The sequence below is a fragment of the Flavobacteriales bacterium genome, from assembly GCA_020635395.1.
Classification (GTDB): Bacteria; Bacteroidota; Bacteroidia; order NS11-12g; family UBA9320; genus UBA987.
Genome location: JACJZV010000001.1, coordinates 1,038,088 through 1,153,430 on the forward strand (window position 1 = coordinate 1,038,088; position 115,343 = coordinate 1,153,430).

The 115,343-nt window shown below is 38.6% G+C and carries 108 protein-coding genes (2 of these 108 only partly in view); 56 read left to right on the top strand and 52 right to left on the bottom strand.

The window, feature by feature from the left end; genetic code table 11:
* From H6607_04365 to H6607_04390, 6 genes are all read left to right on the top strand, one after another.
* Positions 1 to 912: the 3' portion of an ABC-F family ATP-binding cassette domain-containing protein gene (locus H6607_04365; protein ID MCB9261587.1), read on the top strand. It extends 1,017 nt beyond the left edge of the window; 912 of the gene's 1,929 nt are visible here — the last part of the coding sequence; the start codon falls outside the window, past its left edge; the stop codon is at positions 910 to 912.
* 213 nt (positions 913 to 1,125) lie between these two features.
* Positions 1,126 to 1,725: a hypothetical protein gene (locus H6607_04370; protein MCB9261588.1), complete on the top strand. Its 600-nt coding sequence runs from the start codon at positions 1,126 to 1,128 to the stop codon at positions 1,723 to 1,725.
* Between the two features lie 27 nt (positions 1,726 to 1,752).
* Positions 1,753 to 2,010 carry a hypothetical protein gene (locus H6607_04375; protein MCB9261589.1) on the top strand — a complete coding sequence of 86 codons (258 nt, stop codon included), beginning with the start codon at positions 1,753 to 1,755 and terminating at the stop codon, positions 2,008 to 2,010.
* Positions 2,011 to 2,053: 43 nt separating this feature from the next.
* Entirely contained in the window at positions 2,054 to 2,197 is a 144-nt protein-coding gene (locus H6607_04380) for a hypothetical protein (protein ID MCB9261590.1), read from the top strand.
* Positions 2,194 to 3,063, top strand: a complete 870-nt coding sequence (locus H6607_04385) for a hypothetical protein (GenBank protein MCB9261591.1) — start codon at positions 2,194 to 2,196, stop codon at positions 3,061 to 3,063. Before H6607_04380 ends, H6607_04385 begins: the two co-directional genes overlap by 4 nt.
* A 209-nt stretch (positions 3,064 to 3,272) precedes the next feature.
* On the top strand, positions 3,273 to 4,112 hold the full coding sequence (locus tag H6607_04390) for a hypothetical protein (protein ID MCB9261592.1): 840 nt from the start codon (positions 3,273 to 3,275) through the stop codon (positions 4,110 to 4,112).
* Positions 4,113 to 4,336: 224 nt separating this feature from the next.
* Here H6607_04390 and H6607_04395 read toward each other — a convergent pair whose 3' ends face one another.
* Positions 4,337 to 4,804, bottom strand: a complete 468-nt coding sequence (locus H6607_04395; protein MCB9261593.1) for a hypothetical protein — start codon at positions 4,802 to 4,804, stop codon at positions 4,337 to 4,339.
* Positions 4,794 to 5,399, bottom strand: a complete 606-nt coding sequence (locus H6607_04400; protein ID MCB9261594.1) for a YihA family ribosome biogenesis GTP-binding protein — start codon at positions 5,397 to 5,399, stop codon at positions 4,794 to 4,796. Before H6607_04400 ends, H6607_04395 begins: the two co-directional genes overlap by 11 nt.
* A gap of 111 nt (positions 5,400 to 5,510) precedes the next feature.
* Between H6607_04400 and ubiE the strand changes: the two genes are divergently transcribed.
* Genes ubiE through H6607_04430 form a run of 6 tightly spaced genes read left to right on the top strand, consistent with a single transcriptional unit; the run spans position 5,511 to position 10,027 of the window.
* A complete protein-coding gene (gene ubiE, locus H6607_04405; protein ID MCB9261595.1) occupies positions 5,511 to 6,173 on the top strand; it encodes a bifunctional demethylmenaquinone methyltransferase/2-methoxy-6-polyprenyl-1,4-benzoquinol methylase UbiE in 663 nt (220 codons plus the stop codon).
* Positions 6,157 to 6,861, top strand: a complete 705-nt coding sequence (locus H6607_04410; protein MCB9261596.1) for a PorT family protein — start codon at positions 6,157 to 6,159, stop codon at positions 6,859 to 6,861. Before ubiE ends, H6607_04410 begins: the two co-directional genes overlap by 17 nt.
* A complete protein-coding gene (gene tgt / locus H6607_04415) occupies positions 6,862 to 7,980 on the top strand; it encodes a tRNA guanosine(34) transglycosylase Tgt (GenBank protein ID MCB9261597.1) in 1,119 nt (372 codons plus the stop codon).
* 2 nt (positions 7,981 to 7,982) lie between these two features.
* Positions 7,983 to 8,345, top strand: a complete 363-nt coding sequence (locus H6607_04420) for a hypothetical protein (GenBank protein ID MCB9261598.1) — start codon at positions 7,983 to 7,985, stop codon at positions 8,343 to 8,345.
* A 13-nt stretch (positions 8,346 to 8,358) separates the two neighbouring features.
* Positions 8,359 to 9,444: an LptF/LptG family permease gene (locus H6607_04425; GenBank protein MCB9261599.1), complete on the top strand. Its 1,086-nt coding sequence runs from the start codon at positions 8,359 to 8,361 to the stop codon at positions 9,442 to 9,444.
* A gap of 1 nt (position 9,445) precedes the next feature.
* Positions 9,446 to 10,027, top strand: coding sequence for a gliding motility lipoprotein GldD (locus H6607_04430; protein ID MCB9261600.1), 582 nt, complete (start codon positions 9,446 to 9,448; stop codon positions 10,025 to 10,027).
* An 8-nt stretch (positions 10,028 to 10,035) separates the two neighbouring features.
* Here H6607_04430 and H6607_04435 read toward each other — a convergent pair whose 3' ends face one another.
* The 3 genes from H6607_04435 to truB are packed head-to-tail and all read right to left on the bottom strand — an operon-like array spanning position 10,036 to position 12,614.
* Positions 10,036 to 10,992 carry a peptidoglycan DD-metalloendopeptidase family protein gene (locus H6607_04435; protein ID MCB9261601.1) on the bottom strand — a complete coding sequence of 319 codons (957 nt, stop codon included), beginning with the start codon at positions 10,990 to 10,992 and terminating at the stop codon, positions 10,036 to 10,038.
* Positions 10,979 to 11,920, bottom strand: coding sequence for a bifunctional riboflavin kinase/FAD synthetase (locus H6607_04440; protein MCB9261602.1), 942 nt, complete (start codon positions 11,918 to 11,920; stop codon positions 10,979 to 10,981). The genes H6607_04435 and H6607_04440 overlap by 14 nt, the downstream gene beginning before the upstream one ends.
* A gap of 16 nt (positions 11,921 to 11,936) precedes the next feature.
* Positions 11,937 to 12,614: a tRNA pseudouridine(55) synthase TruB gene (gene truB / locus H6607_04445; GenBank protein ID MCB9261603.1), complete on the bottom strand. Its 678-nt coding sequence runs from the start codon at positions 12,612 to 12,614 to the stop codon at positions 11,937 to 11,939.
* Between the two features lie 69 nt (positions 12,615 to 12,683).
* Between truB and H6607_04450 the strand changes: the two genes are divergently transcribed.
* Both H6607_04450 and H6607_04455 read left to right on the top strand, forming a co-directional pair.
* Entirely contained in the window at positions 12,684 to 13,688 is a 1,005-nt protein-coding gene (locus tag H6607_04450) for a type 2 isopentenyl-diphosphate Delta-isomerase (protein ID MCB9261604.1), read from the top strand.
* The gene (locus H6607_04455) at positions 13,685 to 15,037 is read left to right on the top strand and encodes a hydroxymethylglutaryl-CoA reductase, degradative (GenBank protein ID MCB9261605.1); all 1,353 of its coding nucleotides are present in this window, start codon (positions 13,685 to 13,687) and stop codon (positions 15,035 to 15,037) included. The genes H6607_04450 and H6607_04455 overlap by 4 nt, the downstream gene beginning before the upstream one ends.
* On the opposite strand, the gene ftcD is transcribed toward H6607_04455, so the two are convergent.
* From ftcD to recF, 10 genes are all read right to left on the bottom strand, one after another.
* Positions 15,034 to 16,719 carry a glutamate formimidoyltransferase gene (gene ftcD, locus H6607_04460; GenBank protein MCB9261606.1) on the bottom strand — a complete coding sequence of 562 codons (1,686 nt, stop codon included), beginning with the start codon at positions 16,717 to 16,719 and terminating at the stop codon, positions 15,034 to 15,036. The two genes, H6607_04455 and ftcD, sit on opposite strands and share 4 nt — an antisense overlap.
* Positions 16,720 to 16,859: 140 nt before the next feature.
* The gene (gene gldN / locus H6607_04465) at positions 16,860 to 17,672 is read right to left on the bottom strand and encodes a gliding motility protein GldN (GenBank protein ID MCB9261607.1); all 813 of its coding nucleotides are present in this window, start codon (positions 17,670 to 17,672) and stop codon (positions 16,860 to 16,862) included.
* A 74-nt stretch (positions 17,673 to 17,746) separates the two neighbouring features.
* The gene (gldM, locus tag H6607_04470; protein ID MCB9261608.1) at positions 17,747 to 19,354 is read right to left on the bottom strand and encodes a gliding motility protein GldM; all 1,608 of its coding nucleotides are present in this window, start codon (positions 19,352 to 19,354) and stop codon (positions 17,747 to 17,749) included.
* A gap of 49 nt (positions 19,355 to 19,403) precedes the next feature.
* Positions 19,404 to 20,018: a gliding motility protein GldL gene (gene gldL, locus H6607_04475; GenBank protein ID MCB9261609.1), complete on the bottom strand. Its 615-nt coding sequence runs from the start codon at positions 20,016 to 20,018 to the stop codon at positions 19,404 to 19,406.
* A 119-nt stretch (positions 20,019 to 20,137) separates the two neighbouring features.
* The gene (locus H6607_04480; protein MCB9261610.1) at positions 20,138 to 21,418 is read right to left on the bottom strand and encodes an SUMF1/EgtB/PvdO family nonheme iron enzyme; all 1,281 of its coding nucleotides are present in this window, start codon (positions 21,416 to 21,418) and stop codon (positions 20,138 to 20,140) included.
* A 130-nt stretch (positions 21,419 to 21,548) separates the two neighbouring features.
* On the bottom strand, positions 21,549 to 22,601 hold the full coding sequence (locus H6607_04485; protein ID MCB9261611.1) for a PorP/SprF family type IX secretion system membrane protein: 1,053 nt from the start codon (positions 22,599 to 22,601) through the stop codon (positions 21,549 to 21,551).
* A gap of 95 nt (positions 22,602 to 22,696) precedes the next feature.
* Complete coding sequence (locus H6607_04490) at positions 22,697 to 25,204, bottom strand: TonB-dependent receptor (protein MCB9261612.1); 2,508 nt, start codon at positions 25,202 to 25,204, stop codon at positions 22,697 to 22,699.
* Positions 25,205 to 25,232: 28 nt separating this feature from the next.
* Entirely contained in the window at positions 25,233 to 25,883 is a 651-nt protein-coding gene (locus H6607_04495) for a ribulose-phosphate 3-epimerase (protein ID MCB9261613.1), read from the bottom strand.
* A complete protein-coding gene (locus tag H6607_04500) occupies positions 25,880 to 26,164 on the bottom strand; it encodes a DUF721 domain-containing protein (GenBank protein ID MCB9261614.1) in 285 nt (94 codons plus the stop codon). Before H6607_04500 ends, H6607_04495 begins: the two co-directional genes overlap by 4 nt.
* Positions 26,165 to 26,169: 5 nt before the next feature.
* Positions 26,170 to 27,258 (bottom strand): DNA replication and repair protein RecF, encoded by a 1,089-nt coding sequence (gene recF / locus H6607_04505; GenBank protein MCB9261615.1) that lies wholly within the window; start codon positions 27,256 to 27,258, stop codon positions 26,170 to 26,172.
* Positions 27,259 to 27,334: 76 nt separating this feature from the next.
* Between recF and pdhA the strand changes: the two genes are divergently transcribed.
* The 3 genes from pdhA to H6607_04520 are packed head-to-tail and all read left to right on the top strand — an operon-like array spanning position 27,335 to position 29,538.
* Positions 27,335 to 28,327, top strand: a complete 993-nt coding sequence (pdhA, locus tag H6607_04510; protein MCB9261616.1) for a pyruvate dehydrogenase (acetyl-transferring) E1 component subunit alpha — start codon at positions 27,335 to 27,337, stop codon at positions 28,325 to 28,327.
* 57 nt (positions 28,328 to 28,384) lie between these two features.
* On the top strand, positions 28,385 to 29,068 hold the full coding sequence (locus tag H6607_04515) for a hypothetical protein (GenBank protein ID MCB9261617.1): 684 nt from the start codon (positions 28,385 to 28,387) through the stop codon (positions 29,066 to 29,068).
* Positions 29,068 to 29,538 carry a 6,7-dimethyl-8-ribityllumazine synthase gene (locus tag H6607_04520; GenBank protein MCB9261618.1) on the top strand — a complete coding sequence of 157 codons (471 nt, stop codon included), beginning with the start codon at positions 29,068 to 29,070 and terminating at the stop codon, positions 29,536 to 29,538. Before H6607_04515 ends, H6607_04520 begins: the two co-directional genes overlap by 1 nt.
* Positions 29,539 to 29,544: 6 nt before the next feature.
* On the opposite strand, the gene H6607_04525 is transcribed toward H6607_04520, so the two are convergent.
* Positions 29,545 to 30,273: an RNA methyltransferase gene (locus tag H6607_04525; protein ID MCB9261619.1), complete on the bottom strand. Its 729-nt coding sequence runs from the start codon at positions 30,271 to 30,273 to the stop codon at positions 29,545 to 29,547.
* A gap of 3 nt (positions 30,274 to 30,276) precedes the next feature.
* On the opposite strand from H6607_04525, the gene H6607_04530 reads away from it, so the two are divergent.
* Positions 30,277 to 32,532, top strand: a complete 2,256-nt coding sequence (locus H6607_04530; GenBank protein ID MCB9261620.1) for a BamA/TamA family outer membrane protein — start codon at positions 30,277 to 30,279, stop codon at positions 32,530 to 32,532.
* Here the strand turns inward: H6607_04530 and H6607_04535 are convergent.
* Positions 32,489 to 33,169: a DUF2306 domain-containing protein gene (locus tag H6607_04535; GenBank protein ID MCB9261621.1), complete on the bottom strand. Its 681-nt coding sequence runs from the start codon at positions 33,167 to 33,169 to the stop codon at positions 32,489 to 32,491. The two genes, H6607_04530 and H6607_04535, sit on opposite strands and share 44 nt — an antisense overlap.
* A 15-nt stretch (positions 33,170 to 33,184) precedes the next feature.
* On the opposite strand from H6607_04535, the gene H6607_04540 reads away from it, so the two are divergent.
* The 3 genes from H6607_04540 (at position 33,185) to lysA (ending at position 36,330) form a co-directional block, all read left to right on the top strand.
* Positions 33,185 to 34,153, top strand: a complete 969-nt coding sequence (locus tag H6607_04540) for a YARHG domain-containing protein (GenBank protein ID MCB9261622.1) — start codon at positions 33,185 to 33,187, stop codon at positions 34,151 to 34,153.
* 43 nt (positions 34,154 to 34,196) lie between these two features.
* Positions 34,197 to 35,012: a M48 family metalloprotease gene (locus tag H6607_04545; protein MCB9261623.1), complete on the top strand. Its 816-nt coding sequence runs from the start codon at positions 34,197 to 34,199 to the stop codon at positions 35,010 to 35,012.
* 85 nt (positions 35,013 to 35,097) lie between these two features.
* Positions 35,098 to 36,330, top strand: coding sequence for a diaminopimelate decarboxylase (lysA, locus tag H6607_04550; GenBank protein MCB9261624.1), 1,233 nt, complete (start codon positions 35,098 to 35,100; stop codon positions 36,328 to 36,330).
* Positions 36,331 to 36,427: 97 nt separating this feature from the next.
* On the opposite strand, the gene H6607_04555 is transcribed toward lysA, so the two are convergent.
* From H6607_04555 to H6607_04580, 6 genes are all read right to left on the bottom strand, one after another.
* Positions 36,428 to 37,072 (bottom strand): hypothetical protein, encoded by a 645-nt coding sequence (locus H6607_04555; protein MCB9261625.1) that lies wholly within the window; start codon positions 37,070 to 37,072, stop codon positions 36,428 to 36,430.
* Between the two features lie 80 nt (positions 37,073 to 37,152).
* Positions 37,153 to 38,379 carry an ABC transporter permease gene (locus H6607_04560; GenBank protein MCB9261626.1) on the bottom strand — a complete coding sequence of 409 codons (1,227 nt, stop codon included), beginning with the start codon at positions 38,377 to 38,379 and terminating at the stop codon, positions 37,153 to 37,155.
* A complete protein-coding gene (locus H6607_04565) occupies positions 38,379 to 39,044 on the bottom strand; it encodes an ABC transporter ATP-binding protein (protein MCB9261627.1) in 666 nt (221 codons plus the stop codon). The genes H6607_04560 and H6607_04565 overlap by 1 nt, the downstream gene beginning before the upstream one ends.
* A gap of 86 nt (positions 39,045 to 39,130) precedes the next feature.
* The gene (locus H6607_04570) at positions 39,131 to 39,910 is read right to left on the bottom strand and encodes a hypothetical protein (protein MCB9261628.1); all 780 of its coding nucleotides are present in this window, start codon (positions 39,908 to 39,910) and stop codon (positions 39,131 to 39,133) included.
* A gap of 8 nt (positions 39,911 to 39,918) precedes the next feature.
* Positions 39,919 to 40,392 carry a hypothetical protein gene (locus H6607_04575; protein ID MCB9261629.1) on the bottom strand — a complete coding sequence of 158 codons (474 nt, stop codon included), beginning with the start codon at positions 40,390 to 40,392 and terminating at the stop codon, positions 39,919 to 39,921.
* Positions 40,393 to 40,395: 3 nt separating this feature from the next.
* A complete protein-coding gene (locus H6607_04580; protein ID MCB9261630.1) occupies positions 40,396 to 42,717 on the bottom strand; it encodes a carboxypeptidase regulatory-like domain-containing protein in 2,322 nt (773 codons plus the stop codon).
* Between the two features lie 140 nt (positions 42,718 to 42,857).
* Between H6607_04580 and H6607_04585 the strand changes: the two genes are divergently transcribed.
* A complete protein-coding gene (locus H6607_04585) occupies positions 42,858 to 43,919 on the top strand; it encodes a cytochrome-c peroxidase (GenBank protein ID MCB9261631.1) in 1,062 nt (353 codons plus the stop codon).
* A 79-nt stretch (positions 43,920 to 43,998) separates the two neighbouring features.
* Here the strand turns inward: H6607_04585 and nth are convergent, their stop codons facing one another.
* The gene (nth, locus tag H6607_04590) at positions 43,999 to 44,622 is read right to left on the bottom strand and encodes an endonuclease III (GenBank protein MCB9261632.1); all 624 of its coding nucleotides are present in this window, start codon (positions 44,620 to 44,622) and stop codon (positions 43,999 to 44,001) included.
* A gap of 65 nt (positions 44,623 to 44,687) precedes the next feature.
* Here nth and H6607_04595 point away from each other — a divergent pair, with 65 nt between their 5' ends.
* Positions 44,688 to 45,506, top strand: coding sequence for a hypothetical protein (locus H6607_04595; protein MCB9261633.1), 819 nt, complete (start codon positions 44,688 to 44,690; stop codon positions 45,504 to 45,506).
* Here the strand turns inward: H6607_04595 and H6607_04600 are convergent.
* From H6607_04600 to H6607_04620, 5 genes are all read right to left on the bottom strand, one after another.
* Positions 45,503 to 46,417 carry a lipoate--protein ligase family protein gene (locus H6607_04600; protein MCB9261634.1) on the bottom strand — a complete coding sequence of 305 codons (915 nt, stop codon included), beginning with the start codon at positions 46,415 to 46,417 and terminating at the stop codon, positions 45,503 to 45,505. The genes H6607_04595 and H6607_04600 overlap by 4 nt on opposite strands.
* On the bottom strand, positions 46,418 to 47,392 hold the full coding sequence (locus tag H6607_04605) for a polyprenyl synthetase family protein (protein ID MCB9261635.1): 975 nt from the start codon (positions 47,390 to 47,392) through the stop codon (positions 46,418 to 46,420).
* On the bottom strand, positions 47,392 to 49,524 hold the full coding sequence (gene rnr, locus H6607_04610; GenBank protein ID MCB9261636.1) for a ribonuclease R: 2,133 nt from the start codon (positions 49,522 to 49,524) through the stop codon (positions 47,392 to 47,394). The genes H6607_04605 and rnr overlap by 1 nt, the downstream gene beginning before the upstream one ends.
* 242 nt (positions 49,525 to 49,766) lie before the next feature.
* Positions 49,767 to 51,419, bottom strand: a complete 1,653-nt coding sequence (locus H6607_04615) for an ABC transporter ATP-binding protein (protein MCB9261637.1) — start codon at positions 51,417 to 51,419, stop codon at positions 49,767 to 49,769.
* On the bottom strand, positions 51,419 to 51,895 hold the full coding sequence (locus H6607_04620; protein MCB9261638.1) for a DUF4293 domain-containing protein: 477 nt from the start codon (positions 51,893 to 51,895) through the stop codon (positions 51,419 to 51,421). Before H6607_04620 ends, H6607_04615 begins: the two co-directional genes overlap by 1 nt.
* Before the next feature lie 119 nt (positions 51,896 to 52,014).
* Between H6607_04620 and H6607_04625 the strand changes: the two genes are divergently transcribed.
* The 3 genes from H6607_04625 to H6607_04635 are packed head-to-tail and all read left to right on the top strand — an operon-like array spanning position 52,015 to position 55,736.
* Entirely contained in the window at positions 52,015 to 53,211 is a 1,197-nt protein-coding gene (locus H6607_04625) for an acetyl-CoA C-acyltransferase (protein ID MCB9261639.1), read from the top strand.
* 1 nt (position 53,212) lies between these two features.
* A complete protein-coding gene (gene truA, locus H6607_04630) occupies positions 53,213 to 53,989 on the top strand; it encodes a tRNA pseudouridine(38-40) synthase TruA (protein ID MCB9261640.1) in 777 nt (258 codons plus the stop codon).
* The gene (locus tag H6607_04635; protein MCB9261641.1) at positions 53,967 to 55,736 is read left to right on the top strand and encodes an ABC transporter ATP-binding protein; all 1,770 of its coding nucleotides are present in this window, start codon (positions 53,967 to 53,969) and stop codon (positions 55,734 to 55,736) included. The genes truA and H6607_04635 overlap by 23 nt, the downstream gene beginning before the upstream one ends.
* A 9-nt stretch (positions 55,737 to 55,745) precedes the next feature.
* Here H6607_04635 and H6607_04640 read toward each other — a convergent pair whose 3' ends face one another.
* The 7 genes from H6607_04640 to H6607_04670 all read right to left on the bottom strand — a co-directional run bounded on the left by H6607_04640 (position 55,746) and on the right by H6607_04670 (position 63,031).
* Positions 55,746 to 56,318, bottom strand: a complete 573-nt coding sequence (locus H6607_04640; protein MCB9261642.1) for a Uma2 family endonuclease — start codon at positions 56,316 to 56,318, stop codon at positions 55,746 to 55,748.
* Between the two features lie 45 nt (positions 56,319 to 56,363).
* Positions 56,364 to 56,969 (bottom strand): Uma2 family endonuclease, encoded by a 606-nt coding sequence (locus H6607_04645; GenBank protein ID MCB9261643.1) that lies wholly within the window; start codon positions 56,967 to 56,969, stop codon positions 56,364 to 56,366.
* Positions 56,970 to 57,025: 56 nt separating this feature from the next.
* Positions 57,026 to 57,652, bottom strand: a complete 627-nt coding sequence (gene rsmG, locus H6607_04650) for a 16S rRNA (guanine(527)-N(7))-methyltransferase RsmG (protein ID MCB9261644.1) — start codon at positions 57,650 to 57,652, stop codon at positions 57,026 to 57,028.
* Positions 57,640 to 58,752, bottom strand: coding sequence for a glycosyltransferase (locus H6607_04655; protein ID MCB9261645.1), 1,113 nt, complete (start codon positions 58,750 to 58,752; stop codon positions 57,640 to 57,642). Before H6607_04655 ends, rsmG begins: the two co-directional genes overlap by 13 nt.
* 118 nt (positions 58,753 to 58,870) lie before the next feature.
* A complete protein-coding gene (locus tag H6607_04660; protein ID MCB9261646.1) occupies positions 58,871 to 59,422 on the bottom strand; it encodes an RNA 2'-phosphotransferase in 552 nt (183 codons plus the stop codon).
* A 240-nt stretch (positions 59,423 to 59,662) separates the two neighbouring features.
* Positions 59,663 to 61,423, bottom strand: coding sequence for a signal peptide peptidase SppA (gene sppA / locus H6607_04665; GenBank protein ID MCB9261647.1), 1,761 nt, complete (start codon positions 61,421 to 61,423; stop codon positions 59,663 to 59,665).
* Positions 61,424 to 61,471: 48 nt separating this feature from the next.
* Positions 61,472 to 63,031 carry an endonuclease gene (locus H6607_04670; protein MCB9261648.1) on the bottom strand — a complete coding sequence of 520 codons (1,560 nt, stop codon included), beginning with the start codon at positions 63,029 to 63,031 and terminating at the stop codon, positions 61,472 to 61,474.
* 151 nt (positions 63,032 to 63,182) lie between these two features.
* On the opposite strand from H6607_04670, the gene purB reads away from it, so the two are divergent.
* The 12 genes from purB (at position 63,183) to H6607_04730 (ending at position 75,161) form a co-directional block, all read left to right on the top strand.
* Positions 63,183 to 64,526, top strand: coding sequence for an adenylosuccinate lyase (gene purB, locus H6607_04675; GenBank protein ID MCB9261649.1), 1,344 nt, complete (start codon positions 63,183 to 63,185; stop codon positions 64,524 to 64,526).
* Positions 64,526 to 64,894, top strand: a complete 369-nt coding sequence (locus tag H6607_04680) for a CoA-binding protein (GenBank protein ID MCB9261650.1) — start codon at positions 64,526 to 64,528, stop codon at positions 64,892 to 64,894. The genes purB and H6607_04680 overlap by 1 nt, the downstream gene beginning before the upstream one ends.
* Before the next feature lie 79 nt (positions 64,895 to 64,973).
* Complete coding sequence (gene fdhD / locus H6607_04685) at positions 64,974 to 65,774, top strand: formate dehydrogenase accessory sulfurtransferase FdhD (GenBank protein MCB9261651.1); 801 nt, start codon at positions 64,974 to 64,976, stop codon at positions 65,772 to 65,774.
* A gap of 149 nt (positions 65,775 to 65,923) precedes the next feature.
* Positions 65,924 to 66,589: a hypothetical protein gene (locus H6607_04690; GenBank protein MCB9261652.1), complete on the top strand. Its 666-nt coding sequence runs from the start codon at positions 65,924 to 65,926 to the stop codon at positions 66,587 to 66,589.
* Positions 66,590 to 66,744: 155 nt separating this feature from the next.
* Positions 66,745 to 67,500 carry a hypothetical protein gene (locus H6607_04695; GenBank protein ID MCB9261653.1) on the top strand — a complete coding sequence of 252 codons (756 nt, stop codon included), beginning with the start codon at positions 66,745 to 66,747 and terminating at the stop codon, positions 67,498 to 67,500.
* A 260-nt stretch (positions 67,501 to 67,760) separates the two neighbouring features.
* Positions 67,761 to 67,958, top strand: coding sequence for a type II toxin-antitoxin system RelE/ParE family toxin (locus H6607_04700; GenBank protein MCB9261654.1), 198 nt, complete (start codon positions 67,761 to 67,763; stop codon positions 67,956 to 67,958).
* A gap of 878 nt (positions 67,959 to 68,836) precedes the next feature.
* A complete protein-coding gene (locus H6607_04705; GenBank protein ID MCB9261655.1) occupies positions 68,837 to 69,154 on the top strand; it encodes a hypothetical protein in 318 nt (105 codons plus the stop codon).
* Between the two features lie 138 nt (positions 69,155 to 69,292).
* The gene (locus H6607_04710; GenBank protein MCB9261656.1) at positions 69,293 to 70,945 is read left to right on the top strand and encodes a formate dehydrogenase; all 1,653 of its coding nucleotides are present in this window, start codon (positions 69,293 to 69,295) and stop codon (positions 70,943 to 70,945) included.
* A 3-nt stretch (positions 70,946 to 70,948) separates the two neighbouring features.
* Positions 70,949 to 71,437, top strand: coding sequence for a DUF1016 family protein (locus tag H6607_04715; GenBank protein ID MCB9261657.1), 489 nt, complete (start codon positions 70,949 to 70,951; stop codon positions 71,435 to 71,437).
* A 4-nt stretch (positions 71,438 to 71,441) separates the two neighbouring features.
* Positions 71,442 to 74,192: a formate dehydrogenase subunit alpha gene (gene fdhF / locus H6607_04720; protein MCB9261658.1), complete on the top strand. Its 2,751-nt coding sequence runs from the start codon at positions 71,442 to 71,444 to the stop codon at positions 74,190 to 74,192.
* The gene (locus H6607_04725; GenBank protein ID MCB9261659.1) at positions 74,189 to 74,689 is read left to right on the top strand and encodes a GNAT family N-acetyltransferase; all 501 of its coding nucleotides are present in this window, start codon (positions 74,189 to 74,191) and stop codon (positions 74,687 to 74,689) included. The genes fdhF and H6607_04725 overlap by 4 nt, the downstream gene beginning before the upstream one ends.
* 52 nt (positions 74,690 to 74,741) lie before the next feature.
* Entirely contained in the window at positions 74,742 to 75,161 is a 420-nt protein-coding gene (locus H6607_04730; protein MCB9261660.1) for a hypothetical protein, read from the top strand.
* A gap of 30 nt (positions 75,162 to 75,191) precedes the next feature.
* Here the strand turns inward: H6607_04730 and H6607_04735 are convergent, their stop codons facing one another.
* The 3 genes from H6607_04735 to H6607_04745 form a co-directional block, all read right to left on the bottom strand.
* Positions 75,192 to 75,572: a hypothetical protein gene (locus tag H6607_04735; GenBank protein ID MCB9261661.1), complete on the bottom strand. Its 381-nt coding sequence runs from the start codon at positions 75,570 to 75,572 to the stop codon at positions 75,192 to 75,194.
* Between the two features lie 59 nt (positions 75,573 to 75,631).
* Entirely contained in the window at positions 75,632 to 77,353 is a 1,722-nt protein-coding gene (locus tag H6607_04740; protein MCB9261662.1) for a glycosyltransferase family 39 protein, read from the bottom strand.
* 85 nt (positions 77,354 to 77,438) lie between these two features.
* Positions 77,439 to 77,900 carry a hypothetical protein gene (locus H6607_04745; protein MCB9261663.1) on the bottom strand — a complete coding sequence of 154 codons (462 nt, stop codon included), beginning with the start codon at positions 77,898 to 77,900 and terminating at the stop codon, positions 77,439 to 77,441.
* Positions 77,901 to 78,110: 210 nt separating this feature from the next.
* Between H6607_04745 and trkA the strand changes: the two genes are divergently transcribed.
* Both trkA and H6607_04755 read left to right on the top strand, forming a co-directional pair.
* Complete coding sequence (gene trkA / locus H6607_04750; protein MCB9261664.1) at positions 78,111 to 79,448, top strand: Trk system potassium transporter TrkA; 1,338 nt, start codon at positions 78,111 to 78,113, stop codon at positions 79,446 to 79,448.
* On the top strand, positions 79,448 to 80,899 hold the full coding sequence (locus H6607_04755; protein ID MCB9261665.1) for a TrkH family potassium uptake protein: 1,452 nt from the start codon (positions 79,448 to 79,450) through the stop codon (positions 80,897 to 80,899). Before trkA ends, H6607_04755 begins: the two co-directional genes overlap by 1 nt.
* 176 nt (positions 80,900 to 81,075) lie before the next feature.
* Here H6607_04755 and H6607_04760 read toward each other — a convergent pair whose 3' ends face one another.
* The 3 genes from H6607_04760 to H6607_04770 all read right to left on the bottom strand — a co-directional run bounded on the left by H6607_04760 (position 81,076) and on the right by H6607_04770 (position 85,909).
* Positions 81,076 to 82,494, bottom strand: a complete 1,419-nt coding sequence (locus H6607_04760) for an MMPL family transporter (GenBank protein ID MCB9261666.1) — start codon at positions 82,492 to 82,494, stop codon at positions 81,076 to 81,078.
* A gap of 1,204 nt (positions 82,495 to 83,698) precedes the next feature.
* The gene (locus tag H6607_04765) at positions 83,699 to 85,027 is read right to left on the bottom strand and encodes an N-acetylmuramoyl-L-alanine amidase (protein ID MCB9261667.1); all 1,329 of its coding nucleotides are present in this window, start codon (positions 85,025 to 85,027) and stop codon (positions 83,699 to 83,701) included.
* A 93-nt stretch (positions 85,028 to 85,120) separates the two neighbouring features.
* Entirely contained in the window at positions 85,121 to 85,909 is a 789-nt protein-coding gene (locus tag H6607_04770) for an inositol monophosphatase (GenBank protein ID MCB9261668.1), read from the bottom strand.
* A 129-nt stretch (positions 85,910 to 86,038) separates the two neighbouring features.
* Between H6607_04770 and H6607_04775 the strand changes: the two genes are divergently transcribed.
* Together H6607_04775 and H6607_04780 are read left to right on the top strand one after the other, a co-directional pair.
* Positions 86,039 to 86,716 (top strand): hypothetical protein, encoded by a 678-nt coding sequence (locus H6607_04775; GenBank protein MCB9261669.1) that lies wholly within the window; start codon positions 86,039 to 86,041, stop codon positions 86,714 to 86,716.
* Positions 86,717 to 86,811: 95 nt separating this feature from the next.
* Positions 86,812 to 87,831: a CAP domain-containing protein gene (locus tag H6607_04780; GenBank protein ID MCB9261670.1), complete on the top strand. Its 1,020-nt coding sequence runs from the start codon at positions 86,812 to 86,814 to the stop codon at positions 87,829 to 87,831.
* Here H6607_04780 and H6607_04785 read toward each other — a convergent pair.
* Genes H6607_04785 through ribD form a run of 5 tightly spaced genes read right to left on the bottom strand, consistent with a single transcriptional unit; the run spans position 87,825 to position 93,322 of the window.
* Positions 87,825 to 89,123 carry a polysaccharide deacetylase family protein gene (locus H6607_04785; protein ID MCB9261671.1) on the bottom strand — a complete coding sequence of 433 codons (1,299 nt, stop codon included), beginning with the start codon at positions 89,121 to 89,123 and terminating at the stop codon, positions 87,825 to 87,827. The genes H6607_04780 and H6607_04785 overlap by 7 nt on opposite strands.
* Complete coding sequence (locus H6607_04790; protein MCB9261672.1) at positions 89,120 to 90,844, bottom strand: T9SS type A sorting domain-containing protein; 1,725 nt, start codon at positions 90,842 to 90,844, stop codon at positions 89,120 to 89,122. The genes H6607_04785 and H6607_04790 overlap by 4 nt, the downstream gene beginning before the upstream one ends.
* A 24-nt stretch (positions 90,845 to 90,868) precedes the next feature.
* Positions 90,869 to 91,468, bottom strand: coding sequence for a YigZ family protein (locus H6607_04795; protein MCB9261673.1), 600 nt, complete (start codon positions 91,466 to 91,468; stop codon positions 90,869 to 90,871).
* On the bottom strand, positions 91,465 to 92,328 hold the full coding sequence (locus tag H6607_04800; protein MCB9261674.1) for an EamA/RhaT family transporter: 864 nt from the start codon (positions 92,326 to 92,328) through the stop codon (positions 91,465 to 91,467). Before H6607_04800 ends, H6607_04795 begins: the two co-directional genes overlap by 4 nt.
* Position 92,329: 1 nt before the next feature.
* Positions 92,330 to 93,322 carry a bifunctional diaminohydroxyphosphoribosylaminopyrimidine deaminase/5-amino-6-(5-phosphoribosylamino)uracil reductase RibD gene (ribD, locus tag H6607_04805; protein MCB9261675.1) on the bottom strand — a complete coding sequence of 331 codons (993 nt, stop codon included), beginning with the start codon at positions 93,320 to 93,322 and terminating at the stop codon, positions 92,330 to 92,332.
* A 65-nt stretch (positions 93,323 to 93,387) separates the two neighbouring features.
* Here ribD and prmC point away from each other — a divergent pair, with 65 nt between their 5' ends.
* Positions 93,388 to 94,251: a peptide chain release factor N(5)-glutamine methyltransferase gene (gene prmC / locus H6607_04810; protein MCB9261676.1), complete on the top strand. Its 864-nt coding sequence runs from the start codon at positions 93,388 to 93,390 to the stop codon at positions 94,249 to 94,251.
* A 68-nt stretch (positions 94,252 to 94,319) separates the two neighbouring features.
* Here prmC and ychF read toward each other — a convergent pair whose 3' ends face one another.
* Positions 94,320 to 95,414, bottom strand: a complete 1,095-nt coding sequence (ychF, locus tag H6607_04815) for a redox-regulated ATPase YchF (GenBank protein MCB9261677.1) — start codon at positions 95,412 to 95,414, stop codon at positions 94,320 to 94,322.
* A 179-nt stretch (positions 95,415 to 95,593) separates the two neighbouring features.
* On the opposite strand from ychF, the gene H6607_04820 reads away from it, so the two are divergent.
* A complete protein-coding gene (locus H6607_04820) occupies positions 95,594 to 96,676 on the top strand; it encodes a hypothetical protein (protein ID MCB9261678.1) in 1,083 nt (360 codons plus the stop codon).
* Complete coding sequence (locus tag H6607_04825; GenBank protein ID MCB9261679.1) at positions 96,669 to 97,331, top strand: hypothetical protein; 663 nt, start codon at positions 96,669 to 96,671, stop codon at positions 97,329 to 97,331. The genes H6607_04820 and H6607_04825 overlap by 8 nt, the downstream gene beginning before the upstream one ends.
* Here the strand turns inward: H6607_04825 and H6607_04830 are convergent.
* The 3 genes from H6607_04830 to H6607_04840 are packed head-to-tail and all read right to left on the bottom strand — an operon-like array spanning position 97,306 to position 101,068.
* Positions 97,306 to 98,814 carry an NAD(P)H-hydrate dehydratase gene (locus H6607_04830; protein MCB9261680.1) on the bottom strand — a complete coding sequence of 503 codons (1,509 nt, stop codon included), beginning with the start codon at positions 98,812 to 98,814 and terminating at the stop codon, positions 97,306 to 97,308. The two genes, H6607_04825 and H6607_04830, sit on opposite strands and share 26 nt — an antisense overlap.
* Positions 98,811 to 99,269 carry a hypothetical protein gene (locus H6607_04835; GenBank protein ID MCB9261681.1) on the bottom strand — a complete coding sequence of 153 codons (459 nt, stop codon included), beginning with the start codon at positions 99,267 to 99,269 and terminating at the stop codon, positions 98,811 to 98,813. Before H6607_04835 ends, H6607_04830 begins: the two co-directional genes overlap by 4 nt.
* A gap of 2 nt (positions 99,270 to 99,271) precedes the next feature.
* Positions 99,272 to 101,068 carry an ABC transporter ATP-binding protein gene (locus tag H6607_04840; GenBank protein MCB9261682.1) on the bottom strand — a complete coding sequence of 599 codons (1,797 nt, stop codon included), beginning with the start codon at positions 101,066 to 101,068 and terminating at the stop codon, positions 99,272 to 99,274.
* An 83-nt stretch (positions 101,069 to 101,151) separates the two neighbouring features.
* Here H6607_04840 and H6607_04845 point away from each other — a divergent pair, with 83 nt between their 5' ends.
* Both H6607_04845 and H6607_04850 read left to right on the top strand, forming a co-directional pair.
* Entirely contained in the window at positions 101,152 to 102,354 is a 1,203-nt protein-coding gene (locus tag H6607_04845; protein MCB9261683.1) for a hypothetical protein, read from the top strand.
* Position 102,355: 1 nt separating this feature from the next.
* On the top strand, positions 102,356 to 102,823 hold the full coding sequence (locus tag H6607_04850) for a cytidine deaminase (GenBank protein ID MCB9261684.1): 468 nt from the start codon (positions 102,356 to 102,358) through the stop codon (positions 102,821 to 102,823).
* Between the two features lie 107 nt (positions 102,824 to 102,930).
* Here the strand turns inward: H6607_04850 and H6607_04855 are convergent, their stop codons facing one another.
* The gene (locus tag H6607_04855; GenBank protein ID MCB9261685.1) at positions 102,931 to 105,615 is read right to left on the bottom strand and encodes a T9SS type A sorting domain-containing protein; all 2,685 of its coding nucleotides are present in this window, start codon (positions 105,613 to 105,615) and stop codon (positions 102,931 to 102,933) included.
* A gap of 301 nt (positions 105,616 to 105,916) precedes the next feature.
* Between H6607_04855 and H6607_04860 the strand changes: the two genes are divergently transcribed.
* The 9 genes from H6607_04860 to H6607_04900 all read left to right on the top strand — a co-directional run.
* The gene (locus H6607_04860) at positions 105,917 to 108,073 is read left to right on the top strand and encodes a DPP IV N-terminal domain-containing protein (protein MCB9261686.1); all 2,157 of its coding nucleotides are present in this window, start codon (positions 105,917 to 105,919) and stop codon (positions 108,071 to 108,073) included.
* 3 nt (positions 108,074 to 108,076) lie between these two features.
* Positions 108,077 to 108,946, top strand: coding sequence for a ChaN family lipoprotein (locus H6607_04865; protein MCB9261687.1), 870 nt, complete (start codon positions 108,077 to 108,079; stop codon positions 108,944 to 108,946).
* Between the two features lie 66 nt (positions 108,947 to 109,012).
* A complete protein-coding gene (locus H6607_04870) occupies positions 109,013 to 109,525 on the top strand; it encodes a ferritin (GenBank protein ID MCB9261688.1) in 513 nt (170 codons plus the stop codon).
* Positions 109,525 to 110,286, top strand: coding sequence for a 3-deoxy-manno-octulosonate cytidylyltransferase (kdsB, locus tag H6607_04875; protein ID MCB9261689.1), 762 nt, complete (start codon positions 109,525 to 109,527; stop codon positions 110,284 to 110,286). Before H6607_04870 ends, kdsB begins: the two co-directional genes overlap by 1 nt.
* 93 nt (positions 110,287 to 110,379) lie before the next feature.
* Positions 110,380 to 111,999, top strand: coding sequence for a CTP synthase (locus H6607_04880; protein ID MCB9261690.1), 1,620 nt, complete (start codon positions 110,380 to 110,382; stop codon positions 111,997 to 111,999).
* A gap of 454 nt (positions 112,000 to 112,453) precedes the next feature.
* Entirely contained in the window at positions 112,454 to 112,981 is a 528-nt protein-coding gene (locus H6607_04885) for a hypothetical protein (protein ID MCB9261691.1), read from the top strand.
* 188 nt (positions 112,982 to 113,169) lie between these two features.
* Positions 113,170 to 113,481: a hypothetical protein gene (locus H6607_04890; GenBank protein MCB9261692.1), complete on the top strand. Its 312-nt coding sequence runs from the start codon at positions 113,170 to 113,172 to the stop codon at positions 113,479 to 113,481.
* A 57-nt stretch (positions 113,482 to 113,538) separates the two neighbouring features.
* A complete protein-coding gene (locus tag H6607_04895; GenBank protein MCB9261693.1) occupies positions 113,539 to 114,267 on the top strand; it encodes a DUF4625 domain-containing protein in 729 nt (242 codons plus the stop codon).
* On the top strand, positions 114,268 to 115,343 hold the 5' portion of the coding sequence (locus H6607_04900; protein ID MCB9261694.1) for a TonB-dependent receptor. It continues 1,291 nt past the right edge of the window; the window shows 1,076 of its 2,367 coding nt (coding positions 1-1,076); the start codon lies at positions 114,268 to 114,270; the stop codon falls past the right edge of the window.

Consider the following 115,343-nt stretch of genomic DNA (forward strand, 5'->3'; position numbering starts at 1 on the left):
CAAACCGATGGCACGATAGTGCGGGGAGATAAAATAGCCTTGATAGGTGCCAACGGTAAAGGAAAATCGACCCTGCTAAGAATAATTGCCGACACCGAAACCTTTGATGGAGACAGAAAAGAAGGGTTTAACGTAATAACTTCCTTTTTTGCCCAGCACCAGTTGCAGGCATTGCATCTTGATAATGAAATTTTGCAAGAGCTAACCCAACATGGCAGTGGCCTGTTGGAGTCGGAGTTGCGAAATGTATTGGGGTGCTTTTTATTCACCGGAGACGATGTTTTTAAACCTATTCGAGTGCTAAGTGGAGGTGAAAAATCACGGGTGGCTTTGGCAAAAACATTGGTAGAAAAAGCTAATTTTATGTTGCTCGATGAGCCTACAAACCACCTTGATTTGCAGAGCATTGAGGTGCTTATTCAAGCCTTGCAACAATACAAAGGTAGTTTTGTGTTGGTTAGCCACGACAGATATTTTGTATCGCAAGTGGCCAACAAAATATGGTGGATAGAAGATGAGCAGATAAAGGAATATCCGGGAGACTACGAAGAATACAACTACTGGAAAAAGAAGCAAGAAACCAATAAAACCAATTCAATACCAGCCCAAGAAGTTGTAAAAAAAGAGAAAAGCACTACGAACAGTGGCGGACAAAAAAACGAAGATCAAAAGCGTACAGAACAACAAAAAAGGAAATTAGAAAACGAAATATCTGGATTGGAAGAAAAACTGGCAACCTTAAACAACGAAATGGCGGTAATAGAGGAAGATTTAACCAAACCAGAAATGGCCAAGGATGTGAAAAGGCTATATGAACTATCAGAAAATCACCGACTTAAAACCGAAAAGAAGGAAATTGTATCCAAAAAAATTGATGAATTGATTGAGCAATTATTGGAATTGGAAGAATGAGGTAAAGACCTGACAGGTTTTAAAAACCTGTCAGGTCTTTACGAAAAGAAAAGTAAACTTTTGAAAGACTCAAACTTTAAACTAAAAAACCAATTGTCATTTTTTCAGTACGCTTGAAGGATTAAAAAATTGAATTAACTTCGTACATCATCCAACTGCAAAAGCAAATGCAAGCCATTGAGCAAGAGTTGGACAACTTAAAACAGTAAAGCTATGAATACTTTTAAAATTTTTATGGCCATGGTTCTGCTTTGGGCGGGCTTTGGTATGCAGGGGTGTAAGCATTGTCTTGATGCTTCTGACCCAGACTGCGACAACTACGACCCATGTTATGGCCAACACACCATCGACACCTATTTTAAAGTAAGAGATGGCGATAACGGCTTTCCACCACCACCCAAATGGTGTTTGGATATGATAACCTATTGCGACACTTTTTTAAGCTCCTCAGTAAGGCTGACTGTACCTAAAGGAAACCCGCATAGCACATACGAATGGCGAATAGGCGACGATTCTACGGTGCGAACCGTAGATGAATTTGAAATTTCGTTTGAAGATGACTTAAAGGAATATGGTTGGGAAAGATTTTATCCTGTAACACTCACCATTCATACGCCTTATACTAGTTGTTTAGACAATCCCGCCGATACCTTGGTGGTGGTTACCCGAAATATATTTTTTACGGAAAAGCAGTACAACATTTTTGACCCCTATGCCGATGCTCGCACTTTTGAAGGCTTTTTTAGCGACAAACCCAATGATAAAGCCCAAATAACCCTATTTTGGAACGATAGCTTTGATTTTAGGGGCTAGACCCCAAGCCATTGGATTGTGGTAGGTTTGCCCATTGTTGATTCATTACAGTTGCCCGAAGAGGGATGTGGTTATTTAAGCGGATGTGGTAGTTGTAAACATTACTATAAAAAATGGGAGAAAAGGGAAAATTGTCCAACCGCTCGACTAGAACGCACCAAATATTTAACGGACTTACAGGTAATTAAGGAATATTCCAAAACTGGTGTATGGGTCACTTTCCGTTTTCAATCTACCTTTCCAGGGCATGAGTTTTACATAGAATTTACAGGAAAAGAAATTTAAAATTGTTATTAAAAAATTAATTGAACTTTTAACACTATTGGTAATGGCCAATATAGCCAACGGCCAATGTACAACACCCGCACCAACCGCTGCCGAGGTGTGCGAAGAAGGAAAAGGCATTAGCACCAACCCAATTAGCCCGGTAAACTGTGAAGGGGCTGACAACAATGGAACAGTAAAGATATGAGTACCTTTAAAATTTTCACGGCCATTTTTTTGCTTTGGGCGGGCTTTGGTATGCAGGGGTGTAAAGATGACGACGTAACTTGTAACGATCCCACCAACCCAAAGTGTGAGAATTACGACCCCTGCTACGGGAAAAAACCCGTAACCGCCGATTTTGAAATGAGCCAGGTGTTTAAGTTAGAATTTCCAAAGTGGATTGATGCGTTTAACCCCGATGTGGCTTTTATGAGGTATGATGTGGGTTTTCGGCCTGTAGGATACACCAAAGGCGACACATCCTACCATTGCACTTGGCTGCTGGGTTCGGAGGTAATAATCGCCCCGGTTTTTAGCCGCGATTTTAGCGACACAAAACAAACAGGCGAAAACGATATACCCATTACGCTTATTTTAAGAAGAACACCCGACAAGGCCTGTTTCCCTGACGATGATGGCATTGACACCGTAACCCAATACATTCATTTTGTGGAAACACCGTGCGAATTTTTAACCAACGGCGATTTTAAAGTGCTTTTTAAGGGAGAAAAGGATAGCACCATTATTGGCATTCGAAATTGGCATTATATAGGGCCACCGCCTTCCTTTCCCATTGACTTTGGTTGCGATCATGGAACTAGTGATGTGCAGTATATCAATTTCGATAGAGATTCAAAAAATCCACCTGATACGATTTTTAGCGGTTCAAAACAGTTGCAATTTAATTCTACCCTTTATTCAATTTCGTCTACTGTCGCGAACGCACCTTTTGGTGGCAAGTTTACAATAAACCGCGAAAGCCTTGAAATTAAGGGATATTACAAGATTGCCCGACATAATGGAGGGTATAGTGAGGATGAGTACGAATTTAGCGGACGAAAAATAAAATAGTGAAAAATTAAATTAATGAAAAATAAAATGAAAACAATAGTTTTAACGATAATATTATGTGTGCTGATATCAATGCAACTGCACGCTCAATGTACTGAATGCCCAGAAAATAAAGGGATTAGCACGAACCCGGCCAATCCGGAAAATTGTGAAGGGGCGGACAACAATGGAACAGTAAAGCTATGAATACCTTTAAAATTTTTATGTCCATGGTTCTTCTTTGGGCGGGCTTTGGTATGCAGGGGTGTAAAGATGACGATGTAACCTGCAACGACCCCACCAACCCAAAGTGTGGAAACAACGACCCCTGTTACGGAAAACAACCCGTAACGGCCGATTTTGAAATGAGCCAGGTGTTTAAGTTAGAATTTCCAAAGTGGATTGATGCGTTTAACCCCGATGTGGCTTTTATGAGGTATGATGTGGGTTTTCGGCCTGTAGGATACACCAAAGGCGACACATCCTACCATTGCACTTGGCTGCTGGGTTCGGAGATAATAACCGACCCGGTTTTTAGCCGCGATTTTAGCGACACAAAACAAACAGGCGAAAACGATATACCCATTACGCTTATTTTAAGAAGAACACCCGATAAGGCCTGTTTCCCCGACGACGATGGCATTGACACCGTAACCCAATACATTCATTTTGTGGAAACACCGTGCGAATTTTTAACCAACGGCGATTTTAAAGTACTTTTTAAAGGCGAAAAGGATAGCACCATAATTGGCATACGCAATTGGTATTATGTAGGACCACCGCCTTTGTTTCCCATAGATTATAGTTGCGACAATTGGAAAGGCGATATACAATACATCAATTTCGACAGAGATTCAAAAAATCCTCCGGATACGGTTTTCGGTGGAACATTCAATGATAATCTCCAGTTTAACTCGAAATTATATATAAGGACATCCAGTTACCTTGGACCATCTAATGGCGTGGTTTCGATTGACAGAGAGAGTCTTTCGATAACTGGGGCATATAAAATATACAGAGGTAATGACGTTTACTCTGATTACGAATTTAGCGGACGAAAAATAAAATAGTGAAAAATTAAATTAATGAAAAATACAATGAGAACAACAATAATAATAATAATAATAATAATATTTTGCGTGCTTGGTTCGTTGCAACTGCACGCTCAATGTACCGAATGCCCTAAAGATAAAGGCATTAGCACCAACCCTGCCAATCCGGAAAATTGTGAAGGGGCGGACATCAATGGAACACCTATCAACTGGCGGATAGAAAAACCTGTCAGGTCTTTACCTCACAAAAGCAAATCTATAATAGCCACAATGAGCAAGCGAAAACCATAAGTCCAAAAATCGTTGCTGGTAAACTTGTTGTTTCGTATTCCAATTAACAAAAAGGCTATTAGTGCCAACAGAACAAGCCCTCCGGTGCTTGAATAGCCCAAACCTGTCCATTTCATTCGTTTAAAAAGAAATGAAAGAATAAGAATTCCAGCCGTTATGTAGCCCAAAATCAATACAAGTTTGAAAGGGTTTCTAAACTCTTTGCTTATAAAGAAAGGATACACAAAAAGGCACAGGGCGGTCAACCCCAAAAAACCTATCATTAGCATTTCGTTGCCAAATTTCCAGTGCATAATTTTGAATGAATGGCCAATAATGAGCAAAATAATACTGCCAATTTCGGCACCAATAAATATTTTTTTCGATTTTTCTAAACCACTGTTTTCCGACGAAAAATCATCCAAAATTTCATTTTCCATTGTTTAAAATAAGTTGGGTAATAAACTTTAAAATTTCCTCTTTACCTGCATGACTTTGGCTGCTTGATACAAAAAATTCGGGCAATTCTTCCCAACCCTGTTTATACATGGCAGCTTTAAAAAGCTCAATGTTATTTGCCAAAGCAGTCGGTTTCATTTTATCTGCTTTTGTGAAAATGATTTGAAACGGAATTTGCTTAACTCCGCACCATTCTACAAATTCTAAATCAATATTTTGGGGTTCTAACCGACAGTCAATCAGTATAAATGCCGAAAAAAGATTTTTACGTTCGCACAAATAATTCATAATCATGTCGCTGAATTTGGCTTTTTTCTTGCTCGAAACCTCTGCAAAACCATAACCCGGTAAGTCAACCAAGAGCCAGTTTTCATCAATCAAAAATTGATTTATAAGCTGTGTTTTTCCAGGTTTGCTGCTGGTTTTGGCCAAATGTTTTTGGTTGGCCAACATGTTTATGAGGCTTGATTTTCCTACATTCGACCGCCCAATAAAAGCAAATTCGGGGGTGTCGGTTTCTTTCATTTGCTCAAGCGTAGCAGAAGATTTAATAAACTTTGCCGATTTAATTGTCATAACGATATTTGCAAACTTAATTTATTCTCTAAAACAATAGCGTTGCAAGCAACTAAAACAGAAGTAAAACCGTATAATACTTCGGCCAGCAAAAGCCGCGAAGTGGAGCAGATGTTTGATAGCATTTCGCACAAATATGATTTTTTGAATCATTTTTTATCAATGGGCATTGACAAAATTTGGCGTAAAAAGGCCATTTCTAAGTTGAACGAAATAAAACCCAAAAAGATATTGGATGTGGCCACAGGTACTGCCGATTTGGCCATTGCAGCCAACGTATTAAAACCCACAGAGGTAATAGGCGTAGATTTATCAGAAAACATGTTGAACGTTGGAAGAAAAAAGCTGGCTGAGTTGGGTCTTAATCATATTAAACTACAAAAGGGAGATAGCGAAAATTTGCCCTTTGCCAACGACGAGTTTGATGCTATCACCGTTGGTTTTGGAGTAAGAAACTATCAAAATTTAGAAACCGGATTATCCGAAATGCGTCGTGTTTTAAGGCCTGGAGGCAAATTGGTGGTGTTGGAATTTTCAAAACCGTCCACTTTTCCAATAAAGCAGTTGTTTAACTTTTATTCAAAATACATTTTGCCATTGTGGGGCAAAATTTTCAGCGGTAGCAAAGAGGCATACACTTATTTGCCCGAATCAGTAAAACATTTTCCGGAAGGTGAAAATTTTTTACGAATTTTGAAGAGTTGTGGATACCACAATTGTGTGCACACCCGTTTAACTTTTGGCATTTGTTCTATATATGAAGCGAGTAAATAATATTAGCATAAAAATAGTTGTCGTGGTTTTGGTATTAATCTCAAAATCATTGACTTATGCCCAAGAAATAAACCCTACGTATGATTTGCAACGGGTTCATTTTGGTTTTTCGATTATTGGAAATTACGGCAAACTAAAATACAATACAGCACCTAATTTTTTGGATGTGGACACGCTTCAGCAGATAAATACACTTAGTTTTCCTGGTTTTGGAGTGGGAGGAATAATGAATGTGAGAATTAATAAATACTTTGATTTTCGCACAATGGTAAATATCCAATTTGTAGAAAGACATCTTCAGTATGTGTTTAAAGGGGGTGAAGAGCGAATTGCCAAAATCAACTCAACGTATATGGAAATCCCAGTGCAGATAAAGCACAAATCCAAAAGATCGCACAACAAACGTATGTATTGGGTGGCCGGCATGACCTATAGGTATGATTTTGCCTCGGATATTGACACAGATAGAAGCAATACAAAACCCATAGTGGCACTATATCCGGGCACTTTTAGCTACGATATTGGAGCTGGTTTAGACTTATATTACGAATTCTTTAAATTTTCTCCCGAAATAAGAATCAGCAACGGTTTGGGAAATTCGTTAGTTCCCGACCCATTTATCTATGCTTCATCACTTTCTCGAATTTCGCCAAAACTCATACAGTTTATTCTGCATTTTGAGGGGTAGATGAAGTTTGATTTACTAAAAAAAGATAAAAAATCATCGGCTCGAGCTGGCGTTTTGCATGCCCCTCATGGCACAATAGAAACACCAATTTTTATGCCTGTTGGCACTCAAGGCACCGTAAAAGCTGTTGGACAGAATAGCCTGAAAAGCGAGGTAAATGCCCCCATAATTTTGGGCAATACCTATCATCTTTTTCTACGTCCCGGAATAGAACTGTTAGAACAAGCTGGAGGCCTTCATAAATTTATGAATTGGGATAGAAACATACTTACCGATAGTGGCGGTTATCAGGTTTATTCTATAAGCGATCAAAGAAAAATAAAAGAGGAGGGAGTTGTTTTTAAAAGTCATATCGATGGCTCAAAGCATCTTTTTACACCTGAAAATGTCATCGATATTCAGCGGTACATCGGAGCTGATATTATCATGGCATTTGATGAGTGCACCCCCTATCCGTGCGAATATCAATATGCTGCAAACTCCATGCGTATGACCCACAGGTGGCTGGACAGGTGTTTTGAGCAAATGGATAAAACCGAACCAAAGTATGGACACAATCAAAGCCTTTTTCCAATAGTTCAAGGCAGTGTTTTTCCAGAATTAAGAAAACAAAGTGCCGAGTATATTGCATCAAAAACCGCCGACGGCTATGCCATTGGAGGCCTGAGTGTGGGAGAACCGCACGAAGAAATGTATGAAATGACCGACTTGGTATGCGGAATTTTGCCAACAGACAAACCACGATATTTAATGGGCGTTGGCACTCCGGCCAATATATTGGAGTGTATAGCTTTAGGCATTGATATGTTTGATTGTGTTATGCCCACTCGCAACGCCCGAAACGGTCAGTTGTTTACCAAAGAAGGGATAATAAACATACGCAATAAAAAGTGGGAAAATGATTTTAGTGCGGTTGATGATGAGTTGACCCCCAACTATTCAAAGGCATATTTAAGACATTTAACGATTTGTAAAGAACATTTGGCTTCTCAAATAGCCAGCACTCATAATCTTTCATTCTATTTGTGGCTTGTTCGTGAGGCCAGAAAACACATATTAGCCGATGATTTTGTAGAATGGAAAAATATAATGGTTAAAAAAGTAACAAAAAGACTATAAAAATGAATCCGGAAGAGATATACAACAGAACCGATACCCTCGTGCAGGCTTGTTTAAAAGTAGCAATGGTATTGCCGGCAGAAAGCACCATGGCTACCTTTGCCCGAGTAGAATTGGTAAGATACGCCTCTGAACTTGGTATAAAATCGAGAGGTTTGATGGTAGGCCAACTCAGCGAAATATTTGTTGAACGCCTCAGCAAAGCGGCAGACGCTGCCAATGGGTGTGCGTTTTGGTTGGAATATATTTTAACCAATAATATTTTTCCAAAACCCGACATAATCATTCCTTTAAAAGAAGAAAGTGACGCAATGGCAAAGCTTTTTTTAGCCAGCCTCAAAAACGCAAAAAACAAATTGGATTAAGCCCTACTGAGCGGTGATAAAAAAAATTGACTGGTATATCATTAAAAAGTTTTTGGGAAGTTTCGCACTTACCCTCGGTCTTTTTACGGTAATTATCATTGTTTTTGATGTGGCCGAAAAGGTGGATGACTTTGTGCAAAAACAAGTTCCATTTAAGGAGATTATAAACGACTATTACCTCAATTTTGTACCTTTCTTACTCAATCTTTTCAGCCCAATATTTGTTTTTATAACAGTCATTTTTTTTACCTCAAAATTGGCTTCAAAGTCAGAGATTATAGCCATTTTGTCATCAGGGGCTTCCTATTTTAGACTGCTCCGACCGTATATGATTACTGCCATAATCATTGCACTTTTTTCATTTGTACTCAATGCATGGATTATTCCTCGTGCCGATAAAGTCAGGGTGCGTTTTGAAAATAAATGGATTCGCGAATTGCAACACGAAAGCAAGCGTGACATAGTACAGCAATTGGTGCCGGGCGTATTTATGTCGTTGCAGAGTTTCAACTACATTGACAGCCTTGGATACAACATTCAGCTTGATAAAATTGAAAACGGAAGTGTTAAATCCAGACTTTTTGGAAATAGGGTAAGATGGAATCCGGAGGTTAATAAATGGAGAATTTACGACTACCGAATAAGAGAATTTGACAAAACCGGCAACATAACCTCCATCAAGTCGGGCAACAGTTTAGATACGGTTATTCCGTTTAATCCTGATGATTTTTTTAGACGGCAAGATGACGTGCAGTCTTTCAATTTAAATGAATTAAACAAGTACATAGAACTTGAAAAATTTAGAGGTACGGGCCAATCTTTTTTTTATGAAACAGAAAAACAGAAACGGTTTGTTGGGCCTTTTTCGATGCTAATTTTAACCTTTATTGGGGTTTGTGTTTCATCCATAAAATCGAGAAGAGGCGTTGGGTGGAATTTGGCCAAAGGCATTCTTCTCAGTTTTACTTATTTATTCATCATTCAGTTTTTTACTTCAATGGGGTCTAGTGGCACCATGCTTCCCGCATTGGCCGTTTGGATTCCGAATGTGATATTTATTTTTGTCGGAATATGGCTCTATGCAAATACTCAAAAATAAAATGAAAAGAACTCAAAAGTACATTCTGCCAATCATTGGGGTTGTTGTTTTATTTGGTTCATGCCAAAAGTACACTCCAAAACCACATGGATTCCCCAAAATTGAATTTCCAAAAAAGGAATATTCAAAATTTGATGAAGGTTGTTCTTACACGTTTGATATTCCGAGTTATGCCATTGCAGAGCGAGATACACATGAATCGGCCTTGCCTTGCTGGTTTAATATTCGGATTCCGCAATTTGGAGCTACAGTTTATCTGAGCTACAGACATTTGCAGAGTTTAGAAGATTTAGACACCCTTAGAGAAGAAGCGTTTAAGTTGGCTAATAGAAACAATATAAAAGCCGATGCCATTGAAGATCAAGTTTTTGCAGACTCGGCACATCAAACCTTTGGTATGACCTACGACTTGCTTGGACCGTCCGCTACACCGTTCAATTTTTATCTAACCGACGTAAAGAAGCATTATTTAAGAGGTTCTTTTTACTTTGATTATAAAACAAATCAAGATTCCGTTGCACCCATTTATTCATTTCTTAAAGAAGATTTGCAGGTGCTTCTAAAAACCCTCGAGTGGAAATAAATAGAGTCTTATTTTACCCTCAGGTTCTGATTTATCTGCAATGGAGTAGATTCTTTTATGCCGTTTAGCTTGCAGATTTTTGAGACGGTGGTTCCGTATTTTCGACTAATCGCCCAAAGTGTTTCTCCTTTTTTTACTTTGTGATAAACTTTTGAAGACTTTGTTTTAGTTGAAGATGTGGTGGAAGTTGAGGTTGTTGTGGCCGGTTTTGTTGGATAGTTAAAATCGCTGATGCTGATATATACCGAATCCACTTTTAACTGTTTGTCGGTGAAAGAGATGATTTTGTTGGGATCCAATTGTCTGCCTTTGTATAAAGTTTCAAAATGCAGATGTGAACCAGTAGATCTACCAGTGTTGCCACCAAGACCGATAATTTGCCCGGCAGAAACCGTTTGGTTTGGAATAACCCATCGCTCCGAAAGATGCCCGTAAAGTGTTTCTAAACCGTTGTAATGTCTTATAACCACATAGTTTCCGTAGCCACCAGCATTATATTTCGCTATTCGCACAACACCGTCAAAAGCCGCATACACTGGGTCTCCGGTTTCCAAATCTATATCCACTCCTTTGTGCATTCTATGATACCTCCAACCAAAATTGCTTGTAAGGTCGCCAGGGCAAGGGTGGTGGTAGTCGCAGCCAGACTCAACCAGTCCCAAAGTAATTCCGATAAGGCTATCCATTCCGGCCAATTTGGGCTGATCTACATTTAACGAATCCCAACTATGACCGTATAAGTGAGAGCATGGAATAAGTGAAGAATCATAAGCCCACCAACCTTCATAGTCGGACAAATTTATGTCCTCATCGGCAAAACCATTGTCGTAGCTTTCGCCATAATCTTCGTCATAATTCTCTAAATCCTCATTGTCGTTTTCGTTCGCATCCTCATCTTGGGCAAAGGCCGCATTGGCAAAGGCAAAAAAGCCCAACAGAAAAATTATGTATTTATTTACTTTCAAAGTGCTCAAAAAAAGTTGTTATTTCCGCAGCATCAGCTTTCAGTTGATGTTGTAATAATTTAACGGTTTCAAATTTAATCTCATTTCTCCAACGTTTAACGAACAAAATTTCTAATTCTTGTCCATAAATGTTGTCATTAAAGTTAAAAATATGAACCTCAATGGAACGAGTCTTTAAGTTCAAAGTCGGTCGGGTGCCAATATTGGCCATACCATTGTAGGTTTTGGCCAAAACATTCACCCTAACGGCATAAACGCCGTTCATCGGAATAAGTTTATAGGTGTCAGAAATTTCAACATTGGCCGTCGGAAAACCTAAGGTTTTGCCCAGTTTATTTCCTTCAATTACTATGCCTCTAATGCCAAAAGTTCTTCCAAGCAACTCATTTGCATGCGGAATATTGCCATCCAAAAGTGCATTTCTAATTTTGGTAGAGCTCACAATGCAATCGTTAATATCTTGTTCGGCAATCTGATCTATCTGATAATTAAATTGATGTGAAAACTTCTTTATTTCCACAATCGAGCCTTCTCTGTTTTTGCCAAATCGGTGGTCGTATCCCACAATTATGGTAGAAATATGGAGCTTTTCCACCAAAATGTCTTTTATAAATTGATAGGCCGAAATTCTACTTATCTCTTTGGTAAAGGGTAAAATCACAAGATAATCAAGTCCAAACGATTCGAGCAATTGTGCCTTTTCGTCAATGGTTGACAACATTTTTAGTTGATTATCATCCGGAAATAAAACAAGACGTGGATGAGGATAGAATGTTAGCAACACCGAAACGCCATCTATTTCTCGAGCTTTTTTCACAACATGAGTAATAATTTTTTGATGGCCGAGATGTACCCCATCGAAAGTGCCTTGAGTTAAAACCACAGGTTTATGCTCAACAAAATGCTCTAAATCTCGAATTATTTTCAATAGAAGGCGAATATAATTACCCTTGCTTTAATGTGTTTATAAATTCCTCAAATCGTTGAACGGAATAGGCTTCTTCAACAGAAAAATCCCCAATTTTTGTACGTCTCAACTCGCTAAGATAGGCTCCACACCCCAGAGCTTCACCAAAATCGCGGGCAATGCTGCGTATATATGTGCCTTTGCTGCAAGCAATCTTAAATTTTACAATCGGTGGTTCAAAAGCTTCGATTTCAAATTGCATTATTTTTATGGGTTTGGCTTCAATAACAACATCCTCTCCGCGTCTGGCCTTTTCATAGGCTCGTTCGCCTTTTATTTTTACTGCCGAAAAAATGGGAGGTATTTGCATAATATCGCCAACAAAATTTTCAGCAACGGTTTGCAATGTTTCGATATTTATTGAGTCTATGGGTTTCTCATTTTCGGGTTCTGTTTCCAAATCAAATGATGGAGTGGTGTGCCCAATGGTAAAACTTCCGGTGTATTCCTTCGGTTGTGCCTGAAAATCGTTTATTTTTTTGGTGTTCTTACCTGTACAAATTATCAACAACCCGGTGGCCAATGGGTCGAGAGTGCCGGCATGGCCCACCTTTTTGACTTTTGTTAAGTATTTTATTTTTTTCACCACCTGAAAAGATGTCCAGCCTAAAGGCTTATCAATGCTGATGGTGTACCCCTCGTTAAAATGAATCATAGGCGGCAAATTTCGGACAAAAACACAAATTGGCGGTTGCCTTTTTAAAGTCTTACTTTTGAACCCGCAATGTCTATGAAAGATACTACATCTCAACGAAAATCAGATCATATTGAATTGGCTCTTGCTTCGCAAATAAGTAGGACAGATTCAAGGTTTTATTATGAACCAATGTTGGCTGCACATCCCACCGTAAAGTACAATGAATTTGAATTTCTATCCAAAAAAATGAACTTTCCGTTGTGGATAGGCAGCATGACCGGTGGAACGGAAAGAGCTGGAAAAATCAACATGAACCTTGCAAAGGCAGCAGGCAAACATGGTTTGGGTATGGGGCTGGGGTCGTGTAGAATAATTTTGGAAAATGACACGTTTCTTCCCGATTTTCAATTGAGAAAATATATTGGCGATAATTTTCCGTTTTATGCCAATTTGGGCATTGCCCAGGTGGAGCAACTCATTGAAACAAACCGATTACATTTGATAAAAGAGTTGATAGATAAAACCGAAACGGATGGATTAATCATTCATATAAACCCACTACAAGAGTGGTTTCAGGCAGAGGGAGATTTATTTAAAAATTCTCCCATTGATACGCTGAACCGGTTTTTTGATAAAATGAATTGTGCGGTAATTGTGAAAGAAGTGGGGCAGGGTATGGGGCCAAAAAGTTTGGAAGCACTTTTTAAACTTCCAATAAAGGCAATTGAGTTTGCCGCCGCCGGTGGAACCAATTTTTCAAAAGTAGAGATAAACAGAACCAAAGAGAAAAGCAACGAGTTTGAGGAGTTGGTATATGTTGGGCATAATGCCGCTGAAATGGTTACTTTATGCAACCAATTAACCTCAAACAACAACCAATTTTTATCAAAAGAAATAATCGTTTCGGGGGGAATTGCCAATTTTTTGGACGGATATTATCTCAACATGAAAATTAAAAATACGGCTGTTTTCGCCATGGCATCGGCTCTACTTTCTTATGCAGAGGAGAGTTTTGAAAAATTAGACGAGTTTATAGAAGCCCAAATAAAAGGATACCGACTGGCTGAGCAATTTTTAACAATAAGAGAATGAGTATAAAACCAGTATCAGGATTTAGTAAACTTAGCAAACAAAGAAAGGTAGATTGGGTAATTACCAATTATTTTGAAATGCCGGAAAAGGCTTTGGAATTGCTTAAAAGCTATTGGCACGGCAACGAAAAAATACAGCAACTGCATGATGAGTTTATTGAAAATACACTCACCAACTTTTATATGCCATTTGGTGTGGCACCCAATTTTTTGATAAACAATAAAATGTACTGTCTGCCCATGGCCATTGAGGAAAGTTCTGTGGTGGCAGCCATGTCCAAGGCCGGAAACTTTTGGTTAGAAAGAGGTGGTTTTAAGGCGGAGGTGTTGAGTACCACCAAAGTTGGGCATGTTCATTTTGTTTGGAGAGGCAAAGATTTTAACCATCTAAATAGTTTCTTTGAACGGATAAAACCTCTTTTTTTTGAGAAAACCCAAGAAATTACTAAAAATATGCGGGCCAGAGGTGGTGGCATTTTGAATATCGAATTGGTAAACAAATCGGGGCTTGAGCCGAATTATTATCAACTAAAAGGCAGTTTTGAAACCCGAGATTCTATGGGAGCAAATTTTATCAATACCATTTTGGAAAAATGGGCTGATATATTGGAATCGGAAATTGCTGCCGACACCACTTTTTTGGAAGGAGAAAACAATGTGGAGGTAATTATGAGAATATTAAGCAATTACACACCCGATTGCTTGGTGCGAGCCTCCGTTTCGTGCCCTGTTTCCGAATTGCATGTGGGGGAGGGGATAAACCCAGAGCATTTTGCAGAAAACTTTGTGCGGGCGGTGCATGTGGCCGAAATTGAGCCATATAGGGCAGTAACACACAACAAAGGCATAATGAATGGCATTGATGCCGTGGTTATTGCCACCGGAAATGATTTTAGAGCTATTGAGGCTTGTGTGCATGCGTATGCTTCTAAAACCGGTCAGTATAGAAGTCTATCACATGTTGAGGTAAAAGATGAACAATTTACATTCTACATCGAAATTCCGCTGTCTTTAGGTACGGTTGGTGGCATAACATCATTGCACCCAATGGTAAAGTTTTCAAGTGAATTATTGGGCAATCCGAATGCAGAAGAACTGATGAAAATTGTGGCTGTGGCTGGATTGGCACAAAATTTTTCAGCCTTGCGGTCGCTTACCACAACGGGAATTCAAAAAGGACACATGAAAATGCATTTGCTCAATATTCTGAATCAATTTGAGGCCACCGAGCACGAAAAGCAGCAAATTATAAAACATTTTACCAATAAAGTACCGAGCTATCAGTCGGCGTTAGAAGCTTTGTGCAATCTCCGAGGTATTTCTGAGTCTGAGTTTAAAAAAACAAACTAACTAATGGCTGCGTAAACAATAGAGGTAAGCCGCTCAACTTCTGTTTTTGACGCTGCCATTAATTCATTTGCAGATGTACTTAAGGCATTTGCTTTGGCAGGGTCGCTTAAACCTTTTGAATTTACCAAAACATTCATGCCTGCCCCATGAATGGCGGCATTAATGCACAATGCACCCACTCCGGCATCGGTAATGGAGTTTTTATTCCCATTTTTTATCATTGCATCAATGCAGCTATATGCCTCAAAAGCAGTTTTCATAACTTGCAAAGGCACTTCTGCAGCATATATAGAGGCTTTTAAAAGGGCTTCATTTCTATCAATTATTTCAGATTCTGAATCTTTAGGCATACGAACAGCGTCAATAATTCCATTGAACGAACGTGTGTCTTCATCAACAAAATAGAGCAGTTTATCTTTGATTTGTTGAGCTTTTTCAGCCCAGTCCGAAAACTCATCAATTCGATTTTCCCAACCCCTTTTATTGGCACTTAGGTTGGCAACCATTGAGGCCAACGAAGCTCCCATACTACCCATCAACGCAGAAATGCTGCCACCACCCGGAGCCATGCTTTCAGATGCCGTTTCATCAGCTAATTCACGACAGGTCATATCCACCAATCGCGTATCAGAGGCATTTTTTAAGGCATATTCTATAATTTTTTTATTTGGGTCAAACGGTGCTAATTCATCAAGACCAAGCGATTTAATGGCTATTTCAATTATTTCTTTCTCACTTACACCGACAGATCTACCTTGTTTTTGCAAAAAGAATTTTCCGGCCTCCAGCAGAGCGTTTAGGGGTACTAAGCCCACCAATTCGCTTCCGGTAATACGCACACCACGCTCAATACAACTTTTCTCTACTTCGTCAAAAAAAACATGTAAGGGGGTTTCTTTATAGTTCGTTAAATTGGCCGAAATCTGGGCGATGCCATACTCTTCAATATACCACCCAACGGCTTTTACCGATTTACAAACACCAGGAATACGAACAGCTTCGCCATTTTCGTCCCGTTCAATTTCGCCTGTAAACGGATTTCCGATTCGCTTTACTCGTCCTGCCTCACGCACATCAAAGGCAATTCGGTTGGCTATTCTGGTTGATTTTGTGTTCAGATTGATATTATACGCTATCAGAAAATCCCTTGCACCAATCACCGTAGCTCCGGAGAAAACATTCATCTCGGCCTTTCCAAAATCAGGCTTCCATTCAGGTTGAGTTATTTTGGCAAAAAAGCCTTCGTATTCTCCTGCCCGAATTACGGATAAATCATTTCGATAGGCTTGTTTTTGGGCGGCACCATACAAATAAACCGGTATGTTTGTGGAGCTACCAACACGCTCGGCCAGTTTTATAGCATATTTGGCTGTTTCTTCCAAACTTATATTTGAAACGGGTATCAAAGGACAAACATCGGTTGCTCCCATGCGGGCGTGTTCACCGTGGTGTTTGCTCATATCTATAAGTTTGCCAGCAATCAAAATGGCTTGGTAGGCAGCTTCTATTACAGGTTCTGGTTCACCCACAAAGGTTATAACTGTTCGATTTGTTGCTTTACCCGGGTCAACATCAAGCAATTTTACTCCGTCAACTGCTTTAATGGCCTCCGCTATTTGATTAATGATGCTTATATCTCTACCTTCACTAAAATTAGGCACGCATTCAATTAACTGTTTCATCTGTTTATAATTAATGTTAAATAGTAAACTCAATGGTTAAAACGGGACAACAGAACCATGAGTTTTGAAGTGGCGAAATTAACGGAAAAAAAAATCCCTGCCTTTTGATGGGCAGGGATTGTATTAAATTTTGTTGAAGATTAATATTCCCAAAGGTCGTGCTCAAAAATAAAGAGGTTATTTTTAATCTCTTCAGCTTTAATCAAAGAACTGAATGGATTGTCTTCATTTTCGGGATAATATTTAATATCATAATCCCAAACATTCTCCTCTTTAATAACATAACTACTAAACATTCTCATTTCAAACCAATCGTCAAATGATAACCTTGCAGCACTATTATGAGGATTAAAGATTTCTTGATTCACTAATACAGGTCTCAGCTCATCCATTTTTACCCAAAATAGAGAAGCTTCGCCAATACTTACCCCACTAGCCTTTTGATCAAACAAGGGAGCAATTGCAATAATACGAGCTCTGAAATCTGAATAGTTATAATCAAAAATCCAATCTTCCATTACTCTATATTTACGAATATCCTTTGCCTCAAATTGAACCACCATAACCGTATCTTTAAAGTCACCAGGATAGTCAGGGTCAGGAATTTTCGTCACAAATTCATACCCACCTCTATCTTTTAAATCGTCTTCTGAATAGACACCACCGTTTTCTAATGAATCACTAGTGTAAGCGGTTACATGTCCCATAGGGCAATCAACACTGGTAGCTGCACAGTAGATAATGTTATAAAACGGGTTTCGAGGCCAATGCATAGGTAAGTTCTGCTTTTCGCGAACATCAATAATTCTATGAATTCTTTGATAATACTTCACGTTAGCCTCTCGGGTGTATCTGTGTGGAATTACCTTTCGCTCATTAACCGCCTTTTTGTCGTATGAAAAATCTTCTTCTGCACTTTGGGAGAAACCCTCAGTTGCGAATAAAGAAACCATACATGTAAAAATCAGAATTCTTTTAATCATAACAACTCGCATTTAGTTGAGAACGCAAAACTACCTAATTTATTTTAAATTATTTCAATCATTATTGGTTGCAGAGTAACACTTCCTCCAGGACCTGTGGCACGAATTTGATCAACAATAATCCTATCCCCTCTATTGGCTTTTTGAATTGCACCTTTCATCGCACCATTTATTGCACCACCATTTCCTTTAGTCAGAAATGCCTCACCACGTCTCGGGGCAAGAACAAACTGATAGCTTGTAACGGAGTATGTTATTCCGTCAACCACAAAACCTTCACCCATCGAGGCAAATATTGAATTTTGTGCCAAAAGAGCAGGCTTTGGTGATGGTGTACCGCTTGCAATCGCACCCCATTGAGCAATCGGAGTCGGTAATTTCTTGATACGATATTTTTGAGAACCAACAGATCTTGTTGTACCATCACTCATTTTGGCACTTGCTGAAATAACTGCCTCACCTCGACTGGAAACACGTGCAACGTATTTACCCCCAGAGCGAGAGATACTTCCACCAGACATTGTTACAGAAACATCATTCGGATTAACGCCTGGCACCCCAACAGATATCTGATTATCAATCCCGATGTATAGCACGTTCATCAAATCAGCGGAAATAGTTGCACCACCCTCAAAAACTTGATACGTACTTTCGAAAGGATATTCTTTAGTTCCTTTTGCAGTTTTAACATTTACTTTTCCGGCAAATTTAAATTCTCCTGATGAACCACCATTGGCCTTATAAATCATTTTGCCACCTTCTTTCGTTAATCCACCGCTACCGCCTTGTGTAATAATGTATTCATCATTTTCACTTCCTTTTGTCTTAGCAGCTAAAAATATTTCCGCTTGATATGTCCCGTTTTTCATAATAACAGAACCATTAAGTGGCTTTACAACAGCCTCCATTGACTCAATTTTGAGCTCAGGCACATCACCTTGATTCAAAACATCCAAAACAGCACTTTGAGTTGAGCGAGCATCTGTCTGCATTTTAGTTAGCAACGTCATAACGCTTGCCAATGGACTATGCTCTAAATATTTCGCCGACCAAGATGGATAATGGTCTCCTTTTTCATTTGGATCCAATGCGGCCATCAATTGACAACTATGCTCAACAGATTGCTTTTTTGAAGCTTCGATGGAAACACCTTTTGCAGTATCCGAATCAAGAACGGCAATCAACTTTGCTCTAGTATCATTAACCAATTTCTCCAAATCCTTTCCTCGCTTACCCTTATCTTCAACCATGAAATAATTTGCATGGTTTTCCATATCGTCCATTTTTACCAATTCAGCCTCATACGATTTTTTGTCTTTGTCGGCCAACTCCTCTCTACCTCCTGTTTTATCTTCCAACTCCTTTTTTATACCATCAATTTTGGCAACAAAATCATCGGTAATCGTCTTCGCTTCTAAGGCTCTGTTATAATATGGAACAAGAGTAGGGTCGTTTTCTGCTTGTTTAGCAAAAGCTTTCATCTGCAAATCTATTTTAGATGCCAAGTTTTCTTTTGCTTTGTTGAAAGAAACCTCCATTAAATGGAATGATTTTAAGATTTCTTTTGATACGTTTAGTGCCAAAAGGGCTGTTAACACGAGATACATCATGTTAATCATCTTCTGACGAGGGCTTAATTTACCACCTGCCATAGTTTTTAATTTTTTAAGTTTAACAAAATTTTAACTAACGTTGGGTAAATTAGTTATTTGGTCGCATTGCGTTCAACATACCACCATAGATGCCATTCAAGCTTTGAATATTTTTGTCGAATGCAGCTAAGTTAGAATTTACGTTGGTAATAGCGGAAGCAGAAGCTTTAAAGGCTTCGGTAGTGTCGGCCAAACTATCAAGTGCTGCAATAGCTCTTGAGTAGGAACCGCTCATAGCTCCCAAGTTATTGCTTGCTTTTGAAATGTTTTCAGCGTATTCTTTGGTGGCAACCGTTGCTCCACTCAAATCAGCCATATTTCCAACATTTTCGCTCAATGAACGCAGGCCGCTACCTAATCCTTCTATCAATTCTGGACCTACTTTGGCCTCAGCCAACATTTTATCAAGTTCTTGAGAAACGCTTAGGCCATTATTATTGCTCTTTTTATTTCTATTGCCATCACCTTCCAATCCGGCCAATTCAGGATAAACCAAGGTCCAATCCAACTCTTCGTGAATAGGTTCGAATGCAGATATTAAGAAAATTAACACCTCGGTGGACATACCAGCTATAAGCATTTCGTTTGCTCCTTTCCAGTGCATGATTTTAAACAATGCACCCGCAATTACAACAGCAGCCCCAATACCATAGGCCATCCCCATTACTCGTTTACCTTTTCTGGTTTCCAAAAAACTTTTACTCATTTTAATACTTTTTTAATTGTTTAACTTTAGACTTTTAAATTTTTGTGTTTTAATATTTGATAACTGTTCAAATGCAATTATTGTGTGTCAAGGGCAGAACGACCAATGTAAGTTTGAACACATCGGAAACCGATGAATGATTTACAAGTGTCTTGATATTCATAAGCTCTTGAACTGTTTTGAATAAAGTAGGCTATGTCCTTCCAAGAACCGCCTCTGATTACTTTTCTTGATAACGTAATGTAATCTTCACCATCTACCTCTTCTACCGCATCATAACGATAATCTGGGTTAAAGTCAGTCGTAAATTGGTGGCTAGACTCGGCATAGGCGTTAATAGTCCACTCGGCCACGTTGCCTGCCATATTGTATAACCCATAATCGTTAGGGAAGTATGAATCAGATCTTACAGGATAGAAACCACCGTCACCAATATAATCTCCTCTGTTTGGCTTAAAGTTTGCCAAAAAGCAGCCTTTACTGTTTCGGGTATAAGGACCGCCCCACGGATACATATTATTGTCTCTACCACCTCGAGCAGCATATTCCCATTCGTATTCAGTTGGGAGTCTCCAACTTTCAGTCAAAGGCATATCCACTTCATTCCAATGGTGTTGCATTATCCGTGTTCTCCAATCGCAGAAGGCATTGGCTTGATGCCAGTTTACACCCACAACCGGATAATCATCATATTTTGGATGGTAAAAATAAACACGTGTCATTGGGTCGTTGTATGAATAAGCAAAATCGCGAATCCAGCACAAGGTGTCGGGATAAATTTTAACTTTTTTCTTTTTGATGTATTTACTTCGATCGTTTTTCTCATCGTAGTATTTACCATAGTCATTAGCGGCCATAACAAGGTCAACAAATTGATAATCATACACCAATTTACGCATATCTATTTGATACGCCTCATTATAACGATCTTTTTGTTTGTAGAACATGTCACCCAAATCTTCGTTGGTGTAGTCAAGTTCTCCCTCATAATCAATTACCTCATAGCTGGTTCCATCAGGGTTTTCAATTTCCTTGATGTTGTCTAACATTTTGTGTGCAATAGAATCTTGAACATAATACACGAACTGGCGGTATTCATTGTTCGTAATTTCCGTTTGATCCATCCACATAGAGTGAATAGTCACTTGTTTGTTAGGAGCAATGTAGCTTCTAAAAATATCTTGATCGCTTTGACCGGTATGGAAGGTTCCGGTTTTGATGTAAACCGTTCCATAAGGCTCAGGATGAAACCAAGGCTTTCTGCCCGGAACACCTGTCAACTCCCAGTCTGAAGTACCCATGCAACTCGTTAGAGTAGCTATGGCAAATAGAAATGACAACTTTACTGTGTTTTTCATATACGTCGTTTCTTAACAATCTACAATAATAATTTCTTAATTTTTACCAAACAAATGTTTTTTGTTTTTGAAAATCAGGGTAATAACGAAAGGCTGATTATAATTATTGTGTAATATTTTCCAAATTCAACTACAATTCTCTTGGGGTTTTATCATAATCCTGCCCTTTCTCTGGCGGAGCTTTCGGCTGAAAACAGTAACTAATCATTATTTCATGGGTGTTGTTACTCACACTCTGAACCCGGCTTGCTGTAAGGTCGAAAGAATATCCAAACTGTGTTTGGCCAGTAACGTAACCAAGCAAAAAGGTAAAGGCATCCGTATTTCCCCATTGACGATAACCTAAACCGGCTCTCCAAGTGTTGTTGTTTAATACGGTACAGTTTAAGTCAATTTGAAGTTTACTATTATATTTAATCAAAACGGCAGGTTCCAATACGTTGGCTCCCATATCCATTTTTGCACCAGTGCCTACATATATATGTTGTGCTAACGTATAGGGTGTACTTGTGTTTTGAATGATTAAATTGTAATTTGCTCCATTCAAATGAGACAAGGAAGCTCCTACATAAAAATCATCAAATTTATTACCTAAGCGTGCCTGTTTGTAATATGCCCCAAAACCAACGTCAAATTTGGAGGCTGATACATTTTGGGTTGGTATTCGTGGATCGTTTGGGTGCTTAAAACGAAAGTTTGGATTTACATAACCGAATTGTGAAAAACCTAACTCAACTCCCAACGATAGACGTGCAAAATTTCCTTGAATTGGAAGAAAAAATGCTGCCTGACCTTTGAAGGCTTGCGTTTTCATATAGCCAATACGGTCGTTATATACAGAAAGACCAACACCGGCAATAGGATAGGGTCTTGCCTCAGGTTTTATATTACCACTAATATTGAAGTTGGTAGTAACTGGTGCAACATTTTTTTCTATAGTACCACCTTGTATGGGTTGTTGGGTTTCTCTATCAACCCATGTGTTATCTTGATATCCAAGCCACTGATTGTGTTGAAGAAGAGACATACATATATAATCATCTTTCTCGCCAACAGTTGCCGGATTGTATGCTTGTTTAACAAACTTGAAATGAGAGTAATATGGGTCTTGCTGAGCCTTAGCCATATACCCCACTAAGAGTGTAACAACTACAAGAAAAGTCCTTAATGTAAAATAACGCATATTCATTTGCTGATTGCACAAATTAAAGTGAAACAAAATTATAAATCAAATAGTTGACGTGGAATGTTATAAAAAGGTTGGAAAATTTTTATTTTTTAGAATCTTCCAATGAGTTTGATGTTCAGTCTTCGGCCAGTTAAATAATTGGGAACGCCATAAACATTGTTGTTCAAATCTTTTACCCAAAGAAATGAAGCCACGTTGTTTACTTGCAATAGGTTGAATACTTCTAAACTCAACCAAAAAGATTCGAATTGAGACAGTTTTTTTGGTTTGATTTCTTTGCTAAAGCCAATATCCACCCTACGATATTCCGGAAGACTAAAAGTGCGGCTATACCTATGTTCGCCACCGAAATAATACGGAAGTTTGGATCCAAGAACCAAACTAATATTCATTTTGTAGGAGGAGTCGGAAGGCAATTCATCCTGAAATAAAATGGAAAAGTTTAGACGTTGGTCGGTGGGGCGACTTATAAATCCGCTGTGTTTGATGTTGCCCGCCGAATCTTTATATTCAATGTTTTCCTTTGTGGTTAAAATTCCGAAATTAATCCAAGATTCAAGGCCTTCAATAAATTCTCCGTTTACCCGTGTGTCGAATCCGGCGGCATAGCCTTCTGATGAATTGGTGGCCAAATATCGGAGCTTTACATTGTCGATAGTATATGGCACCAAATCTTTAAGTAGTTTATAATAGGCTTCGTTTATCCATTTAAAATCACGCCCCCATGCTTTAAAAGTCAAATCAGAACTAAGCATAAAATGATATGATTTTTGAGATTGTAAATTGGTGTTTAAAACGCCATAGATATTTCTCAATTCACGATAAAAAGGCGGTTGATAATAGGCTCCCAACGATGCCTTAATAAATAAATCTCTTTTTCGGAGGTCTGTGAAATGGTCTTTTATCTTACTAAAAGTGTCTGCATAGTTTTTAATATTGGCATCTAATTGGTAGATGGCTTCATTAAATTGAGCCTGAATGGTGTTGTTATGTTTTCTGTTGGGCTCAAAGCTAAAAATGGCACGAGGAGTTAATGTTGTTTCCTTATTCAAACTCCAATGATTGGCTCTTATTCCCCAATTGAGCGTGGCATTATAATCCTTATTAATTATTACTTCATCCTGAATATATGCCATAATTCTATTGGTATTGAGCATGTTGGTCATTTTTACATAGTCATCCAAATGAATTTCATTGGCGGGATAGGAAGAGCTGTTCAATCTGTATCCGGAACTATCGTTAAAGTTCCACTCTTTTAAATAATCTTTAATTTTTTCAATTTGATAAGTGGCACCGGCATTTACATTATGTTTTCGGCGTTTTATAGATGCCATTAGTTTAAGGTTGGAAACATCAACATTTAGGCTATTTCTTGCATGGTTGATAAAATACCCATAACCCAACAGGGCCCTTGCCGAGGCAAAATTGTCGGAACCCGGGTTGTTCTCAAGTTGCTCCAACCGATAAGCTCCTTCAATAGTAAAATGCTCTGTTTCTTGGCTGTTGAAATTGCTTCCGATAAGTTTGAAAGTTGTCGAATCATTAGGCCGAAACTTTACGGTAATGGCATTTAAAAATGTTTTGTAATCCATTTTTTCGGCACCGCCAAAGCCAATATAAAGCCGCACGGCGTTTTGAATAGTGCCAAAATTCGTTTCTCTGCTTTGAGGAACCACCAAATATTGATTTTGAGAATAGGTAGAAAACCAACTGAATGTTAAGTGATGGGTCAGATTGTAAAACGACATGTCAGATTGTATATCCACAAATTTTGGCCGATAATCGCCGGATACATCTAAGCTATTCAATAAATATTGCAAACTCCGATATCTGGCTCCAACAGAATAGCTGAATCTGATGGCAGGTCGGTCTTGCACCTGAATGCTGCCACCCATTAAACTGGCTTCTACCGCACCCGATAGTTTTCTGGGTTCGTTGTAAGTCACGTTTAATACGGATGACATTTTATCGCCATACTTTGCCTCAAAACCACCTGAAGAAAACTGAATGCTTTTGGTCATGTAGGGGTTTATAAAACTCAAACCCTCCTGTTGGCCACTTCGAGCCAAAAATGGGCGATAAACTTCAATGTCATTTACATAAACAAGGTTTTCGTCAAAATTTCCGCCCCGCACGTTGTATGCCGAACCCAATTCGTTTCGTTTTGAAACTCCAAGAGATACGCGGGCCACCACATCTTCTATTTGCAGTGAGGTCAATTTTGTTATTGTTCTGGGAGGTATAGTTATGATTTTTGGATTGCGAATCGAGATTTCCGTTGGTGTTAGCGTGTTGTTTTCAAACAAAAAGTTGACTTCAAATGATTGACCTCGCCTCAGAACAGGGGTATTTTTAGAAATTATTGTCCCATAATTATCGGCACGAACCCGATACGATTTTCCCCATCTAACGGTAACATTATATTTTCCATTGGCATCTGTAAAGACATTAAAAGTTGAGTCGAATGCAATTGGAATGCTTTGGATAGCCTGCCCATCTTCATCGATAACTTTTCCAAAAATGTTGGCCGAATCTGATTGAGCTTGAACAATTTCTATCGAAAAAAGTACTAAAATGAGTGGGAAGAATCTTTTCAAAAGGGTCATTAATTTTATGATATAGACTCTAAACGTGTTTTAATAAAGAAATTGTATTGATGGGATTATTTGACGAAAATACGGTATTTCCGGCCACCAGAACATCCGCCCCAGCCTGCACCAACTTTTTGTAATTGTCCAGAGTAACGCCGCCGTCAATTTCAATTTGAAAATGAGCATTTGCATTTTTTCGCATGGTGGCAAGGGTTGAAATTTTTTGGTAGGTGTTTTCAATAAATTTTTGCCCACCAAATCCCGGATTTACACTCATCAAGCACACAAGGTCAATATCGTTTAGCACGTCTTCCAGTTGGTTTACATTGGTGTGTGGGTTGAGGGCAACACCGGCCTTCATACCCACATTTTTTATGGCCTGAAGTGTTCTGTGCAAATGGGTGCTGGCCTCAATATGCACGGTTAAAATATCCGCTCCGGCGTTTTTAAAATCATCGATATATCGTTCGGGTTGAATAATCATTAAATGAACATCAAGTGGTTTTTTTGCTATTTTTTTCAATCCTTTTATTACCGGAAAACCAAATGAAATGTTTGGCACAAAAACTCCATCCATCACATCCACATGAAACCAGTCGGCGGCACTGTCGTTTATCATCTCAAAATCGCGTTGCAGATTGTTAAAATCTGCCGAAAGAATAGAAGGGGCAATAAGGTGACTCATTTAATTTTTATATCTTCAATAATTTTTTTGCCAATATAAGTATTCACTTTCTCCACAATTATTTGTTTGTGATAAAACAATTCGTTTTTCAGAGGTGCCGATAAAACTTCGATATAAAGTGTTTTTTTATGTATCGAGAGTTTCGCAGTATTTCGGGCAATGGTTTTTCCAATAATTGTTTCCCATTCATTTTTTATTCGGTTTTCGGCCATTTTTTCGCCCAACTCATACGAGTCGAACATAGTTTCAATCAAATCCTTAAGAGATTGCTCGTTTTGCATAACCTTTAACCGGCCTCAATATTAAAGAATTTTTTTGCGGTATCTATTTTATGGAGATTGTCATTCAACCTTTTTTCACTTGTATCGGTAATAAAAACCTGGCCAAAACTGGATGTTGCTATCAGATTTAGCAATCTTTCGGCACGTTGTGCATCTATTTTTTCAAAAATATCGTCAAGCAGCAGCAGTGGTTTTTTATTTAAAACCTGAGCTATGTAAAGATATGCAGCCAAATTTAAGGCAATGGTGGCCGATTTTATTTGTCCTTGAGAGCCAAATTTTTTGACCGACACATTATTGATGCTTGTTTCCAAATCATCTTTATGAATGCCGTGCAGAGTGCGTTGTGCATAAAGATGGTTTTGAATATTGTTTTTCATCAATTCTAATGCGGAGGTTTGGCTCAATTGAGAGGAATATTCAACAAAAAGTTCTTCATCTTTTAAAACCAATTTTTGATACACCTCATTCACCAAAATTAATAGAGCATCGATAAAGTTTTTTCTTTTGTGGTAAATCAATTGCTGAAGCGGAACCAATTGATGGTCAATAGCTTCAAGGGCAATTAAATCGGTATTTCGCGATGCAAAAAACAATTTTAAAAGTTCGTTTCTATGGTCAAGCAGTTTGTTGTGTTTTATCAACGCCCGTAGGTATTCCGAATCGGATAGCCCAATGGTTTTGTCCATAAATCTTCGGCGTTCTTCGCTATTTCCGGTCAGCAAAAATATATCTGACGGAGCAATCATAACAGCAGGCAAAAAACCAACGTAATCGGCAAGTTTCTTTATCAACACACCGTTTTTTTTGGCTGTTTTTTTCCCATCATGTTGTATGCCAATATTCAAGGAAAACGCGTTGTCAGTGTCTTCTAAGGTTGCTTCTATATAAGCGGCAGACTCATGAAATTGAATATTTTGAACATCGCTGCGATTAAAATAGCTTTTTGCGTTGCATATATAATGTATCGCATCAAGCACATTGGTTTTTCCAATGCCGTTTTTTCCGTAAAAACAATTAAAACCCGATTCAAATTCAAAATCAATTTTTGAATGATTTTTAAACTGAAACAATCTTAAATGTCGGATATACATTGTAAAAATGGAAATTGTATTTTTGCCGCCTCAAAATTAGATGGATAAATATCCTTTTTTGAGAGAAAATTGAATTATGGCAAAAGTAAAATTTAGCAAAGAAATATACCTAAAGTGGTATGAGCAAATGCTGCTTATTCGTAGATTTGAAGAAAAATCAGCCCAACTTTATGGTCAACAAAAAATTAGAGGTTTTTGCCACCTGTATATTGGGCAAGAGGCTGTAATAGCCGGAACCATGAGTGCCATAACCAAAGATGATAAACTCATTACGGCCTACAGAGACCACGGTCATGCGTTGGCCTGCGGCATATCTGCCAATGAAGTAATGGCCGAGCTATATGGCAAAGCTACCGGATGCAGCAAAGGCAAAGGTGGCAGTATGCACATGTTTAGCAAAGAGCATAATTTTTTTGGTGGTCATGGCATTGTTGGGGGGCAAATTCCGCTTGGAGCCGGCATTGCATTTGCCGAAAAATACAACGGAACAAAAAATTTGTGTGTGTGCTACATGGGCGATGGTGCCGTAAGACAAGGTGCGTTGCACGAGGCTTTTAATATGGCCATGCTATGGAAATTGCCTGTAATATTTGTGGTTGAAAACAATTATTACGCCATGGGTACCTCAGTAGAAAGAACAACCAACGTATTGGATATTCACAAAATTGGTTTAGCCTACGACATGCCTCATTTTCAGGTGGATGGAATGAAATGCGAAGATGTTCACAATGCAATATCAGACGCAGCGGATAGAGCCAGAAAAGGCGATGGACCTACATTTTTAGAAATAAGAACCTATAGATATAGAGGTCACTCCATGTCAGACCCGGCCAAATACAGAACCAAAGAGGAGGTAGAAAAATACAAAGCCATAGACCCTATTGAAGTGGTGGCTAAGACATTGATAAAAAATAAATGGGCAACTCAAAAAGATTTGGATTTGATTGAGGAAAACATTGCCAAGGTAGTGGAAGAAAGTGTTGAATTTTCTGAAAATTCGCCTTATCCAGATGAGTCGGAACTCTATACAGATGTATATGCCGAAAACTATCCTTTTATCATGGAATAAATCGACCAACTTTTTAATTTTTTTTTAACCTATAATTGCAAAAATTTTAAATAACAGATGAGCGACAATCAAAAAACAAATGTTGGAGCAGAGAAACAAGCATTTTCTATTAATGGATTTTTAGAGAAAAATTCAAAAATGATGATGATTGTAGGTGGGGCATTAGTGCTTGTTTGTGCCGCATGGTGGTACGTAGCTGATGTTTATAAACCAAAAAAAGAAAAAGCTGCCAACAGTGCTTTGTTCTTTCCTCAAGCAAATCTTAGAAACGATTCAATAGAGTTGGCTCTAAACGGTGATGGCGAAAACATGGGTTTGATTGAAGTGGCCAAAAAATACAGCGGAACTTTGGCCGGCCAACAAGCAGCCTTGCACGTGGCTCGAATTTATATGAATCAAGAAAAATATAAAGAAGCCATTGAATATATTGACAAAGTTGATTTTGACGATGAGATTTTGGCTGCTACCGTAATTGGTTTAAAAGGAGACTGTTATGTAGAGATGGACGATGTTAAAAAGGGTGCTGAGTACTTTATGAAGGCCGCCAACAAACGTGATAATCTTTTTACAACTCCATATCATTTGCAAAAAGCTGCACGTGCCTATATGTTTTTAAACGATTCAAAATCGGCACTAAAAGCCCTTGAAAGAATCAAAGAAGACTATAATAAAACCTATTATGCAGCCGACATAGATAAGGAAATCGAGATGGCAAAAGCCGGAATGATTGATAATAAATAATGTCTTCGGCAGATAAAAATCTTTCCAGTTTTTTAGAAAAAATTCCTTCCAAACCCAATGCCCGAATGGGCATTGTTGTTTCTGAATGGAACAATGAAGTAACTTTTTCTTTGCGTGATGGTGCCTTGAGGATTCTTCAAATGGCGGGCGTGGCAAAGGATAATATTACCATTACCTACGTTCCAGGAAGTTTTGAATTGATATTGGGCAGCCAACGGCTTGGGCAGCGGGAAGATATTGATGCCGTAATAGCCATAGGTTGTGTTATTCAGGGCGAAACAAAACATTTCGATTTTATATGTGAAGCCGTGGCCAACGGCATTGCCAACATTAATTTGAAATACAACAAACCCATAATTTTTGGAGTTTTAACGCCAAACAATCAGCAACAAGCATTGGATAGAGCAGGGGGCGTGCATGGCAATAAGGGCGAGGAGGCTGCCTATACGGCACTTCGCATGATAGATTAGTCAAGATTACCCACCAAAAATCCTATCGCACAGAATGGCAGTGGCAACGGCCGCATTTAGACTTTCCGCCTTACCAAATTTTGGTATAGTGATAGACTGATGTTGAACACTTTTTAATTCGTTAGAAATTCCGTTGGCTTCGCTACCAATAACCAAAATGGCTTCCTTTTCTGTCGTTTCATAAACCGATTGGCCTTCCATTTCTGCAAATAAAATAGGAAGATGTATAGACCCTAAAAGAGAAACCAAATCAATATAAATTACTTCTACCCTTGTAAAAGACCCCATAGTGCTGCTTATGGTTTTTGGATTATAAAAATCTACCGTATCAGGCGAGCAGAAAATGTAGTTTAATCCATACCAATCGGCTATTCTAACAATGGTTCCTAAATTGCCAGGATCGTTTATTCCATCCAAACAAAGAATCTTTTTTTGAGACAAATTCGGTTTTTTATGCTTTTTTTGATTGACTACCGCTATCACTTCGCTAGGTGTTTTAAAGAAAGACATTCTCTCTAAATCGGCTTTTGAGGCTTCCTGAATCTTTTGGTTTTTAAGGTGGTTTGCGTTTTTTTCAATCCACTCGATTGAAGCATTTATTTCACAAATTTCAAAATCACTGTTGATTAGTTCAATAACCGATTTTTCTCCTTCTACAATAAATTGAGTGTATTTTTGGCGATATTTCTTTTGGTGCAGCGATTGAACAAACTTTATATAATTTTTGGTAATCAAAATGTGAATAGAATAGGGGCAAAGGTATGTCTTGTTTCGATATTCGTGGTTTTTTTATCAAGCTGCCTATCAAAGAAATTGGTGCCCGAAAATCAATATTTGCTCAACAAGAATCAGGTTATAGGTTTGAATGGCGAGGTAAGTAAAAGTGATTTATTATATCAGGCTAAAATTAAACCAAACCGAAAAGTATTGTTTTTTAAAGCACATTTGGCGGCTTACCGCGTTGCCAGAAAGGTGGGGCTAAAAAAAATAGGCGAAAAACCTGTTCTGGTTGATACATCTGCTGTGGCCGCCTCTGCCGAAAACATGCAGCGATATTTGATAAAAAAAGGATATTTTGACAATCAGGTTGGGTATGAATTAAAACAAACAAAATGGCGTAAATTTTTTAAAATCAAAAAGTTAAATGTTGTTTACAAGGTAGAAACAGGAAATCCGTACATTGTAAAGGATATTAAATACAATGTAGATAATGAGGATTTAAAAAATCTAATTGAATTAAACCTCAGAGAAACCAATTTGCAAACAAATAAACCGATAGATTTTGACAAAATAGGAGAGGAGAGAACCCGACTGAATACGATATTTAAAAACAATGGATTCTACTATATGAATCCAGGATATATTGATTTTGAACTTGATACCATTGGGCTAAATCATGCCATAAATCTGACGGTAAACATAAATAAACCCGACAGCGGTGAGCATGTAAGACAAATGATTAATTCGGTTTTGGTCATTTTCGAAACTGGGGTTAATCTGCCTGATACCATTAAAAATCAGAAGTACCAGGTTTGGTTTGTCATGAATGGAATGGATATTACGCAAGCCGTTATAGCGAATAATATTTTATTAAAAAGGGGGGAATATTTTAGCCAAAATAATTTAGAAACATCATACGAGCGATTGGTAAACCTCAATCTTTTTAGAAGTGTAAACATAGAAATAAACGGACAGGCAGGGGTAAACGACCAAATAAATGTGGTTGTGCGGCTAAAGCCAACATCAAAATTTGAGTTTGAATGGCAGCCACAAATCATTTCTTCCGAGCAGCGGTTCAACAACAGTCAATCAAGCAGAAACTGGGGGTTGGCCAATCAGTTTTCTCTAAGAAACAAAAATGTTTTTCATAATGGAGAAGAGTTTAATATCAATCATCGCACAGCATTAGAAATGCAGCAAACGCGTGATAGTAATTCTTTGTTTAGCACCTTTGTTCAAGAAATAAATGCAGAATTGAAGGTGCCGCAGTTGCTGTTGTTTAGAAATAGAGGTAACTCCCTCAAAATAAGCTCGGTGGCCACCAATTTTTCGGCGAGTTATTTGTTTGAAACCAATCCGTTTTACAAGAGAAATTTATTTCCGCTTTCATACACCTATGTTTTTACCGACAAAAAATTTTCAGCAAATATTTCTCCGTTGGTTGTCAGTTTAAACAAAGCAGAATATAAAGATAAACTTTTGGAGCAGGCAAGCCAAAGCTATATCGAAACATTAAATAAAATTTTTACAAACAATTTGATAACAGCTTCCAGAGTAAGTGGTTATTACACCAACCGGAAAAAGTACAACCCCAATTATTTTGTTTTGAATAGTAACCTATTGGAATTGGCTGGATTATTTTTGCCTCAATTAACAGATTATGGCCAAAAATTGGGAGTTCATCACTCCACCTTTATTCGTTCTGATGCCGACTATAGATATCACCATGAATTCAACAAGACAGACGAAATAGTTTTTAGATTTTTTGGCGGAATCGGCGTTCCAATTGGCTCAAAGTCGTCGTTGCCTTATGAGCGAAGATTTATTAGCGGTGGCTCAAACTATTTACGAGGTTGGCGTATCCGAACTGTTGGTCCAGGTTCATTTTCTGCAGCAAATAATTTGCAACTTGCCAGAACCGGAGAGATGAGTTTGTTGGGAAATGTGGAGTACCGATTTAATATGTTTGAGGGATCGGTTGATTTGAACGGAGCCATATTTGTGGATGCCGGAAATGTATGGAATTTAAAGGCCGATACGCTGTTTCCGAATGGAGATTTTAGCTTTGACAGGTTTGGCAAGGAGCTGGCTTTAAACACAGGTTTTGGTTTTCGATTTGATTTTGAATTCCTCGTTGTTCGTGCTGATTTGGGCATACCTGTTTGGGATCCAAACTACAATTTAGATGAACGTTTGGTTATCAGAAATGCGTTTAAAGACAACTGGATTTTTACGCGTCCTGTTTGGAGTGTAGCGGTGGGTTATCCTTTTTGAGTTCTTTTTTATTTTTCTTAATTTTTATGAGAATTTCGGCAAACACAAGGTTTGGCACAAAACCCAACCACGTAATTAGTTGATAAAGAAATAACGGATTTGGTTCGAAAAGCGTTGCTATCAAAGGTTTCCAAAGTCGGAGGGTTATGGCCGAAAGGGATAGGGCGTAACTGCGAATCATAAAATGCTCGTGTTTATCAAATTTGTGTAGCCTTATCTGCCGATAAGCCGTGAATGTAAAATAAAACCAAAGCACCGAAAGCACCGAAAAACCGATAATGCTTGGCCAATGCCCATTGGCATAAAGGCTTAAAACAAGACCCGATGGTGCGGCTAAACAAAGCACAATTATCACATACAGTTTTCCAAAAACACGATGCAGTTGGGTATGATTTTTTAAGAAACTTTTTGAAAATTGGGTAAATCCGGCAAGCAATGAAAATATGGCCGTAAAAGAGTGGATAAAAAAGGAAATTTTCCAAAAGTGGTTGGGCAAGTATTGCTGTTTTATTCTCAAAAATCCGACATCGGTATCCAAAAAGATGTATTGACCCACAATTTTACCCATCAAAAAAATGAAAAAGGCCAGCAAAGCATAAAGCAACGATTTAGAAGTATTAATCCAAATTTTTTTCATTTATCTTCGCAAGATATGAAAAATTACATCTATCCTATTGTTATTATTGGCCTTTTTGCCTGCTCAAAATCAACCACCCAAAGCGGTCGCCACGATGCAAAAATGTCTGACATAAGGTTGAAGCCAATATCTGAAGTTTCTCTTTCATCCATAAAACCGAAAGAGAATATCGACTTAAAAAATATAATTGGCCTCTACACCGGTCAATTTGAAACGGATTCAATAGCCTTAAATCTTAGAATGAGATATAGAGAATATGATTCTATACAAAGCATTCAAAATGAGGAGTATGAATACGAAACGGTTTTTGATAATTTCTCTAAAACGTTAACCAGCACAGAAAAGAAATACATCTACAAAGACCCACTTTTTGGTACTTATTGGTTTAAAAATGGCAATGCAATATCGGTTTTTATCAAAAAAATGGTGGGTGATTCGGTATTCGGAACAAGCGTGTGTGCCGGAAATGAGCGGGATTTGAAAGGGAAAATTGTTAACCAGAACGATACATTCAAAATTGAACTTACCGAACCCGGCGATGACCCGTATGACGGGAAATTTTTCTTAACCCTTAACGCAAAATCCGGAAAAATGAAGGGACAATTTATCCCAATGGCAAAGGGTCGGCCAATAAAAAAGGTGACCATGCAGAGTTCTGAATTTAAGTATGACCCAAAGGCTGTAGAATGGTCGATGGACAGAGATTTTTTTGGGAAAAATATTTCACTGGAAAGGTTGGTAGAAACAGATGTCGAAAATTTTTCAAAACATACGTTGCGGGTGTTGCGAAATCTAATTTATGCAAGGCATGGGTATAGTTTTAAAATGCTTGATATCCGAACTTTTTTCGAAAGTTATAGTTGGTACACTCCTGTTTCTATAAATATTCAAAATGTACTGACGGAAATAGAAAAAGACAACATAGCTCTCATTAAACGCTACGAAGCCTATGCGGAAGATTATTATGACGAATTTGGGAGATAAATTTGTTGTAAGCTAACTTGAACTTTTGATTAATTTTGTGCCTATGAATAGTTTGAAAAAATCATTTAGCATTATCTTGGCAGTTTTTACCATTGCTACTTTTAATGGTTGCAAGGATGAAGATGGTAATAAAAAGACCTTAAACTTTTTTACCCTTCAAGATGACAAAGATTTTGGAGCACAAGTGGCTGCCGAAATTGAAAGCGACCCAACCAATTATCCTATATTAGATAGTGCCAAATATCCAATGGCTTATCAACATTTGCATAGAATTACGGATACCATTTTGAATAGCGGAAAAGTGCAACACAAGGATGATTTTGTATGGCAGGTTAAGATTATTCAAGACGATTCGATACTTAACGCCTTCTGCACACCGGGTGGATATATCTATGTTTATACCGGAATTATCAAATTTTTGAATTCGGAAGACGAGTTGGCCGGAGTAATGGGACACGAAATTGCCCACGCCGATGAAAGACACTCTACTGAGGCCTTGACTAAGCAATATGGCATTGACGTGTTGTTTTCTGTTTTGTTTGGCCAAGACCAAGGTACATTAACTCAAATTGCCAAAGGCATGATTGGCTTAAAATATAGCCGAAACAATGAATCAGAAGCTGATATGCGTTCGGTAGATTACCTATATCCGACCCAATACGATGCCAGAGGTGCTGCCCGATTTTTTGAGGCAATTATTGCCATGGGCGGCGGTGGCGGTCCTCAGTTTTTGAGTACACACCCAAACCCTGAAAACCGCGTACAAGCCATTATGGATTATTGGGAAGCTAAGGGTGGCAAAGTTGGAGAGCGATTTGAAAGCAGATACAACGATTTTAAGAATAGCCTTCCACAATAACTTTCGGCAACAAAAAAAGGAAAGCCTTTTTGCCGGTGCAAAAAGGCTTTTTTATTAGAAAACAACTTACATTACAAAACGATATATGGATTTAGAAAACGGAAATTATCAAATTCAAGGATTGAATCTGACCGATATTGCCCAGCAATTCGGCACTCCGGTTTATGTATATGATGCACAGTGCATTGAAAATCAGTACAACAAGTTGATAAACGCATTTTCGAAGGTTGATTTAAAATTAAAATATGCGTGCAAAGCCTTAACCAATATTAGTATTCTAAAACTTCTAAAAAAACAAGGATGTGGTTTAGACACCGTTTCTATTCAAGAGGTAATGCTTGGTTTAAGAGCAGGTTTTGAACCATCCGAAATTCTATATACACCCAACTGTGTGTCTTTTGATGAAATACAAATGGCAGTAGAAAAAGGCGTGCAAATAAACATTGACAACATTTCCATTCTCGAGCAATTCGGGCATCAATATGGAGGTAATGTGCCGGTTTGTATCAGGCTAAACCCGCACATTATGGCTGGCGGACACTCGCATATTTCTGTAGGACATATCGATTCAAAATTTGGCATATCCATCCATCAGGTGCCTCATGTGCTTCGGGTGGTAAAAAATTATGGCATAAAAGTGAATGGGCTGCACATGCACACCGGTTCGGATATTTTGGATGCTGGAGTATTTTTGATAGGGGCAGAACTTTTGTTTAACGTGGCAAAAGATTTTGAAGACCTCGAATTTATGGACTTTGGTTCTGGGTTTAAAGTAGCCTATCGGGTGGGTGATGTAACAACCGATATTGAAGATTTGGGTCAAAAAATAAGCGATAAATTCAACCAGTTTTGCAAAGATTATGGCCGCAAATTGCAGCTTTGGTTTGAGCCTGGTAAATTTTTGGTAAGCGAAGCGGGCTACTTTTTGGTAAAATCCAATGTTATAAAACAAACCACTTCTACTGTTTTTGTTGGGGTTGATAGCGGCCAAAATCATTTGTTACGGCCAAAACTGTACGATGCCTATCATGAGATAACCAATATCAGCAATACCTCAGGAACAAAACGAATTTATTCGGTAGTGGGGTATATCTGCGAAACAGACACGTTGGGGTATGACCGGCAACTCAACGAGGTAAGAGAAGGAGATATTTTGGCCATGCACAACGCCGGAGCCTACGGCATAAGCATGAGCAACAACTACAACTCGCGATACCGTCCGGCGGAGGTTTTGATAAACAACGGAAAGGCTCATTTAATCCGAGAACGCGAAACGTTTGAAGACTTGGTTAGAAATCAGGTTGAGATTGAGGTATAATTCGCAGAGGCGAATAAGGTATAGGGTACAAGTTATAAGGTTTAAGGTTTAAGGTTTAATGATAAGTTTATAATTCTCAAAGTACCTTAGCAACCAATTACCAAGAGCTTTCTTTTAGATTAGCTTCAATGGGCAGCAACATTTTGCCTTTCCACCATAGCGGTTTGTCTGTGTTCAGATGATTTTTAAAAACAAAGTCAAATTCTGCTTTTAGCGTGTCTTTTTGCAAAAGATTTTTGTCGATGGTAATGCTGCCTGTGGTGATTTCTTTAAATTGCTGAACTCCGATATTAGAAACTGGGTAATAATCTACATGTGCAGTGCAGGTATCGCTGCTGATGGTAATATTCAGCGATGAGTGCATACCCACATTACACATTGTCCAGCATTTTATTTTTCCATCGGTAGTTTTTGTGCATTTGGCATAATTTGTTTCCGAAAATTCGTATGCCCAACCATCCAATTGCAGGTTATGATAAAGGTGGGTTGTATCTATCTGTTCATAAAACGATTGTAATGAGTCGGCATAAATTCTGCCCATAGAATCTTTATAATCAGACATATCACAAAATCCATCGCAACTTACTTGTCCAAAACGGTTCATGTAAACACCTTCTGGGTAGTCCCAATTATTCACGAAAGAGAAATACGAATTAATCTGGGTAAAGTTAACCTTAACATACTTAGAGGCTTTGCCATGCCACAAAATCGCACCAAAAAGAAAAAGAATTTTCAATGGCATGGGGTAAAGATAATGGTTTTTTGATGTTTCTGCTTTTAGTCAAGAATAAATTCATAAGATTATTACTTCGAATCGTTGTTCTATTCCGCCGACAACGCCTCCACCGGTTTTATTCTTGCAGCTTTTAGTGATGGGAACAAAGCTGCAAGTCCTCCGGCCAAAATGAGAATGGTCAGAGCAATGATAGCTGTTTTTAGTTCTACCGTTGGGTTGGCAATCACGGCACCGGTTGCCCCAACTTTTTTGGCAATTAATTCAAGAATAAAAACTCCACCAAAAAGCCCGATATATCCAAAAATTCCGGTTATTAAAATCGCTTCTTGCACTATCATTAGAATAACCGAAAAGGGCGTGGCTCCAATGGCTTTGCGTATGCCAATTTCTTTGGTTCGTTCTTGCACCGTAATGAGCATGATGTTGCTTACCCCAATGATTCCGGCAAAAATGGTCAGCACCCCAATGAGCCAAAAAAAGCTTTTCATAAGCTCTAAAGTATCATTGATTCGTTTAAACTCTTCGTAATTGTTTCGAATGTGCATGGCTCGCGGGTCGTCGGGAGAGAAGTGGTATTTAATGGCCATTTTTTGTTTTACCTCTTCGGCCATTTTCTGGGTTTCTTCCAACGATGCATCTCCCGTGGTAAAAACAACTCTATCAATGGTGCGGCCACGGCTAAGTGCCAACTGGGCGGTAGATATGGGTATGTAAATCATGCTGTTTTCGCCTTCGCTGCCCTCGTCTTTAAACAGGCCAACAATGCGAAACGGGGTGTTGCCAATATTAATCCATTTGCCCATGGGGTCTTGGTCTTCCATAAGGTCTGTTACTACCTGTTCGCCCACCACACAACATTTTCGCTTGTTGTCGGTGTCGAACTGATTGATAAATCTGCCTTTTGTAATGATTGTTTTCTCGACAAATTGATGGTCGGGGTGCACGCCTCGGATGCGGTAGGCAGCATTTTTATTTCCATACGATATGCTGTAAGCCCTCCATTTATCTACTCTTGCCGATATTTTTTCAACTCCTCCTATGTCGTTTTTAATCATCTCATAGTCGTCATTGTTCATTTCGATTTTTCTTCCGGGTTGCATGCCATCATACATAATGCTGGTTTGTCCACCACTTACAAAAATGCTGTTTATAGCATCGTCTTTAAAATTTTCCTTTGTTCCGTTTTGCAAGCCGTTGCCCAAACCTTGAAGCAACACCATCATAAAAATGCCCCAAGCCACACTAAAACCGGTCAGAAATGTGCGGAGTTTGTTGGTTCTGATACTATCCCATATTTCAATAAGACGTTCCATCAATCATTCACTATTTGGCCATCTTTCAGATTGATAATGCGGTCGGTTTGATGAGCTATTTCGTTTTCGTGTGTAACAATAATTATGGTTTTGCCTTCTTTGTTTATCAATTTCAGCAAATCCATTACTTCCTGTGATGTCACTGAATCTAACGCACCGGTTGGTTCGTCTGCCAAAATAAGTTTTGGGTTTGTTACCAATGCTCTGGCAATGGCCACGCGTTGTTTTTGTCCGCCGCTCAATTCGCTGGGTTTGTGCAATGCCCAATCTTGTAAGCCTACTTTTTTTAGATACTGCATGGCCAATTCGTTTCGCTCTTTTTTCTTAATTCCTTTATAATAAAGGGGAAGAGCCACGTTTTCTAACGCATTTTTAAATGGAATGAGATTGAACGATTGAAATACAAAACCAATAAAATCTCCTCGAAAGCGTGCAGATTCGGTTTCCGTTAGGTCTTTAATGATTTGATTTTCGATGTAATATTCTCCATTATCGTAGTTGTCTAAAATGCCCAAAATGTTTAATAAAGTTGATTTTCCTGAACCAGAAGAACCCATAATGCTAACCAACTCGCCGGTTTGCACAGTCAGGTTTACACCCTTTAGCACCTTCAACCGACCCGACCCCACCGGATAGGATTTTTCTATGTTCAACAATCGAATCAAAACTCAAATTTTGCCAAAAATACGAATCTTATTGCCTCAAACTTTTTCATTCGATGAATTACATATTTGTTGCGATTAGCCCCGTTTTATCTGCCCAAAAACGAGAGCGTTAAAGCCACGTTGTCGGTTTGAACAAAGTCTGGATTGAGGTTGATAGCTCGAGGAAAGTCCTGTCGAATTTTTAAACCATAAAGCGATATTGAAAAACCCTTTTGCCGTGCCTTTAAAACGGTTTCTTCGGTTTCGTCTAAATAATTTGTGACAAACCCATCAAATCCGTTGTTGTCAGCAAAAGTCAAAAACTCATCCGTTATTGGCTGCGTTAAATAGAGTTTTACACCAAAATCATTCTTTAAATTTTGACACGACAACAAGTTTGTTTCGTCTCGAGATTCTAAAATGACCTGTGAGCAATTAGAATATTTTTCAAACGCATTTCTTAATCCAGTTTCCAGTAACTCATTAAATTTTTCTTTTCCAACCGTTGCATAATTGGGTTGAATATTTAACGACAGCCAAACGTTAAGTTTCAGAGAATCAATGAAGTGGAGCAAAGCACCAAGTGTCCAAATATTTTCGGATTTCATTGCAGAAAAATGATAAGTAGTGGCATTTTGAGAGGTGTTTTCTACAATGGCTCCCTGTCCGGAGGTGGACAACTCATAGTTGGGTTCATGAAAAAGCACAATCGCCGCATCCGAAGTTGGTTGAATGTCAACCTCCACGCCATCGGCGTTTTCCATAAGCAAACTCTGCAAAATTGCCGATTGACTGTTGGGCGGGAAATAGCCTGTAAAACCACCGCCACCATGACCTAAAACCAGCACCTTTTTGGTGTCAACATCGTCATTGATACAGCTTACCAAAAAAATGACTAAAGCGAATATGAAAATCCTAAGCTTGTGCAATATCCTATATCATTAATGCTAAAATTGTATTTTTTGGAGTACTGATGTATCAGTCCGGCACCAATGGAGCTGTTAATCGTTAGTTTTTTTATGGGAACGTGAATGCCATAACCCAGAAACACTTCATGAATAGTGCTTTTTTGTTTGTAACTTGGTTTCCATTGATAAAGGGCAAAAACAGTACCGCCTGCTTTGTTACTAAAATAATAATCTGTTTCGATTGAAATGCCAGGCGTTGAACTCCACGGAAAAGCATCTTTACTTAAATAAAAATTTATACCTCCGTAATATCGGAATTGATTTTTAGTAGTGCCGTATCTCAAACTTTGTGAATAGCCTGAATAGGATAAGACACTCTGACTGTTTAATAGATGATTTTGAGATGATGCAGGGCCTCCATAAAGCAAAATAACACCTATAAAAACAACAGAAAATCGCATCAACTAAAATACATAACTTGCCGAAACACTTGGCATAATGGGCAATTGATTGATACGTTGATAATGCACACGGTCGAAATAAAAGATGTTTTTTCGGTTGTAAACATTGGTGCAACTTACAATAAATTCCATTTTGCTATCAGAGGGTTTTCCATCTTTTTTCAATACATGGGTCTTTTTTACGCTTGCATCCAATCTATGGTAGTAGGGCAATCGTCCACGATTAATATCATCGTAAACCACAGTAAAATCGCCATTAGATGTTCTATAATCTTGAGATAATCCGCTTCCAAATGTAAGGTTTTCGTAGAAACCCTGCGTGAGTGTAAACGGAAATCCGCTGCCAAAATTCCATCGTAGATTTATTTCGATGTCTTTGTTTTTTCCGGTGGCGTAAGAGGTTACCACGTTTGCGTTGTGTCTTCTATCGAAATGCGGGCTGTAGGTTCTTATGCCGTCATATCTCGAAACATTGTTGTATGAATAAACCAACCACAAATACAAACCATTTTTTTCTCTTTTGTAGGTAATGTCGTAGCCATAAGCCAGCCCCGTTTCCACCACATAATCCGACCGAAGGTAAACAGGTTTTGAGGCATTTTCGGGGTTGTCGTCATATATTTTATCACGGTTGATGTTGGTTATTTGTGTAAAATCCTTTACATATCCTTCAATATTTACTGTTGAAATTTTGTCAACATCCACTTCAAACCCAGTCACAAAATGTCGGGCTTTTTGCAGTCTGTGTGTCACATCTTTATTACCCACATATTCCGGAAGTTCGTCTGGGCCACTCAAAAATCCGTAAAAAAGATTTACCACATCACGGTCGCTGCTGGCACTCATCAGGTTTTGAGAATAAAGACCCACAGCAGATTTTATCCTCAATCGTTGTGTTAAAAGATATTTTGCTCTTATACGAGGCTCAAAGCTGGTGTTGCCCAATGATGCATAGAATTGGGCTCTTATTCCAGGTTCAATAATCCAACGGATGGAGGGTTTGGATTCAAAATTGATAAAAGTGGCAAGTTCTGTAGTATTTTGATCTTGCGTAATTCTGCGGTTGGCGGCGTTATATATCTGAAACGAGGTTTTGAAGCCATTGATTTCCATACCGTATCTGAGTTTGGATTTAGGATAAAAATAGCCAAAATTTAAACCCATGTTAAAACCGTTTACGCCCGAGCTTCTCGGTTTAGAGTCGGTTTCTTTTTGCTCGATGTTATAATCTGAATAGGCAAAAAAGCCGTCAATTACCGTTTTTGTACCCTCAGGAACCATTAAAAATTTGCCTCCAAAACCATTTGATTTCCATTGATAGCTGGTGGTGTTTTTAAAATCTACCAAGTCATTAAAATCAAAATAAAAGAGTTTTAGATAACTTCCGGAGTTTGAGTTGAACGACAATTTTCCGTATAAATCTCCAAAAGAATAAGGGAGTTGCCCATCGCCAACATACTTATAAAACAAGTTAGAAGTTTTATTCAGATAGCTGTTTTTGTAGCTTAACACATAAGAAACGTTTGAAATTTTATCGCTCTTCTTATTTTTCAAAGGGCCTTCCAACAAAACTTTGGAGGTAAACGTGTTGAGATTTACTTTTCCTTTTAATCCTGCTCTATCCCCATCTCTTGTTTTTACATCTACAATGGCAGATATTCTGCCTCCATATTCAGATGAAAATCCGGCAGAATAAACATCTGCGGTTCGGATAATATCTGCATCAAAAACAGAAAATAAACCAATGGAATGAAACGGGTTGTAGATAGTCATTCCATCAAGCAGTACCTTATTCATTACCGGAGAACCACCTCTTATATACAATTGTCCGCCTTGATCGCCGCTAAACACCACACCTGGTAATACCTGAAGATACTGCACCAAATCAGGCTCGCCGCCAACCGTAGGAATATAGGTAAGCTGTTTTTGTGTGATGGTAATTTCTGCAATTTTTGTTTTAGTGGTATCTTTTATTCTGTCCACATTTACAGTAGCAATTGTCAAAACAGTTTGAACCTGTTTGATATAGAAATCTATTTTTACTACTGTTCCTGAAGTCACTTCAATTGTTTGGGTCATGGTGTCGTATCCGTTTGAGATAGCCGATACTTGGTATTTTCCGGGTCTTATGCCCGTAATAGAATAAAAGCCATTGGCATCTGTGTATGCTCCCCCCAAGCCCCCATGAATGTACACCGCCGCTGGGTAAATTGGAGAACGGTTGACTTTGTCGTAAACAAAACCTCTTATTTCGCCCGTTTGACCGAACAATGCTACGGACAGGTGTGTTATGATTAGCGTAAAAAGTAATTTTCTAAAATTCAAAATATTGGATGTACTTTACAATTTTGCACAATAATAGGTTAAAGAGTTTTCAATTATCGGCAAATTATTATCTTTACTGAAAATTGTGATTATCAATTTATAAACGGCATAAAATGGTTGGAAAACGAAAAATTTCAATAATGCTCTCAGTTTCTTTTTTAGTATTGTTGGCCGCATGCCAGAAAGATCCTGAATTTGATGACAAGATTATCAAAAATACTTGTGGAACACCTACTAATATCAAATTTTACAGCTATGCTTCGCCTATGCCTATTCCCGCAGATAATCCAACCACCGAGGAAGGTATTGAACTTGGTAGGCACTTGTTTTACGAAAAAATGCTTTCGGGAGACAACACGCAGGCTTGTGCCAGCTGCCACAAACAGGGTTTTGCATTTGCCGACAATGTGAAATTTAGCAAAGGAATTGATGGTTTTGAAGGCACCCGTCAGGCCATGCCCATTTTTAATCAGGGATATGCAAAAGAGTTTTTTTGGGATGGAAAAGCTAATTCTTTGGAGGAGGTTATGCTTTTTCCAATACAATCGGAAATAGAAATGCACGAAAGCGTTTTTAAAGCGATAAAAAAACTTCAGCAAAGCGATAAATATCCAGCCATGTTTTATGCGGCCTTTTGTGACTCTACCATAACGGTTGAAAATACAGCCAAAGCCATGGCTCAATTTATGAGAAGTTTGGTGGCTTACAGCCCCAAAATGCTCTATAACGATGAAGGAGCAGCCTCTCGCTCCAAAGCCGAACAATTGGGATATGAGGTGTTTATTGATGAAAATAAAGGAGACTGCTTTCACTGCCACACCACCACCATTTTTAATACTACCTACGGTTTTGAAAACAATGGCTTGAATGCCGACCCAACCAAAGACCCCGGAAGATTTGCCCAAACAGGTAATCCTCAGGACATAGGAAAATTTAAGGTTCCCTCACTTCTGAATGTGAAATATACAGCTCCATATATGCACGATGGTCGGTTTAATACTCTATTAGAGGTTATTAATTTCTATGATACAGGTTTTCAAAAATCGCCAACGCTTTCGCCGAATATTGCAAAGCATGTTGGTTTAAACGGGAAACCAAAATCAAGAATGACAGAGCAGGAAAAATTAGCGTTACTTTATTTTCTAAACAGATATTCGGATACAACTTTAATGACAAAACCGCAATATTCAGACCCGAATTGATGGTTTTGAACGTAGGAACACGCCTGTAGGAACACGCCTCGAGGCGTGTTCCTACAGGCGTGTTCCTACGGACATATTCCTATAAACCATTAACAGTGCGACAAATCACACATTCTTCCGTCACATGGTTTCTGGCCGGACAATGTTCCCGCCCATAATAAATGATTTGTAGATGGATTTTGTTCCACCGTTCTTTTGGTATAAGTCTTTTTAAATCCTTTTCCGTTTGCTCAACACTTTTACCGCTGCTCAAGCCCCACCTGTGAGCCAGTCGATGGATGTGCGTGTCAACAGGAAATGCGGGTACCCCAAAAGCTTGTGCCATTACAACCGAAGCTGTTTTGTGTCCCACACTAGGCATGGCTTCCAAATCATGAAAATTGCTTGGAACATGACCGTCATGCAACTCCAAAATCATTTTACTTAATCCAAAAATACCTTTTGATTTCATGGGCGATAAGCCGCATGGCCGAATAATTTCTTGTATTTCTTCGACCGAAAGTTTAATCATGTCCTGCGGATTATCGGCTTTTTCAAAAAGTAATGGTGTAATCCTATTTACCCGTTCATCAGTGCATTGTGCCGAAAGCAGTACCGCCACCAAAAGCGTGTAGGCATCTTTGTGGTGCAAAGGAATGGGCGGATTTGGGTATAATTCGTCCAGTTTTTTCAGGATAAAATCTACTTTTTCTGATTTCTTCATTTTAAAACAACATCCAATAATTAAATTTGGATTTTAACGTTTCAAACATAATTGTTTCAACCCTAATGCGGATAATCTCGTTCTTTTTTGGAATGGTCATCACGGTTTTTTGTTTTGCACAGCAGAGCAAAAAAACAATGTATTCGCTGAGCATGGGGTATAGTCGCCAAACCAAATTGCAAACAGAAAATTATTCTATAAATCAGCTATCCGTGGCCAGTGATTTGGATTTTTCGGGCTTCGATAAATTTCAGTTTTCACAAAAAATGCAACCAGTACATGCCTATTTTGTTAGTTTTGGACTAAGACCACGCATTTCAAAAAATGTTAAAAGTGAATTTCAGTTGTGTTTGAATGTAGTATCTCAATTCGAAAAACAATCTGTTTTTTGGGGAATAAAGGAAGAAAACATTGAGTCTATCAAAAACCCAAATAACAATCAATTAAAGGAAACTTCGAGCTATCAATCCGTTTGGTTAACTCGTCAAAGAGATTTAGTTTTCTTTGGCACAAATGCCAGCTTTAAGCAGATTCTGAGCCAACGTTTTGGCGTTGGAGCCGCGGTTGATTTGGGTATAGGCCTTCCCACAAAAAATGGTTTTATCATTACCCAAAATTCAGGAAATGTGGTACGAAATTATGAGGGTGAAAAACTCATATCCGAACAAACCACAAATACTTCCGAGGCGAGTTATTCTTGGAAAAATCAACCTTTTTATATAGCTCAACAGTTGTCGATTGAACCATTTATGGAGGTAAAATTATCGGAATATTACCCAGTTTTTTTAAGAATTTCCGGTGTGGCCGGAAAACAGTTAAGCCTACCAAACACTCAACATTACGACTTTTTGGCTGGCAAACTGAGCCTAACAGTTTCTATCTAAAAAAATACCGAAAAATCAATTTCAGGAAAGCGATTTGATAGTGTTTCTTGGGCATAATTTTTCCCTTTTAGTTCGATTAATTCAAGTTCATCCAACTTGGCGTGGAGTATAAGCCCTTTTTCTACTTTTAATTCCAAAACGGAATTTGGCAAAGTCAAGACAACTTCAAAATTGGGCGAATATCGAAGATTCCATTCACTGGTTTGGTATTTTGATTGTATTAAATTTTCAATTTCAAGAATTTGATTTTCAGTTAGTTCTATCACCTTACACTCAAAATGTGAAATTAAAAAATCGGCCAAGGCAGATTTGAATTGTTCAAAACTCAAATCATTTTTCATAAAATCCGAAATGTTGGCAACCTTACTCCTTACCGATTTTACGGCATGACTTTTAAAAACGATATTTTCCTTTGGTTTAATGGCCGCATTTAGGCGTTTTAAGTCGGCATTAAAAAGCAATGTACCGTGATGAATCAGCCTTTTTTTCTTTGAAAAAACATGTTCGGCATTGCCCGAAATTTTAAATCCGTCAACCAGCAAATCGTTTCGTCCACTAAATTCTGACCGAACCTCAAGGCTATGCAAAAATTCATTTATTGGTGTTAAATGCTTTTTAAAATCGATAAGTTTATCGGCATGCTCACCATTTTTTATAAAACAAAAGTTGAGATTTCCTGATCCATGAAAAACCGTTCCACCTCCGCTTAATCTTCTGATAATGTGTATGTTATTGGCTTCGCAAAAAGTTATGTTACATTCGTCAAAAGCATTTTGATGTTTGCCCAACACAACGGCATTTTCATTTTCATACAAAAACACCACATCGTCCTCCAATTGATGCAGAAAATACTCTTCAGCCGCCAAATTGAAAAATGGATTTTTACTATGATGCGAAATAAAAACGGCCATTTATTGGGTTCTGGTTTGAAGCATTTTAGTTAGTTCCATAAGTGGAGTAATGCCTTCTAAATGAGTGAGTTGCTTAATTTGATTTTCCGCTTTATCAAAATAATGGTTCATTTTATCTTCGGCAAATTTATCTACACCAAGTGTTTTAAATAGAGCGGTTACGTTTTTAATTTTTTCTTCGGATATTTCGTTAGAAGAATACCACTCTCTTAATTCGGCCAATTGATTGTTTTGAGCCATCCTGTTGGCCGCTATCCACAACAACGTTTTTTTATTTTCAAGAATATCTCCGCCAATTTTTTTTCCAAAGGTTTCCGCATTTCCAAAGGTGTCAAGATAGTCATCCATAACCTGAAAACCTAAGCCGGTATGGATACCGAATTCGTAGAGCAAATTGCCTTCGCCGATGCTGGCTCCTGCCAAAATAGCTCCGGCTTTTAAAGAAAAGGCCAATAAAACCGCTGTTTTTAGGCGAATCATTTCTATATATTCTTCTTCAGAAACGATGCCTGCCGTTTCAAAATTCATGTCCATTTGTTGACCAACGCATACTTCTTCCGCCATTTTGCCAAATTCCGACATAAGTAGCATTTTAATTTCGGAAGAAGTCTCGAGTTGCTCCAGCAATTGATAGGCCTTTACCAACATTACATCACCGCTTAGAATAGCCACGTTTTGATTCCATTTTTTATGAACGGTAGGCTTTCCTCTTCTCACATCTGCATTATCCATAATGTCGTCATGCATTAAAGTAAAGTTGTGAAAAACCTCAACGGCATGAGCCAATGGAAGAGCTTTAACTACATTCTTTTCAAACAATTGGTAAGCCAACAACACCAATATGGGGCGAATTCTTTTTCCACCAAGTTCAAGAATGTAATTGGCAGGTGTGTAAAGCTCGTCTGGCATTCCCTCAAAGGGATTTTCTCGTTGATAATCCAGATATATCTGAAGTAGCTCTTTGTAGTTTTTCATCAATCAACAAAAACAAAATCGGCTGTTCTTTTATTCAAATTGGTCTTTTTTATGCGAACATGAACGGTGTCTCCAAAGTTGTATTTTTTGCCTGTTCTTCGTCCAACCACGCACAAATCTTTTTCATAAAATTCAAATAAATCACCTTTCATGTCACTTATTCTTATCATTCCTTCACAATGATTATCAGTGAGTTCTACAAAAATGCCCCATTCGGTTACCCCAGAAATGATTCCTTCAAACTCCTGACCGACAAAATCACTCAAATACTCAATTTGTTTGTATTTGCTGCTGGCTCGTTCCGCTTGTGCAGCCCGCTGTTCCATTTTGCTGCTTTGGCCACAAGCTTTTTCTATTTCTGCCGAATTTTGGTTAAATATTCCATGCTGATAGTCAAACAGCAACCGATGCACCATCAAATCCGGATATCGGCGAATTGGGCTGGTAAAATGGGTATAGTAGTCGAAAGCCAACCCGAAGTGATACGTTTCTTTGGTGGTATAATAGGCTTTTTCCATGCTTCTAATAGCTAAGGGGTGCAAAATATTTGCTTCCATTTTGCCTTCTGATTGTTCCACCATTTTATTGATAGAATCGCTGATGGTTTGTTGGCTTTGCGTTTTTATTTCGTACCCAAATTTTTTAGCAGTTTGAATGAAAAATGCCATTTTATCCAGGTTTGGAGCCTCATGAACACGATAGGGAAGTGGTTTGTTTTTGTAGGTGTTATGCACATGTTGAGCCACAGTTTTATTGGCCAACAGCATAAAATCTTCAATCATTTTATGTGCTTCTTTTCGCACTTTTTTAGTCACAGAAAGGGGCTTTCCGTTTTCGTCTAAAACAAATCTATACTCATCACTTTCAAACGAAATGGCACCATTGGCAAATCGTTTTTTCTGGAGTTTTAAGGCCAAATCGTTGAGTAGTTGAACTTCCGTTTTATGGGTATCCGATTTTCCTTCTATCACTTCCTGAGCCTCTTCGTATGAAAATCGTTTGTCGCTGTGAATAATGCTCTTGCCAATCCAGTAGTTTTTCACTTCGGCTTTCAAATTCATTTCAAACACCACCGAGAAAGCAAGTCTATCCACATTTGGTTTAAGCGAGCATAAATTGTTGGATAAATGTTCGGGCAACATAGGTATGGTTCTGTCAACCAAATAGACCGATGTGGCACGCTCAAATGCCTCATCATCAAGTGCCGACCCCGGACGAACGTAGTGGCTAACATCGGCAATATGTACGCCAATTTCCCAGTTTCCGTTGTCTAATTTTTTCATAGAAATGGCATCATCAAAATCTTTCGCATCAATGGGGTCAATAGTAAAGGTAAGTGTCTTGCGAAAATCTCGTCGTGCGGCAATTTCTTTTTCCGATATTTTGTCTGGATAGGCGTTGGCATCGGCTTCTACTTGCGGCGGAAACTCTGTTTTAAAGCCGAACTCCGCAATAATAGCGTGCATCTCCGTTTCATGCTCTCCGGCTTTGCCAAGCACTTTTAATATCCTACCATAAGGGTTTGGTGTTCCAACAGGCCAATCGGTCATTTCCACCAAGACCTTGTCTCCGTCTTTTGCCTTTTTTAGTTCACCTTTTGGAATAAAAAAATCAACGTGAATCCGACTGTTATCGGGTATTACAAAGGCAAAGTTTTTCATTTTTTGAACCGTTCCCACATACTCGGTTCTGGCACGTTCAATCACCTCTATAATTCGGCCTTCAAGCCGTTTTCCTTTTTTCTGACTTATTAGTTCTACTGTAACAGTATCACTATCCAAAGCCATTCCGGTCAATGATTTACTCACCCGTATGTCTTCGTCCAACTCATCAACCAAAACAAAGGCTGCACCTCGTTGGGTCATTTCAACCTTTCCGGTAAAAAAGCTGAAATCGGGCATGTATTTAAACTTGCCCTGCTCCACTTCGTCCACAATATCTTCACGCTCCATCAAGTGCAAGATTGATATAAGTTCATTGCGTTGCAGGGTAGATGTGACACCCAACTGAAAGGCTATTTGCTTGTAATTAAACGCTTTACGGGGGTTGGTTCTAAAAAAATCCAGCACTTGCTGATATAGCTTCGGAAGTTTATTTCCTCCGCCGGATTTAGTTTTTTTCTTCTTTTTCAAATCAATGCAAAAGTAGGGTTTTGATACCTTTGTTTCTTGAAAAGTGATGTGATTTCTGTGTTAAATTTAGTCAATGCTTTTATTTGAAAATTTCGGATTAACTATATTTCCAAATCTTCCCCTGCCAAAATCGTTTTGGACTTCTTTTTTTTAACATGGTATAATTCATAATGTTTGGGTGGCTTATTTTAGATCATGATACTTGGAACAAAGACCTTAGAAAATAACTCTGTGAGATTGAGCTATCTAACACCACTCAACAAAACTTTGGTATAGCTATTTTCGGGATTGGTAACAATTTTTTCAGCACTTCCTTGTTCCACAATTTCGCCATTTTGCATTACCAAGATGCGGTCGCAGATATAGCTCACCACGTTTAAATCGTGCGAAATAAATAAGTAGGTAAGCTGTCGGGTGGCTTTTAATTGATTGAAAAGATTTAGAATTTGAGCTTGAACGGAAACATCCAAAGCCGAAACCGATTCGTCGCAAATAATCAAGTCTGGCTCCACTGCCAAAGCTCTGGCAATGCTTATCCGTTGTCGCTGTCCACCAGAAAATTCGTGCGGATATTTGTCATAATCAGAGGGTTTTAACCCCACTTCAATTAACAGTTGTTCTACTTTTAACTTGGTTTCTGACTTGGTGTCTGTTATGCCATGAACGCTCAAAACCTCACCAATGATTTTGCCCACTTTCATGGATGGATTTAAGGAACTATATGGGTCTTGAAAAATCATCTGTACTTTTTTTGCAAATTCCTTCCGTTGTTTATAAGCAGGTTTTCCTGAAAACAATATTTCGCCAGAATCGGCCTGTAAAAGCCCAATGATTATTTTGCTGAGCGTGCTTTTGCCACAACCCGATTCGCCTATTAGTCCTAAGGTTTCTCCTTTAAAAATATCGAAGTTGATATTGGCAAGTGCCTGAATAGTCCTGTTTTTATTCCTAAAAGTTTTGTTTAGATTACTAATACTTATATAGGCTTCATTTTCAATAGGTTTAAATTCAAAAAGTGTATTGACAAACGATTTTGGAATAAAAGAGTTGCCATCATAATTGGCTAATTCATGAATGGTTGGCAATACCTGCGATTTTTTTGAGAGATTTGGTTGACATTGCAGTAGGCTTTGGGTGTAAATGCTCTGCGGATTTTGCACTACATCAGCGGTTTTACCCTGTTCCACCATGCTGCCTTTATACATCACAATTAAATGGTCGGTGTATTCCTGAATTAATTTAATATCATGCGAAATAAGCACCAAACCCGTCTGCCGCTGCTTGCAGCTCATCACCATTTTTTCGGTAATATCTTTTTGCAAAATGCTATCCAACGCGGTTGTTGGTTCATCTGCCACCACCACATCCGGATTGTTGGCCAAGGCAAGGGCAATCATTACCCGCTGCCGTTGTCCGCCGCTAAGCTGGTGAGGATAGCTTTGAGCCACCGCCTCCGCATTGGGAAGCCTCATTTCATCAAACAATTCAATGGCTTTTTTTAGAGCTTTATTTTTGTCGAGATGCTGGTGTAGCATTATGGATTCTGCCACTTGAAATCCGCAGGTGAAAAGTGGGTGAAGAGCAGTCATGGGTTCTTGAAAAATATAGGAAATATGATTTCCCCTAATTTTTCTGAGCTGCGACTGGTTGGCGTGCAATAAATCAATTTCTTCATTTTCGACGAAAAATGACATTTTATCACTTTGCAATCGGGCATTTTCAATGAGCCGAGTTAAGCTAAGTAAGCTAACGCTTTTGCCGGATCCGGATTCGCCTACAATGCCAACAATTTGGCCTGTTTGCAGGGTTAAGTTAAAGTTTTTGACAACCTGAATGGGTTGATTGTTTGAATCAAAATAAATGTTAAGATTTTGAACATCAATCAAATGAGTCATTACCTGATTCTATCCAGCGACTTTACCAATTTTTCATCTTTTTGAATGCCTCGATAGGCCATGGCGGCAAAAATTAACAGCGTTAAAGGAAAATATGCTCCCATTAAAAGTTCTGTTTTTGTTTCAAACTCGGTGTATCCAATGCCGTAGCTATATCGATACATAAAAATACCAACAGCCACACAAAGCGACATGATAATTAGTGCAAAACGTAGCTGAAGTTTTCTGTTTTTGAATAAAAATATGGCAGCCAAGGCAATAAATCCGATGGCCGCAATAAGATAACTAAGAATGGATGTTTTTTCTATAACCTCTTGATTAACATGTGCTTGAACGTAATTAACCGAAACAGTTATAAGCTCCGTTTCTTGGCGTACTTTACCCGTTTCTTTATAAAAATCAATATCAGCCAAAAGCAACATGGCGGCAACTACGGCCACCACCAACAAATACAAAGATTGAATGCGTTGAATCATGCTGACAAAGTTAGCAGATTGATATTGAGTAGCAAAGGGGAGAATTTTCAATTGTAAATAGTGTATAGTCAGAGACATAAACACCTGCCATATTCACCTTAAAAACCTAATATTGCCGAATGAAATCAGTTTATGTAATCGATGCGGTTCGCACGGCGGTTGGCAAGTTTGGTGGCACTTTGGCCACAGTTCGCCCCGACGATTTAGCGGCAATTGTCATAAAAAGCATTGTTCAACGAAACCCAAACGTTGACTTTTCGCAAATAGAAGATGTCATAATGGGAGCGGCCAATCAAGCTGGAGAAGACAATAGAAATGTGGCGAGAATGGCATCATTAATGGCCGGATTGCCCGTAGAGGTTCCGGGAATAACGGTTAACCGGCTTTGTGCCAGTGGATTGCAAGCCATTGGCGATGCAGCAAAAAACATTATGGTGGGTTATGGTGATTTGTTTTTGGCGGGAGGTGTAGAAAGCATGACCCGAGCCCCATTTGTGATGGCAAAGGCGGAATCTGCCTTTTCTCGAACACCGGAAATTTACGATACATCCATTGGTTGGCGATTTACCAATCCCAAATTGGCAGAGGCATACCATCCTTTTGCCATGGGTGAAACAGCAGAAAATGTGGCTGAACGATGGAAGATAAGCCGTGAGCAACAGGATGAATTTTCGCATCAAACCCAACTGAAATACGACATAGCACATAAATCTGGAAAATTTAAGAATGAGATTGCTCCGGTTGAAATTGCTCAGCGAAAAGGAGATTCAATCATTTTTGATAAAGATGAACACCCACGACTTGGCAGCATGGAAAAATTGGCCGAGTTGCGTCCGGCATTTAGGAAAAATGGAACCGTTACCGCCGGAAACTCATCTGGCATCAACGACGGTGCAGCTATGCTTTTATTGGCTTCGGAAGAAGCGGTAAAACGTATGAATTTAAAACCAATTGCTCGCGTGGTATCGGTTGCGGCATCGGGTGTGCATCCTGATATAATGGGCATTGGTCCTGTTTCGGCCACACAAAAGGCCTTGCAACGTGCAGGCTTAAAAATGGAGGATTTGGATTTGATAGAACTGAACGAGGCTTTTGCCGCTCAAGCCATTGCCTGTGCAAACGAAATGCACTTGGATATGGAAAAAGTGAATGTAAACGGAGGTAGCATTGCCATTGGTCACCCACTTGGAGCCAGCGGAGCACGCATAAGTACCACCTTGTTACACGAAATGCAGAAGCGAAATGTGAAATATGGTTTGGCAACTATGTGCGTTGGCGTAGGACAAGGCAAAGCAATAATTTACGAAAAAATATAACTTGACCCGATTTGCTTTAGAACTTCAATATGACGGAACAGCCTACCACGGCTGGCAAATTCAGGAGAATGCACTAACGGTTCAGACGGTTTTAAATGATAGATTGAGCAAAATTTTGCAGCAACCCATCTCAACAATGGGGTGCGGTAGAACCGATACTGGCGTTCATGCTTCACATTTTGTATGCCATTTTGATGCAGAAAATCCAACATTTGACCAATTTTTATTCAGATTGAATAACTTGCTGCCACATGATATTTCAGTGCAAAGTCTGTATGAAATTCCGACAGAAGTGAATGTCCGTTTTGCTGCCAAAAGTAGAACCTATTTTTATTATATTCAGCAGGTTAAGTCTGTGTTTGATAAGAATTATTCATTCTATTTTCGTCGAGAATTGGATATGTACAAAATGAATACTGCTGGTGAAATGCTTCTAAAAAATACTGATTTCGGAGCATTTTGCAAAAGTCATTCGTCCAATATTACCAATATTTGTAGGGTAGAAAAAGCCGAATGGACAAAACAGGATAGTCGGCTCATTTTTGAAATAAAGGCCGACCGCTTTTTGCGAAATATGGTGCGGGCTATTGTTGGCACTATGCTTGATTTGGGTGAAAACAAAATCAGCCCAAATCAGTTTGAAGAAATAGTGGCATCAGGCGATAGAAAACTTGCAGGACAATCAGTTCCGGCCCATGGTTTGTTTTTGGCTAATGTAGAATATGATAAAAACACTTGGACATTAATAGAAAAAATTGAGTACACCACAAAATACTAAAACGGGAAATGCCTTTGATTTACAGTTGCTTTGGCGAATAGTAAAGCTGGCCAAACCCTTTAAAAAATATGCTTTTGCAGCATTGGCAACCACTATTTTATTGGCCTTGCTTTCGCCACTACAACCGGTGCTTATTCAGCGAACATTGGATAAATACATTGCCGTGGGTGATAAAACCGGGCTCAACCAAATGATTATTTTATTGGTGATTTTGCTGCTGACTCAAACGGCAGTGATGTTCGTTAATTCATACCTCACCAGTTGGTTAGGACAAGAAGTCATAAACTCATTGAGGCAGCGAGTTTTTAACCATTTAACCTCTCTCAAAGTGAAATTTTACGACAAAACACCCATCGGAACCATGGTTACGAGATGCGTGAGCGATATTGAGACAATTGCTGATATTTTCTCGCAGGGAATTATTACCATTTCAGGAGATATGCTTCAATTGGTAGTAATAACCAGCATTATGTTTTATACTGATTGGAAACTAAGTTTGATTTGTTTATCTGTTTTGCCCTTCCTCATTTGGGCTTCTAATTGGTTTCGAAAAGGAGTAAAAACCGCATTTCAGCAGGTAAGAACGCAGGTAGCAAGGCTCAATGCTTTTGTTCAGGAGCATATAACCGGAATGAGTGTGGTGCAAATTTTTAACCGAGAAAATGTTGAATATGAGAAGTTTAAGGAAATAAATAAGCTGCATTTGCAGGCCAATGTTAAATCGGTTTTTCATTATGCCATTTTTTTTCCGATTGTTGAAATTATAACGGCTACCAGCATCGGTTTGATGGTTTGGTATGGTTCAAAAAATGCACTTGGCGGCACCATAACTCCTGGGGTAATGGTATCGTTTATCTTGTACTTGAATATGTTTTTTAGGCCAATTCGAATGATTGCCGACCGTTTTAACACGATGCAAATGGGCATGGTGGCCAGCGAACGTATCTTTACGCTTATCGATGACCAAAGTTTTGTTGAAACAAGCGGAAATCACACTGCGGAAATAAAAGGCCAAGTTACATTTGAAGATGTACATTTTGCCTATAATTCTGATGAACCAATCATCAACGGAATTTCGTTTGATGTAAAACCTGGAAAAACATTGGCTATCGTTGGTGCAACAGGATCTGGTAAGTCAACTTTGGTGAGGCTTCTGACTAAATTTTATGAATACAATGAAGGGAAAATTTCCATTGATGAGGTGGATATAAAAGTCTGGAATTTGGATTCGCTCCGAAGTCAGGTGGCATTTGTATTGCAGGATGTATTTTTATTTTCTGGCAGTATTTCAAACAACATTCGGTTGATAGATTCAAAAATAACAGAGGAAAAAATGCTTGATGCAGCTCGCCAGATTGGTGCCGATTCGTTTATTAAAAATCTGAGTGGAGGGTATAATTATGATGTTATGGAACGGGGTAGCTCATTATCTGTTGGGCAGAGGCAGTTGGTTTCATTCGCCCGTGCATTGGCTTTCGACCCCAAAATATTGATTTTGGACGAAGCCACATCCTCGGTTGATAGTGAGACAGAGCAACTCATTCAACAAGCCATTTCAAAATTGATGCAAGGCCGTACCAATATTGTCATAGCTCATAGGTTGAGTACCATACGCAATGCCGATGAAATTTTGGTGTTGGAAAAAGGTAAAGTCGTTGAGCGTGGCTCGCATGATGAGTTGGTAGAAAAAGAAGGGGCTTATTTCGAGTTGCTTAAAAATCAACAGGTGGAAGAGGTCTTTTATTAAATCATGTTTTTATTCAAATAAAACTCCCTCAAACACCTTTGATACCTCCACTTTTAGCCCGGCAAAGTGTTTGCTAACTGCCGTTTCACCCTCGGTATAAACTTTAGAACCAATAAAAACATCATCTACCAAGGTATAAACCAAAATGGTACGTTCCATTGGGCTTATAATCCAATATTCAGGAAGTTTTGCTTCTTCATATAGCCGAAATTTAGTGTCTAAATCATGTTTGGTATTTCCGGGCGAAAGTATCTCAACAATCAAATCGGGTGTGCCAACAATTCCGTGGTTATCGAGTTTTGACAAATCACACAAAATACATACATCAGGCTGAACAACTGTGGTATTTTTCTTTTTCTCAGATATGGTTAAAACCACGTCAATCGGAGAAAAAAAAACTTTACAAGTGTGCTTGCTAAAATGCTTTTTGAAAGCTGTGAATGTGTTTGCATTTATATCTTGGTGCATCCAACTAGGAGCTGGGGACATTTTTTTTATTCTCCCCCGAATAAGTTCTACCCGTTCTTTAAATTTCCATGTAAGATATTCGGCATAGGTATATTCTTTGCTTTCATCAAGCATTCCGTAGCTTGCTATGGGTTCTTCTACTTTCATTGGTAACAAATTTTAATTTGTATGCACTCCCTCAAACACCTTTGATACCTCCACTTTTAGCCCTGCAAAGTGTTTGCTAACAGCCGTTTCGCCCTCGGTATAAACTTTAGAACCAATAAAAACATCATCTACCAAAGTATAAACCAAAATGGTATGTTCCATTGGGCTAATAATCCAATATTCAGGAAGTTTTGCTTCTTCATACAGCCGAAATTTAGTGTCTAAATCATATTTGGTATTGCCGGGCGAGAGTATCTCAACAATCAAATCGGGTGTGCCAATAATTCCATGATTATCGCGTTTTGCTAAATCACACAATACGCAAATGTCGGGTTGAACCACTGTTGACTTTTTGTCTTTTGATGAAACAAAAAGCACTACATCGACAGGGGCGTAATAAACTCGGCATGATTTTTTTTCAAAATAGGTGTCAAATATTTTGAGAGTGTTGTGATGCGAATCTTGATGATTCAAACTGGGTGCGGGAGCCATTTTTTTTATTCTCCCTCGAATAAGTTCTACCCTTTCTTTAAATTTCCATGTAAGATATTCGGCATAGGTATATTCTTTGCTTTCATCAAGCATTCCGTAGCTCGCTATTGGCTCTTCTACTTTCATTGGTAACAAATATAAGCCATTCTGAAAGTGGAATGCAAATTTTGATTAAAGTAGATTTACCCAACAAAAACGAGTTTTTTTGTTTCAAAAAAGTCGTCCTTCAGTTTTGAGTTTAGATTAAACAGTTTGATATGTTTTTTGCGATAATTCTTCTGAAATTCGGCTATTTCTTCTGTCAAATCTCCACCTTTAAGCCCATAAAAACCGCTGTTACTAAATCTGCTGAAATCAATTTTGGAATCTACCCAACCAAAAAACGGGAGCAAACGTGTAACGGCTCGCGATACTACATAGTCGAATTGTCCGCTTATTTGCTCGGCTCGGCCATTTATTGCAGTTACGTTGGTCAACTGCAATTCATTGGCAACCGCCTGAACAACTTTAATTTTTTTGCCAATACTATCAACCAGTGTAAAATGCACTTCAGGAAACAAAATGGCTAAAGGAATGCCTGGAAAACCACCTCCTGTACCCACATCCAACACTTTTCCGCCCGACCTAAATTCGGTAAAAAGGGCGATGGACAAAGAATGTAACAAGTGTCGGGTTTTAAATTGGTCAATGTCTTTTCGGGAAATAACATTGATTTGGGCATTCCAATCTGCATATAGTTTTTCGACTCGATTGAACAAATCCAGTTGATGAAGGCTGAGGTTTGGAAACAGCTCTACTAACTGTTCCATCGCAAGGGTTTTGAAAAATATCCGCGGATTCCAATAAAAATTTGAATGAAGAGTATCCCAAAATCAAATAACGGGTAACCAAAGAAATAAGGTTTATAACCCAAAATTTGCATATTTTTCAACAATACTATGGCCTGAACTATAAATCGCAATATAAAAATACCAAGAATGGGTAGCCAATAGGTTGGAAACAACACAAGTGATAGAACAAATGTGACATAAAACATAAAAAGGCTTATGGAATACAGTCCGAGCATGAATTTGTGTGCAGGTTTATACAGTTTTCCGGTGCTGTAGTGCCTTCTTTTTTGATAGATCCAATGACTCCATTTTTCATGGGGTTTTGAAATAGTTTTTGCCTCGGGCTCTATGCACACAGAAACATTCTGGGCGGTTGCTGTTTCGTTTACAAACAAGTCGTCATCGCCTGATAAAAGGTGTTGATGACTGGCAAAGCCCTTTACACTAAAGAAAAGCGAACGTTTGTATGCCAAATTTCTGCCAACACCCATATATGTTTTTTTAGCGATTGAAAAATTTAAAAACAGCAGGTGTGTGTGGAAAGTGTCCAACTGTGTGAGCCAGTTTAAGAGGTTTCTTTTTTGTTCGTATTGACCCACACCCAACACAATATGATGACTTTCTGAAAAATGATTACACATAATTTGAAGCCACATAGTGGAGGCAGGTTGACAATCAGAATCAGTAAAAATAAGTTGTTCGTGTTTTGCCGCTTTAATGCCAATGGTTTGAGCAAATTTTTTGCCTCGATGAAAACGCTCGTCAATGTCGAGGTGCAACACCTTTAGTTTTTCGTTTTCTTGGGCGAGTAAATCTAAAAAATCGATGGTACCGTCGGTGCTACCATCATTGACAACAATAACTTCAAAATTTGGATGGTTTTGCGACAGAATGAGCGGTAGATTATCTTCCAAACCTTGACGATTGTTTCGGCTGCAAATAATAACCGAAACACCTTCTCGATTGGTGAGTAAATTTGTCGGAGCTTTTGATATTTTGGTAAAAATTGCCAAATAATAATACAACTGCACTAAGGCAAACAATCCAAAAACTGCGATTAGAATTATTGCTAAATTCATGTAAAAAGATTACCGCAAAGGTGCTTAAAAACTACAGTTGGTTTTCAACTTGTTTTGAACAGATAAGAGCCGAAATGAGATATATGTTTTGGCTTCAATATTATCTGCTGTTTATTTTTTAGTTACTTGGTATTAAGTATTTTGTAGGTACATGGTCGGTAAGCCAAACACCATTTTCTGAAATGAAAAACTGAAAATTGTCGTAAAACATTTGTTCAGCAAGTACTTTAAATACAAATGGTTTACCGTGTCTTTGCCCAACCTGTATAGCCGTTTCCAGGCTAACGCTTAAATGAACATGTTGTCTGTTTCGTTTTTCAAGTCCCATATTTAAAATGGAGGGAACTGATTTTTCACCGGTTCCGTGATACAAAATTTCGGGTGGTTTTTGGTTTATGTAACCTAACTCTATTCCTACTGAATGACCTTGACTTGCCCGAATTTTTTCAAGTGTTTCGTTAAAAGCAAATCTTTTTTTAGAATTTGTAGCAACAATGTGATTGAGTATGTCTCTGTCGAACTGTATGCCACTTTTGTTCGATTTTTCTATCAATTCGGCAACATTGGCCCAACCATTTTGGTCAAGCTGGATTCCAATAGTTTCTGGCTGGTGTCTCAAAACCATACTCAAAAACTTACTGATATGCACCAATTGTTTTTCGCTAATCATATTCTATCAAGTTGCAATGACACCAGCTTACAAAACCAACTTTACTGCTCTGTTTATTTCCAAAATTTCGTTCGTGCAGTCGTCTTGCTTTTCAGCAATGCAAAGTTAAACAAAGGTATTGCGTTCTGGAATTAGGCAGATATTTATGTTACTCGTTTTTGAAGCAAAATCTTTATCAAGCTTGCACTGGTTTTTAATAACCAGTCCGACACAAGAGATTTTGGATAGGTAAAGTCAAAATTATCTTATCTCAAGCATGTAAGGCATCACAGCCTGTATGCCGTTCATGCTTTTTAAATCTTTAAGTTGCTGATAAACACCGTAATAATCGCCCAACTCTTCTTTTACCAGATTTTCCTTTACAGATGCGGCTCCAAATGCTTCCATAAATTGCCCGAAAGGATTGTCTGATTTTGGATAGGTGGTAACCTTATACTCTTTTAGATGAGCTTTGTAGGCAGCAATGGCAATGGCTTTTTCAATTCCGCCAAATTCATCAATCAAGCCAATGCCTTTTGCCATATCTCCGGTCCAAACTCGGCCTTCAGCAATCGTGTCAAGATGTGTTCTTTCTAATTTTCTACCTTCAGAAACGCGGGTTAAGAAATCAGTATAAATTTTATCAACGTTTTGTTCTAAAATAAGTCTCTCGGCGTTGGTCAAAGGTCGGTCGATACGTCCAAAATCAGCCATGTCAGATGTTTTTACCACTTCTGATTTTAAACCGAGTTTATCCCACAATTTTTGAGCATTGGGGTACATACCAAATACGCCAATAGAACCTGTAAGGGTGCCGGGCATGGCCAAAATACTGTCGGCGTTGCAGCTAATAAAATATCCGCCGCTGGCAGCCACATCGCCCATAGAAACAATAAGGGGCTTTGCATCTCGCAGCAATTTTGTCTCACGCCAAATAACATCACTGGCCATAGCACTGCCGCCGGGGCTGTTTACCCGCAAAACAACGGCTTTAACGTTTTTATCTTCTCTGGCTTTTTTCAAAACTTTGGCAAATTTGTCGCTGCCTATTTCATCGCTCGAGCCTTTGCCGGAAACGATGCTACCATCTGCGTAAATAATGGCTATTTTATCTTGTGTTTTTGATTTTTTTTCTGATACGGTTGAGTGGTATTTTCCCACCTCCAACATTTCGAGTTTCTCCTCTTCTTTTAAACCAACTTGGGTTTTAAGAGCAGTCATCACTTCGTCTCTATATCCAGTAGCATCAATCATTTTATAATGCACGGCATCTTCAGGAGTCCTTACTCTTATGGAGTCGGCAATGTTTTTAAGCTCATCAACCGAAACACCTCTTGAGGCAGATATTTGACTTAAAAAGTGGTTGTAGGTAGAATTAAGATATTCGGTTATTTGTTTTCTGTTTTCGGCACTCATTTCGTCCAAAACAAAAGGTTCGACATAGCCCTTATATTTTCCTTTTTTAACGGCCTGCATTTCAACACCCAATTTGGCCAATGTTTCTTTCACAAAAGTTACATCAGCTGCCATTCCATTAAAAATCATGGTGCCGGATGGATTCAAATATACCTTGTCGGCCACCGAGGCTATGTAATAGGAATTATTATAAAATATTTCGCCGTAGGCATATATAAATTTACCGGAGGTTTTAAAGTCATTCAAAGCTTCACGGAGTTCACCCAATTTGCCGTATCCGGCCACAACCGATGATAAATCAAGAAACAAACCATCCACCTTTTTGTCATTTTTGGCATGTTCTATGGTTTCAAGCAAATCATACAAGCCTAGGGCAGAAGTTTTATTTCCATCCAATCCGGCTGTAAATTTTGCAAAAGGATTTTCATCGGTTTGGTCGTTGATATAGTAGTTCAGTTTAAGTTTAACAACTGTATGGTCTTTCACTTTCACAACGCTCTTTTTGCTAGAACTTGCCACAATTCCGGCAAAAACCATAAAGAAGATGATCATTAAAATAATAGAACCAACAATGGTGGCTAAAACGTATTTAAAGAATTGTTTCATTTGAGTGTTTTAAATCCGTTGTGACCCCAAAAGCCGGTCGATTAAATTCTATTCAAGATAGATTTTTTTGACAATCGAATTACCTTTTAGGTCAACAACTTGCACAAAGTAAAAACCCTTTGTAAGCATGGAGAGAGCTATTTCGGCGAAATCAGATTGAATTTCGGTGAAAAATAATTCCCTGCCAGTTAAGTCATACAGGTTAAACTGTGCTTTCTGAGCATTTTTAACCATAATGCTACCTGTTTTTTGAACCAGTTGCATGTTTGACTCCAAAAGATTGGAGACGTTTGCGGCACCGTATAGTTTAACAGGAATGTTTAAATCCAGAGCGTCATTTTTGAGATGCAGGTTGGCCGCCAAAAAATCGGAAACCAAATTAAACGTTAGTGTTACAATTTTTGATTCTCCGGGAGTAATTACAAAACTTCCATTATCAACGGCTATTTGATTGTTGCTGGGCGTAATGGCCGTAAAAGTAATGTTCTGATTGCCGAGGTTGGTTATGGAAAATTGGTATGTAAGCGTTTTACCTTTAGCGTTTTCCATGATAATTTCATCGTTTGTACTAATCGACATTTCTGTTATTTGTGGAGCAACTGATGTGGTGCTTATGCTGTGGATTCGTTCTAAAAACTCAGGATGGTCGATGTATGGATTTCTATTTTTTTGATAACCGAAAACGGCATTGTTACGGTCTATGGCGTTTTGAGCCGGAGGAAAACGGGTTGCCCATTCACGCAAAAGGGTTTCCTGGTCGGTCAAGAAGCCACTATAGTTTTGGTATCGGGTGGCAAAATAAAACAAGGCACGTGCGGCATCGCCTTTATGAGCATCACGGGGTTCAAAAATGCTACCCGATTGTTTGCTGCCTCCGTCTGTCCAACTTGGGTTTACCACCACGGCAAAAGGGTAATTTCCTCTTTTTCCATTGGCAGTTTCATCGGTCGGAAATAGATGATGAATATCGGCACGTTCCGGTTCAGTTTGATTAAACAAACTTTGAGGCCAAGTGTGTTCGCAGTTGAAATTATTGGAAGTGGCACCGCTTCTTGTATTAAAAGTGGCTTTTCTTCCGGTATAGATACATTCTACTTGGCCACCATGATTGTCGATGTTTCCGTACATTACATCTCGAGCACCATTGTAGCCCAGATTGGTGTAATTTTTTGCTAAAATGGATTTTAACTCTTGTTTCAAATCTTCTTCAAACAAATTCTGCGTGGACGAATAATAGGTGTCGGCATATTTTCCGGTGCCACGAACATCAACCGCCAAGCCACCAAACACCTGCACTTTTGAAGTTTCGTAAATAACCAATTCGGTGTTGTAATTAATGTTGTGGCGGGGTTTAAATTTTACGGTTATCGTTTTAGAATTATTTGGTGCAAGACTAAAGGTGCTTTCATTAACAGAAAAATCACTTTGATAAATGCCCACCTCAAGATCAACATAAACGCTAAAATGATTAGTTATTAATACCGTTTTTTCGGTAGAATCTTTGGTAAAGGTTTCATCAAACACAAGACTTGTTGTTGATACTGAGATTTGCCCGAAAGCAAAGGCATAAAACCCTATCAACGAAAGAAATAAGGTGTATTTTTTCATGTTTCAAAGGTAGGATTTTTTGCACCATTAAGGCATTAAGAGCTTAAAGTGTTGTGTCAAAGAAACTCAGTATTCCTTTACTTTCATTTCGGCAAACAAGGTCATAAGGGTTCGCTTAGCAATTAAGCCTCGAAAAAACTAATATTGCCCCATGCAATTAAACGAGTTGAATGCAATTAGTCCGATAGACGGACGCTATCGGTCGAAAACAAAGGCGTTGGCCGAGTACATGTCGGAGTTTGGATTGATAAAATACCGCGTGTTGGTGGAGGTGGAGTACCTCATCGCTCTTTCCAAAGGAGGCATTGCCAAACTTTCTCCGTTGTTGAATGCGGATGTGCAGGTTAATCTTAGAAAAATGGTTGAAAACTTTAGCGAGGCAGACGCTCTTGTTATTAAAGAAACGGAGAAAACCACCAACCACGACGTAAAGGCGGTTGAATACTTCGTGAAAGGTAAATTGGCTGAATTGAATTTGACCGATTTGGAAGAATTTGTCCATTTCGGACTTACCTCTCAGGATATAAACAACACAGCTATTCCATATTCACTCAACATTGCCTGTCAACAAGTGGTGATGAAACAATTGGCTGAAGTGGTGCAAACCTTAACTGAAAAGGTAAACGAATATAAAGAGATACCCATGTTGGCCAAAACCCACGGCCAGCCTGCATCTCCAACTCGTTTGGGGAAAGAATTTGCCGTATTCGTGGCTCGATTGAATGAGCAGATTAGGCAATTTAACGAGTTGAAATGGCCTGGCAAATTTGGGGGTGCCACCGGAAATTTCAATGCACACTTCGTGGCCTATCCGGAGCTTTCATGGGCTGATTTTGCAAACGATTTTGTTGAAAAACTGGGTTTGCAACGCAGTGAGCCTACCACCCAAATTGAGCATTACGACAATTTGGCGGCTAAGTTTGATTGTCTTCGTCGCATAAACACCATTCTGATTGACTTTTGTCGGGATATATGGACGTATATCAGCATGGAATATTTCAAACAACGCATTGTGGGCAACGAAGTTGGCTCATCGGCAATGCCACATAAAGTAAACCCGATTGATTTTGAAAATGCCGAAGGAAATTTGGGTATGGCCAATGCCGTTTTAAATCATTTGTCAGAGAAACTACCCATTAGCCGATTGCAACGCGACCTTACCGACAGCACTGTTTTGAGAAATGTTGGCGTGCCATTGGGGCACATGGTCATTGCATTTCAAAGCATCCAAAAAGGCATGAGTAAATTGCTGCTCAACGAAGCTAAAATAAAACAGGATTTGGACGAAAACTGGGCGGTGGTGGCAGAGGCCATACAAACCATTTTGCGAAGAGAAGGCTACCCAAAACCTTATGAAACCTTAAAAGGATTGACAAGAACCAACTCGAAAATTGATCAAAAGGCAATCCACCAATTTATTGATACTCTGGAAATTTCGAACGAAATAAAAGAGGAAATGAAACGGATAAGTCCGTTTAACTATACTGGAATGTGATGAAATCGGATAAAAAAACCTTGGTGTTAGGTGCAAGTCCAAACCCGGAACGATACGCTTTTCGGGCGGCAAATCTTTTAAAATCAAAAGGATACGAAATCGTTCAGTTGGGAAAACGCACAGGTGTTGTGGCCGGACAAAACATTGAAACAAAAGCTCAATTCTTTGACGATATTCACACCGTTACCCTCTATTTAGGGCCGCAAAACCAAAAGGAGTATTATCAGTATTTAATTGCTCTTCAACCCAAAAGAGTAGTTTTTAATCCAGGCACCGAAAACGATGAATTAATAAAGTTGCTTCAAAAAAATGGCATTGAAACATTGGAAGCATGTACGTTGGTTATGCTAAATTTGGGAAATTATTGAGGTTAGCCCCGATAGTTATCGAGGTGAGATAAGACAACTTCTAATAACTTGGCACACTTACCTAAGCACACAATAAAAAATGAAAACGTCGACACATAGTGCACAAAAATTCACCACCCAAAAAAGGGAGGAAGTAAAAGATGTGTTGACGTATGAAACTCCGTTGCAAATTTTAGTAAACGACAAACCTTTTTCCGTAACCATGCAAACTCCCGGAAATGAGGCAGATTTGGTGCGGGGTATTTTGCATAGCGAAAATGTTTTTACCCAAAAAAATGAAATCCTCAAAACCCAAACTACGGGTATTGATACGGTTGGAAATATATCGGCTATAAACGCTATTATTCCAGAAAATATGCTCGACTTTGGCTATTCCAGCAATCGGTCGTTAACCTCGGTATCGAGTTGTGGCATTTGCGGAAAAGAAGATTTGTCGGGTATTGAGCTTTGTGGAAACCCCATAACCGACCAAACCACATTTACACTGAAAGAAATAAATGCCATGTTTGATGAAATGGCCGCTATTCAGGAAACTTTTATAGCCAGTGGCGGTTGCCATGCCTCAGCGGCTTTTGGAGCCGACAAAAAAATGCTGGCTTGCATGGAAGATATAGGCCGCCACAATGCGGTGGACAAGGTTATTGGGCATTTACTCAACAATAAAAAAATGGAGCAGGCCAAAATCATTTTGGTCAGCGGCCGGGTGAGTTATGAAATTGTTTCAAAGGCCTATTATGCCGGCATACCGATGCTGGCTGCCATTTCCGCCCCATCTGGTTTAGCCGTAGAAATGGCCGAAAAATACGGCATCACCTTATTAGGTTTTTGCCGAACGGATAAGCTGACGGCGTATAGCTGGGCTGAGCGAGTGAGGTTGTGATTTTTATTGTGTTAAATGGGCTATATTTGACTGAAAAAAAGTTAATATATAAGCATGCAAATGACTCTTTATATAATGGAAATATGCGTAATAGGTTGTTTGTATTGGGTATATACGGATGTTAGCACTCATTTTAAAAGACGACACGTATGAAAATATTGACAGTAATTTTGACCTTTCTACTCTTGACTTCATTTAAGCCAAAGGACGAAGTGTATATTTTGTTTCCTGACGAAGTAGGGGTTGTTCAAACCTGCATTGGACAGGAGGTAGAAATAGAAATTAAAATAACGACTGAGTCTGTAAAAAAGATAAAAGTTCATTCATTTTCTTTAGACCAATTTGACTTTTCTTTTCTCAAAGATAATAAAATACTTACACAAACCGACACAATATTTCTGAGTAAGAACAGTCCAATTACATTGAAAGTAAAGTTTAAGATACAATCTTCAGACAAGCCAAATTCGTTCAGTTTTAAGACTAATTTGGACAAGTATTCAACTAACCAAATAAAATTAAGTTACGGACAATATTTAGTTACAACCAATGACATTAGAGAAGGAAAGGAACAGTTTATTAATGTTTCAGAAAGTTGCCAAGACAGCATTAAAGTAATCTTTCCATATGGCGGGACAGTTTCTAGTGCAACATTATACAGTGACTCTACTTCCACAAAAAAGGAATTTAAATCGGTTTCTTATGGAATAATGGATGAAGGAAATTTTATAACATTTACCAAAACCGACAAAGGACGATATTATGTAGATTTTGGTTCTTGTCATTGGGGAGGGGAATTTTGGCTAACAATAAAATAAAAACGAGTGCTAACAGGCGTTTGGCAAAAAAGCGGGTTCAGTGCTTAAATGTAGCTTTGTGCTTCGTATCAAGTTCAGTGCTGGTAGACAGTTTAGAGCTTCGAAATCCGCCACATCGCCAAGCCCCAACCCGTTGTGTGCATTAAAAAAAACCGATGAGAATACTTAAATACATCCTTTTAATTTTGTTAGTGATTTGGGGACTACTAATTGCGTGGACTAAATTATTTTCTGTTGGACATCACTTTCCTTTCCTTACTGTATTAACTGTAATTGCCATTATTGCGGGAATTAGTAAACATAAAAAAGCGAACTTAATTTTCATTATTTCGGCTTGTCTTTGGATGGTATTTAGTGCTGAAACTATTGGATTTGTAATATTCTTCGATGTAGGAAATTATCAAAGAATGTTAATAGGTATCATTCCTTTTCTATTGAGTATGGGAGTTCTATTCTCGACTCAAACTGAGATTAAATTTCTAAGTACTATTATGCAGAAATTCATTTTAGTTCCTCTGTTAATGTTGATAGGAATTGGCTCATATATATACAAACCGACCACTGAAGAGATCAATTGTTGGTACTATTTTGACAACAATAAAACATACAATGTCTTGTTTGCAGAAGCACCAGAAAGAACCTTTGAAGTTGAACTGTCATCTGACGAACTAAAACATGAAGTTGAAATAGAAGCCCTACAATATGAAGGACGAAATGTTTACTACTGTCCAGAAACAAAAGTTCGTGTCGTGACCAGTTTTGGAAAAATAATTTCTGCCAAAATAATGTCATTTAGAAATAGTGAAATAGATAAGAAAGTGAATTTTAGTAGCCCAACAAAAATTCCGTTGGAAAAGGTTAGTGGAAAATTGGAAATACTGAAACCATTCATACTCAGATTGTGGAATTAAAAAAAAAACGCACAACAACAATGTATATAAAAAATAGGCGAAATATTAGTAAATTCAATGATTTTGGCTCGTATTGAACTTTGTGTTTAACCGAAAGTTCTGTGCTTCGAAATCGCCTACTTTTCATATACTAACCGTTACCAGTAATCCAAGATATAAAGATTCAGAAATGAGTCTAATGTAATTTCTCATTTCTGAATTTTCTTTATTAATTTCGTAGGCAGACGTAGTTGAAAAAAACGATGAAAAAGAAGTAAAAAATGATATTTTTGGGGAGTACTATACCATCAACCAACTCAACAAAAAGTAAGGCGTTTAACATTATCATTTCGCCAAGAGCCCAAAAAGAAATTGAAAATGCAATAGATTATTACTGTTTGTACAGCGGCAATGCTCCCGAAAAGTTTGTTGTAGCACTTAAAGAAGCATACCAAACCTTGCAGGAAATCCCGTATTAGAGGGTTAGATATAAAAATATTCGAGCTTTGAAGATTCACAGATTTACACATTCGCTATACTTTGTGGTTGATGAAGATAAGAAAGTGGTTCGAGTGCTTTCCACTTTTCACAGCAAACGAAACCCAAAGAATAGGCCGTGAGCAATAGGTAGTCGCAAAAAACAAATTATATTTGGCTGGAGGCAAAACAGTAAGAAGGTAAATGGAATTTCTAAAGGTAGGAGTGTCACATCGAATATTCTAAATCGTTTTGTAGGAACTTAAAACACTATAGGTGTGAAATTTAAGAATCATAGATATTGGTTGTTATTTTGGATTGGTCTAACTCTTTTGGCACACTTAATAAGTCTGACAGGGGGAATCATTTATTTACTCATTATTTTTATATTGGCTCCTCTGGCTCAAACTATAGCAATTTGGGCATTAGAGCAATCGAATAAATCCTTTTTTTGGATGACCCGCCCAATACTTTGGATTCTGTTTATGATTACGCCAAATGATACCCAATCGGCCTTCATATTAGGATTAATGTTAGATGCATTATTATCGGAATTTCTACTTTACAAAATTTTCGGGAGCTTGAATATTGGCTTTTATGGAGTTATTCATATCGCAATAGTTAGTCTCCTTTACTACCTTAATGAGTATCTCTCCGACTTGTGCTTGGGTGCTACTCTCTTCGAAAAAATCTTAACACTAACTTGTATGTACACATTTTATACTTTTGTGTGTGGCCTAACAATTGCCCAATTATACGGGAATGAAATCTTGAAAACTAAAATGAAACTCAATCATTAGTTTCAGTTGATTATGGCAAATTGGAAATTTCAAATTGTTTTACCCTTAAATAGCAAAATCTCAAAATACGATTGAACAATATGGAGGAAGCTAAATTTAGAGGTGGTGCCAGAGTTGGAATGGCCAATGCAACATGGCCGTTTGCAACTTTGACTATATCAAAAAACAATATAACCTTAAAAGTTAGAATGTTTGCCATGCTTGGAGTAAATGGACTATTAATTTTTAACCCGGAAGATATTACCTCAATAAAACCTTTGAATGGCCATTTTTTCAATGGTGTTCGTATAAATCATATTGTTAAGAAATATGAAGAAACGGTCGTTTTCTGGACTTCTGGTGATCCGTTTGAGATTGTGAGAGCCTTTAATAGAATATGTGACATTGATAGAAGTTGAGTTTAGAGTGAATACTTTATGAGCTCGTAATCACAAGTCAAATATCAAATTCAACACCATTTATTTGAACAAACATTAAGAACCAATCAAAAACCCTATTTTTGACTTTTGAAGTAAAGGAAAGAAAAAAGAGACACGATGTCTAAAAATCTTAGTGAATTATCAGGCCGAAAAGGCATTGTTGACAATCTGTTTGACAAAATGGGAAAAGCTGCCGAAAGCAGCGGAACGGTTGGGGCAAACGATTTGGACAAACTGGCAAAAGAATTTTTGATTGGTAAGGCCAATACCTACGGCACCATCACGGCTTACGATTTTTTAAAACCGGAAAATCAGGGTAAAAAGGCGTATGTGTGCAATGGGTCGGCGTGTTTGTGTGCCGGAACACAGGGAAAGGTTTCTGACGAATTAAAAAAGCACTTTAAAGAAGAAGAAATTGGCCACATGACCTGTTTGGGAAGGTGTCATGAAAATGCAGCTTTTCATGTGGGAGGATTAAATTATTCGGGCAATGCCGTGAACAATTTGACCGAAATTTTGACCACGCAAGGTGCATTGCAACCAGTGGATACATACAACGTTCAAGCCACCAAAGAGGTGCTGACAAAATCCTTTTCAAGTTTTGATAATCATTATGGTTTGCTGAAAAACGTGTTTGCAAAAACACCTGAACAGGTGTTGGATGAAATAAAGAAATCAAACATCAGGGGCCGCGGTGGTGCTGGTTTTCCGATGGGTGTAAAATGGGATTTTTGCCGAAAGTCAGAATCGGATACTAAGTTTATTATCTGCAATGCCGACGAGGGCGACCCAGGTGCATACAGCGACAGATATTTGTTGGAGGAACGACCACATTCCGTATTGTTTGGTATGATAGTGGGCGGCTACTGCATGGGAGCCAATTGGGGTATTTTGTATATCCGAGCAGAATATCCGGAAGCGGTTGAAACCGCTCAAAAAGCCATTGATGAGCTTCGAGCGGCCAATTTGTTGGGAGAAAACATTTTAGGCAGTGGCTTTAATTTCGATTTTAAAATTATAAAAGCCAAAGGTGCCTATATCTGTGGCGAAGAAACTGCTCTGATAAACTCAATTGAAGGTCAGCGACCTGAGGTTCGAACACGTCCGCCGTTTCCCGCCGTTCAAGGATTGTTTAATAAACCAACCATTGTAAACAATGTGGAAACGTTGGCCGCAGTGCATTGGATTATAGAAAATGGGGGAGAGGCCTACTCAACATTAGGTACCGAAAAATCAACCGGAACCAAACTGGTTTGTTTGGATTCTTTTTTCAACAAACCGGGCATTTATGAGGTAGAAATGGGCACTCCACTTAAAACCGTTTTTAACGAACTGGGCGGTGGATTTAAAGAACCGGTAAAAGCAATGCATATTGGTGGCCCGTTGGGTGGCATTGTTCCAGTATCAAAAATCAACGATTTATCCATTGATTTTGAATCATTTGCTCAAAATGGATTTTTGTTGGGACACGCCTCAGTGGTATGTATTCCCGAAAAAATGGAGCTGATAAAATACCTCGAACATTTGTTTGAGTTTGCAGCCTACGAAAGCTGCGGGAAATGTTTCCCCTGCCGATTGGGAACTACACGAGGCCACGAATTATTTAGCAAAGCCATACACGAAGATTACAAAATAGATCGCACATTACTCAACGATTTGTTGGATACCTTGCAGGCTGGCTCGCTGTGTGCCCACGGTGGTGGAATTCCATTACCGGTAAAAAATGCGTTGCAGTATTTTGATGGGGAATTGGGAAAATATTTGGGTTAAGAAATGGAATTTAACAACCTTGTAAATAGCATTCAGGGCATAAATACTTCACTGCGAGAAGATGCAGTACGAGCTGTGAATATGCGTTTGACTGTTCGCAATTGGTTGATTGGATTTTATATTTTTGAATTTGAACAAAAGGGAGAAGAAAGAGCAAGTTACGGTGAAAATTTAATTCAAAATTTGGCTAATGAATTAGATGATTCTGGTTTGTCTGCTCGAAACTTAAAGCTGTTTCGACAGTTTTATTTAACCTATGAATATTTTGGCAATTTTTTAGTTGAAAATACTGATTATAAGATGTTTATAATTGGGCAGACACTGTCTGCCCAATTGCAGACTGTCTGTATGTTGTTGGCAGCCGATAAAAATAACACTTTAGTTGAATACGCAATTGCAGGAATGGACGAAAATATATTTGTCCAGAAATACCTAACCCAACTACCAAGCAAAGAAGAAATGGAAAATTATCTAAAAAGACAATTGGCATAAGAACATGAACAATACAGCATACATCAACAACGAAGCTCACGAGTTTTTACCCGGAGAAACGATATTAAAATTTGTAAAACGCATTACCGGAAAGGATAATATTATACCAACGCTTTGTGATGCTCCAAACCTTGAGCCGTTTGGTAGTTGCAGAGTTTGCAGTGTAGATGTGTCGTTGGAGCAAGATGGTAAAACGAAAACAATGGCATCTTGTCATACACCCGTGGCTGCTGGACAGTACATTTACCCCAATTCTGCCGGAGTGCAAAAACTACGAAAAAACATCATGGAGTTGGTGTTGACAGACCATCCTCTCGATTGTTTGACTTGTGAGGTGAATGGAAATTGTGAGTTGCAGGATGTGGCGGCTCAGGTAGGTATTCGAAAAGTACGGTATCCTGAAGGAAAAAATCATTTGGATAGGCAAAAAGATTGGAGCCATCCATACATGACTTCCGATTTGTCAAAATGTATTAATTGCTATCGCTGTGTGCGTGCTTGCGATGAAGTGCAAGGACAATTTGTATTGAGTATGGCCGGACGCGGTTTTGACAATCACATTGTAAAAGGGCAGGATGTTTCTTTTATGGAGTCGGATTGTGTGAGCTGTGGTGCATGTGCCCAAGCCTGCCCAACGTCGGCCATTTCGGATGTATTTCAATCTAAATCTATACAAGCCGAAACCAAAACCAGAACGATTTGCACCTATTGTGGTGTGGGTTGCAATTTGGAGGTTAGCACCTCAAACGGTGAAATATTATCCATTCAAGCACCCTATTCTGCTGAGGCAAACGGCGGACATACCTGTTTAAAGGGAAGATATGCGTTTAAATTTTACAACCATCCTGACAGATTAAGAACCCCGCTAATTAAACGAAACGGAACGTTTGTAGAAGCCACGTGGGATGAGGCTTACAACCACATTGCGAGTGAGTTAAATCGAATAAAAGCCCAACATGGGCCTGATTCTATTGCCGGGATTTCATCGGCTAGAACGCCGAACGAGGAGAATTATTTGATGCAAAAATTCATTCGGGCGGTTGTGGGAACAAACAATATTGATTGCTGTGCAAGGGTTTGCCACTCGCCAACGGCATTGGGTATGCAACGAGCATTCGGCACCGGGGCAGCTACCAACTCCATCGAAGATTTGGAATATACGGATTGTATTTTGGTGATTGGTGCTAACCCAACGGATGCCCATCCGGTAACGGGAGCTAAAATCAAACAAAAATTTATGAAGGGTGTGACGAGCATCGTTATTGACCCACGAAAAATAGAATTGGCAAAATATGCTACCTATCATTTGCAGCTCCGACCAGGCACCAACGTAGCCATGCTGAACATGATGCTGTATTTCATAATTACTGAAGGTTGGGTGGATGAAACTTTTGTTGCTAACAGAACCGAAGGTTTTGAAGAAATGAAGGCCGAGATATTGCGGTTGGACATGGATGAAATGGAGCGTTTAACCGGAGTTGACCGTAACTTAGTGAAAGCTGCTTCCAAAGCATATTCAAGTGCAAAGGCGGCTATGGAGTTTCATGGGTTGGGTGTTACCGAACATTCTCAAGGCACATTTGCCATTCAGCTTATTGCCGATTTGGCAATGATTACCGGAAATATTGGCAAAAAAGGAGCGGGCGTAAACCCATTAAGAGGTCAAAATAACGTGCAAGGAGCAGCTGATATGGGTGCTCAGCCACATCAAGGTGCGGGATATTTGGATGTTACAAATCCGGAGATAAACCACCGATACAATACATTTTACAAACGAGAGGTGCCAAGCCATATTGGCTATAAAATACCTGAAATGTTTGAAGCTGCTATCAATGGCGACTTAAAAGCTCTCTGGATTATCGGTGAAGACGTGGTGCAAACCGATCCGAACACCAACAAAGTCATCAGGGCTATGGAAAGCGTTGATTTATTGGTGGTTCAAGAATTGTTTATGACAGAAACGGCAAAATATGCTACGGTGGTTCTTCCTGGGGCAAGTTTCTTAGAAAAAGAAGGAACTTTTACTAATGGTGAAAGAAGAATACAACGTGTAAACAAGGTGGTTGAGCCATTGAAAGGAACTAAAACCGATGGTCAAATCATCGTTGACATGATGAACCGAATGGGATATGAGCAGCCTGATTATACTGCCGAAGGAATGCTGAAAGAAATTTCGCAAATAGTGCCGTTTTTTGCTGGAGTTACTTGGGAAAATTTAGGTACAAACGGAAAGCAGTGGCCTGTGATGCCTGATGGAACCGATACCAAAATGCTTCATATAACCGAGTTTAAACGCGGAAAAGGTAAATTTACCTTTAAACCTTTTGAGGAGTCGCATGAAATTGAGAAGTATGGAAAGGATTTTCCGTATATTATTACCACCAACAGAGAGTTGGAGCATTACAACTGCGGGGCTATGACCCGAAGAACGGGCAATGTAGAAATTTTGACCGAGGATGTTTTACTCATTAATCCGGCAGATGCCGCCAAAGAAGGTATAGCAGACGGTGATATGGTTTGCGTAGAATCACCTCGTGGCAAGGTGGACATTAAAGCTTTGGTAACCGACGAAATGAAACCCGGAATTTTGAGTTCTACGTTCCATTTTCCTGAAATTATGTTAAACATCATCACATCCGACGAACATTGTTCGGAAGCAAAATGCCCTGAGTATAAAGTGGTTAGCTGTAGAATAAGAAAAAGCAAAGGAAAATACAAGATGATGGCCGAAGCAAAGGCCGAAATAAACGAATGATTGTAAAACTCAGGAAGTTTTCGGAAAATGATTTAGAACGACTGGTGTTGTTGGCTAACAATCCAAAGATTGCCAATAATCTGACCGACAAATTTCCGTACCCATATACCGAAGAGGCAGGCAAATGGTTCATCAATTTTGCTCTCGAACATCCGGGACACAACATTTTTGCCATAGAGGTAGATGGTGAATATGCCGGCTCCATTGGTATTCATCCGTTGGACGATGTTTTTAAATTGAGTGCCGAGATTGGATATTGGGTAGGAGAGGAGTATTGGGGAAAAGGTGTGGCAACAGAAGCCGTTCGGCAAATTGTGGAGTTTGGCTTTCAAAATTTAGAAATCAACCGAATTTTTGCCCGACCTTATGTTACAAACAAAGCCTCGCAGCGGGTTTTAGAAAAAAGCGGATTCAAACTCGAAGCCCGTTTTGAAAAGACCATCATCAAAAATGGGATTATCCAAGATGAGTTGGTGTATGCAGTGAGAAGGATGTAAAAGTCATGAGTTTTGGAATGTATTTTTTTGTGAAAGGTTATAATCATTAAAAATGTTCCATTTCTTCATCAAACAGCAAGGAGTTATACTTGCAACAGTTGGTCTTTTCTACGCTCTGTTGTTTTATCATTCACTTGCTTTCAGTGTAGTTCCCGGTTGGCACACACCCATTTTATCATCGTGGGTGGTTGTTGTAATTTTTGCATGGGTAGTGCTGTTTATCCTTGCGGTATCTCTGACGGTTTTAAACAATAAGAATAGAAAAATTACCAACTTAGCATTTTGCGGAACTTTGATCTTGGCACTCCCAATGCCATTGCTAAATATAATTGAATCGTTTAGTCCAGGTTTATTGGGAAACGAAAACTATCTATATGAATTTGCAACAATTCTAGTTTACATTGCAGATATTGTACTAGTTATTTCAATACTCTTTTTTATGAAAAGAGAAAAAGAAACGAATAAGGAATAAAATCTCCGTATCGTATTGACAAAAAAAGTTTTACTCCTCTCGCGAAACCACCACAAGAGCTTTACCTAATTGCAAATGCATGGTGTCTGTTTCGTATTTATCAATAACGATTAGGGTTTCTTTTCCTGTTTTAGATTTTACTGTTGCTGTTTTTTTCTTTTCGTCGTATGTCCATTGGCCGTCTTCATCCTTGCCCATCATGCTGAGCGTGGCAACACCGTTCTGCTCAAACTTAATGGTTAAATCAGCAAACATAGCATCGGCCATTTTTAGACTTGCTGGATCAACGCTTTTCCCTTTTTCGGCATAAATGCTTTTATATTTCCAAGTACCAAGTAAAGAGTCAGCTGTTTGGGCGGAGGCAATTTGCCCGACAAATAAAACCACAAGGGTTACAATTAATGTTCTCATGTGGCAAAGATATTTTTTATGTTCAGAAATGCCACCTGTTTAAAGTACCTTTATAGTTTTTAGCGAGTTAACTTAAAAATTCTCAAATTCCGAAGCTCAAATTGTTTTCCAACTTCCGTTTTTAATTCAAGCGAAAAATTGGAGTGGTTGAACATTTTTGGCACTTTTCGATAAAAGGCATACGAATCATTTCCTTTATACATAGTTAGAGGGTTGTAAAACCGGAAAGCCTTTAAATTAGTGCTATCCTGAGAGAGGAGAAAGGCTCTTATTTCGGCATAATCATTTTTATTTTCGGTCAAAATATCACCTTCTACCTTTAGCCATGTTTCTTTATCAGAATTTAGGCCAGACTCAAAAATTTTGCATACACCTTGCGAGTCGGCGGCAATAGTTTTAGAGGTCAAAGAAAATATTTCTTCCTTTTTGTAGTTCTTTTCATTACCAATTAGCTCATCTGTGTCTAATAAACTCATATCCAAAGGGGTAGGATTTTTATCTAAATAAATGGCTTTGTAGTATTTAAAATTACTGTCGTAATAGTGCAAAACGGTGGAGTTGTATTGCAGAATTTGAAAAAGGTTAACAGCAGTTAAATACACAATGGCCGGATATTCCACCCATTTCCACCATTTCTTTTGTCGAAACCAGTCAATAAAACCAGCCAGAGCCAATGCAAAAACGGGATAGCTTTGCGACAATGCCCGACACGAATAGCTGGCACCATACCTAAAATCGTGCCAAGATATGATGACATAAATATTTAATAGACAGAACAGTATGACAGATTTTTTAAACGGAAACCTACCAATGTGAAACATTCCCCAAAGAAAAAACAATGCAATAGGTGTGTAAATAATCCAACCTTTTTCGCCACCCAAAAGCACTTGCCAGTGTGGGGTTAAAAAATCCCATTTACTACCCACGTCATAAACCCAACCACCCGTGGCAACTTTCCAATAAATCAATTGGGGCAAAATGCCCACCAATCCGGCAATAGCGGCAATGGCAATGTGTGGTTTGTTTTGTTTTACAACCGCCCATTTCTGGCTTGCTGCCTCCTTGTTTTGGGTGTTCCAAAAAACAGGAATCAACAACATCAACGCTTCTGTAGGCCGGCTTATCATGGCCAAACCAATGAGATAGCCCGAAAGAAATGCCCATTTTGCTTTTGGTTTTTCATGCCATTTTATGGTGGCATACAGTTGCAGCACATACAGCGGAAAAATGTAGGCGTGACTCATGGCACTATCTACAGAAACATATTGGATGAAATTGGATGCCAGCAAAACCCCCACGAGAGTAAGACTAGTAGTTAAATCATCGAAAAATCGGAGTAGAATTTTTCTCAATAAAAAGAAGGAGAGGATTACGTAAATAAGAATGCCAAAACCCAAAGCATATTGGTAGGGTGCCGAAAATCCATCCGCTGGATAATCTGTGTTTAAGGCAATGAGATGGCCAACGGCAAAAAATGGGATTTGCAGCACAGCAACTCCACCCAAATATTTAAAAACATATCGTCCATCGGTGGGTTGCGGGTTGGCTTGATACAGCTTTCCGCCCGTTAAATGATAGGTAGAATCAAGCGGTGGAAACCAATCTAAGGTGCTGACATCGTGGTATATAAAGGTTGATGGAAGATAGAAATAATATCCAAGTGCATCCCAAGTGGTCAGGTTAAATTTTTGTTCGTATCTCGGATAGTAAAAACGGGTAGCCGTAAAAAGAAAAGCTGCCAAAAAACAGACAATAAGCGATACGTTTTTTATTCGGGACATTTCACAAATATAGATTTCGTTTTTTTATGAATAAAAAAAGGTCTCCAACTTGGAGACCTTTCTTAAAAAAAGTATTCAAAATGTATTATTTCCCACCATACAATTCGTCTTGCCAAACTTTCAACTCATCCCATTGACCATTGGCAGCCATTTCGGCTTGTTTTGGCCAAGTTCCGGGATCGTGAGCGGCAAAATTTCCTTCAGCAGCATCCAAAATTGATTTTACTTCTTCCGAAGTTTTAGCAGCCAATTCTGCAAAGGTATTAATACCAACGGCATTTAGAGCAGCGGCAATTTTAGGTCCGATACCTTCCACTTTGGTCAAGTCATCGCCTTTAGCCTCTTTTTTAGGTTTTGCAGCGGCAACAGTTCCGGTGCTTAAATTTTGAGCAATGCTGAATACATCACCGTCCAAAATAATTCCAGATTCCTCTTTGAACGGAGATTTAATGTAAACTCTTTTGATATTTCGCTTAATGGCGGCAGTTCTTTCTTTCGCTTTAGTTTTATTTCTTCTTGCTTTTCTTTCTAATCTTGTAACTGTCATCTGTCAAAATTTTGGGTCGGCAAAATTAGAAATTTTATTTATAAAACTATAATTGGTCATACTATTTTTTAAAAATAGCTGAGAATGGTTTTTAAAAGGTTTAAATCTCCCCAAAAATCTTGAAAAACGATAAAATGGGTTGCGTATTTTTGATGTTTGTTGTCATCCATTAATATCTATTTTTACATTTGCCCCTTGTTTTAAAAAAAGATGGACATTGTTATTGCCGGTGCCGGTGAAGTTGGATATTACCTTGCCAAATTGTTGTCAATCGAATCGCACGACATTGTTTTGATAGATGATAATGCACGCATTTTGGAGCGAGCCAAAGACCAATTGGATGTTATTACCATTAAAGGAAATGCCACATCCATAAAGGTTTTGAAAGAGGCAGATGTGGAAGATGCAGATTTATTGATCGCGGTTACCTCATCAGAAAATGTAAACTTTATGGTGGCCACCATAGGAAAGCAATTGGGAGCCAAGCGAACTATCGCAAGAGTTAACAGTACGGAATTTCTTGATCCAAAATGCACGATTGATTTTAAACAATTGGGCATTGATGTTATGATTTCGCCGGAAGAGCTTGCATCAAAAGAGATTTGGAGGTTGATTAAACGGTCGGCATTTACGGATGCTTTTGAGTTTGAAATGGGCAAATTGGTTTTGGCCGGTATTCATTTGAACAGCGATGCTCCGGTGGTGGATAGAACAATTTCCGAAACGGCAGCTTTAAACCCAAAGTTAAACTTTATTACCGTGGCCATTCAACGAGAAGGCAAAACAATTGTACCCCGAGGCGGCAATCGCTTTTTATTGGGCGACCACGTGTATTTTTTATCCGTACCTGAAGGGTTGGAGGAAATTATGAAACTTACCGGAAAAGAGGTTCATCGCATAAAAAATGTGATGATGTTGGGAGCTGGAAGGGTGGGATTGAATACCATCAACAAAATAAAGAAACGCCGAAACATAAAATTGATTGAACAAAATGCCGAAAAGTGCCATGAAATAGCCGATGAATATTCGGATATTTTGGTAATCAATAGTGATGGGCACAATGTCCAACTGTTGGAAGAAGAAAATATCGGCGAGATGGATGCCTTTATTGCCGTTACGGGAAACTCAGAAACCAATATTATGTCTTGTTTGATGGCAAAATCGCATGGAGTTAAAAAGACCATTGCTTTGGTGGAGAACATGGATTACATAAACCTTTCCCAAAACATTGGCATTGATACTTTAATCAACAAAAAACTAATTGCCGCAAACAATATTTTTAGATATGTGCGGGGTGCAAATGTTACGAATATTGCCGCTCTACACGGTGTAGATGCCGAAGTATTGGAGTTTATAGCGATGCCAAATTCTAAAATAACTCAAAAGCCGGTAAGAGATTTAAAATTTCCGAAGGAAGCAATTATAGGTGGGGTAATCAGGGGTGGAACAGGCCACATTGTGGGTGGAGATTTCCATATACAAAAAGGGGATAAAGTGGTTGTTTTGGCTAAATTTTCGATAATTAAAGACGTTGAAAAATTCTTCTGATGTTTAATTTTAAACTGATTACAAACCTTATTGGTCTGCTGCTTATTCTAAACGGAATTTTCATGCTGACTTGTTTGCCAACCAGTATTTATTTTTCAGAAGGAGATACTATGGCCATACTTTTATCATCCGCTATTTCTATAAACGTGGGTGTTTTGGCTTGGTATTTTACCCGAGATCATCAAAAAAAGTTAAAACAGAAAGACGGATATCTCATTGTAACACTTGGTTGGCTTGCACTGTCGCTGAGTGGCAGTCTCCCGTTTATTGTAAGCGGAACCATACCAAGTTTTTCATCTGCTTTTTTTGAAACCGTAAGTGGATATACTACCACCGGAAGTTCTGTGTTGACCGATATAGAAGGCGTTCACAAAGGCATTTTGCTATGGAGAAGTTTAACCCAATGGATGGGTGGCATGGGAATTATCGTACTTACTGTTGCTATTCTCCCCATTTTGGGTGTGGGGGGTATGCAGTTGTTCATGGCAGAGTCTCCAGGCCCCAGCACGAGCAAACTTCACCCAAGAATAACGGAAACGGCCAAACGCCTTTGGTATATCTATGCGGCCTTTACTCTTTTAGAAATCATTGCCCTACGTTTTGCCGGAATGACTTGGTATGATGCTATAAATCATTCGTTTACAACCGTTTCTACCGGAGGTTTTTCTACCAAAAATGCCAGTGTGGCAGCATACAATTCGCCCATGATTCACTATATAATTAGCATTTTTATGTTTTTTGGTGGGGTAAATTTTACGTTGTTCTATTTCATTATAAAACTCAATTGGCGAGAAATTGTAAAGAACGAAGAGTTTAGAATGTATCTTGGGTTGGTAGTGCTTACCACCATTGTGACTACCGTTACCCTCTCATTTCAGAATGCACACGGACTTGAACAAAATTTCAGAGATTCACTTTTTAATGTACTGAGTATTGTTACCACCACGGGTTTTGCCACCGCCGACTATACCACTTGGGGCTATTTTTTAACTTTGGCTTTTTTTCTGTTGATGTTTTTTGGAGCCTCGGCCGGTTCTACGGCTGGGGGCATAAAAATTGTTCGACACGTTTTAATAGTCAAAAACGGATTAGCCGAATTGAAACGTTTGCTACACCCATCAGCCATTATACCCGTTCGGTACAACGGCAGGGCTGTGGAGCAAAAAATTGTTTATAACATCCTCGCATTTTTCTTTATCTATTTAACGGTTTTCTTGGTTGGAACCATCGTTATGAGCCTTTATGGTTATGATATTCTTACTTCGGCAGGAGCTACTATTTCAAGTTTGGGCAACATAGGCCCTGGAATTGGTGATGTTGGCCCGGCCAACAATTTTTCTATATTTCCTGAAAGTGCAAAGGTGTTTTTGGCATTTTTAATGTTGCTCGGAAGGCTTGAACTGTTTACCATTTTAATGCTGTTGATGCCCAACTTCTGGAGAAACAATTAATTTGGATTTAACGCTTTATGAGTATTAGAACCTCGCGTAAAAGACTTAATACTCTAAATTTCTTAATGGTTAAAAAAAATAATGCAGATGTCCGCTTTAAGAATGTTAAGAACTACTTCGTAAAAACCAAATTGATTTTATAAAGAAGAGGTTATAGGTAACTAAAAACCAACTTATTAAGATTCTTCGTCAGGGTAATCAATCAGAGGTGTTGCTTTTTTCTTGGCTCTTTCTTTTGCCAAATCATAGCTCAATAAAAGACTGGGTAGCAACAACAAATTGGTAAACAGTGCAACCACCAATGTCAGCGAAGTGAAAACACCCAAGGCAATAGTGCCACCAAAAGAGGAACCTGCAAATATGATAAAGCCAAAGAAAAGAATCACGGAGGTATAAATCATACTCACTCCGGTTTCGTTCAACGCCTTTTTTACGGCCTTTTTAATGTTGTAATTATTGCGTTTTAACTCCATTCTATACTTCGATAAGAAATGGATAGTAAAATCAACAGCAATACCAAATGCAACACTAAAAACCAATACGGTGCTTGGCTTTAAACTTACCCCAAAATAACCCATCAATCCTGCCGTAATAAGCAACGGAATAATGTTAGGAATTAGAGAAATCATAATCATTCTCATGGATGTAAATATAGTGGCCATAATACCGCCAATTACTAAAAAGGCTACAATCAAACTTACCATCAGATTTTTGTTCAAATAATTGTTGCCTTTCAAGAAAATAACGGAGGTTCCTGTTAAATAAACTTGATTGCTGTCTTCTTTTTCGGCAAATTTCCAAAAGTACTCGTTATGGTAGATGGTGTCCATAACCGAGCTGTCAAAGTCATTCGGGAATATTCCAACAATCGAATCCGTAGGCACAGCAATTTTCTTAGCTTTATAGTTAAAAATAGAGTCGGCCATTGCCGAAATTTCATTTTTTAAGGCCTTAATTCTGTTGCTTCCTACATCGGCCATTTGTACAGAAATACGAGCTCTTTGATTGTTTGTGTCAACCAAACTACCCATCATTTTGCCGTCTTTGCCGGTTTTATTGTTCGATAAATAACCAACCAAAGTACTCAGCTCAAGTTTATTCGGTGGGCCATAAAAACGGGGGTCTCCGTCGTTGGCTTCTTGTCGGGCAAAGTTGATTACCTGGGCAACGGAAATAGATTTTGAAAACTCCGGATGTTTGGCAAGTTCGTTTTCAAAACGGTCAATCTTTTTAAGAATGTCTGGGCTGGAAATTCCTCCGTTTCGTCGTGTGTCAAGCACCACTTCAAAAGGGAGAATGCCATTGATATTCTGTTCAAAAAACTTTAAATCTTTATAGATTTTGTTCGATTTTGAAATATCATCAACCATAAAACCCACCGTTTTTAGCTGAGCCAACCCAACAAACATCAGTAAAACCACCGCTCCGGTAACCACATAAACGAGTTTGCGATGATTGCTAACAATTTTTGATAACCGATCGATGATTTTGTTTAGGAATTTTCCATCAAGATGTTTTGTATGCTTTACACTCGGCTCTGGCAGGTAGCTAAAAATGAGTGGTATGAGCACAATGGAAATGACAAATACCGACATTACGCTTAAAAAGGCAGTAAGGCCAAATTCTTTTAACACGGTGCTACCTGTTAATACAAAAACGCCAAAGCCAATAGCTGTGGTAAGATTGGTGAAAAATACGGCAATGCCCACTCTGCTAATAACCCGTTGCAAGGATTTCATTTTGTTTTGGTGGGCTCTAAATTCGTCATGATATTTATTGAGTAAATAGATGCAGTTTGCAATTCCTATTACCACAATAAGCGGTGGTAATAGCCCAATAAACATAGTTATTTTGTATCCTAACAGCACCAAAATACCGAAACTCCAAACCACGCCAACACCCACCACAAGTAGTGAGAAAAACAGGGTATAAAAGGAGCGGAAAAAGAATAATAAAATCAGTCCTGTTACAATCATGGAAATGATGGTAAACAATTGCAGCTCTTCTTGCACCATACTCGAAAACCGGGTTCTGATAAAAGGCAAACCGGAGTAATGTGGTTCCACCCCATGTTTCTTGCAGGTTTTATTTACCAAATCAACCACATTGTTTACAAACGAAATACGCTTTTTAGAATCAAGCAATCCTTTTTCGAGGGTTATGGCCATCAAGGTAAAATGTCCGGTATCCTTTATCAAAATACCTTCATAAAATCGAAGGTTTCTAATTTCTGAGAGCAATGAATCAACCTCTTCATCAGAGGCCGCTTGGTGTGTTACAATTTCTTGTTGAACAAAAGATTTTGGCGACAAAGAATCTTCTGATTGAAGCACCAATTTTGTAACATTGGCCACGGAAAGAATTTTCTTGATGCTGTCCATTTTTTCAATTTGGTCAGATAGACTACACCAATCATTGAAAAAATCTTTGTCGTTTATTTTTGGCGAATTAATACCAATGGCTAATACGGTTCCGTCATCTCCAAAGGTTTTCTTAAATTCCTGATAAGCAACAAATTCAGGGTCTTTGTCGGGGATAAATTTGGGGTTATCATACGTAAGTTCAACCTGCGAGGCTTTGTAAGCCATGAACGCGGTTAATATTGCAACCGAGAGGATTATCGCCAATCGATTGCGTAGCACAAAAACAGATACTTTTTCCCACATACCGTAAAAGGGCTGCAAAGGTAGTTAAATTGATTAATTAACCTTCATGCATTTTGAAATGTCGAAAATGGGGAATAAAATGATGTTTGAGTATGTGGCTGTTTGGATAATAGAGATAGATTGTTGAGATGCTCTATTGTGCCAAAAATTTAGTGCTAAATATTTTTCCGTTTGAAGTTGTGAATAGTACATATCCTGCTTTTATGGTGGGTTGTTTCCATTGGAAAATTTCAGCATTCAAAACCTTTTCGGAGCGAATAAGACTTCCCCTAACGTCATAAATTTGGGCAAATACTGTGTTTACAGGGAGCTCAAAAACAAATTCGTCAAGCACCGGCTTATAATGCCATTTCAGTGTTTTAATGCCTTCGGCCGACATAGAAGCCAAATTACAGGCATTCACTTTTACTTCTACCTGAGTTCTTAAAGAATCAAGCATTTGATATACCGAATCGCCTGGGCAGGCGGTGGAACAACCATCTCGGTGTCCGGCGATATGTGCCAAGGTAGCACCACCACTTTCATGAAAACTGCTTCCAAAAGGGGTTATTCCGTCTTTGAAACACTTCCAGGCCAATAGCTCGGCTAAACTCTTTTTTGTGGCCTCTGTGGGTGAGGTTTCCATATAATTTCCCAACAGGCAAATGCCCATAGTTCCAGTATTTTTACCACAAAAATGAGCCCCTTTTATGTTGTCGGTACTATCTATTCCTTGGCTTTCCCTTCCTTCAAAAATGGTTCCGTCTTGAGCAATCAAAAAATTATAGCCAATATCATCCCAACCGTTGGTTTGGGTGTGCAATAGATAAATATTTCTCACAATGTTTAAGTAGTCATGATTATCGTTTGCCCCGGCAGAGTGATGGACAATACAAAAATGCACTTCATTTTTTTCGCGGGTTCCTGTGGAGGCGGGCAATCCTTCACGCCACGTTTTACCCAAAATCATATCCGGTTTTTCGCAGCCTACATCGGTTTTCCTTTGTTTTGATGATTTAGATATATCCAGAGATAACGTTGGTGCATAAAACAGATAAAGCAACACCTTACCCTCAAGTTTTCCGGTGTAAAAATTAAATGAAGATTGAGTTTGTTTGGGAATGATAAATGGAGAGCGAAACACATTTTCAGGCTCATCAGTAGAGGGTATTGAATCCAGTTTAAATTCTTCTTTTTGCTCGGTTCTATACCACGCATCTATCATGTCTTTGCTGCCGTCAAATTGTAGAATAAAGCTGGTATATTTAAAGCCAAAATCGATGTTTTTGTAGAAAGTCTCCGCTTCTAAATTTAATTCCAAAACCTTTACAAACGCCTGATTATTTTGGGTATCAATGGTTGATGATACTTCTTTAAAATCAATGGTGTGTTTTACCGAATTACCCGAAAACAACCAAGCTGCAAGTATGGCAACCGGAAAAATAAGCCAACTGCCGTATTTTTTAATATTATATTTTGGCATGTGTTGGGCAAATATACGTATCCGGAAAAGTTTGAATTTAACAAAGTTGTGAGAGTTAAAGCATAAAGTGGCCAGCAAAGTTTACAAAAACGGTTAAACCCATTCGCCAAAATAGGTTCTTATTTTCATTGAAAGTTGCTTTGTGATATGGGCGTTTCCTGCCACAATTTGTCCTCCAAAAATGTAATTATCCCCATCTTTAAAATCAAAAACCTCACCTCCTGCACGTTGCACAATGTATGCACCGGCGGCCACATCCCATGGGCTAAGGCCTACCTCAAAAAAACCGTCAAATCGACCACAGGCCACATAGGCCAAATCGGTTGCGGCACTTCCAAGCCTCCGGACACCACGGGTGTTTTTCATACAAAATTCTAATACTTTGATGTATTCAGGCAGTTTTTCAAACTCATAGTATGGAAATCCTGTGGCCATCAAGGTATCTTCAAAGAGTGCGGTATTCGTTACTGAAATGGGTTTATCATTGAGCATTGCGGAGGTATTTTCATCCGCCCAAAAAAGTTCATCTCGAGTTATTTCATACACAAAACCTGCAATGGTTTTTTCATTTTTTTGCAAGGCAACACTAATGGCATAGGCCGGAACTTTATGCACAAAATTGGTAGTTCCGTCCACCGGGTCTATTATCCATCTATATTCCGAAATGGTGGACGGAGCCGTATTTTCTTCGGCAATAAAGGAGCTATCCGGAATGATTTTGAGAAACTCTGTAACTAAAAATTGCTCAACGGCCACATCAATATTGGTTACCAATTGGTTTAAACCTTTTAAATCCAGCGTTTCGAAATGGTTTTGGTTTTTATCAAAAAAGAGGCTTTTGGCTTCTTTTAAAACAGCAATAATTTGTCTTGAAAAATTCATTGGGCGAAGGTAGTTGATGCAGCAATCCAAAAACGAAATATTTAATTCGAACATGGGTTACCTTTTGGTTTTTTAACTATTCAATGAAAAAAGTATATGAAAAAGTTTGTAATCTTATGTTTTGTGTTTATGAGTTTTGGTGCGAAAAGTAAGGCTCAATTGGATACCATGCATTTAATGATAAACACCATGAATGTTGACACGATGATAGATCCGGAAGAGTTTGAAGTTTATGTTAACTTGACGGAGTTCGAGAAGTGTGATAAAAGAAAAAAAGACTGCATAGAGTTTCCTGTGGATTCTTCTCTTTCAAATTTGAAGCATAAATTAGCTCATTTGTCTGTATTACCGATAGATTTTTATGTAGAACAAACGTGCTACGGAATTCCCAATTACACGTATGGTTGTTATCAAAGAAATGAAAAGCAACATAGCATGAATGTGTCTTTTCGATTAAAGACCGAGAGAGAAGCAAAAATTCTTTATGATTCGCTCAACTTCGATGGGATAAGTGGCTTCTATATTCAATCTAAATTGTCTGACTCGATGGAAACTCTGCAAAGGGTAAAATTGCAAAGCAAAGCATATCAAATCATGATTCGTGATATAAATACGAATGTAAAGTTGCAGGGAGGTGATTCATATATAATTATACAGCAGTTCGAAGCCAGTTATTTATACAATCAAATTACCCAAAACTCCTATTATCCAGCCAATAACTCACAAAGGCAATTAAGAATGGGTAGAATACCGATGTATCATAGCTTTACCTATCAATATCGAATTGTAAAAGTAAAGCCGAATTGACATTATTGAATCTTTTTAGACGAGCCAAAATTATTTCTTTGCTCTGCCGTTTATCTTTTTAAGGTTGAGGGTATGGAAGAAAAAATTTTAGGCGTATGAAAACTTTGGCATTAATGGCTGTGAGCTTGACCGTTTTGCAAGTTCCTTCCGGCGAAAAACTGTACAACAAACTTCAATACAGATTTGAACAAGATCAGACAGAATGTTTTGAATATGCCAAAAAAATGCAAAAAAAATATCCTGAAAAACCGGAACCGTATTTGTTTTTGACGTATGAGGCACTTGGTAAATTCGACCAATCTAAAACCCTTGAAAAGCAATACCGATACCTAAATTCTGCCACAAGAGACATGGCCAAAGTGGTAAAATTCTCACAAAGCAACAGTTATTTTGCCCAACGCAGAGACAGCCTTATCTTGCACATTTCCAATCAAGTAGGGTGGATGCGGGATAGCTTTTTTGTATTAGAAGACCAAGAAAGTTTTGAATCTATTACCAAGTCATACTCCCGAATGACCAACAATGGATACCTTAAAACTTGGGATGAATTGGTGCAAGAAAAAGAGCAAAAAGAAGCTGAAGCTCGGGCTAAACGGAAGAAAGAAGAGGAGGAGCGATTGGCCATTATTCAAATAGCTCGAGTGGAAGATGGCAAGTATTATGGCAAACCGATTGGCAACGAAAATATTACGGCGGTAGATGCCGGAATGGAAAAAGAAATCATGCGAATTTTGAACGAAGCCCGCGTTAAAAGAGGTATGAAACCTTACACTTGGGACAATGATTTGGCTCGGTCCGCCCGCTACCATGCCAATGATATGGCTACGCAGAATTATTTCTCGCACAATTCGCACGATTCTATTAACGGAGAGTTAGTGGAAGTTTGCAAAACCTTCGACAGAATAAGAAGTTTTTATCACGACAAGGGCTTTGCCAATGGCGAAAATATTGCAGCCGGAAGCAACAACGCCTTCGATACGTATATGCAATGGTTTAACAGCCCTGGCCACAATGCCATCATGTTTACCAAAGAAAGCAAATACATTGGCATTGGAATGGCCAAAAACCCACATTCTACCTACGGTTATTATTGGGTAATGTGTACGGCTCAATAGCTTTTTGTGGCCTGTGTAATGGTGGCTTCATATAACGGCCTCCAACCTTTCCAACGGCCATTTTCGCTGAGCGATTCGTTGTGCCAAAGACTCACAAAAAGTCCTCCTACTTTTTTTACCTCGGTCATCAGTTCGGTCATTTCTTCAATGGCTTGGGCTAAGTTTATTTGGTCATAATGCAACGGCGTAATATCCATGTGACAAAAAGGAAAGCAACGCAGGTTGGTTGCCTCATTTTTGGTTAAATCGAAAAACAAAAAAGATGAGGCAATGCCTGCTCTAAATCCAGTTTCGGTGGTATATCCTAAGGTATAATCGTTTTTAATTCCTTGATTGATAAGGTTTTGATATGTTTTTGGAAATTGATGAACCAAAAAATGCTGTCGGCTCGTATCGATGGGTTGATTGAGAATATTCTGCAAGGTGTTGATTTCATTTTTTAAGCGAGCGACATCCGAATTGGAATTGTAAGACGGGTGAATGCCAACGAAATGACTTAGGTTTAAACGTTTTATCAGTTCCCGAAACGGTGCATTTTTACTCGAAGTGTTTTTGTCGAATTTCCCTCTTTTTCCAACCTGAAAAAAGTATTGCACTTTTGTATCGAAACGTTTGTGAAACTCATTTTGCCAATCAAAATTGAAAAAAGCATCTTCTCTTTTTCCTGTCAAAACCGAAATGCGTTCAGATAGTTCGTCAAAATTTCGTGTTACCAAATCACGGAAAAGACCACCCATTGTTCGGAAAAAACCTTTGTGTTTATACTTCCATGCCTGATCAATATCGATGGTAGAAATAAATTCAAATGAACGTGGGCAGGCTTTTAAATCAGGGTTTTGTGTTTTTAAAATTTCCAAAAGTTTTAACGCCCATTGGTTTATCAAGGGCTTTCTTAAAAGTTGAAGTTTGGATAAACAACTGTCGTAGCTCGAAAAACGGTTGTGAGCATCAGGTGTAAATCCAGAATATTCTTCATATCGACTGACCAAATAAAACGAAGCGGCAAAAACATCAAAGGGTTTTTGATTGATGGAAATGGTTTCCAATCCATGCCATTGCTCTGTTTTTGTAATGTTTTTTGGTTCAAGGTCTTCTTCAAAGAGTAATGAATCCGGTTTTATCCAAAATCCGGGTTTATCAGAAAGATGCGAATAGTTGATATGAATATTTTCGAACTCTCTGTCAACTAATTTAACCTCAAGGCCAAGTAATTCATTGAAAATTAGCTGAATAATATATTGCAGCCGAGCAGTTTTTTTTTCAGAATAAATATTAACGACGGACTTGTTCAAGTTTTTACCAACTTAAAGGAAGCGGTAAAATTACCCAAATTGAGTTGAACAAAATAAACTCCAGGGGTAAAGTTGTAAGGGTTTAAGGTTAATGAATTTATCTGTTCGTATTCTTCCATTGTTTGCCCCAAAATGGAGGTTACCCGAACATTAAAAACTTGGTTTTGTTTCGAGGTAATGGTTAGGTCTGCACTGCCGTTTGAAAATCCTAATGAGTTGGAAATGAGGAACAAATCGATCAAAACAACATTTGGTTCGACTGCCAAAATTTTGTTGGCACCAAAACATTTTCTAATTTCGTTGTTATATTTTCCCTCCCAAATCAATGAATCCACCATTAAAATAACTTCGGCCATTTGCGGAATAGTGGCATTTTTGGCTTGATAAAACAGGTGTTCAAAAAACAAACTGTCGCACGTTTCTCTGCCAAGTTTTTCATAAAGGCAAATCAATGGTGTACTCCACATTTCACGATTTTCGTTGCTGCTGTTGGTCATTTGTTGAGGATATATTAGCACATCACCTGTGTGAATGCCCGACCAAAACTCGTTGTGTCCATCCCAATCAAAAATTTCTTTCCAGCCATAATCATCGTAACTTCTTGAATATGAAACACAAATGTAGTCAGCGTTGCCTTCTTCCATGGCATCTCTATCTCTGGTGTCGGTATAGGTTGTGGGGCCGGCCATGTAGATAAGAGCATGACCAAACTCGTGTGTAATCACCTCCCCATCCTCAGCATCGTCCACGCCGCCTTCGCCCATTTCGAGTTCCAATGGCTCCACTTCATAATTGAAGCTACTTAAATCATCGCCATTATAGGCATGCACATCTATTTTAAGCGTGTCGGGTAAAATTGTTTCAAAGCCAAGGTTTTCGACATATTGACTAAGTGTGGTGATATGAAAAAAGGCATTCACATCTTCAAATTGATATTGGCTTCTGTTAAAAACAAAACTATCTGATAATGAATACGTTTGAGGTGTTTTCGGGTCGCTTACATTGCCAAAAAAATACCGTTCGTTTTTGAGCCAAAAGGTATCATTTTCAAATGTAGTTTTAAAATTTACCCATTGCCGTTGGTTGTTAATTTCTGGCACATCCAAATCGTTCGAATCAATGTATGGAGTGCCATAAATGCGATGAGCCGTGGTAAGTGGATTTACCAAAAAAACTTTTGCATGCACCTGTGTATCAGGTTTTTGGAGAAAATGTTTTGTTTGATAGGTGTACACTATTCGGTTGTCAACTTTGAGGTATTTTGTGCCATATTGATCTTTTGCATCAACCATTTGGGCAACCTGCCAACCATCGGCTATTTCAACCCAATAGAGTTTTTCATCACCTATTTTGGCGGAGCTTGATTTGTCCACTTGCACCAAGTTTTCCTGAATTAAAATAATGTTGCCTTCTTTGTCGGTATGAATGCGAATTTGAGCTTCAAAAACATCGATTCCGTCTTTTTTCAATCCAAAGGTGTAATGATTTCCGGTAATACTTTTGGTGTGATGTTGCAAATAAACCGAATGACCATTTGTGTTTGTAAAGGGGTAATTATCAGCAATATAGTCACTTATTTTAGTTTCTGACGGCGTGTTTTGCAAAACGTTATACATCCGCATTTCATGAAAAACTACCTCATTTTGCGGTGGAGAAATGTTTTGAGCATTTGCTGCGATGTTAAACCCGACAAAAACGATAAACCAACAGAAAAACTTCATTTTGTAAAAATACTTTTTATTCTATTATTCATTGATTTGATTGAGTTCAAAATTGGGCATTTCATTAAATGATGACTGTAAACTTTCAAAATCAACCATTTTACACCTGCAAACAAACCAATCGCCCACGGTGTTTGCCGGTGCCAATATTTCAAATCCCAATCGGTTGGATATTTCATAAATTTTATAGTCGAGTTTGCCTAATTCTTTCATTTTAAATTTTGTAGTTGGTTCAATTTCAATGATTTCAGTTGTTTCCAATGCCATTTTTGCCGATTCGCCGTATGCTTCTATAAGGCCGGAAACACCCAATTTTTTTCCACCAAAATAGCGTACAACTGCCACCAATACATTTTGCAGCTCTTTCGATTTTATTTCCCGCAAAATGGGTTGCCCCGCCGAGTTGTTCGGTTCTCCGTCATCATTGGCTCTGTAGTTATTGCCCAAAATCCAAGCGTAGCAAATATGGGTTGCATCTGGATATTGGATTTTTAGATTGTCCAATTTTTCTTTTATATCCTTCTCATTTTCAATAGGGTAGGCGTATCCAATAAATTTTGAACCTCGTTCTTTAAAAAGAACTTCGGTTGATTTTTTTATCGTTTTGAAGGTGGAATTTTTCAAATCAAACCTCCAATTAAAAGAATAGAAATAACGGCGAATGCAATACCCAGCCAGTTTTTAATGGATAGTTTTTCTCTAAAAAATACTAAAGCTAAAAGGGTTGAAAGTAATACCACGCCAATGTTGTTGAGCGGATAAATTTGGGTGGTTTTAAAAAAATTATTCTGTAACGACCTAAATAAGAAGTAGATACTGAAATAATTTGGAATGCCTAACACAATGCCCGCCAGAACATTTTTAAATGCAAAAGCACTTTTTTTGCCGAGATATTGAAACGTAGAAATAGTGGTTCCAACCAATCCGGCCATAGAAAAAATGATGATGGATGGCAATGCCATCGGATAGTTATCCGGTATTTTTTGTTCGATAATTTTTAATGTTGTGTCGATGACACCGCTGCCCAAGAGCACCAAAATAGGCATGAGCAAATGCTTTTTTTCAAGGTGTAAATGCTCTTTTTGAGTAACAAAATAAATGCTTAGTAAACTGAGTAAAATGCCCAAAACGAGCATTGTATTCGCCGCCTCGTGTAAAAAGAAAAAAGCGTACAGAACAGGGAAAACCACGCCCATTTTGGCTGCAATAACCGAAACACTAATACCCATTTTTTGAGCAGTGACAGCCATTCCAACGAAAACGACAATAAATAGAATACCCAATGCAAGTGCAATTTGAACCCAAGATTCTTGGAATAAACCAGCTGAAATAAAGTCTATGGAATTAGACGTTAATAACCCAACTGCCACACACGTCAGATAGTTTACGCTGATGGCTTGCCTGTTATCAATTCCATATTTTGGGAAGAGCTTAAAAACTACATTGATTATGGACGAAAAAAGGATGCTGAGCAACAAATACATATCAATGATTTCGGTAAAATTGGATTAAATCGTTTGCAAGTTGAAAGCTTTTTTGCGGTTTTTGGTGATTAAAAGGGGGAGAGGCCACTCCTTTTTGCCAGCAAATGTCTGATTTTATGATAATTGCCTCATTCCATTCATTTTGATGGATAAAATGGCCTAATGTGACCGCTCCACCCTCTACCAATAGCTGCGAAAGATTGTTTTTGTAGCAATATTCAAACAATTGTTTCAGGGTATTTTCGGTGTCAGAAACTTCAACAAATTCGGCATTAAGATTCCTTTTTTTTCCAAAAACTACAGTGGCTGAATTTCCGTCAAAGAAATGGTGGTTTTCGGGTATTTCGCCATGCAGGTCAATGGTTATTCTTACCGGATTTCTTCCATTAAAATAGCGAGTTGTAAGCTCTGGATTGTCGAAAATGGCGGTGTTTTTGCCAACCAAAATGGCATCACTTTCTGCACGAAGTTTATGCACCAATCGCTGCGAAAGAGGGTTGCTTATTTTCTTGGATAACCGAGCCTCTTCATTGTTTCTACCCATAAATCCATCCGCTGTTTCTGCCCATTTTAAGATGATAAAGGGTTTTTTAGTTGTATGAAAACGAAAGAATCTACGGTTCAAGTCAAGCCCTTCTTCCAGCAAAATATTTTCTATTACCTCCACCCCGTTTTGTCTTAAATGAGCAATGCCGTTTCCAGCCACTTTATCAAAAGGGTCTTTGTTGCAAACCACCACTTTTTTTATCCCGGAAGTTATTATTAATTCACTACATGGTGGTGTTTTTCCGTAATGACAGCAGGGTTCGAGATTCACATATAGCGTGCTTTTGGGGAGCAATTCTTTGTTTTGAACCGAAAGAATAGCATTCACTTCTGCATGGGCTTCGCCAATAGCCCGATGGTATCCTTCGCCAATAATTTTATTATCAAAAACTACCACCGACCCCACCAACGGATTTGGGTGTGCATAAACAGACCCTTTTTGAGCCAATTCAAAACACCGTCGCATATATTTTTCGTGGGTTTTCTGCAAATGCTTTTTAATTTCGACCGCAAATGTATTCAACTTTAAGAGGCCTAAAACAGCATTTTGCGGAGGAGTTGTCGTCAATTTATTCGATTAGAGAGGCAGAGATACTGTTTTTTAGTGTAATGGAGTACGTTTTGGGGCAAACCAAAACCGAAATGTTATTGCATTTTGGTCAGGAAATTTCGGAAAATCAACAAGCCAAAATCGACGAAATAGTCGGGAGGCTTAAACAACACGAACCCATTCAATACATTACAAGTCAAAGCCATTTTTATGGAAATGAATTTTACGTAAATCCATCAGTGTTGATTCCGCGGCCTGAAACGGAGGAGTTGGTACACTTAATTTTAACCGAAAACGAAACGCCAAACCTCAGTCTTTTGGATATTGGCACGGGTAGCGGCATTATTCCCATTACCATTGCCCAAAACCGAAAAACGTGGGTTGTTTTGGGTTGCGATATTTCGCTGGAAGCGTTGGAAATAGCGGGGATTAACAATAAAAAAATCAGTAACGGGAGGGTGGAATTGTTTCAAGAGAACATTTTGCAACCCAGCCGTATATTCGATTCTTTGTTTGACATAATCGTGAGCAACCCGCCGTATGTGTTAGAGTCTGACAAAAATGAAATGAGCGAAAACGTGCTGAACTTTGAACCGCATTTGGCGTTGTTTGTGCCGAATGAAGACCCATTATTGTTTTATCGAGCTATATTGAGTTATGCCCAAACCAACCTCAAACCGAACGGCAAAATCTATTTTGAAATACACGAACAATATGCCGAAGCCATGAGCAAATTATTCTCTGAATTTGGTTTTGAAAACATACGGCAAGTGCATGATATGCAGGGTAAAGTGAGGATTGTGACGGGTGTTTTTGCTCAAAATTGAGAGGTAGTTTCAAGTTGTTAGTGCAACATTAGAGCTCAAAAATATTTCATTAGATGAAACATGCTCTTTTACACATTAAACCTAAAGTGCATCATATCGCCGTCCACCACGGTGTATTCTTTGCCTTCAATGCGTAGTTTTCCGGCATCGCGGCAAGCTGCTTCCGAACCCAAAGCCACAAAATCGTTGTAGTTCATTACCTCGGCACGAATAAAGCCTTTCTCAAAATCAGAGTGAATAACACCCGCAGCTTGTGGAGCTTTCATGCCTTTGGTGATGGTCCAGGCTCGAACTTCTTTAACACCAGCCGTGAAATAGGTTATGTAGTTCAGAAGTTTGTAAGCCGCCGTGATAAGTCGGCCAACACCGCTCACTTGAAGGCCCATTTCTTCTAAAAACATTAGTTGGTCTTCGCGTTCCATGGTTGAAATTTCAGACTCAATTGCAGCACTGATAAAAAGAACTTCGGCGTTTTCGTCTTTTACCGATTCAATAAATTTTGCCGTATGCTTGTTGCCCGAAACAACAGAAGATTCGTCCACATTACATACATACATTACGGGTTTCGAGGTAATGAGCTGAAGTGTTTTTGCAAAATCGGCTTCATCACTTTCAAGTTCCAATGTTCGCACGGATTTGCCTTGCTCTAAATGATTTTTTACCTTTTCGATAATGGACACTTCTCTCAAAGCCACTTTGTCGCCCGATTTGGCAGCCTTTTGCGATTTCAGCAAACGGCTTTCGATGGTTTCCAAATCCTTTAGTTGCAGCTCGGTATCAATGATTTCACGGTCACGCACTGGGTCAACACTTCCGTCCACATGAATAACATTATCATCGTCAAAGCAACGCACCACGTGTATAATGGCATTGGTGTTTCGGATGTTTCCCAAAAACTGATTGCCCAAACCTTCACCTTTGCTGGCACCCTTCACCAATCCGGCTATGTCCACAATTTCAATGGTGGTGGGTACTACACGCTCTGGATTTACCAGTTGTTCGAGTTTCCAAAGACGCTCGTCGGGCACTGTTATGGTACCAATATTTGGCTCTATGGTGCAAAACGGAAAGTTCGCACTTTGAGCTTTTGCATTGCTCAAACAATTAAAAAGAGTTGATTTTCCAACGTTGGGTAAGCCCACAATACCTGCCTGTAATGCCATTTTTCTGAATTAGGCGGCGAAATTAGTGAATAGTTTTAAAGATTAAGGGTTGTAGTCATTAGGAAAAATGATTAATTGAAGCCACAAAGTTTATAAAATAATATTATTGAGCGAAGACTACTTAATTTTTTTTACGTTACTTTACAAGCAAAAAAATTAACTATTAAAATGTCTCTATTTTGAGTGAAATTGATAAATATAAACCAATTTTTGTTGATATTTCTGATTGGGATTTTATTAGCTATCAAAATACGGGCGGAACTAGGAACAAGAGTTTTGTGATAAATTCTCATAATCAAAAAGAATTTTTTTTTAAAGGGTCAAAAATTAATAACGATGGAACTGTTAAGTACCCAACAGAATTTTGGTCAGAAATAGTGGCATCAAAAATTGGTCAAATTTTAGGATTTAGGATACTTGATTATAATATCGGCTATGATTCAAATTTCAGAAATAAGCAATCCATGGGTTGTTTATCAGAATCTATGGTTGAGTTAGATAAAAATAAATTAACTGAAGGGATATATTATCTTAAAGGTTTCGACTCGGGATACAAACCGTCATTAGACAAGAATAAATATACGTTTCAGTTTATACAACAATCTCTGACCAAGTTTAAACTCGAAAGTATACTAATTGATTTAGTTGAAACTATCATTTTTGATGCGATAATTGGTAATTCGGATCGACATCAGGAAAATTGGGGGGTCATTGTCGAATATGAAAAAATTACTAATCAACTAGAGGGTTCTCAGAATTCTGAAAATGGTCTTTTCTTAAAAATCAATTCGAAGATTCTAAATTGGACATTGAGTTCCTTACGTAAAATAAAGCCTATTTTTAAACCTATCCTACATTTCGATTCTGAGATAGCCGAAAACATTTTCGCACCTATTTATGATAGTGGGTGTTGCCTCGGTAGAGAATTAGAGGTTGAACGTATTATGCGTATGCTTAAAAATGATAAAGAACTGTTGGATTACATTAATCGAGGAAAGTCTGAAATTCATTGGAATATGAAGAAAGTAGGACATTTCGAACTTGTAGCTAATCTTCGTGATGAATTTGATTCTACCATTGTGAAAACAATTAAAAGAATTAGGAGTTTATATTTATCAGAAAGTCTAGAAAATTTAATTTCAAATATTGATTCGAATTTGCCCTTGGAGTTAGAACCAAATAAGCTGCCTGATTATAGAAAGGAACTAATGATTAAAATTATTAATTTGCGTGTCCAAAAAATATTAAATCTGGTTGAATAAAATAGGTAACATATATTTGACTTGGAGAAAAAGTCGAGGGGATAGAAGAATTATCGTTGGAGTCATTCGTCGGAATCAGATAGATGGAGTAAGGTTTAATTATATTGAATCTGGAGTTGAAGAGGCAAAAAAGAAAGGGTTTACTCCATACGAAGGATTCCCTGATTATAGGACGATTTATAACCGGAATGTTATTGAAATTTTTGGTCAACGGATAATAAAAACAGAAAGAACCGACACAATAAATTTTTACAGTTTTTGGGAAGTTGAAAATAGCAACCTTGATGATAGGTTTTATATGTTGGCACAAACTCAGGGATTATTGCCGACAGATAACTTTGAGTTTTTGGCACATTTTAGACCAAGTAAAAAATTAAATTTTGTAACTGAGATATCTGGTTTATCTCACTTCAAATTGTCAGCAGGGGACGTGAATGTCGGAGATATATTATCTTATGAGCTCGAACCAAATAATGAGTTTGATCCCGCCGCTGTTAAGGTACTCAGGTTGGGTAAGAGTATAGGATACATTAAAACCATACACTCAAGGGTGTTTTATGAGGTAAAAAGAATTCTCAATATTCAGGTAAAATTAATCGAAAAGAATGGGTCGATAAATAGGATCTTTATCAGAATATTTTCTGACTCATTTTAATCCCCCCCTCAATCCTCAACGCATCAATTATATCTCCGGCCAAAAGAGCGGATTGTCCTTTCCTTTTAGAGGCTTCATCGCCGGCTTTTCCATGAAAATAAACGCCAATCAAAGACACTTCCACACCACTATAGCCTTGTGCGAGCAGTCCGGTCAAAATGCCTGTCAACACATCACCACTGCCTCCAGTGGCCATACCCGCATTGCCTGTAGTGTTCACAAACTGTTGGCCGTCTGGTGTTGAAATAATAGTATGGGCATCCTTTAAAACGACAATACAATCGTGTTTTTTTGAAAAATGAAGTTGTTTTTCCATTCTCTCTAAGCTGTTGCTGCTGTAGCCCACCAATCGGTCAAACTCTTTTATATGAGGTGTTAGAATGCACGAAGAATCTAACATATTCAGCAAATCCTTATTTTCAGCTAAAATGTTCAGGGCATCGGCATCCAAAACTTTTGGTTGGAGTGTGTTTTTGAGCAACTGCCGCACCATACTTGCGGTAGAGCTATCCACGCCTAAACCCGGCCCAATGGCTATTGCAGAATATATTTCCGTATTGGGTAAATGAGCTAACCTTTCCTCCCGTTCGTCGGTCATGCACATGGCTTCGGGTGCCGCAATTTGCATGATTTGATAGCCACATTTTGGCACGTAGGCCGTGGTTAATCCTGCTCCGGCTCGCATACACCCTCGGGTGCTTAAAACGGCAGCACCCATTTTTCCATAACTTCCGGCCATAATAAGGGCGTGGCCATAGGTTCCTTTGTGCGAGAACCTGTTTCTCGGCTTTACCCAATGTTCAATTCTGCTGTCCAGCACATACTTTTCTGTTGTTTGATTTTGGATAAAATCTTCATTAAGACCAATCTCAACGGTTGTCCATTCTTTTACAAACGACCCATTTTCGGGCATAAAAAATGACCATTTGGGTCGTTGAAAACTCACTGCCAAATCAGCCCGAATAATGCTTTGAGATTGAGCTATGCCATCAGAAGGAAGGCCCGAAGGCAAATCGATGGAAATGATTTGTTGGGCGGTTTCATTAATTCGGTCAATAACCCTTGCCATCAAACCGGAAACCTCGCCCGTGAGACCTGAACCCAAAAGAGCATCAATAACCAGAGTGAATTCTGCAAAGTTCGGCAGGTTATTTTCTGATTCTATGAATTCCACCTGACCCAACCGCTCAAGGTTTATTTGGCAGTCGGCTGTGCATTCTGTTCTGTGTTTAACTAAAAAACATTTTACCAAAATGTTTCTGTTTTTTAATATTCTGGCTACTGCAAGACCATCACCACCGTTGTTGCCCATGCCACAAACAATGGCCATTTGGCCATTATCAATTTTATTTTCGATGCAATGAACAAAAGCGTTGGCTGCATTTTCCATCAAATCTATAGACCCGATGGGTTTGTTTTGAATGGTGTAGTTATCCGCATCGCGAATTTGTTGGGTGTTCAATATTTTTTTTAACGATATCATGATAGCTTGCCGCAAAGCATAGTAAATAAGGTGTTATCTGCAATTCCGGCACCCGAGTTTATCAGGTCAAACAACTCCATTTCGCGAGGTTTACTATAACTTTTTGTTTGGGTGAAAAGTTCAAATTCCGGATTTGAAAAATCAATATCTTCCAAACTCTTTATTTGGGTAAAATCGGTTGTTGTGCTTTGCAATCCCACCAACACAATTTGGTTGGGTTGGCAGTAGAAACAAAGCAGTTGGTGTGGCAAAATGAGTTGCAGGTATTCGACTTTTCGTAGCGTGGATTCATGCACCACATCACTAAAATTTTCGATGATTTGTTCGGTGTTGGTTGGCGATTCCTGTTTTATTTTTTCCCAGTCTTTCGCCTCAATTCCGTTGATAACAAGAAACTCAATAAACTCTTTTTCCAGTTTTTCTAATTCGTGTATAGTCAGTCGTTTGTATTTCATTTTTAAGCAAAACCTTGCATGTCCACCAATCGTTTATACACCCCATTTTGATTCAAAAGCTGGCTGTGCGTGCCCTGTTCGGCTATTTGTCCTTCCACAATTACCAAGATTAAATCGGCATGTTGAATGGTAGATAATCTATGAGCAATAACCAATGAAGTACGGCCCTGCATGAGTTTTTCAATGGCCTCTTGCACCAGTTTTTCTGATTCGGTGTCGAGTGCCGAGGTGGCCTCATCCAAAATCAATATTTCGGGATTTTTCAAAACGGCTCGGGCAATGGCCAACCGCTGGCGTTGGCCGCCGCTTAGTTTACCACCTCTATCGCCGATGGCCGTTTCGTATCCGTCTTCGAGATTTGAAATAAACTCATGTGCATTGGCAATTTTGGCTGCTCTTTCTACTTCTTCAAGTGTTGCTGTTTTGTTTCCAAGTCGGATGTTTTCTAATACAGAATCGTTAAACAAAACGGGTTCTTGTGTTACAATGCCCATTAAACCTCGCAAATTTTCAGTTTCAAGATCTTTAATATTGATTTTGTCAATAAAAATACCACCGCTGTTGGTGTCGTAAAATCTAGGAAGCAAGTCGGCCAAAGTGGATTTGCCACCACCGCTGGCTCCGACAAGAGCCACGGTTTGACCTTTTTTTATGTCGAAACTTATGTTGTTAATTACCTGTTTTTCGGCATAGCTAAATTGAACATTTTGGTAACTGATTTTTTCAGTAAGATGCTCTATTTTCTTCGGATTTCGGGGTTCGGCTATCGGATTTTCAGCCAATAAAATTTCATCAAGTCGTTCAAAACTGGCCGAGGCTTTTTGAACCCTAAAAAACGATTCGGTAAGTGATTTGGCCGGAGTAATTAGTTGGGAAAATATGGTGATGTAAGCAATAAAATATTTGCCGTCAATGGCATCAGTTTGGTTCAGCACCATGGCACCACCAAACATCAAAATGGCACTGATAACCACGGAACCCAAAAACTCGCTAATGGGTGAGGCCGCCAATTCTTTGCGGTGCAGTTTTACCATCAAACCAAAATGAGTTTCATTTTTGGATGAAAAAAAGGTTTTTAGCTGGTTTTCGGCATTAAAGGCTTTAATAACCTTAAGTCCTCCCAACGTTTCTTCCACCACATTTATCACTTCTCCCAACTTCTTCTGACCCTTTTGTGCCGTGCCTTTCAACCGTTTAGCTATGCGGCTGATTATGTAGCCACTTATAGGCAAAATTAAAACGGCAAAAACCGTAAGTTTCCAACTAATTAGAAGTAGGCTTATTATATAAATAATGATGTAAAATGGGTGTTTAAAAAGCATTTCTATGGCACCAATCACGCCCCATTCCATTTCTTTTACGTCGTTGGTTAGTCGCGAAATAATGTCTCCTTTTCGCTCTTTGCTGTAAAAAGAAACCGGTAGGTCAACCAATTTTTCATACACTCTTTTTCGCAAGTCTCGCACCACAGCACTGCGGGTGTAGGCGATGTTGTAAAAAGACATATAATTGAAAAAATTCTTCAACAAGAATAAAATAATGATAGCACCACTGAAATAATAAAGGCTGGTTAAATTCCCTTTTTCAGAAATGAAATTTCGCAAAAAATCGTCTAATTTTCCAAGATTTCCGGTAGCTTTTGAGGTGTCAAGACCTTCACCGGTATTAAAAATAACAGCCAAAAAAGGAATTAAGGAGGCAATGGAAAACAGAGAAAAAAAGGAAGCTATTAGGTTAAAAAATATGTATCGCCCAATGTTTGAGCGATAATTTTTTAGTAAGACAAGAATTGATGCTATCTGTTTCAAGGCCACAAATTTAGGGGCAAATGCGAATGGTAGGCATAAAAGTGCTAATTTCGATTGCTGATAATTGCTTCCTATTGAAAAATTTAATCGCCGTTTTGTTTTTAATTGTTTGGGGAAATGTTCAAAATAGTTTCGCTCAAATAAGTGTGCAGGATTCGCTGTATATCGAAAAATTATACAACATTTTGGGTGAAAATGAGCCAGATATAGAATTAATCAATGAACTTGACTCCATAAACAAAGGACTAAAACTGGCCGAGAAATATGCAAATCAAAACTTGATGGCGGTTGGATACCATCGATTAGGAAGTTTTTATGAACGAAACAATGAATTAGATAGAGCTCAAATTTATTTTAGCAAATCATTCTACCTAAGCAAACTGCAAGGCCTTTGGCAATATCGAGCAGCTTTAATAGATATGATTTTGTTTTACAAAAAATATGATTTGGAGCTTTTTTATACCTACTGCGATGAATGGGTTCAAATGACTGATACATTGGATTATGAAGCTTCTACACATATTTATAGATTACAGAAAATAGATACTGTGATTATCGGAAAATATGACCCCCAAATTAATAAATTTTTAATTTTGGATACAATCTTCAAAGATAATGATACAATACATTTCGATTATGGTGAGGATATGAGTTGGGTAATTTTTGAAATGGTTTTTAGCGGGCAAAATAGTCAGGCATTAAAATATCTAAAACATAGATATGATTTTCATCCTGTTCAAAACGAATGGATTGCAGGAAGAATGCCTTTTTATTGGATAACATCTAATTTAATGTATGCCAAGAACTTTGGAGAAATGAAAAAGTATTATATGGCTTGGCATGATTTTATTTTCGAGTATGCTGAAGATCCACGTTCGGTAGCTGAAAGAACGTTTGAAGTGGTTTTGAAAATTCAGAAAGTAGATTCATTGTACACGCACAGTTTACCTTTAGAAAATGCAATGATAGAGGCGGCGAACTATTTTGGAGGTATAATAATGCAGGAGGAATTGTTATTATTTTGGTTATGTCATGTTGAAAATTTCGCATTACAAGATGTGGATCTAATAAGAATGTATGCCCGCCTTTATGACTTGAATCCTTATCTAAACAAAAAGTATAAAAAGTACTCTATTGATTGCACAATGAGGTTAACTGAAAAGGATGAGACAACTGAACTAAATAAATATTTGAACGACGTAACAAAAGATGGATACGGGAAATCAAAAAAACTCGCTAAGAAATTATTGAAAAAGCTAAACAAGAGGTTTGAATAAAATGAAAATAAAAGTAGAAAGTGAGATAACTGTTTTTGAAGAAAACCAATTAGCGGATGATAAAAGAGAATTGATAACACATGCCGAAAAAGCCATAAACAATGCCTATTACCCGTATTCCGGTTTTGGAGTTGGGGCAGCTATCAGGCTTAAATCGGGTAAAATAGTTATTGGGAACAATCAAGAAAATGCCGCATTTCCGAGTGGTTTGTGTGCCGAGCGGGTGGCTGCATTTGCTGTCAAAGCACAATTCCCGAACGATGATATAACAGAAATTGCCATTGCCATAAAACCTTCAAAACCTGTTGAATTTGATTTTGCTCCGCCATGCGGGGCGTGTTTGCAGGTGTTGAGTGACATTGAAACGCGTCAGAAAAACAAAATTTCTATTTTGATAAAAGGGAAAATGGGGAGGATTTATACCACTTATTCTACCAAGGCCTTTCTTCCTTTTAGCTTTGAATTTTAAATTTTAAATTGAGGTTGTTCTAAAAAAAAAATGAAATCTGAGCTTTAAGAAAACAGCGTACATTTTTGTGTTAGCTACAAACTAAACGTTTTCACGAACAACCCTTTCTACTCAACAATAAACCGTTTTGAAACAGCAATTTCCTTATTATAAGCCTGAATAAAATAAACTCCCTTTGATAGTTGGGGCAACGAGATTGCAATTTTTGAACCATCCAAATTGTTTGTTTTCTGATAAACCAACGTTCCGGTAATATCGTAAACCAACACCTCATCAGCCAAGAAATCATTTTTTAAGAGTATCCAAAAGTGTCCGTTGTTCGGGTTGGGTGCAATGTCAAAATAAAAATCTGCCGAAATGTCTTTTACACCAACCGAATTGATGGTAATGGTTTTTGTAACTGTATCAATACAATTATAGGGCGAAGCAACAATCAATGAAACGTTATAATCGCCATCAACATAATAGTGGTGCGTTACATCAGTACCCATGCTGGTGTCGGTTCCATCATCAAAATTCCAAATATAATCGCCTTGATTTATGAATCTTGAAGCCAAAATTACATCACGCCACGCCACTTGATAATCGAAGTTGGCATCAGGCATAATTCTCCATGTAATATTGTGCTGTTGAAGCGGAGTTTTGCATCCTCTGTTGTCGATATTGTACCAAAAAGAGGTGCTTTCTTTGATAGGTTTTGTCACAAAATTATTTCCTCTGTAAAGCTCGTTTTTTCCATCGGCATCATACCAAACCACCTCACCCAAATCGGCATTAACCATCAAAGTTGGAGTGATACCGTCGCATTGTTGATTGTCCAACTGTTTTGAAATTATTTTTCCGAAAGGTATGGCCTCATAGCTCCATTTATATCGTTGAGTGTCTTTGCAGCCGTTTTCGGAAGTTTCCAGATAAAAAGTATCGTTTTTGCTAATGTTGTAAAATGCTCTCGATTTTCCTGAAAAAACAGAATTGCCTCCGGTTGGGGTTTTAAACCAATCCATACCACCAAATATAGATGCATAGTCAATGCCCACAGAGTCTCCGGCACATGCACTTTGATTTGCCAATCCCTGCAGTACATCAAAATGCGACACAACCACTTTTATAGGCAACCTACTGCTGGCACACTTGCCATCAAACGATTCAACGTATTTGTAAAAAGTACCTCGTTTTTTAGGTTTAAAAATTGTGGAGGTTCCGGTGTCGATGGGAGATCCTCCGGCGGCCACATCAAACCAACGAAGGGTTTGATTTCCGTTGGCAACAAGCGTAATGCTTCCGTCTAAAAGGCAGATAGCTGTGTCGTTCCCAACGGTTGGGTCGGCTGGGGCAAAGGCCGCATTGACGTAGGCCAACACTTTAAATCGCTCATTTTCTGAGCATTGTCCATTCACGGCTTGAGCATACAAAAAGGTGTCGCTATCTAACGGACCAATTTGAAAAACTTCTCCAGAACCTACCGGATTTAATGTTGTTGAATCCGCATACCACCTCACGGTTCCGGCACTGGTGTGAGCAATAAGATTAGCCATACTATTTAGGCAAACAGAGTCGTGTTCAACCCCAGTAATTTTGGGTGTTTCAATTACGTCTATCTTATTTTTTACTCGCTTGCTTTTGCACTCCCCGTTGTGTGCTTCAGCATATTTGGTTGAGGTTTCCTGCAATGCCGAATCACTCACGTAGGTATTTCCAATAAAAATAGTTCCGGTGTCTGACGGGGTGTTATACCAATATATTTGACCGGAGCTACTGCCCGTCATGGTGCCAAAATTGCCCGAACAAATGGTTTTGTCGCCGCCAAATTTTACATCGGAAGGTTGATAGTTTAAGGTTTTTATAGTGGTATCTATACACTGCGAGAAATTGTAGCTCTGATAAATGGTGCTTATAAGCATTACTTCATTGTTGGCTTCTGTTGGGAATATTCGGGTATAATCTATTGCTCTAACATATCCGCCAATAGTGCTAAACGACCATCGATGGCAGTAGTATTCAATGCCTGAGTAGGTATAAACGTTATAGACTCTGCTGGAATAAAATTTGGAGGATTTATTGGTAAACTCAATGGTATCTCCGCTTTTAAAGCAATTGTCGAAGCTGAAATCGTTGTGAATGTCATATTGCACATACGGTTCAAGAATGACATCACAATCAAGGGTAATACCTCCAATATTCAAATCAAGACCATGATACCATCTTCCTCCAACAGTACCTAGTCCAAGATTTTCAGCTTGCCCATCTCCCCACACATAATCATTAACAACAATGCCCACACGAGCCGTATCATTACTTTCTACCACAAGCACATACGCTTCATTGGTTTTGTATGGCTGAAAAGTGGCACGTTTCTTTAGTCCTGTCAATGTGCCTCCGCCAAAATTGTCGGTCACCACAATAGTATCGCTTCTAATGGGAGAACCTGTTGGCAAACTATCGGGTCCGGGTTTGTAAATATGACAATAAACCGTAACCTTTTTTACATTAGGGGTCGTTACCCAACCATAAAAATCGAAGCCGGAAATGGTAATGCTGTCGGGTGATTCGTAATATTGCCCCAACCTATATCCTTGAGAAATATTAATGGCACGAAGCGTATCACCTTTATATCTACCATACAATATCGTATCGCTGCCACAGCTTTTAGGGGCAGAAACTTTGCCATGTTTTGAGGTTAAATTGGCCACAGATACATCATCTTTTATTTTAAATCCGGATACCAAACTTTGGGCAAAAACGCCCGCAGAAGCTACCAACAAGAATAAGCTAAGTGTAATAGTTTTTTTCATACGCAATGTGAAATAACAAACAAAATATTGGTAAAGTTATAAAAATATTTTTGTTAATCTCGCTATTCAAAAAAAAACAACTGTCAAAAAAAATTAGGGGTAAAGTTGTTCGCAAAAGAAATCCTTTATTTTGGGCTTTTGACGGCTATATTACTGACATTGGCTCATAGGCACAAGATTAAAACTTTAAGCAAGAAGAAATATAACCCGGCAAAGAATAACGACTTTTCGGTGGCACTTATCGCCATTTGTTATTCTCAATAGCCGAAAAAAACTAAGTTTGCCGAAAACGTTTTTATCAATGAAATTGAGAATAGCATTAGCAGTAGTTTCCTTTTTTATTTCGGTTGGCAGTTTTGCTCAGAGCAAAATGCTTACCATGAAGGATGCCTTTAATTACAAACTTTATCCGAGTGGGGTAGAGCAACTTCAGTGGGCAGACAATGACAATTATGCCTATGTTGACACCAACGAATCGGGAGACAGGGTTTGGAAAATGGTAACCATCGACCTCACAAATATTAATTTGGTAAAAATGATTTCTACCGAAGATATCGATGCAGCCCTTCATCGATTTGAAAAGGACATAGATTCATTGAAGTCTTTGCCACGTGGTACCTGGACTTCTCGCCAAACTTTCCGATTTTATCATCAAAAAAAATACTACGAATACCATTCGGGTGATAAAAAAATAAGCCGATTGGTTGATTTGGATGGCGTGGATATGAGCCATTTAGACATACATTGGAAAAGCAAAAATTTCGCCCATGTTGAGTCAGAAAACTTGTTTGTAAACAAAAAGCAGATAACCACCGATGGAGGCAATGGCATTGTTTATGGCCAATCAGTTCATAGAAATGAATTTGGCATAAATGGTGGAATGTTTTGGAGCGAAGATGGACAAAAATTGGCCTTTTATCGGATGGATGAAAGCATGGTAACCGAATATCCGTTATATAATTTAGACGTGAAACCTTCCACCGCAAAACAAATCAGATATCCTGTGGCGGGCAACCCAAGTCATCATGTTACGCTGGGTGTTTATGATGTAAAAACAGGCAAAACCATCTACATTAAAACAGGAGAACCCGCGGAGCAATATTTGACCAATATTTCTTGGAATCCGAACGGAAAGTCGGTTTATATTGCTATTGTAAACCGAGAGCAAAACCACTTATGGCTGAATGAATACAACGTGGAAACGGGCGATTTTGTAAAAACCCTTTTTGAAGAAACCAATAGCAAATATGTTGAGCCTGAGCATCCGATGATTTTTACTAAAAACCCTAACGAGTTTGTTTGGTGGAGCGAGCGAGACGGATACAACCATTTGTATCTGTACAATACCGAAGGCAAATTGCTCGATCAGTTGACAAAAGGGGAATGGGTTGTAACGCAGTTTCATGGATTTAGCGATGACGGTAAATTCATTTATATTACTTGCACCAAAGAATCTCCGCTAAACAGAGATTTGTATGCCGTATCTGTTAAAAATGCCAAGAAAATGACCAAGCTTACCAACAATGAAGGAACACACACCATAAGTGCAAGTCCGAACAATGTGCATTTTATTGACAATTTTAGTAGCACTATTACCCCTCGTGAAGTGAGAATTTTGGGCGAGGCGGGAAATATTATTTCTGTATTAAAAACGGCAGAAAACCCGCTAAAAGACTACAAACTTGGTCAAATGGAAATTGGCTCAATTCCATCTACCGACAAAAGTGTGGAGCTGTATTATCGGGTGTTTAAACCCATCAATTTTGACCCATCAAAAAAATATCCGGTCATTGTTTATTTATATAATGGACCTCATGTTCAGTTAGTTACAAACTCTTGGTTGGGTGGAGCCAATTTGTGGTATCAATATTTGGCAGAGCAAGGATATGTTGTTTTTACCATTGATGGCAGAGGTTCTGACAACAGAGGTTTTGCATTTGAAAGTGCCGTTCACCGACAAATGGCTACATTGGAAATGGACGACCAATTAGCTGGAGTAAATTGGCTCAAAACGCAGCAGTGGGTGGATGCCGATAGAATGGGAGTACACGGCTGGAGCTACGGCGGATTTATGACTACCTCGCTTATGACCCGAAAACCGGGTACGTTTAAAGTAGGAGTGGCCGGAGGGCCGGTTATTAACTGGGAATACTACGAAATAATGTACACCGAGCGATATATGGATTCTCCTCAAGAAAACCCCGAAGGATATAAAAACAACAATTTGTTGAACTATGCAGATAAAATACAGGGTAAATTGTTGATGATACATGGTGGGCAAGATGATGTAGTGCTTTGGCAGCACAGCCTTTTATTTATGCAGAAGAATATTCAAAGTGGAAATACAAACTTAGATTATTTCGTTTATCCGCATCACCCGCACAATGTTTCAGGGCCGGATAGGGTGCATCTGTATCAAAAAATCACCGATTATTTATTCGAAAATCTAAGCAAATAGGTCATGAGATATTTGGTAACCGCGGTTCTTTCGGCTATTGCCATTTTTGGCTTTTCGCAAAACAAAACGGGATATGTGATATACAACTCGAAAGGCAAAAAGGTAAGCTATAAAAAAATGGTAAAATCGCTTTCAAAAGCCGATGTTACCTGTTTTGGCGAGTTTCACGACAATCCCATTTCGCATTGGTTGGAGCTGGAATTGACCAAAGACTATTATCAAAAGGTAGGAAATTGCCTGCTTCTTGGTGCCGAAATGGTGGAGCGAGATAATCAAGACGAGTTGGATTTGTATTTGTTTGACAGCATCAACCAAAAGGCTTTTGACACGTTGGCTCGTTTGTGGCCCAATTATAAAACCGACTACAAACCATTGGTGGATTTTGCCAAAGATTCTGGAGTGCATTTTTGTGCAACAAACATTCCACGGAGGTATGCAAGTTTGGTTTATAAAAAAGATTTTGCTGGTCTCGATAGCCTTTCAAACGAAGAAAAGAGTTGGATAGCACCGTTGCCTATAACCTTTGATTCAAGTTTACCGCAATACCAAAAGATATTGGAGATGATGGGTGGACATGGAAGTTCGAGGCTTGTAAAAGCTCAAGCAATAAAAGATGCCACCATGGCTTATTTTATTATTGAAGCGTTAAAAGCCAATGCGAGCAAGACAACCAAATTTTTGCATTTCAACGGCAGCTTTCATACTGATTTTCACGAAGGAATAGTTTGGTATCTCAACCAATATGCTCCCGAAATCTCCGTAAAAACCATTGCCACCGTCAGCCAAAGCGATGTTTCTAAGCTCGACAAAGAACATCGTGGCAGAGCCGATTTTATCATTTGTGTGGATGAGGATATGACATCGACGTATTGAGAGGTAGTATTGTCTATTAAAAATTATTTTTAATGGCATCACTTTTTCAAAACCTATCTTTGCCACATGATTTCGAAAAAAGTTGAAATAGCGTTGAACGACCAAATTCGGTTGGAGGCCGAGAGTTCACAATTTTATTTGGCCATGGCTTCATGGTCAGAGAATCAAGGATTTAATGGTGTTGCCAGTTTTTTGTATGCTCACAGCGATGAAGAGCGAATGCACATGCTTAAGCTTGTGAAATTTGTAAATGAGCGTGGAGGCAAGGCAATTATTGCCAAATTGGATGCTCCTCCGGTAGATTTTGGAAGCATCAACTTGGTGTTTGAAGAATTGCTAAATCATGAAATTATGGTTACACAATCCATCAACGATGTGGTGGATGTATGTTTAAAAGAGAAGGATTATACCACCCACAACTTTATGCAATGGTATGTTTCGGAGCAAATAGAGGAGGAGGGCTTGGCCAGAACCATCAACGACAAACTTAAAATGATTGGAGCTGACAAGGGAGGCTTGTATCTTTTCGACAGAGATTTAGAAAACTTATCACTTACCCCTCAAGATACTCAGAAATAATGGAGAGTTTAATTGTCATTCCGGCTCGCTTTCAATCAGAGAGATTTCCGGGCAAACCATTGGAAAAAATAAATGGTGTTTCTTTAATTCAACGTGTGTATGAGCAATGTCTAAAAAGCAATGCCAGCGATGTGATTGTGGCCACCGACGACCAACGAATATTTGATCACGTGTTATCGTTTGATGGTAATGTGTGTATGACCTCGGCGAGCCACCAAAACGGTACGGAACGCATAATAGAATGTGTTGAACGCCTGATGGATGGGGGAGAGGAATATGAAGTGGTTATAAATGTGCAGGGTGATGAGCCACTGGTAAATCCAACGGACATTAATAGGTTGATAGACGTTTTTGAGGATGACGATACAGACATTGCCACGTTGGTTAAAAAAATTGATAATCAGGAGGAATTAAACAATCCAAACGTGGTAAAAGCCGTTTTGACCGATTTTGAAGAAGGTGTGGCCGATGCTCTTTATTTTAGCCGTTTACCCATTCCATTTATCCGCGAAAAGGTGGACAATCCGTTGGCTTATACGGATTATTACAAACACATTGGGTTGTATGCTTTTTCGGTAGAAGTATTACTTTCTCTTAAAACAGTTTCTGAGTCGGCATTGGAAAAAGCAGAGAAATTGGAGCAACTTCGTTGGCTTCAAAATCATTATGTTGTGGCGGCCATCAAAACCAAAAATGACAGCATTGGTGTGGACACCATCGAAGATTTAAAGGCTGTTGAAAACATCTTGAAAAGCCGTTAGATTCTTTGTTCTGTCAGGAAATTGCAATACGTACCTTTGCATCCCGTACAATAGCGTAAGCAGGAGCGGTAAAAAAACCTGCTTTTTATGAATATGAAGAAAGCAAAATACGTTTTTGTTACGGGTGGCGTAACATCATCATTAGGAAAAGGAATCATTGCCGCTTCGTTGGCAAAACTTTTACAGGCTCGTGGCTATTCTACCACCATCCAAAAATTTGACCCATACATAAACGTTGACCCAGGCACCATGAACCCTTACGAACATGGCGAATGTTACGTTACAGATGACGGTGCAGAAACAGATTTGGACTTGGGTCATTACGAACGCTTTTTGAATATTGCCACCTCGCAGGCTAATAACGTTACTACCGGAAAAATCTATCAAACCGTAATAGACAACGAACGAAAAGGAAAATACTTGGGTAAAACTGTTCAGGTAATTCCGCATATTACCGACGAAATAAAACGCCGTATGTTACTTCTTGGAGAGAGTGGCGAATATGACGTGGTAATAACTGAATTGGGCGGCACAGTGGGAGATATTGAGTCTTTGCCTTACATTGAGGCCGTGCGACAATTGCGTTGGGAGCTGGGTCATGATGATTCGTGTGTTATCCATCTTACCTTGATACCTTATCTAAAAGCTGCCGGAGAATTAAAAACCAAACCCACTCAGCACAGTGTGAAAGGGTTGCAAGAAATGGGGGTACAGCCCGATATATTGGTGTGCAGGACCGAACATAAACTAACACCGGAGATTCGACGAAAAGTGGCGTTGTTTTGTAACGTAAACCAAAATGCGGTTATCGAATCAATCGATGTTTCATCTATATATCAGGTGCCGCTGGTTATGCTCAAAGAAAAATTGGACAAGGTGACCTTGGCCAAACTGAGATTGAGCAGCAAAAACGACCCGGATTTAGAAAACTGGAAAGATTTTCTGTTTAAACTTGATCATCCAAAAACCGAAATCAACATTGGATTGGTTGGGAAATATGTGGAACTTCAGGATGCCTATAAATCTATCAATGAGGCATTTAACCACGCCGGAGCAGTAAATGAGTGCAAGGTAAACGTTATAAGCATCCATTCGGAAACATTGAGTGCCGAAAATGTGGCCGAAAAACTAAAAGGTTTGCATGGCATATTGGTGGCTCCGGGTTTTGGCGATAGAGGCATTGAAGGAAAAATTGATGCCATAAAATACATTCGCGAAAACAACATTCCATTTTTCGGAATTTGCCTTGGAATGCAGTGTGCTGTTATTGAGTTTGGAAGAAACGTTGTAGGCTTAAAAGATGCCCACAGCACTGAAATGAATAAACGCACCAAACATCCGGTAATAGACAAAATGGAAAGCCAAAAGAAACTGAAAAACATGGGTGGCACCATGCGTTTGGGTGCTTATAGTTGCACCATCGAAAAAGGGAGTCTTGCCTATAAAATTTATGGCAAAACCTCTATTTCTGAAAGGCACAGACATCGCTTTGAATTTAACAACGAATACAAAAAGCAATACATAGCCAAAGGCATGAAGCTAACAGGAGTAAACAGCGAAAATGATTTGGTGGAGATTGTAGAACTACCCAACCATCCCTATTTTATTGGTGTGCAGTTTCACCCTGAGCTAAAAAGCACAGTGGACAACCCACACCCTCTTTTTGTAAAATTCGTAAAAGCTGCAATTGATTTTGCTGGCTTAGGCGGTTAATTATTTTCGAGAACATTACCCAATAACTGTCGGGTGTCGGTGTTGTTTTGCCGTCATGCAGAGGCTTGCCGCTGCATCTCTTTGGTGATTACTTTTGAGGCGTATTTTTTTTCCTATATTCAATCTATACCAAAACAATATTGATAGACAAAACCACAAAGTACACAGAGAACACACAAAGGTCACAAAAATTTCTTTGCGTATTTTGTGTGTACTCTGTAGTAATGTATTAGTTTCCGCAAAACCGAATATTTTAGGTATTTGAGATGCTTCGCCTTGCTCAGCATGACGATAACAAATGCCGTCATGCAGAGGATTGCCGCTGCATCTCTTTTGTAAACACTTTTATTTTTGCTTAATTCGTTGGGTGTTACTCAGTATGACCAAGTTTTAATATAAACCACGATGAATTAATAGAATCGTTTTATTATTTAACCCTTAAAAATTTATAATTATGGGCCGTTTAGTTGAATTTACGTGCTTCTATAACAATGATGAGAATGCTTTTCACGCTAATTTTGCTTCAGATTCATTGGCTTTATTGTTTTGTTGGATTGATTCGGTAGATAGCAACCTTGCTAGAAAGTTTTGGGATTATACCAATTCGGAAGCATCTTTCTTAATATCTTACCCCAATACTCCTCACGCTCCCAATATAAATCCATATAACCACGAACATATTGTTGCCGATTATGCAGCCTATCAATCCATTATTGATGATTTCCATAATACGCTTTATCCAATACTGGATAGCCTTGGTGAAAAAGTAATCTACGATGAAGATAATCCGGAAATCTGGAATATCTTGAAGGCCATAGAGGATGATGCAACTGCAAATGATAAATACTGGATAAGTGCTTTTCTTTTAGAGATTGAGTCTTTTTATGATGGTAATACACGAAATATGAAATTTTTGCTTAAATGGTTTGAAAAACTTTATCAATGTGCAATTGACAATACCGGAGAAATTTGGAGAGATTAACCATGAGCATACAACCCATAACACCCCGTTACTACCCCAAGCTAGCCGAAGGTATCAAAACGGAGAATAACGTCACCCAATGGCTATTGCATCTCTTTTGTAATGATTTTTAAGAAGTTTACTTCCAACCTAATTTCCTGCTATACCAATTTCAAATCTTACTGCTATTTTTGCCGCAAATAGGTGTCGTGTTAAAAAGAGTTTCCGTAGGCTTTTTTCTGACGGTGTGGGTATTGTCTCAAACCCTGCACACGCTGCATCATTTTTCTCAAGTACATGAAACCGACTGTGAAGAAACATCTGCCCATTATTGCAGCTCTCATTTCGAACCTACCGACTGCGATTATTGTCTGCATTTTTCAAAACAACCGGGGCTTATTGCCTCCTCAAGCATCGAACATTTATTGCCGGAAGATGCAATTTGTTTCAACCAAATAAAAAACACCGTTAAAAGCTCATTTCTTGATAAAAAAAGGGGTAGAGCACCTCCAATGATGTAAGTAAAATCAGCCGAATCAAGCGGATTATTTTTCAATTTATTTACTTATTCATCAAAAATGAAAACAAAATTTTTTAATGCCTTTTTGGCGTCAATAACGCTGTTTGCAGTTTCATGCAATGATAAACCGGACACAGACAACACCAAACCAACCATAAATACACCTGAATTTTTAAACGGGAACACAGTTGTTGCCGGTGACAGTTTAACATTGAATCTTGGTTTTAATGACAACCTCGAATTAAGCGAGGCGTATATCGAAATTCATCATAATTTTGAAGGCCACAGCCACCAAAAAGCCAATGTTCGGTTTGAATACAACAACATTCTTACATTATCCGGAACAAAGGAAAACTTGGTACAAACCATTTTTATTCCTCAAAATGCAAGTGCGGGGCCATATCATCTGGAGGTTTCTGCCTTAGACAAAGCAGGGAATCGCTCGGATATTTCGGTTTCTGAGTTTTTTATAACCAACAGCGGCCAACCTCAATTTTCTAACACCACCAGCAGTATTAAAACCATTGCCGGCGAGTCGTTTAATATTAGCTTCTTGGTTGACGATGATATTGATTTACAAGAGATTTCATATCAAATTGTCAACGTTCAAAGTAGCGGAACATCTGAATTTGAGGACGATATTGACCTTGTTGGCACGTCGGATAAGAGTTTTAGTTTTAACCAAAACTTTAGCCTGTCAACAGCCGGAAACTACGAATTTATTGTGCGGGCGTTGGATAATGATGACAACCAAAGCGTGTTGAAAATTGATATTGAGGTAAAGTAAGTGAGAAAATTTCTATTCTTTTTTTTAACCGTAATTTCGGTTGAATTTGCATTGGCACAGCACACTATTTCAGGTCGAATTACTGCAGAAAGCGGCATTGCTTTGGGCTATGCTGAAGTTGAAATACACGAAACTCATCAGGTTGTTTTTTCCGACACCTCAGGGTTTTATGTAATAAAAAACGTTAAGAACGGACATTACCATTTACATATTACCCATGTGGGTTTTCATGCCCAACATGCAGATATAGAAGTGCAAGAAGATATCAGAAATTTGAATTTTGTGTTGGAAGAATCCATCAACGAATTGCACCAAGTGGTTATTGAAACCTCAGCCGATAAGTCTGATTTTAAAAACAACTCCATTCAGGTTCAGCATATCGACAATCATTTTTTGCAACGACAAGGCAGCACTTCGTTGGTAAAAAGCATGGAGAAAATTTCTGGCATTTCGGCATACAGCACGGGGGTTGGGGTGAGCAAACCTGTTATACGCGGGTTGAGTGGAAACAGAGTGGTGGTGGCTTATAATGGCATAAAGCAGGAAGGCCAGCAATGGGGTGCCGACCACGGGTTGGAAATTGATTTGAACAATGCCGACAAGGTGGAAATAATTAAAGGACCGGCAGGCTTAATTTTTGGCTCGGATGCGGTGGCAGGAGTTATCAATATTCGACCAAAATTGCCACACAAGGAAAATGCGTTTAATGCGGCCAATTCGCTCACATTCAATTCTATAAACAACTCTTGGCGTAACTCTTTTTTTGTGTCTGCAAACAAAAAGGGCATTTGGACCAAATGGCGATACAGTTATTTAAACGGTGGCGATTATAAAATTCCGGCCGATAAATTTGTTTTTCAAACCACGGTTTTGCCGGTTTACAACCAACGACTAAAGAACACCGCCATAAATGAAGGAGCGATAACGGCTCAACTGGGTGTTTCAAAAAACTGGGGTTATAGTTATCTTAACCTAAGTGAGTTTAGCCAAAAGTCGGGTTTTTTCAGCGGGGCATTTGGCGTGCCTAATGCATCAAAACTGCAACATGATGGAGACTATAGAAACATTGATTTGCC

Coding starts and splice junctions, on each gene's coding strand:
- lysA (MCB9261624.1), top strand. CDS start 35,098: ATGGATTTAGAAAACGGAAATTATCAAATTCAAGGATTGAATCTGACC.
- H6607_04385 (MCB9261591.1), top strand. CDS start 2,194: ATGAGTACCTTTAAAATTTTCACGGCCATTTTTTTGCTTTGGGCGGGC.
- H6607_04770 (MCB9261668.1), bottom strand. CDS start 85,909: ATGAATTTTTCAAGACAAATTATTGCTGTTTTAAAAGAAGCCAAAAGC.
- H6607_04420 (MCB9261598.1), top strand. CDS start 7,983: ATGAATCCGGAAGAGATATACAACAGAACCGATACCCTCGTGCAGGCT.
- H6607_04885 (MCB9261691.1), top strand. CDS start 112,454: ATGGGCCGTTTAGTTGAATTTACGTGCTTCTATAACAATGATGAGAAT.
- H6607_04700 (MCB9261654.1), top strand. CDS start 67,761: ATGATATTTTTGGGGAGTACTATACCATCAACCAACTCAACAAAAAGT.
- gldM (MCB9261608.1), bottom strand. CDS start 19,354: ATGGCAGGTGGTAAATTAAGCCCTCGTCAGAAGATGATTAACATGATG.
- H6607_04585 (MCB9261631.1), top strand. CDS start 42,858: ATGCTCTCAGTTTCTTTTTTAGTATTGTTGGCCGCATGCCAGAAAGAT.
- ubiE (MCB9261595.1), top strand. CDS start 5,511: ATGTTTGATAGCATTTCGCACAAATATGATTTTTTGAATCATTTTTTA.
- recF (MCB9261615.1), bottom strand. CDS start 27,258: ATGTATATCCGACATTTAAGATTGTTTCAGTTTAAAAATCATTCAAAA.
- H6607_04660 (MCB9261646.1), bottom strand. CDS start 59,422: ATGATTAGCGAAAAACAATTGGTGCATATCAGTAAGTTTTTGAGTATG.
- H6607_04380 (MCB9261590.1), top strand. CDS start 2,054: ATGGCCAATATAGCCAACGGCCAATGTACAACACCCGCACCAACCGCT.
- kdsB (MCB9261689.1), top strand. CDS start 109,525: ATGGAGAGTTTAATTGTCATTCCGGCTCGCTTTCAATCAGAGAGATTT.
- H6607_04625 (MCB9261639.1), top strand. CDS start 52,015: ATGAAATCAGTTTATGTAATCGATGCGGTTCGCACGGCGGTTGGCAAG.
- H6607_04395 (MCB9261593.1), bottom strand. CDS start 4,804: ATGGAAAATGAAATTTTGGATGATTTTTCGTCGGAAAACAGTGGTTTA.
- H6607_04450 (MCB9261604.1), top strand. CDS start 12,684: ATGTCTATGAAAGATACTACATCTCAACGAAAATCAGATCATATTGAA.
- H6607_04655 (MCB9261645.1), bottom strand. CDS start 58,752: ATGAATTTAGCAATAATTCTAATCGCAGTTTTTGGATTGTTTGCCTTA.
- H6607_04515 (MCB9261617.1), top strand. CDS start 28,385: ATGAGCGACAATCAAAAAACAAATGTTGGAGCAGAGAAACAAGCATTT.
- H6607_04480 (MCB9261610.1), bottom strand. CDS start 21,418: ATGAAAAACACAGTAAAGTTGTCATTTCTATTTGCCATAGCTACTCTA.
- fdhF (MCB9261658.1), top strand. CDS start 71,442: ATGAACAATACAGCATACATCAACAACGAAGCTCACGAGTTTTTACCC.
- H6607_04575 (MCB9261629.1), bottom strand. CDS start 40,392: ATGCGATTTTCTGTTGTTTTTATAGGTGTTATTTTGCTTTATGGAGGC.
- rsmG (MCB9261644.1), bottom strand. CDS start 57,652: ATGGAACAGTTAGTAGAGCTGTTTCCAAACCTCAGCCTTCATCAACTG.
- H6607_04800 (MCB9261674.1), bottom strand. CDS start 92,328: ATGTATTTGTTGCTCAGCATCCTTTTTTCGTCCATAATCAATGTAGTT.
- H6607_04835 (MCB9261681.1), bottom strand. CDS start 99,269: ATGAAATACAAACGACTGACTATACACGAATTAGAAAAACTGGAAAAA.
- H6607_04615 (MCB9261637.1), bottom strand. CDS start 51,419: ATGACTCATTTGATTGATGTTCAAAATCTTAACATTTATTTTGATTCA.
- H6607_04390 (MCB9261592.1), top strand. CDS start 3,273: ATGGTTCTTCTTTGGGCGGGCTTTGGTATGCAGGGGTGTAAAGATGAC.
- tgt (MCB9261597.1), top strand. CDS start 6,862: ATGAAGTTTGATTTACTAAAAAAAGATAAAAAATCATCGGCTCGAGCT.
- H6607_04540 (MCB9261622.1), top strand. CDS start 33,185: ATGAAAAATTACATCTATCCTATTGTTATTATTGGCCTTTTTGCCTGC.
- fdhD (MCB9261651.1), top strand. CDS start 64,974: ATGAAAACGTCGACACATAGTGCACAAAAATTCACCACCCAAAAAAGG.
- H6607_04775 (MCB9261669.1), top strand. CDS start 86,039: ATGAGTTTTGGTGCGAAAAGTAAGGCTCAATTGGATACCATGCATTTA.
- truB (MCB9261603.1), bottom strand. CDS start 12,614: ATGATTCATTTTAACGAGGGGTACACCATCAGCATTGATAAGCCTTTA.
- H6607_04830 (MCB9261680.1), bottom strand. CDS start 98,814: ATGATATCGTTAAAAAAAATATTGAACACCCAACAAATTCGCGATGCG.
- H6607_04850 (MCB9261684.1), top strand. CDS start 102,356: ATGAAAATAAAAGTAGAAAGTGAGATAACTGTTTTTGAAGAAAACCAA.
- H6607_04670 (MCB9261648.1), bottom strand. CDS start 63,031: ATGAAAAAATACACCTTATTTCTTTCGTTGATAGGGTTTTATGCCTTT.
- H6607_04695 (MCB9261653.1), top strand. CDS start 66,745: ATGAGAATACTTAAATACATCCTTTTAATTTTGTTAGTGATTTGGGGA.
- gldL (MCB9261609.1), bottom strand. CDS start 20,018: ATGGGGATGGCCTATGGTATTGGGGCTGCTGTTGTAATTGCGGGTGCA.
- H6607_04740 (MCB9261662.1), bottom strand. CDS start 77,353: ATGTCCCGAATAAAAAACGTATCGCTTATTGTCTGTTTTTTGGCAGCT.
- ftcD (MCB9261606.1), bottom strand. CDS start 16,719: ATGAAACAGTTAATTGAATGCGTGCCTAATTTTAGTGAAGGTAGAGAT.
- ychF (MCB9261677.1), bottom strand. CDS start 95,414: ATGGCATTACAGGCAGGTATTGTGGGCTTACCCAACGTTGGAAAATCA.
- H6607_04780 (MCB9261670.1), top strand. CDS start 86,812: ATGAAAACTTTGGCATTAATGGCTGTGAGCTTGACCGTTTTGCAAGTT.
- H6607_04555 (MCB9261625.1), bottom strand. CDS start 37,072: ATGCCATTGAAAATTCTTTTTCTTTTTGGTGCGATTTTGTGGCATGGC.
- H6607_04410 (MCB9261596.1), top strand. CDS start 6,157: ATGAAGCGAGTAAATAATATTAGCATAAAAATAGTTGTCGTGGTTTTG.
- H6607_04765 (MCB9261667.1), bottom strand. CDS start 85,027: ATGCCAAAATATAATATTAAAAAATACGGCAGTTGGCTTATTTTTCCG.
- prmC (MCB9261676.1), top strand. CDS start 93,388: ATGTATTCAACTTTAAGAGGCCTAAAACAGCATTTTGCGGAGGAGTTG.
- H6607_04855 (MCB9261685.1), bottom strand. CDS start 105,615: ATGAAAAAAACTATTACACTTAGCTTATTCTTGTTGGTAGCTTCTGCG.
- H6607_04895 (MCB9261693.1), top strand. CDS start 113,539: ATGAAAACAAAATTTTTTAATGCCTTTTTGGCGTCAATAACGCTGTTT.
- H6607_04620 (MCB9261638.1), bottom strand. CDS start 51,895: ATGATTCAACGCATTCAATCTTTGTATTTGTTGGTGGTGGCCGTAGTT.
- H6607_04485 (MCB9261611.1), bottom strand. CDS start 22,601: ATGCGTTATTTTACATTAAGGACTTTTCTTGTAGTTGTTACACTCTTA.
- H6607_04860 (MCB9261686.1), top strand. CDS start 105,917: ATGAAATTGAGAATAGCATTAGCAGTAGTTTCCTTTTTTATTTCGGTT.
- H6607_04880 (MCB9261690.1), top strand. CDS start 110,380: ATGAAGAAAGCAAAATACGTTTTTGTTACGGGTGGCGTAACATCATCA.
- H6607_04730 (MCB9261660.1), top strand. CDS start 74,742: ATGTTCCATTTCTTCATCAAACAGCAAGGAGTTATACTTGCAACAGTT.
- H6607_04600 (MCB9261634.1), bottom strand. CDS start 46,417: ATGGCCGTTTTTATTTCGCATCATAGTAAAAATCCATTTTTCAATTTG.
- H6607_04755 (MCB9261665.1), top strand. CDS start 79,448: ATGTTTAATTTTAAACTGATTACAAACCTTATTGGTCTGCTGCTTATT.
- pdhA (MCB9261616.1), top strand. CDS start 27,335: ATGGCAAAAGTAAAATTTAGCAAAGAAATATACCTAAAGTGGTATGAG.
- H6607_04495 (MCB9261613.1), bottom strand. CDS start 25,883: ATGAGTCACCTTATTGCCCCTTCTATTCTTTCGGCAGATTTTAACAAT.
- H6607_04680 (MCB9261650.1), top strand. CDS start 64,526: ATGAAATCGGATAAAAAAACCTTGGTGTTAGGTGCAAGTCCAAACCCG.
- H6607_04400 (MCB9261594.1), bottom strand. CDS start 5,399: ATGACAATTAAATCGGCAAAGTTTATTAAATCTTCTGCTACGCTTGAG.
- H6607_04430 (MCB9261600.1), top strand. CDS start 9,446: ATGAAAAGAACTCAAAAGTACATTCTGCCAATCATTGGGGTTGTTGTT.
- H6607_04455 (MCB9261605.1), top strand. CDS start 13,685: ATGAGTATAAAACCAGTATCAGGATTTAGTAAACTTAGCAAACAAAGA.
- H6607_04735 (MCB9261661.1), bottom strand. CDS start 75,572: ATGAGAACATTAATTGTAACCCTTGTGGTTTTATTTGTCGGGCAAATT.
- H6607_04545 (MCB9261623.1), top strand. CDS start 34,197: ATGAATAGTTTGAAAAAATCATTTAGCATTATCTTGGCAGTTTTTACC.
- sppA (MCB9261647.1), bottom strand. CDS start 61,423: ATGAAACAATTCTTTAAATACGTTTTAGCCACCATTGTTGGTTCTATT.
- H6607_04870 (MCB9261688.1), top strand. CDS start 109,013: ATGATTTCGAAAAAAGTTGAAATAGCGTTGAACGACCAAATTCGGTTG.
- gldN (MCB9261607.1), bottom strand. CDS start 17,672: ATGGTTTCTTTATTCGCAACTGAGGGTTTCTCCCAAAGTGCAGAAGAA.
- H6607_04595 (MCB9261633.1), top strand. CDS start 44,688: ATGCGGATAATCTCGTTCTTTTTTGGAATGGTCATCACGGTTTTTTGT.
- trkA (MCB9261664.1), top strand. CDS start 78,111: ATGGACATTGTTATTGCCGGTGCCGGTGAAGTTGGATATTACCTTGCC.
- H6607_04500 (MCB9261614.1), bottom strand. CDS start 26,164: ATGCAAAACGAGCAATCTCTTAAGGATTTGATTGAAACTATGTTCGAC.
- H6607_04560 (MCB9261626.1), bottom strand. CDS start 38,379: ATGGAACGTCTTATTGAAATATGGGATAGTATCAGAACCAACAAACTC.
- H6607_04865 (MCB9261687.1), top strand. CDS start 108,077: ATGAGATATTTGGTAACCGCGGTTCTTTCGGCTATTGCCATTTTTGGC.
- H6607_04690 (MCB9261652.1), top strand. CDS start 65,924: ATGAAAATATTGACAGTAATTTTGACCTTTCTACTCTTGACTTCATTT.
- H6607_04745 (MCB9261663.1), bottom strand. CDS start 77,900: ATGACAGTTACAAGATTAGAAAGAAAAGCAAGAAGAAATAAAACTAAA.
- H6607_04710 (MCB9261656.1), top strand. CDS start 69,293: ATGTCTAAAAATCTTAGTGAATTATCAGGCCGAAAAGGCATTGTTGAC.
- H6607_04605 (MCB9261635.1), bottom strand. CDS start 47,392: ATGAAAAACTACAAAGAGCTACTTCAGATATATCTGGATTATCAACGA.
- H6607_04370 (MCB9261588.1), top strand. CDS start 1,126: ATGAATACTTTTAAAATTTTTATGGCCATGGTTCTGCTTTGGGCGGGC.
- H6607_04535 (MCB9261621.1), bottom strand. CDS start 33,169: ATGAAAAAAATTTGGATTAATACTTCTAAATCGTTGCTTTATGCTTTG.
- H6607_04520 (MCB9261618.1), top strand. CDS start 29,068: ATGTCTTCGGCAGATAAAAATCTTTCCAGTTTTTTAGAAAAAATTCCT.
- H6607_04725 (MCB9261659.1), top strand. CDS start 74,189: ATGATTGTAAAACTCAGGAAGTTTTCGGAAAATGATTTAGAACGACTG.
- H6607_04790 (MCB9261672.1), bottom strand. CDS start 90,844: ATGAAGTTTTTCTGTTGGTTTATCGTTTTTGTCGGGTTTAACATCGCA.
- H6607_04645 (MCB9261643.1), bottom strand. CDS start 56,969: ATGAAAGTAGAAGAGCCAATAGCGAGCTACGGAATGCTTGATGAAAGC.
- H6607_04705 (MCB9261655.1), top strand. CDS start 68,837: ATGGAGGAAGCTAAATTTAGAGGTGGTGCCAGAGTTGGAATGGCCAAT.
- H6607_04760 (MCB9261666.1), bottom strand. CDS start 82,494: ATGTCGGTATTTGTCATTTCCATTGTGCTCATACCACTCATTTTTAGC.
- purB (MCB9261649.1), top strand. CDS start 63,183: ATGCAATTAAACGAGTTGAATGCAATTAGTCCGATAGACGGACGCTAT.
- H6607_04715 (MCB9261657.1), top strand. CDS start 70,949: ATGGAATTTAACAACCTTGTAAATAGCATTCAGGGCATAAATACTTCA.
- H6607_04640 (MCB9261642.1), bottom strand. CDS start 56,318: ATGCTTGATGAAAGCAAAGAATATACCTATGCCGAATATCTTACATGG.
- nth (MCB9261632.1), bottom strand. CDS start 44,622: ATGAAGAAATCAGAAAAAGTAGATTTTATCCTGAAAAAACTGGACGAA.